87 protein-coding genes are annotated in these 90,793 nt (G+C 40.5%); 40 read left to right on the plus strand and 47 right to left on the minus strand.

All coding sequences use genetic code 11. From position 1 onward, the window contains the following. Nucleotides 1-425: 425 nt before the first annotated feature. From Q0791_RS02580 to Q0791_RS02590, 3 genes are read left to right on the plus strand one after another with little or no spacing between them, the layout of a single operon-like run. Nucleotides 426-902 carry a hypothetical protein gene (locus tag Q0791_RS02580; protein ID WP_299002435.1) on the plus strand — a complete coding sequence of 159 codons (477 nt, stop codon included), beginning with the start codon at nucleotides 426-428 and terminating at the stop codon, nucleotides 900-902. Between the two features lie 26 nt (nucleotides 903-928). Next, nucleotides 929-1,744: a bifunctional DNA-formamidopyrimidine glycosylase/DNA-(apurinic or apyrimidinic site) lyase gene (gene mutM, locus Q0791_RS02585; protein WP_299002437.1), complete on the plus strand. Its 816-nt coding sequence runs from the start codon at nucleotides 929-931 to the stop codon at nucleotides 1,742-1,744. A gap of 34 nt (nucleotides 1,745-1,778) precedes the next feature. Continuing rightward, nucleotides 1,779-3,209, plus strand: a complete 1,431-nt coding sequence (locus Q0791_RS02590) for a glutamine synthetase family protein (RefSeq protein WP_299002439.1) — start codon at nucleotides 1,779-1,781, stop codon at nucleotides 3,207-3,209. Between the two features lie 33 nt (nucleotides 3,210-3,242). On the opposite strand, the gene coaD is transcribed toward Q0791_RS02590, so the two are convergent. The 13 genes from coaD to moaA all read right to left on the minus strand — a co-directional run bounded on the left by coaD (nucleotide 3,243) and on the right by moaA (nucleotide 12,679). Then, nucleotides 3,243-3,716, minus strand: a complete 474-nt coding sequence (gene coaD / locus Q0791_RS02595; protein ID WP_299002440.1) for a pantetheine-phosphate adenylyltransferase — start codon at nucleotides 3,714-3,716, stop codon at nucleotides 3,243-3,245. A 165-nt stretch (nucleotides 3,717-3,881) separates the two neighbouring features. Next, entirely contained in the window at nucleotides 3,882-4,556 is a 675-nt protein-coding gene (locus tag Q0791_RS02600; protein ID WP_299002442.1) for a TIGR01621 family pseudouridine synthase, read from the minus strand. 14 nt (nucleotides 4,557-4,570) lie between these two features. Continuing rightward, nucleotides 4,571-5,794 (minus strand): HAMP domain-containing sensor histidine kinase, encoded by a 1,224-nt coding sequence (locus Q0791_RS02605; RefSeq protein WP_299002570.1) that lies wholly within the window; start codon nucleotides 5,792-5,794, stop codon nucleotides 4,571-4,573. 82 nt (nucleotides 5,795-5,876) lie between these two features. Continuing rightward, the gene (locus Q0791_RS02610) at nucleotides 5,877-6,554 is read right to left on the minus strand and encodes a response regulator transcription factor (protein WP_299002445.1); all 678 of its coding nucleotides are present in this window, start codon (nucleotides 6,552-6,554) and stop codon (nucleotides 5,877-5,879) included. 3 nt (nucleotides 6,555-6,557) lie between these two features. After that, complete coding sequence (locus Q0791_RS02615) at nucleotides 6,558-7,079, minus strand: hypothetical protein (RefSeq protein ID WP_299002446.1); 522 nt, start codon at nucleotides 7,077-7,079, stop codon at nucleotides 6,558-6,560. 49 nt (nucleotides 7,080-7,128) lie between these two features. Continuing rightward, nucleotides 7,129-7,461: a NirD/YgiW/YdeI family stress tolerance protein gene (locus Q0791_RS02620; protein WP_299002448.1), complete on the minus strand. Its 333-nt coding sequence runs from the start codon at nucleotides 7,459-7,461 to the stop codon at nucleotides 7,129-7,131. Nucleotides 7,462-7,571: 110 nt separating this feature from the next. Then, nucleotides 7,572-8,693, minus strand: a complete 1,122-nt coding sequence (locus Q0791_RS02625; RefSeq protein ID WP_299002449.1) for a sulfate/molybdate ABC transporter ATP-binding protein — start codon at nucleotides 8,691-8,693, stop codon at nucleotides 7,572-7,574. Further along, the gene (modB, locus tag Q0791_RS02630; RefSeq protein WP_299002571.1) at nucleotides 8,683-9,360 is read right to left on the minus strand and encodes a molybdate ABC transporter permease subunit; all 678 of its coding nucleotides are present in this window, start codon (nucleotides 9,358-9,360) and stop codon (nucleotides 8,683-8,685) included. Before modB ends, Q0791_RS02625 begins: the two co-directional genes overlap by 11 nt. Next, nucleotides 9,360-10,166, minus strand: a complete 807-nt coding sequence (gene modA / locus Q0791_RS02635) for a molybdate ABC transporter substrate-binding protein (protein ID WP_299002451.1) — start codon at nucleotides 10,164-10,166, stop codon at nucleotides 9,360-9,362. The genes modB and modA overlap by 1 nt, the downstream gene beginning before the upstream one ends. A 43-nt stretch (nucleotides 10,167-10,209) precedes the next feature. Beyond that, nucleotides 10,210-10,659, minus strand: a complete 450-nt coding sequence (gene moaE, locus Q0791_RS02640) for a molybdopterin synthase catalytic subunit MoaE (RefSeq protein ID WP_299002453.1) — start codon at nucleotides 10,657-10,659, stop codon at nucleotides 10,210-10,212. A gap of 10 nt (nucleotides 10,660-10,669) precedes the next feature. After that, the gene (gene moaD, locus Q0791_RS02645) at nucleotides 10,670-10,921 is read right to left on the minus strand and encodes a molybdopterin synthase sulfur carrier subunit (RefSeq protein WP_299002455.1); all 252 of its coding nucleotides are present in this window, start codon (nucleotides 10,919-10,921) and stop codon (nucleotides 10,670-10,672) included. Nucleotides 10,922-11,124: 203 nt separating this feature from the next. Next, nucleotides 11,125-11,604 (minus strand): cyclic pyranopterin monophosphate synthase MoaC, encoded by a 480-nt coding sequence (moaC, locus tag Q0791_RS02650; protein WP_299002457.1) that lies wholly within the window; start codon nucleotides 11,602-11,604, stop codon nucleotides 11,125-11,127. A 94-nt stretch (nucleotides 11,605-11,698) separates the two neighbouring features. After that, nucleotides 11,699-12,679, minus strand: coding sequence for a GTP 3',8-cyclase MoaA (moaA, locus tag Q0791_RS02655; protein ID WP_299002458.1), 981 nt, complete (start codon nucleotides 12,677-12,679; stop codon nucleotides 11,699-11,701). A 370-nt stretch (nucleotides 12,680-13,049) separates the two neighbouring features. Between moaA and Q0791_RS02660 the strand changes: the two genes are divergently transcribed. Beyond that, entirely contained in the window at nucleotides 13,050-14,699 is a 1,650-nt protein-coding gene (locus Q0791_RS02660) for an electron transfer flavoprotein-ubiquinone oxidoreductase (RefSeq protein ID WP_299002459.1), read from the plus strand. A gap of 47 nt (nucleotides 14,700-14,746) precedes the next feature. Here the strand turns inward: Q0791_RS02660 and Q0791_RS25270 are convergent, their stop codons facing one another. Together Q0791_RS25270 and Q0791_RS02665 are read right to left on the minus strand one after the other, a co-directional pair. Further along, the gene (locus tag Q0791_RS25270) at nucleotides 14,747-14,863 is read right to left on the minus strand and encodes a 3-alpha domain-containing protein (protein WP_366942481.1); all 117 of its coding nucleotides are present in this window, start codon (nucleotides 14,861-14,863) and stop codon (nucleotides 14,747-14,749) included. A gap of 57 nt (nucleotides 14,864-14,920) precedes the next feature. Next, complete coding sequence (locus Q0791_RS02665; protein WP_299002460.1) at nucleotides 14,921-15,763, minus strand: PfkB family carbohydrate kinase; 843 nt, start codon at nucleotides 15,761-15,763, stop codon at nucleotides 14,921-14,923. Between the two features lie 148 nt (nucleotides 15,764-15,911). On the opposite strand from Q0791_RS02665, the gene Q0791_RS02670 reads away from it, so the two are divergent. Together Q0791_RS02670 and Q0791_RS02675 are read left to right on the plus strand one after the other, a co-directional pair. Beyond that, nucleotides 15,912-16,895 (plus strand): nucleoside hydrolase, encoded by a 984-nt coding sequence (locus Q0791_RS02670; RefSeq protein ID WP_299002462.1) that lies wholly within the window; start codon nucleotides 15,912-15,914, stop codon nucleotides 16,893-16,895. Nucleotides 16,896-16,983: 88 nt separating this feature from the next. Next, complete coding sequence (locus Q0791_RS02675; RefSeq protein ID WP_299002463.1) at nucleotides 16,984-17,343, plus strand: DUF333 domain-containing protein; 360 nt, start codon at nucleotides 16,984-16,986, stop codon at nucleotides 17,341-17,343. A gap of 40 nt (nucleotides 17,344-17,383) precedes the next feature. Here Q0791_RS02675 and gltS read toward each other — a convergent pair whose 3' ends face one another. Both gltS and Q0791_RS02685 read right to left on the minus strand, forming a co-directional pair. After that, nucleotides 17,384-18,607 carry a sodium/glutamate symporter gene (gene gltS, locus Q0791_RS02680; protein WP_299002465.1) on the minus strand — a complete coding sequence of 408 codons (1,224 nt, stop codon included), beginning with the start codon at nucleotides 18,605-18,607 and terminating at the stop codon, nucleotides 17,384-17,386. 181 nt (nucleotides 18,608-18,788) lie between these two features. Beyond that, on the minus strand, nucleotides 18,789-18,956 hold the full coding sequence (locus Q0791_RS02685) for a DUF2986 domain-containing protein (protein ID WP_299002467.1): 168 nt from the start codon (nucleotides 18,954-18,956) through the stop codon (nucleotides 18,789-18,791). A 499-nt stretch (nucleotides 18,957-19,455) separates the two neighbouring features. Between Q0791_RS02685 and Q0791_RS02690 the strand changes: the two genes are divergently transcribed. Further along, entirely contained in the window at nucleotides 19,456-20,529 is a 1,074-nt protein-coding gene (locus Q0791_RS02690; protein ID WP_299002470.1) for a glycosyltransferase, read from the plus strand. 68 nt (nucleotides 20,530-20,597) lie between these two features. On the opposite strand, the gene Q0791_RS02695 is transcribed toward Q0791_RS02690, so the two are convergent. The 4 genes from Q0791_RS02695 to Q0791_RS02710 form a co-directional block, all read right to left on the minus strand. Continuing rightward, entirely contained in the window at nucleotides 20,598-21,662 is a 1,065-nt protein-coding gene (locus tag Q0791_RS02695; RefSeq protein WP_299002472.1) for a CDP-glycerol glycerophosphotransferase family protein, read from the minus strand. An 87-nt stretch (nucleotides 21,663-21,749) separates the two neighbouring features. Then, entirely contained in the window at nucleotides 21,750-22,838 is a 1,089-nt protein-coding gene (locus Q0791_RS02700) for a glycosyltransferase (protein ID WP_299002474.1), read from the minus strand. Continuing rightward, nucleotides 22,835-23,917, minus strand: a complete 1,083-nt coding sequence (locus Q0791_RS02705; RefSeq protein ID WP_299002475.1) for a hypothetical protein — start codon at nucleotides 23,915-23,917, stop codon at nucleotides 22,835-22,837. Before Q0791_RS02705 ends, Q0791_RS02700 begins: the two co-directional genes overlap by 4 nt. Before the next feature lie 45 nt (nucleotides 23,918-23,962). Further along, a complete protein-coding gene (locus Q0791_RS02710) occupies nucleotides 23,963-25,003 on the minus strand; it encodes a glycosyltransferase family 9 protein (RefSeq protein ID WP_299002477.1) in 1,041 nt (346 codons plus the stop codon). Nucleotides 25,004-25,087: 84 nt separating this feature from the next. Here Q0791_RS02710 and Q0791_RS02715 point away from each other — a divergent pair, with 84 nt between their 5' ends. Further along, nucleotides 25,088-25,801: a 3-deoxy-D-manno-octulosonic acid kinase gene (locus Q0791_RS02715; protein WP_299002479.1), complete on the plus strand. Its 714-nt coding sequence runs from the start codon at nucleotides 25,088-25,090 to the stop codon at nucleotides 25,799-25,801. Nucleotides 25,802-25,808: 7 nt separating this feature from the next. Here Q0791_RS02715 and Q0791_RS02720 read toward each other — a convergent pair whose 3' ends face one another. Together Q0791_RS02720 and waaA are read right to left on the minus strand one after the other, a co-directional pair. After that, nucleotides 25,809-26,873, minus strand: a complete 1,065-nt coding sequence (locus Q0791_RS02720; protein WP_299002481.1) for a CDP-glycerol glycerophosphotransferase family protein — start codon at nucleotides 26,871-26,873, stop codon at nucleotides 25,809-25,811. 91 nt (nucleotides 26,874-26,964) lie between these two features. Beyond that, on the minus strand, nucleotides 26,965-28,236 hold the full coding sequence (waaA, locus tag Q0791_RS02725; RefSeq protein ID WP_299002482.1) for a lipid IV(A) 3-deoxy-D-manno-octulosonic acid transferase: 1,272 nt from the start codon (nucleotides 28,234-28,236) through the stop codon (nucleotides 26,965-26,967). Between the two features lie 257 nt (nucleotides 28,237-28,493). Between waaA and Q0791_RS02730 the strand changes: the two genes are divergently transcribed. The 6 genes from Q0791_RS02730 (at nucleotide 28,494) to glpG (ending at nucleotide 33,688) form a co-directional block, all read left to right on the plus strand. Next, nucleotides 28,494-29,174, plus strand: coding sequence for a TetR/AcrR family transcriptional regulator (locus tag Q0791_RS02730; protein ID WP_299002483.1), 681 nt, complete (start codon nucleotides 28,494-28,496; stop codon nucleotides 29,172-29,174). Between the two features lie 138 nt (nucleotides 29,175-29,312). Further along, nucleotides 29,313-29,987 (plus strand): TetR/AcrR family transcriptional regulator, encoded by a 675-nt coding sequence (locus Q0791_RS02735; RefSeq protein WP_299002485.1) that lies wholly within the window; start codon nucleotides 29,313-29,315, stop codon nucleotides 29,985-29,987. Nucleotides 29,988-30,175: 188 nt separating this feature from the next. Further along, entirely contained in the window at nucleotides 30,176-31,372 is a 1,197-nt protein-coding gene (locus tag Q0791_RS02740) for a glycine C-acetyltransferase (protein WP_299002487.1), read from the plus strand. Between the two features lie 9 nt (nucleotides 31,373-31,381). Then, the gene (tdh, locus tag Q0791_RS02745) at nucleotides 31,382-32,407 is read left to right on the plus strand and encodes an L-threonine 3-dehydrogenase (RefSeq protein WP_299002572.1); all 1,026 of its coding nucleotides are present in this window, start codon (nucleotides 31,382-31,384) and stop codon (nucleotides 32,405-32,407) included. Nucleotides 32,408-32,514: 107 nt separating this feature from the next. Beyond that, the gene (gene glpE, locus Q0791_RS02750) at nucleotides 32,515-32,823 is read left to right on the plus strand and encodes a thiosulfate sulfurtransferase GlpE (RefSeq protein WP_299002574.1); all 309 of its coding nucleotides are present in this window, start codon (nucleotides 32,515-32,517) and stop codon (nucleotides 32,821-32,823) included. Between the two features lie 34 nt (nucleotides 32,824-32,857). Further along, entirely contained in the window at nucleotides 32,858-33,688 is an 831-nt protein-coding gene (glpG, locus tag Q0791_RS02755; protein ID WP_299002575.1) for a rhomboid family intramembrane serine protease GlpG, read from the plus strand. A gap of 49 nt (nucleotides 33,689-33,737) precedes the next feature. Here glpG and elbB read toward each other — a convergent pair whose 3' ends face one another. Beyond that, the gene (gene elbB, locus Q0791_RS02760) at nucleotides 33,738-34,403 is read right to left on the minus strand and encodes an isoprenoid biosynthesis glyoxalase ElbB (RefSeq protein WP_299002488.1); all 666 of its coding nucleotides are present in this window, start codon (nucleotides 34,401-34,403) and stop codon (nucleotides 33,738-33,740) included. Nucleotides 34,404-34,790: 387 nt separating this feature from the next. On the opposite strand from elbB, the gene polA reads away from it, so the two are divergent. Then, entirely contained in the window at nucleotides 34,791-37,541 is a 2,751-nt protein-coding gene (gene polA, locus Q0791_RS02765; protein ID WP_299002490.1) for a DNA polymerase I, read from the plus strand. A 585-nt stretch (nucleotides 37,542-38,126) separates the two neighbouring features. On the opposite strand, the gene yihA is transcribed toward polA, so the two are convergent. Then, nucleotides 38,127-38,780 carry a ribosome biogenesis GTP-binding protein YihA/YsxC gene (gene yihA, locus Q0791_RS02770; protein ID WP_299002492.1) on the minus strand — a complete coding sequence of 218 codons (654 nt, stop codon included), beginning with the start codon at nucleotides 38,778-38,780 and terminating at the stop codon, nucleotides 38,127-38,129. A gap of 169 nt (nucleotides 38,781-38,949) precedes the next feature. Between yihA and Q0791_RS02775 the strand changes: the two genes are divergently transcribed. From Q0791_RS02775 to hemN, 4 genes are all read left to right on the plus strand, one after another. Continuing rightward, nucleotides 38,950-39,570, plus strand: coding sequence for a c-type cytochrome (locus Q0791_RS02775; protein ID WP_299002493.1), 621 nt, complete (start codon nucleotides 38,950-38,952; stop codon nucleotides 39,568-39,570). Between the two features lie 908 nt (nucleotides 39,571-40,478). After that, nucleotides 40,479-41,012, plus strand: coding sequence for a Der GTPase-activating protein YihI (gene yihI, locus Q0791_RS02780; protein WP_299002496.1), 534 nt, complete (start codon nucleotides 40,479-40,481; stop codon nucleotides 41,010-41,012). Nucleotides 41,013-41,128: 116 nt separating this feature from the next. Next, entirely contained in the window at nucleotides 41,129-41,584 is a 456-nt protein-coding gene (locus Q0791_RS02785; RefSeq protein WP_299002498.1) for a DUF2489 domain-containing protein, read from the plus strand. 118 nt (nucleotides 41,585-41,702) lie between these two features. Beyond that, nucleotides 41,703-43,061, plus strand: a complete 1,359-nt coding sequence (gene hemN, locus Q0791_RS02790; RefSeq protein WP_299002500.1) for an oxygen-independent coproporphyrinogen III oxidase — start codon at nucleotides 41,703-41,705, stop codon at nucleotides 43,059-43,061. 65 nt (nucleotides 43,062-43,126) lie between these two features. Here the strand turns inward: hemN and add are convergent, their stop codons facing one another. Continuing rightward, the gene (gene add / locus Q0791_RS02795; protein WP_299002502.1) at nucleotides 43,127-44,125 is read right to left on the minus strand and encodes an adenosine deaminase; all 999 of its coding nucleotides are present in this window, start codon (nucleotides 44,123-44,125) and stop codon (nucleotides 43,127-43,129) included. Nucleotides 44,126-44,331: 206 nt separating this feature from the next. On the opposite strand from add, the gene Q0791_RS02800 reads away from it, so the two are divergent. The 6 genes from Q0791_RS02800 to Q0791_RS02825 all read left to right on the plus strand — a co-directional run bounded on the left by Q0791_RS02800 (nucleotide 44,332) and on the right by Q0791_RS02825 (nucleotide 51,612). Then, nucleotides 44,332-46,122, plus strand: a complete 1,791-nt coding sequence (locus Q0791_RS02800; RefSeq protein WP_299002504.1) for a DUF885 family protein — start codon at nucleotides 44,332-44,334, stop codon at nucleotides 46,120-46,122. A 336-nt stretch (nucleotides 46,123-46,458) separates the two neighbouring features. After that, nucleotides 46,459-47,490, plus strand: a complete 1,032-nt coding sequence (locus Q0791_RS02805) for an alpha/beta fold hydrolase (protein ID WP_299002505.1) — start codon at nucleotides 46,459-46,461, stop codon at nucleotides 47,488-47,490. A 467-nt stretch (nucleotides 47,491-47,957) separates the two neighbouring features. Beyond that, nucleotides 47,958-48,527, plus strand: coding sequence for a hypothetical protein (locus Q0791_RS02810; protein ID WP_299002506.1), 570 nt, complete (start codon nucleotides 47,958-47,960; stop codon nucleotides 48,525-48,527). A gap of 89 nt (nucleotides 48,528-48,616) precedes the next feature. Continuing rightward, the gene (locus Q0791_RS02815) at nucleotides 48,617-49,000 is read left to right on the plus strand and encodes a hypothetical protein (protein ID WP_299002508.1); all 384 of its coding nucleotides are present in this window, start codon (nucleotides 48,617-48,619) and stop codon (nucleotides 48,998-49,000) included. Nucleotides 49,001-49,051: 51 nt separating this feature from the next. Next, nucleotides 49,052-50,719: a gamma-glutamyltransferase gene (gene ggt, locus Q0791_RS02820; RefSeq protein ID WP_299002509.1), complete on the plus strand. Its 1,668-nt coding sequence runs from the start codon at nucleotides 49,052-49,054 to the stop codon at nucleotides 50,717-50,719. A gap of 17 nt (nucleotides 50,720-50,736) precedes the next feature. Beyond that, nucleotides 50,737-51,612: an inositol monophosphatase family protein gene (locus Q0791_RS02825; protein ID WP_299002510.1), complete on the plus strand. Its 876-nt coding sequence runs from the start codon at nucleotides 50,737-50,739 to the stop codon at nucleotides 51,610-51,612. A gap of 47 nt (nucleotides 51,613-51,659) precedes the next feature. Here Q0791_RS02825 and prpF read toward each other — a convergent pair whose 3' ends face one another. The 5 genes from prpF to Q0791_RS02850 all read right to left on the minus strand — a co-directional run bounded on the left by prpF (nucleotide 51,660) and on the right by Q0791_RS02850 (nucleotide 58,445). After that, nucleotides 51,660-52,874, minus strand: a complete 1,215-nt coding sequence (gene prpF / locus Q0791_RS02830) for a 2-methylaconitate cis-trans isomerase PrpF (RefSeq protein WP_299002512.1) — start codon at nucleotides 52,872-52,874, stop codon at nucleotides 51,660-51,662. Then, complete coding sequence (gene acnD / locus Q0791_RS02835) at nucleotides 52,874-55,480, minus strand: Fe/S-dependent 2-methylisocitrate dehydratase AcnD (RefSeq protein ID WP_299002514.1); 2,607 nt, start codon at nucleotides 55,478-55,480, stop codon at nucleotides 52,874-52,876. The genes prpF and acnD overlap by 1 nt, the downstream gene beginning before the upstream one ends. 180 nt (nucleotides 55,481-55,660) lie before the next feature. Then, nucleotides 55,661-56,785 carry a 2-methylcitrate synthase gene (prpC, locus tag Q0791_RS02840; RefSeq protein WP_299002515.1) on the minus strand — a complete coding sequence of 375 codons (1,125 nt, stop codon included), beginning with the start codon at nucleotides 56,783-56,785 and terminating at the stop codon, nucleotides 55,661-55,663. Between the two features lie 95 nt (nucleotides 56,786-56,880). Next, nucleotides 56,881-57,759, minus strand: a complete 879-nt coding sequence (gene prpB, locus Q0791_RS02845) for a methylisocitrate lyase (protein WP_299002517.1) — start codon at nucleotides 57,757-57,759, stop codon at nucleotides 56,881-56,883. Further along, a complete protein-coding gene (locus Q0791_RS02850) occupies nucleotides 57,756-58,445 on the minus strand; it encodes a GntR family transcriptional regulator (protein WP_299002576.1) in 690 nt (229 codons plus the stop codon). Before Q0791_RS02850 ends, prpB begins: the two co-directional genes overlap by 4 nt. 268 nt (nucleotides 58,446-58,713) lie before the next feature. On the opposite strand from Q0791_RS02850, the gene Q0791_RS02855 reads away from it, so the two are divergent. The 6 genes from Q0791_RS02855 (at nucleotide 58,714) to Q0791_RS02880 (ending at nucleotide 62,772) form a co-directional block, all read left to right on the plus strand. Next, a complete protein-coding gene (locus Q0791_RS02855; protein WP_299002519.1) occupies nucleotides 58,714-59,484 on the plus strand; it encodes a sterol desaturase family protein in 771 nt (256 codons plus the stop codon). A gap of 436 nt (nucleotides 59,485-59,920) precedes the next feature. Next, nucleotides 59,921-60,547, plus strand: a complete 627-nt coding sequence (locus tag Q0791_RS02860; protein WP_299002522.1) for a hypothetical protein — start codon at nucleotides 59,921-59,923, stop codon at nucleotides 60,545-60,547. Nucleotides 60,548-60,660: 113 nt separating this feature from the next. After that, the gene (locus tag Q0791_RS02865; protein ID WP_299002524.1) at nucleotides 60,661-60,900 is read left to right on the plus strand and encodes a type II toxin-antitoxin system RelB/DinJ family antitoxin; all 240 of its coding nucleotides are present in this window, start codon (nucleotides 60,661-60,663) and stop codon (nucleotides 60,898-60,900) included. Then, entirely contained in the window at nucleotides 60,890-61,177 is a 288-nt protein-coding gene (locus tag Q0791_RS02870; RefSeq protein ID WP_299002526.1) for a type II toxin-antitoxin system RelE/ParE family toxin, read from the plus strand. Before Q0791_RS02865 ends, Q0791_RS02870 begins: the two co-directional genes overlap by 11 nt. Nucleotides 61,178-61,531: 354 nt before the next feature. Then, nucleotides 61,532-62,362 carry a hypothetical protein gene (locus Q0791_RS02875; protein ID WP_299002527.1) on the plus strand — a complete coding sequence of 277 codons (831 nt, stop codon included), beginning with the start codon at nucleotides 61,532-61,534 and terminating at the stop codon, nucleotides 62,360-62,362. A 29-nt stretch (nucleotides 62,363-62,391) separates the two neighbouring features. Continuing rightward, nucleotides 62,392-62,772 (plus strand): hypothetical protein, encoded by a 381-nt coding sequence (locus Q0791_RS02880; protein WP_299002529.1) that lies wholly within the window; start codon nucleotides 62,392-62,394, stop codon nucleotides 62,770-62,772. A gap of 827 nt (nucleotides 62,773-63,599) precedes the next feature. On the opposite strand, the gene flhA is transcribed toward Q0791_RS02880, so the two are convergent. The 9 genes from flhA to Q0791_RS02925 all read right to left on the minus strand — a co-directional run bounded on the left by flhA (nucleotide 63,600) and on the right by Q0791_RS02925 (nucleotide 71,041). Beyond that, nucleotides 63,600-65,681 carry a flagellar biosynthesis protein FlhA gene (gene flhA / locus Q0791_RS02885; RefSeq protein WP_299002531.1) on the minus strand — a complete coding sequence of 694 codons (2,082 nt, stop codon included), beginning with the start codon at nucleotides 65,679-65,681 and terminating at the stop codon, nucleotides 63,600-63,602. A gap of 15 nt (nucleotides 65,682-65,696) precedes the next feature. Further along, a complete protein-coding gene (gene flhB / locus Q0791_RS02890) occupies nucleotides 65,697-66,827 on the minus strand; it encodes a flagellar biosynthesis protein FlhB (protein ID WP_299002533.1) in 1,131 nt (376 codons plus the stop codon). A gap of 73 nt (nucleotides 66,828-66,900) precedes the next feature. After that, nucleotides 66,901-67,035 carry a hypothetical protein gene (locus Q0791_RS02895; protein WP_299002535.1) on the minus strand — a complete coding sequence of 45 codons (135 nt, stop codon included), beginning with the start codon at nucleotides 67,033-67,035 and terminating at the stop codon, nucleotides 66,901-66,903. Continuing rightward, complete coding sequence (locus Q0791_RS02900) at nucleotides 67,032-67,157, minus strand: hypothetical protein (protein ID WP_299002537.1); 126 nt, start codon at nucleotides 67,155-67,157, stop codon at nucleotides 67,032-67,034. Before Q0791_RS02900 ends, Q0791_RS02895 begins: the two co-directional genes overlap by 4 nt. A gap of 216 nt (nucleotides 67,158-67,373) precedes the next feature. Beyond that, complete coding sequence (fliR, locus tag Q0791_RS02905; protein ID WP_299002539.1) at nucleotides 67,374-68,153, minus strand: flagellar biosynthetic protein FliR; 780 nt, start codon at nucleotides 68,151-68,153, stop codon at nucleotides 67,374-67,376. Nucleotides 68,154-68,155: 2 nt separating this feature from the next. Then, the gene (fliQ, locus tag Q0791_RS02910; protein ID WP_299002541.1) at nucleotides 68,156-68,425 is read right to left on the minus strand and encodes a flagellar biosynthesis protein FliQ; all 270 of its coding nucleotides are present in this window, start codon (nucleotides 68,423-68,425) and stop codon (nucleotides 68,156-68,158) included. 655 nt (nucleotides 68,426-69,080) lie between these two features. After that, complete coding sequence (fliP, locus tag Q0791_RS02915; RefSeq protein WP_299002579.1) at nucleotides 69,081-69,809, minus strand: flagellar type III secretion system pore protein FliP; 729 nt, start codon at nucleotides 69,807-69,809, stop codon at nucleotides 69,081-69,083. A 1-nt stretch (nucleotide 69,810) separates the two neighbouring features. Next, entirely contained in the window at nucleotides 69,811-70,167 is a 357-nt protein-coding gene (fliN, locus tag Q0791_RS02920) for a flagellar motor switch protein FliN (RefSeq protein ID WP_299002542.1), read from the minus strand. Beyond that, nucleotides 70,160-71,041: a FliM/FliN family flagellar motor C-terminal domain-containing protein gene (locus tag Q0791_RS02925; protein WP_299002544.1), complete on the minus strand. Its 882-nt coding sequence runs from the start codon at nucleotides 71,039-71,041 to the stop codon at nucleotides 70,160-70,162. The genes fliN and Q0791_RS02925 overlap by 8 nt, the downstream gene beginning before the upstream one ends. A gap of 866 nt (nucleotides 71,042-71,907) precedes the next feature. Here Q0791_RS02925 and Q0791_RS02930 point away from each other — a divergent pair. The 8 genes from Q0791_RS02930 (at nucleotide 71,908) to Q0791_RS02965 (ending at nucleotide 80,011) form a co-directional block, all read left to right on the plus strand. Further along, nucleotides 71,908-72,819 (plus strand): OmpA family protein, encoded by a 912-nt coding sequence (locus Q0791_RS02930; protein ID WP_299002546.1) that lies wholly within the window; start codon nucleotides 71,908-71,910, stop codon nucleotides 72,817-72,819. Then, a complete protein-coding gene (locus tag Q0791_RS02935) occupies nucleotides 72,806-74,125 on the plus strand; it encodes a sigma-54 dependent transcriptional regulator (protein WP_299002547.1) in 1,320 nt (439 codons plus the stop codon). The genes Q0791_RS02930 and Q0791_RS02935 overlap by 14 nt, the downstream gene beginning before the upstream one ends. A gap of 41 nt (nucleotides 74,126-74,166) precedes the next feature. Next, nucleotides 74,167-74,505 carry a flagellar hook-basal body complex protein FliE gene (gene fliE / locus Q0791_RS02940; RefSeq protein ID WP_299002549.1) on the plus strand — a complete coding sequence of 113 codons (339 nt, stop codon included), beginning with the start codon at nucleotides 74,167-74,169 and terminating at the stop codon, nucleotides 74,503-74,505. A 75-nt stretch (nucleotides 74,506-74,580) separates the two neighbouring features. After that, on the plus strand, nucleotides 74,581-76,299 hold the full coding sequence (gene fliF, locus Q0791_RS02945) for a flagellar basal-body MS-ring/collar protein FliF (protein WP_299002550.1): 1,719 nt from the start codon (nucleotides 74,581-74,583) through the stop codon (nucleotides 76,297-76,299). Between the two features lie 138 nt (nucleotides 76,300-76,437). Next, nucleotides 76,438-77,424, plus strand: coding sequence for a flagellar motor switch protein FliG (locus Q0791_RS02950; protein ID WP_299002581.1), 987 nt, complete (start codon nucleotides 76,438-76,440; stop codon nucleotides 77,422-77,424). Then, nucleotides 77,424-78,170 carry a flagellar assembly protein FliH gene (gene fliH / locus Q0791_RS02955; protein ID WP_299002552.1) on the plus strand — a complete coding sequence of 249 codons (747 nt, stop codon included), beginning with the start codon at nucleotides 77,424-77,426 and terminating at the stop codon, nucleotides 78,168-78,170. The genes Q0791_RS02950 and fliH overlap by 1 nt, the downstream gene beginning before the upstream one ends. Beyond that, entirely contained in the window at nucleotides 78,160-79,476 is a 1,317-nt protein-coding gene (locus tag Q0791_RS02960; RefSeq protein WP_299002554.1) for a FliI/YscN family ATPase, read from the plus strand. The genes fliH and Q0791_RS02960 overlap by 11 nt, the downstream gene beginning before the upstream one ends. Nucleotides 79,477-79,582: 106 nt before the next feature. After that, complete coding sequence (locus tag Q0791_RS02965) at nucleotides 79,583-80,011, plus strand: flagellar FliJ family protein (RefSeq protein WP_299002556.1); 429 nt, start codon at nucleotides 79,583-79,585, stop codon at nucleotides 80,009-80,011. A 22-nt stretch (nucleotides 80,012-80,033) separates the two neighbouring features. Here Q0791_RS02965 and Q0791_RS02970 read toward each other — a convergent pair whose 3' ends face one another. The 3 genes from Q0791_RS02970 to Q0791_RS02980 form a co-directional block, all read right to left on the minus strand. After that, on the minus strand, nucleotides 80,034-81,644 hold the full coding sequence (locus Q0791_RS02970; RefSeq protein ID WP_299002558.1) for a hypothetical protein: 1,611 nt from the start codon (nucleotides 81,642-81,644) through the stop codon (nucleotides 80,034-80,036). 177 nt (nucleotides 81,645-81,821) lie between these two features. After that, on the minus strand, nucleotides 81,822-84,917 hold the full coding sequence (locus Q0791_RS02975; protein WP_299002560.1) for an efflux RND transporter permease subunit: 3,096 nt from the start codon (nucleotides 84,915-84,917) through the stop codon (nucleotides 81,822-81,824). Further along, nucleotides 84,914-85,981 carry an efflux RND transporter periplasmic adaptor subunit gene (locus Q0791_RS02980; RefSeq protein WP_299002562.1) on the minus strand — a complete coding sequence of 356 codons (1,068 nt, stop codon included), beginning with the start codon at nucleotides 85,979-85,981 and terminating at the stop codon, nucleotides 84,914-84,916. The genes Q0791_RS02975 and Q0791_RS02980 overlap by 4 nt, the downstream gene beginning before the upstream one ends. 320 nt (nucleotides 85,982-86,301) lie before the next feature. Between Q0791_RS02980 and Q0791_RS02985 the strand changes: the two genes are divergently transcribed. Then, on the plus strand, nucleotides 86,302-87,198 hold the full coding sequence (locus Q0791_RS02985; protein WP_299002563.1) for an aspartyl/asparaginyl beta-hydroxylase domain-containing protein: 897 nt from the start codon (nucleotides 86,302-86,304) through the stop codon (nucleotides 87,196-87,198). Here Q0791_RS02985 and Q0791_RS02990 read toward each other — a convergent pair. The 4 genes from Q0791_RS02990 to flgA form a co-directional block, all read right to left on the minus strand. Then, a complete protein-coding gene (locus Q0791_RS02990) occupies nucleotides 87,187-88,536 on the minus strand; it encodes a M20/M25/M40 family metallo-hydrolase (RefSeq protein WP_299002564.1) in 1,350 nt (449 codons plus the stop codon). The genes Q0791_RS02985 and Q0791_RS02990 overlap by 12 nt on opposite strands. A gap of 325 nt (nucleotides 88,537-88,861) precedes the next feature. Then, on the minus strand, nucleotides 88,862-89,311 hold the full coding sequence (locus Q0791_RS02995) for a flagellar protein FlgN (protein ID WP_299002565.1): 450 nt from the start codon (nucleotides 89,309-89,311) through the stop codon (nucleotides 88,862-88,864). A gap of 4 nt (nucleotides 89,312-89,315) precedes the next feature. Beyond that, on the minus strand, nucleotides 89,316-89,606 hold the full coding sequence (gene flgM / locus Q0791_RS03000) for a flagellar biosynthesis anti-sigma factor FlgM (protein WP_299002567.1): 291 nt from the start codon (nucleotides 89,604-89,606) through the stop codon (nucleotides 89,316-89,318). 177 nt (nucleotides 89,607-89,783) lie between these two features. Continuing rightward, the gene (flgA, locus tag Q0791_RS03005; RefSeq protein ID WP_299002569.1) at nucleotides 89,784-90,503 is read right to left on the minus strand and encodes a flagellar basal body P-ring formation chaperone FlgA; all 720 of its coding nucleotides are present in this window, start codon (nucleotides 90,501-90,503) and stop codon (nucleotides 89,784-89,786) included. Nucleotides 90,504-90,793 lie beyond the last annotated feature (290 nt).

The following is a 90,793-nucleotide window of genomic DNA, read 5'->3' on the forward strand; positions in this document are numbered from 1 at the left end:
GTGGGACTGTCTGTTAATGCAGGAGCAATTAACGACCTTGCCTACAGCATGTTGAATTCCCGCTGAAAGATCACTTAATATAATGGAATTGGTATCATAAAAAATAATTATAACTTTAATATCAGAAACTTAATTTTTAAGTGTGAAAAAGTACCATTTTTATCCTCATAAAGGCTTGCAAACGCAAATGAGAATGATTACTATTAACTTGCGTTCTGAAACTCGCTTCTAATATAGAAATAGTAAAATAGTCTTTATTTTTACATTAGTCTTTGAGTTTATATGCACAACATTGCTCACACTCTTTTATAGCCGTAGATTTTTCTTCGGCTTTTTTTTATCTCAGAAAAGACCTTATTCTTGCACTTAAGCCATGATTAGGTATAGCATTCCTCCATATCCCCAACTAGCAATGCAATCATTTCATGCTCCTTTCTCGTCAATTTTCTCGAAAAAAATGGAACAACATCATCATCATAGCTTGTCTTATCATGATATCAGTACTCAGTGTGATCTATGATAAAACAGCGCATCCTCAATTAAATCCGTCTCAAGAAACGATTCCACTATTTGATGAGGCTCTTCCATTAAAACAGCTTGAAATAGGATCTGCGCAATTCACCCAAAAAAAACAGGGCTGGCATTGCAGCATCAATGTCAGTAACTGTAAAAAATGGATTGAAACATGGCAGAATTTAAGGGTAATCCCTTTATCCACAGCCCCCAAATTAAACGAACAAGCACAAGAAGTCGTTTTCTATATTGAAGGTTTTCAAGCGCCACAAGTCTGGCAATTATTTGCAAAACAACACATACTAAAATCCCCTCAAAGCAATTGGTATCAAATGCCCGACATGCCTAATAAGCAATTGCTACCAAAAATGAATGGATCAAAATTTTAATCCACCAAAAATGAGAGCGCTTTCCTATGCCCGAATTACCTGAAGTTGAAGTGACCCGCCAAGGTATTTCACCTTATTTGATTGATAATAAAGTAACAAACTTAACCGTTCGCAATGGAAAACTGCGCTGGCCAGTACCCGATATCGCACAGCAAATCGTTGGACAAGTGATCCGCGATGTCAGACGTCGAGCAAAATATCTACTGATTGATACGGATGCGGGGACAACAATTATTCATCTGGGCATGTCTGGCAGTTTAAGGCTAGTCTCAGTCGGTACCCCTGTTGAGAAACATGATCACATAGATCTAGCCTTGGCCAGTGGCCGTATCTTACGGCTAAACGATCCCCGCCGATTCGGTGCTTGGCTTTGGTGTGAACTACCAGAACAAGCCCACCCTTTATTATCAAAATTAGGCCCAGAGCCGCTACTGAGCCAGTTTAATGCCGATTATTTATTTGATGCATTAAAAAATAAAAAAAAGGCGATTAAATTGTGTTTAATGGATAACCACATTGTCGTCGGTGTCGGTAACATTTATGCAAACGAAGCCTTATTCTTCGCCGGGATCCACCCTCAAACCCCAGCTGGCCATATTGATATTGAGCGCCTAAGGATATTGGTTGCTAATATTAAAGAAATTCTTAAAAATGCCATTAAACAAGGTGGAACAACATTAAAAGATTTCACTAATGCCGAAGGGAAGCCCGGTTATTTTGCTCAGAAATTACATGTTTATGGCAGAGGCGGACAAGCCTGTACCCACTGTGGTCATTTACTCAGTGAAATAAAGCTTGGGCAACGAGCAAGCGTTTTTTGTCCTGTCTGCCAAACGTTATAGCTAAATCAATATCACCTTTCATAAGGGGCCATCAATGCAGAATGATACTGTCAATTCACACCAAGATTCGAGTGTTCAAAGCGCGGAAAAAACAGCAATTGAATTAACCGAGCAACTGCAAGAACAGGGCATTCGTGCGATTTCCTTATCTTATATTGATAATAGTGGTGTGAGTAGAATGAAAGGGATCCCAACCTCACGCCTCAAAAATGCAGCCATGTGGGGAGTGGGTATGTCTCCTGTTTTTGATACTTTCTTACTCAATGATGGCTCAACATACAGTGCCAGTGCTGGTGGCCCCGTAGGCGATATTAGAATGTTTCCCGATCTGACAAAAGTCACGCCATTAGCCGGGGAACTTGGATGGGCTTGGGCACCCGTTGATAGATTCAAACAAACCGGACAACCACATGAACAATGTCAGCGTCAATTTTTAAAAAAAATGATCCAAGAAGCTAACGCTCAAGGTTATGAACTGAGTATGGCCTTTGAAATAGAATGGATGTTGAGCCAAGAACAGAGCGGTGTTTTTAAGCCGCTAAATACAAGCCCTGCATATAGCCATCAACGCATTACCGAAGTGTCTCGTTATAGTGTCGATTTGCTCGATGCATTAGCGAAACAGGGAATTGACGTTGAGCAACTGCATCCTGAGTATTCTCCAGGTCAATTTGAATTGTCTATTCGTCACAGCGATCCCCTCACTGCAGCTGATTTAAACATCCTTGTCCGTCAAACCATAAGAGCCATTGGCCTGCAACATCAAATGCACACGACATTCTCACCTTGTGTTGTCGATGGTGGAGTCGGTAACGGCTGCCACTTACACCTAAGTCTCAATAAAAAAAGCAATAAAAACGGCTATACACAAAAAAGTATTAACTTGTTTCAAGCAGGAACAGGTCCAGAAGGGATAACACAAGAAGGTGAGTATTTCATATCAGGTATTTTAAATGCCTTACCTTCTTTGCTCGCTATCACCGCACCCAGTGTCGCCAGTTATTTACGCCTCATACCGCACCATTGGTCAGGCAATCATCAATGCTGGGGCGTCGAAAACAGAGAAGCCGCCATTCGCTTTATTAAGGGCTCACCAGCAAATAGCCATAACACCGCCAATATAGAAATCAAAACCATCGATGCCACTGCCAATCCTTATTTGGTGATAGGTTGCATCATAGCCCATGGATTAGCAGGATTAAAGAAAAAAACAGCATTACCCGCCCCCGTTAATGTCGATCCTGCCACCCTAACAGTCACACCAAATAAAGCATTGAAAGGAGTTAAACCCCTCCCCACTCAATTACAAGATAGCCTAGCAGCGTTTAAACAGGACAGCATTTTACAAACGGCACTGGGTAAGCCCTTATTTGAGACGCTTATAGCCATTCGAACAGCCGAAATAGCCTTATTTAAAGACTCAACGACCCCAGAGATTATTGCTGAAACTTGTTGGCGTCATTAGTCATTCGTCATTAAAAAAATAAAAGAAGGAGCGTTATTGGCGATTAAGTGCATTAGCAACTTCAATATGCACAAATTGACTCACATCCCCGCCGTGAAGCGCCACCTCTTTGACTAAGGTTGATGAAATAAAAGAATTTTCTTCTGCTGGAGTTAAGAAAACACTTTCTAAATTCGGGCTCAAACGACGATTCATATTGGCTAATTGAAATTCATACTCAAAATCTGACACAGCCCTTAAACCACGCAGTAACACACTGGCTTTTTGCTGTTTAGCAAAATCCACCAGCAACCCACTAAAGCCAACCACCTCGACATTGTCTAAATGAGCGGTCACTAACTTCACTAAATGAACCCGCTCTTCAAGGGTAAATCTAGGTTGTTTAGACGGGTTCGACGCAATCGCAACAATGACATGCTGAAATAACTTAGCTGCACGTTCAATCAAATCAGTATGTCCATTGGTAATGGGATCAAAGGTGCCTGGGTATATGGCTCTGGTATGCACGAGAGGTTCCTTGTTACATTAAATATCGTTGCCGCTATCCTACCCTTGAATTTAATTTTTGTGAATCATGACAAGCCGCTAAATAACCTGAACTAAAAATAATGAGTGTCAAAAACTCAAAATAACTCACTGAGTATCAAAAATTAAATACAATTTGAATATTCTTTATTTTCGCATTGGCCAAGCTAATGATGCTGGGTTGCCTATATGCTGCAGCGCAGATTGCGTGCTAAAAGAGGTAAAATAATGACCTTGAATTGGGTCATCCTTAAAAAAATAATCATGACCGGAATAAGTAAACGAGAGACAATAAGCATGTAAGTAAGTACGATCGCCCGTATCGCCACCATAAAGCCCATCACCTAAAATAGGCACACTCAAACTGGATAATGCCACTCTCAATTGATGTGTTTTACCACTATGGGGCTTCAATAAATACAACCTTAACCCATTATCTAAAGCGTAAGAAAAAAACTGCGTTATAGCAGGATTAAGCCGAGTTCGAAGCAATTTATACATACTTCTGCGAGCTTTGCCCATGTCACCAATGACCCAACCTTGTTTTTTCTTAGGCTTACCTTGTGCAATGGCAAGATAATACTTTTGCACTTGGTGCGTACTCAACAACTGAGTAAATTCTGCAGCGGCTTTGGCAGTTTTAGCAAATAATAATAACCCCGACGTAGGGGAATCCAAACGATGAACGGAGTAGAGTTTAATGTTCAAATCCAATTCTAACTGCGCCATGATACCTGCAGAACCTGATTGACTATGAAAATGAACACCCATTGATTTTGAAACCACTAAAAAAGCAGTTTCATTTGCAACAACTCGATACATATACCCAACATTCTCTAAAAAATAACGGTAACAACTAATCCTGGATGGTTGTCACTCAAAGTAATGCTGGCATTATGACGTGATAATATGGCTTTCACCATAGATAATCCCAATCCTGTTCCTTTAAAATGCCGACTGGGATCGAGTCTCACTAAACGTTCAAATACACGCTCTTTATCTTCATCTGGAATACCTATTCCATCATCGGTAATCGTTAACGTATTGGCTTTTTGAATAATTTGTATTTTTGCGCCTTTGGGAGAATACTTAATAGCATTATCAACAAGATTAAACAAAGCTTGAAACAATAAGTATTTATCTCCGGTAATCACATAATCGTCTTCCATTTCTAACACGAGACTCTGCTCATTGTATTCGGTAATCGCTTCTGCCATTTCAAATAAATCACGACTAATCGCTTGTAAACTAAGCTCTTGCAGCTCAAGAGTTTGCTGCCCTTCTTCAATTCGCGTTAAAGATAGCATAGCATCAAAAGTCGCCAAACAATCATCTAACTCTTCAGTGATAATCGCACAATTTTCTGGTAATGCCTCAGGGGGTTTTTCTGGAAGTTGTTCAAGACCAATGCGTAAATGTGACAGAGGCGTTCTTAAATCATGAGCAATATTATCTGTGACACCACGCACAGCAGCAAGATTACCTTCTAGAGTATCTAATACACTATTAAATTGCTGCGCTAACATATCAAATTCATCTTTACGCCAACTAATAGGCAGTCGTGTGGAATATTCCCCTTGCTCTATTTTTTCACTCAGTCGGTTGTATTGCACTAGGCGTCGTAAAAGCGTCTTAGAAAAAAGATACCCCAAAGCCAGTGTTAATACTATGGTTAACATAAGTGCCGTAATCGCAGCATTACTGAATTTATCAATCAAGGTACCCAGTTGATCGGTTCGTGTTGCAATGAGCACTGGGCCATAGCGCGTCATCGCTAAACCACCTGTCAATATATGCAATTTATCCGATCCACCAGCGAAAACAGGAAACTCTTTCTTTTTTGGTAACATAGGCATATCATCAGGGATCATACTAAGCGCCCCAATAAGATCCACTGAGTTTCGCCAAACAATTAATGCCACTTTAGGATCTGCTGTTCTCACTTGTGTCGCGAAGCTTCGACGATCAAGCGTTAATGCCATCTGTTGATAGCGTGTTTTTTCTGCTGCCAGCTGCTGATCGAGTTGTAGCTCTTGCTCATTCATTAGCTGCCGATACATACCAAATAATAAAGTACCAATAATCAAAATAACCAATATTGAAAAAATAATGGTTATTCTCCATGCACTACTTTGGTGGGGCTTAATGCCCTTGACGTAACCGATAACCTGCGCCTCTAACCGTTTCGATGAGTTCGCCATGTCCCAACTCCTCGAGCTTTCTACGAAGTTTTGCTATATGAACATCGATGACATTTGTTCGAGGATCAAAATGATAATCCCACACAGCTTCAAATAATAATGTTCGGCTAATCACTTGATCAGCATGCTCCATTAAATATTTTAGTAGCTGAAACTCTTTTGGTTGCAGCATAAGCTCATTATCATCAACTAATACTTTTCGAGTCAGTAGCTCCATGGTCAATGGACCGACAACAAGATCCGTTTTCGTCGGTTGTAACTCACCTCTTTGCATTAGCTTTTCGGCTCTCACTAAGAGTTCAGAAAAAGCGAAAGGTTTAGTCATATAGTCATCCCCTCCCGCTCGCAATCCTTTTACTCTCTCATCAACATGGCTTAATGCTGATAAAATTAGCACCGGCGTCTGACTTCCCGTTGCTCTTAAAGCCGCAAGGACTTTTAATCCATCCAATTGGGGTAACATACGATCTAAAATAATCAAATCATACTTCATACTCGTCGCAAGCAATAAGCCTTGATGCCCATCGGATGCGGTTTCAATATTATAACCTTGCTCAGCGAACCCTTTGACAACATAATCAATTGTTGTACTATCGTCTTCTACTATCAGTATTTTCATATGTTAATCCCATTTCAGCAAAGGCAATAAGCGTTGACTATTAATGTTATATGCCAATTGGTGCTGACCTTCTTGCGTTAAAAATTCAAGTTCTAGATAATTTATGCCCAATGCATTATCTATACTTGCTTTAATCAAATACCCTTTATTATTCTTACTCGCTTTTTGAACTAACTTAGAAAAAGTCATACCGACACTTTTTAAAGCCAAAACGGCGAGTAATTCACTTTTTTCCTTTCTATTAAAAAAAGAAGCATGTTGTGATAATAGCTCTCCATCACGAGCACGATATGAATAATTTAATACTTCATTTGACTTAGTATTAATCATTCGAAAATCATAAACCAGTTCGCCTTCTTTCTGCTCAACATCAAAACTGGATATGTCACCTAAATGTAAATTTTCAAGCTTACGCATAACAAGCATAATCGGTTGATTATCAGCCTGAGAAAGTAATAAATAAAGCTCAGGCTCTGCTGCAACGCTCCCAGAAAAAAGGATTAACCCTATTAGCCATCGAGCCATGGCTCCTCCATGATGAATACCGCTGTGTATCATATAAACAATATCATTATTAAATCAGACGAGCACTGTCAATTTCAATTTCAAGCCCATGCCAGCGATCCTCTTTTCGGCCAATCAATTTAACCTGACTATGGCTTAATACTTCCATATCACGCCATAAAGTATCTTTTATTTCAACTTCAATATCACCCGCATTATCACGAAACAAGTACGATTCATCATTTAAACTTTTAACCAAATACCCAGAAAAAGCAACTGGTAGACTAGAAGCCATATTTTTATTGGTTGAGGTTAAGCTCAGTTCAGTCTGTTGATTTTCAGCGTGTACAGGTAAAGTTAATACGCATGTTAATATGATGGAGCTCGCTAATGTTTTCGTCATCTTTTGCTCCTGTACTAAATATAAGCTAGGGTACAGAAGCGTTAATAATCTTGAGGTGACTAACAAATTAAATTTTGATCATCTGTTTATGACTATTCAACATTATTATTTCAATTACTGGAAGAAAAAATATGAATACAGCTTAAATTTAACATAGCTAAACTCTCTTTTCCTTGCATTAAGCCCAATTGCTTAACAACTTGTACAGGCAGTTCCAAATGTAACCTTTGGGCATTAGCATTGACACTCAGTATGATTCGAATCATGTCACCTATAGCAAGTAAAGACACAACCGTCACCACAAAACAATTTGGCTCCTTTGCAAGAGATAAATCATCATACAATTCAATACCTGAATTTGATACCATCCAACGAACATCTTGTCCTTGTACAAGCGAGGCTTGATAAGCCGCATTCACTTTCACACCTTGCCAATATAAGCAAGAAACATCAGTGGATATTGTATCTGTCGTCACCACACCATCAAACACATTTTTCTGCCCCATTTGTTTGGCCACAATTTCTGATGTCGGTCGACTCAGCAAAGCTTGAGGGCTGCCATGCTGCAACATATAACCATCATCCATTAGCAATATATTGTCGGCCAACAACAATGCTTCTTTTAAATCATGAGTCACCATAATCACAGGAATGTTTAAACTGCTTTTTAAATCAAATAAAGACTCATAAAGAAATTCTCGAGTCTTCCAGTCAACAGCTGAAAAAGGCTCATCCAACAACAAGAGCGTCGGTTCTCGCGCCAAAGCTCTTGCAAGAGCAATCCTTTGCTGCTGCCCACCGGATAGCGCACTAGGGCGACGATGAGCGACATGAGTTAAATTCATCTCAGCTAACCACTGCATTGCACGGTGTTTTCTTGCCACTTTAGGAATATGATCTAACCCTGCTAAAATGTTCTCTAATGCCGTGAGATGAGGAAACAAGCCAAAATGTTGAGGAACATAACCAACATGACGCTCTGCAGGTGACATATGTATATGTCCTTTAGCATCAAATAAGCAACGTCCCCCACATTCAATGTGGCCAGTTCGCGGTAAACTAAGTCCTGCAAGCACTCGCAATAATGTTGACTTCCCTCCACCAGAAGGTCCTACTATGGCTAACAGCTTTCCCGCTTCACAGCTAAAATCTACCTTTAGTGGAATAGGTAGCGATTGCTCTATTTGACAGTAAAGGGCTCTATTAGTATGAATGTTAGTGTTAATGCTCATATTTATAACTCGAGCTGAAATGGCGTGATAAGCTTGTTGTTAGTGCAAGTACGCTGATTGCAAAAATTAGTAACACCAAAGACATTAATCCCGCACTTTCAAAATCAAATGCTTGAACACTGTCATAGATAGCAATAGCAATAGTTTGTGTTTCACCCACGATATTGCCTCCCATCATTAACACTACGCCAAATTCACCTAGCACATGAGAAAAGCACAAAACTAATGCCATGAGTATTCCAGGCCAAATCATAGGTAACTCTATTTTGAGTAATATTTTCAACCTACTCATGCCACAACACTCAGCGGCATCACGCATTTCTATGGGAATAGCTTCAAAAGCACGTTGAATGGGCTGAACAGCAAAAGGAACATTAACCAGAATCGATGCGACGACAAGACCCGAAAAGTGAAAGACTAACTGAATGCCAAACCATTCTTGTAATTGTTGACCCAACCAAGACTGCTGACCTAGCCCTGATAATAAGTAATACCCGACAACCGTTGGCGGTAATACTAAGGGCACCATCACTAACGCTTCAATCCAAGCTTTACCTTTGAACTGACTATAAGCCAGTAATCGACTAAAAAAAATGGAAAATGGAATAAGAATTAATACAGTGACAGCACTTAATTTTACCGACAGATAGAGTGCTTGCCAATCCATCATAATGTTCCAACTTGGGCAAAACCATAATGTTGAAAGATAGATTGGGCCTTAGGCGATAATACATACTGATAAAATAGCCTTGCCGTCGTATCGGCATTGTTTAATAAAGCCATACTCTGCTTTAAAGGAGGATACGAATCCATAGGGAGCACAACATACTCAATCTCTTTTTTAAATTGAGGGCTAATGGTTAAAGATAAAGCCACAATCCCTCCTTGTACCGCTCCAGTTAATACAAATTGGGCAGCTTGAGACACATTTTCTCCAAGGACTAAATGAGGTTGAATATTATTCCATAACCCAAAACGCTTCAGCAGCGCTTGCGCTCTTTCGCCATAAGGAGCATGTTTGGGGTTAGCAATAGCAAAACGGGCTAATTGACCTGAACGAATAAAGTCTTTGACCCCTTTTAATGATTCATCGAGTGGTAAGGGTGATGTTTTTGAAGCCACCAGCGCCAATTTGCCAATGGCATACACTTGACCTTCACCTTGTATCAAGCCTTGCTGTTTAAGTTCAGAAACATAGAATTCATCTGCAGATAAAAATAACTGAAAAGGCGCACCGTGACGGATCTGAGACACTAAATTACCTGATGAACCATAAGAGACATTGACCCTTAATCCAGTGTCGCTCGTAAATTTTTGTATCACATCATCCAAAGCAAATTTAATACTGGAAGCTGCTGCAATTAATGGAATATCTCTCTTTGATGTATCTGCCGACGCAGCATTAACAAAAAAAACCATAAAACAGACACTAAGGCATAAAAAAAAGACATTGAACATTCGTTTCACTAACATGACCTCCATAACCACTGCGGTACACTTAATCTCAATTCAAGCTTCATTCACTCTGCCACTGCTTAGCCGCAAGATCATCAGAGGTTTTAGCATCAATCCAATGCTGACTAATTTCATTCGCTTCGAGCTTCCAAAAAGGGGCTTTTATTTTCAAAAAATCAATTAAAAATTCACATGCCTCAAAAGCCGCTTTTCGATGTTGGCTAGTCACACCAATAAAAACGATTTGCTCCCCTAACGCCAATGTGCCCACTCTATGTATAATAGTAACCTTATTAAGGGGCCAACGCTCACGAGCTTGTTCTTCTATTTGAGCCAATACAGTTTCAGTCATACCAGGATAATGCTCAAGTGTCAGCTTAGTCACCTCTCTTGCATCATTAAAATCTCTGACTTTACCCACAAAAGTCACGATCGCCCCATCATGATCATCTGTATTTAAATCTTGATATTCATCAGCTAAGCTAAAATCTTCTGTTTGTACTCGAATCATTATTAATCACCTACCCACCCGTCACAGGAGGGAAAAAAGCAACTTCATCACCATCTTGTACTAGCGTATCCCACTGACTGATGGTTTGATTAACGGCGACCAATAAACGCTCGAACTCAAGTGCTTTCGCCCATTTATCCCCTTTTTGAGATAAATGTAATCTAAGATCATCAGCAGTTTGAATCGCCTCATTTGCAGGCACCAACAAATGGCTTAACTGTAATTGCTCTCTTACTTGAGCAAAAAACAATACATTAATCATATTTAAAACATTACCTCTATATCAATTGCTATCCTTAAAAAATGCATTTCTAACTTCATTGATGCCATCAGCATTGACAATAAGTCACCTGATTATCCCATAAAATTGGCCATCATAAGCAAAAGAAATGTCAATTTGACCCATGACAATTTCAATGAACAAGCATCACACGGAATAATGGCTAAAAACACATCAAAAAATACTTATTTAATGTGATAATCCCCTGACTTACCACCTGTTTTTTCTAATAAACATATCTGAGAAATAATCATGTCTTTTTGAATGGCTTTACACATATCATAAATCGTTAATACAGCGACAGAAACCGCCGTTAACGCCTCCATTTCAACACCCGTTTTTCCAGATAACTTACATAAACTAGTGACCTTCACCCTGTGATTATCAAGCTCAGCCTCAATATCAATCTCGACTTTAGTCAGCATGAGAGGATGACACAATGGAATAAGATCTGACGTTTTTTTTGCTGCTTGAATACCCGCAATTCGCGCCGTCGCAAACACATCACCTTTATGATGTTGACCTTGAATAATCATTTGCAATGTTTTCGGTGCCATTTCAATAAAAGCTTGCGCTCTAGCTTCTCGTTGAGTATTATTTTTATTAGTAACATCAACCATATGGGCATTACCCTCGGCATTGATATGGGTAAAGTTATCTGTCATTATTTATTACCTAATACAAGCAGTATATGAATTTAACCAGCTAAAAATAGAACAATCATCAATCATCAGGGAACTATCATCAGGCTGAATAAAATTACCCACCAATGGAAGCTAAATGTTGCGTCACGCCAGTGACACCTTGATGTAAAAAATGGGTTTGTTTCTTTGTTGCTAGCTGGCCATGTAAACGAGCTATCAAAGCTTCTTGCTGAGAATGCGACGTTAATAAGTCTCTTAAATTAATTCCATTTTCAGTAAATAAACATAAATGCAATTTTCCTTTCGCTGAAACACGTAAGCGGTTACAGCTCATACAGAAATTTTTTTCATAAGGCATGATTAACCCTATTCTGCCTAAATAATCAGAATGACTGAAATTTTGGGCAGGACCATCATCAATATGGCTAGGATCTAATTGCCAACCTTGCTGCAGTAACCAAGCTTTAATTTCTCGGCCCGCTACATGATATTGCTTAAAATAATCACGCCCAAGCCCTGTTTCCATGAGTTCAATAAACCTAAGATCAATGGGAAGCTTTTTAATCCAGTTTAAAAATTGAGGCAAAGATTGATCGTTAACCCCTTTAAGCAATACGGCATTCACTTTAATCCTTTCAAAGCCAGCCTCTAAAGCAGCATCAATACCTTGCATCACTTGATAAAACTTATTCTCACCAGTGATTTGATAAAACAAACGAGGATCAAGACTATCTACCGACACATTAATTTTTCTCAATCCCGCTTCATACCAAACCTTAGCCTGTTTAGCTAAACGATCACCATTGGTCGTTGTCGCCACAGTATGAATGTTATCATTATCAGCAATCAGTCGAATAATATCGGTAAAGTCACGACGTAAAGAAGGTTCCCCACCGGTAATACGAATTTTTTTTGTGCCTACTTGCGCAAATGCATTCACCAGATGGAATATTTCATTCAAGGTTAAAAATGACGGTTTACCACTTGGTTGATACCCATTCGGCAAACAATACCCACATTTGAAATTACAGACATCAGTCACCGACAAACGTAAGTAATGAAATCTTCGACCAAATTTATCTTCTAACTGAGACATTTCACCCTTCCTACTGAGAGGTAAGAGAAATCCCCCCGCACATAACAACGATTATTTAACAATCAAACTTCCAGAAATTGACATCAAACACGAAAAAAAGAAATTTCATTATACCCATTATAGGCTGAAACCACCTTACTCCCCTAGCGTTAAGAGGGTATTTATTATGCAATAATGGACATTCGTAGCGATTTTTTGACACTTATCACCAAAAAATCATACTCAAGTACCTCACCCAAATACAGAGATCACTGTGCCGAAGTTAAAAATTCAGGTAAGGTAAGCAATAAATTAAAACACCCGTTTATATCAAGTCTCTTTTGAGGTGCTCATGATAAGCAGCGGGGAAAAGTAAGGATGAGGTGAACTGATGGAACGTGAATCAATGGAATTCGACGTTATCATAGTGGGTGCTGGGCCTGCAGGATTAGCAACAGCTTGTCGACTCATGCAAATATCTAAAGATTGCGGCCAAGATATTTCAATTTGTGTTGTTGAAAAAGGATCGGAGGTGGGTGCACATATAGTATCAGGGGCCGTTTTTGAACCCGATGTACTAGAAGAATTATTTTCTAATTGGCACGAAATGAATGCACCATTAAGCACCGCAGTCACCAGCGATGAAATTCATTTATTAAAATCATCAACCCAATCAAAGCTTTTACCCAATGCAATCGTCCCTAAAACTATGCATAATAAAGGCAACTATATTATCAGCTTAGGTAACTTATGTCGCTGGTTGGCAGAACAAGCTGAAACCTTAGGTGTCGAGATATTTCCAGGATTTCCTGCAAGCCAATTACTATATAATGATGACGACAGCGTTAAAGGGATCCTTATTGGTGACATGGGAATGGGAGCCAATGGACAAGCAAAAGACAGCTTTGAACCCGGTATGGAACTTCATGCTCGATATACAGTATTAAGCGAAGGTTGCCGAGGGCATCTAGGTAAAGAGGTCATAGACAAATACCAATTAGATAAAGATAAAACCCCACAACATTACGGATTAGGGTTTAAAGAAATCTGGAAAGTGCCAGCCGATCAACATCAACTGGGTAAAGTCGTTCATACCGGAGGTTGGCCATTAACAGAAGGATCATCCGGTGGCGGATTTCTTTATCACCTAGAAGACAATCAAGTGGCTGTCGGCCTGATCATAGATCTCAATTATAAAAATCCCCATTTAAGCCCATTTGATGAATTTCAGCGATATAAAACACACCCTGTCATTGCGCAAACATTAAAAAATGCTGAACGTATCACTTATGGCGCTCGCGCTATCACTAAAGGTGGATTGAATTCATTACCTAAAATGAGCTTTCCGGGAGGCCTGATCATTGGCTGTAATGCAGGCACCCTTAACTTTGCCAAAATTAAAGGCTCCCACACTGCCATGAAGAGTGGCATTTTAGCTGCAGAAACACTTGCCAGAGCTTTTATGGCGGGAGTAAAAGCCGGAAAAGATTTAAACAGTTATCATGAGCGTTTTGAAGAAAGTTGGCTTAAGGATGAACTTTACCGTTCACGTAATTTTGGGCCTGCCATGCATAAATTTGGCACTCTTTTAGGTGGCGCGTTTAATTATATCGATCAAAACTGGTTTGGTGGACGCATACCCATTACGCTCAAAGATCAAACGCCAGATTATGCCCAAATGGCGCCCTCCAGTGCCTTTGATAAAATCGATTACCCAAAACCTGACGGAAAGTTAATTTTCGATAAGCCATCTTCAGTATATTTATCAAACACCTATCATGAAGAAGATCAACCTTGCCATCTTCAATTAACCGACCCAAGCATTCCTTTAAACATCAACTTAATTAAATTTGACGAGCCCGCTCAACGATACTGCCCCGCTGGTGTTTATGAAGTGGTACAAGAACAAGGTGAAAACAAGTTTGTGATTAACAGCCAAAACTGTATTCACTGTAAAACCTGTGATATCAAAGATCCGAGTCAAAATATCACTTGGGTCACACCAGAGGGTGGCGGTGGGCCTAACTACCCCAATATGTGATCAGCTACGCCAAGCAGAACGGTATCATTGATGCCGTTCTATTAGCCTCATAAACTCCCGTATAAACGGCTTTTCCAACTTTGTGCCAGGCCTTGACACTGCAATAAAGATTCATACCCTTTTGCATTAAAGACTTTCGAAAAATATAATCTTATCGCACTTATCTACACTAATAGTCGATATTCTGTCTTGTAATCGCTTACCTTTCATTGGCACCCCACTCATTTAGCTTGCAAATACGCTTTCAGCTCAACACTTGGAATCGAGGTATTAGAGCTCACACTAAAAGCTGACCAAATAGCCGCTTCTTCCATCGCAATGTCAATATCACCAGCAGTCAGTAGTCCATGAATAAGCCCGGCCGCATAGGCATCACCTGCACCTGTCGTATCCATTACCTTGGCATTTTTAGCACAAACACGTTTAATGCTAGTAGCGGTATAGAGTGTCGCACCTAAATGCCCATTAGTAACAATAAAATAGCGTAATTGCTGACCCGCTATATCAAGGGCAAATTGCCAAGGGGAGCCTTCGCATCGCCCTTGCAAGTCACTTTCTGAAGTCAATAAAACATGCGCATCACGTTTGCGATTATCTTTAGCTAACTGCGTGACGACTAAGCAAGTCGTCATTGCTGCCGCAGTCCAACTTGCTAATCCATCTGCCGATGAGTTGACATATAACGCATCAATACTTTTCCAACAAGGCATACTGGGCAAACATAAAGGTGGGCGTAAAGGGCGTAAAATGGTTCGCTCGCCATCAGGCTCCATCATCAACATCATCTCACATGACAAGGCTTCTCGACGCGTAACCTGCTCACAATCAATCCCGTAAGACATGGCCTCTTGTAATAACCAATCTCCGTTGGTATCTATACTCACTTGACTCACAAGCTGTACATTATGCTTTGCCCAAACTAAGCCGATTCCAGTATTGGCTCCACCTCCACCAAGACGTCGGCCTTTTTCCTGATAATAAAAACGTCCCCCTGTATGAAGTGTTGCAGGTAATTGCATCACGCGATCACAATTTAAATTAGCAACAAGCAAAATATTCGCCATATCGGCACCCTGATCTAAGCCTTATATCAATAAATGGTAAGGGAATTACATATAAGAACCAAGAAAAAACATCATAAAAGATGGCCAATTCAACTTTACTATTTCACAATGAAATGGTCTTTTCATCAACATAATAGTGAAACATACAATGACAAGAAAAATTATTCTCGATACAGATCCTGGTATTGATGATGCTATGGCAATTTTATTTGCTGAGGCTAGCCCATCCCTTGACCTCAAAGCTCTCACAATCGTATATGGCAATACAGACGTTGAGCATGGTACAAATAATGCCCTTTTTTTAAAGAATAAATATAATCTGTCGGCCGATATTGTAAAAGGTGCCTCCCTTCCTCTTTCCGGTATTCCAAAAGCACCTGTCGTGAAGGTTCACGGAGAAACAGGCTTTGGTCATGTTCAAGTCGGTCCACAAAGTCGCACCAAGCTTGATAAGCGCTCTGCCGCCCAATATATCATTGATTCTGTAAACAATGAGCCTGGTGAAATCACATTAATTGCCGTCGGACCACTCACTAACTTAGCCCTTGCCTTACAACTTGCCCCTGAAATCGCAACCCAAGTAAAAGAAGTGATTATTATGGGGGGAGCTTTTGGGATCAATGGACATCGCGGTAATATCACACCTTATGCAGAAGCAAATAGTTATGCGGACCCATTAGCAGCTGATATTGTGTTTGCAGCCAATTGGCCGATAACCGTCATAGGGCTTGATGTGACTAAAGAGAGCATTTTCACAGAGCAATATTTAAGCAATATAAAAAACGATACTAAAGAGGTGGGTCAATTCATTTGGAATATCAGTCAATATTACTTAGAGTTTTACAGTCAAGTTACAGGCTCAAAATCTTGCCATGTACACGATCCATCTGCAATTGCCTATGCGATTTCACCAGAATTATTTTCATTCCGTAAAGGCCCTATACATGTGATCACATCCGGTCCAGCTAAAGGCCACACATTACAAAAATTCGACAATATTACCTACATGACCGACCCTTGGTCAAACAGGCGCTCCCATCAAGTCGGAGCCAGTGTAAACAGTGATCTATTATTGAGCTTATTTAGAAATACCCTGTTAGACTTCGATAAAAGCTTGTCTTCCCAAATTTAAAGTAACGCTGACAATGGGCAATCTTTTTACAAATAGATTGTCTATGCTTATACCAAATACCATTTTCACTCTCTCTTAAGGATAAATTATGCGCCACGTTATCACCATAAGCGCTGTGCTTTTAGGGATTATTTTATCTGGCTGCTCACCTGACAAAGCGCCAAAAAAATTAACACAAAAAAATCCTGCTTCTGAGTACTGCATCTCTCTTGGCGGCAAATTAGGCAACAAGCCAAAACCCAAACCCAGTAAAGACAGTGATAAGGATGATAAGAGTGATAAGAGTGATAAGAGTGATAAGAGTGATAAGAGTGATAAGAGTGATACAGCCAACTCTAACGATACATCAAAGACACAGGGAAGTATGAATTATTGTACACTGCCGAGTGGAGAAGTGGTGGAAGAGTGGGCTTTATTTAAACGCGATCATCCAATGTATCAGCAATGAGGAATACAGCACCCTAAAAACAAGGTGCTGTAATTAAACTTTAATGAAGATAGGAAATAAAACCTTGTAATACGATCAAATTGGCAATATCAATAAAGAAAGCCCCCACTATCGGCACCACCAAAAAAGCTTGTGGAGACGGACCATTTCGTGTCACAAGTGCCCCCATATTCAATACCGCAGTAGGGGTTGCACCAAGACCAAAACCACAGTGTCCACCTGCCATCACTGCAGCGTCATAAGTTCCTCCCATGAGCCTGAAAGTCACAAAGTAAGCAAACAAGGCCAGCACCACAGTTTGAACCAGCAGAATAATCAATAAAGGAATAGCAAGATCTAAGATTGCCCATAACTTTAAACTCATCAAGGCCATGGCCAAAAAGAGTGATAAAGTGACAGTGCCAAATACATCAACACATTCTTTATTAATGCGATACCCTTTGATGAACTCACTAATATTAGTAATCGCCACACCTAAAAAGAGGGCATAGACGAAATCAGGAATTTTCAACCAACTAATATGAAGGCTGCTCACCAATTGATCAACCCAATGGGCGCCCGCGACACAAAAAAGAAGAATGAACAAGGTTTCAGTAATGCTTTTCGCGGTGACTTTATCTTCTTCTAATGGATCAAATGTGACCATATCTGGATTATCAATATGATGATCAGTTCCCTTGCCAAACGCTGATTTCAAATTATTTTTATCTATAAGACGTTGGGCAACTGGGCCGCCAATGATCCCCCCCATCACTAAACCAAAGGTTGCTGCAGCCATAGCGAGCTCTAATGTATTTAAACCATATTGATCCGCAAACGTCTGTGACCAAGCTGCTCCCGTTCCAGCGCCGCCAGATAAGGTTATTGAACCAGCAATGAGTCCGAGTAATGAGTCTAGACCTAAGAATTTCGCTAAACTCACACCGACAAGGTTTTGCACCACGAGAAAAATTGACGCTATACCTAAAAAAAGGACAACTTTAAGTCCCCCTTTCAATAGTAATTTATAACTCGCAGCCAAACCGACTGTACTGAAAAACATCAACATTAATGTGTTTTTCATGGGCAAAGAAAACTCTAAATCGATATGATTAAAATGTAAAACGGTAATAAAAACAGCGATAACTAACCCACCGACAACGGGTTCAGGAATATTATATTTTCTAAAGCAACTGACATTGCGGTTTACTCCATGTCCAATGAATAATACTAGAATTGCAATTAAAAATGATTCTAGTTCACCTATAAAATATACCGTATTCATGTTGCTCCTACTCTTAAAAATAGTGATTAATAATGATGCAAGTATTTATCTCACTAAGTTAATAATGGTGTTATCGATATAAAAATTCGATTAAAAATGAATGCTATGCTAATTATAATAAAGAATGGTCGATTCCATGGAAAATAACTCAACTAGCAAAAATGAAAAAAACAAAATGACCTTAGGTAAGGGCTTCATTCACGTCTTCTATCGCTTTATCTGTCAACTCCTCTGAAGGTATTCGATCTGCTTTCGCAATGTAAGCAGGTTTACGACGCCCACTAAGCTTAGCATTGGCTTTTCGAGTTTTACTCATAAACTTTTGAGTAATTTTTTTAGTGCGGTTCATAGTCATGCCCAAGCAAAGCGTATTAAGATTAGCGAGACATTATACGCAAATATTAATAAACTCTAAGATAGCGCGCAAAAATATCCACTACCAAAAAACCTTACCCCCCAATATAAACTAAAAACACACACTGCAGTAACCTTTGACAAACACAATTCAAACCAAAATAAACAAGAGCCACACTTTAAGAACATGATGAAAAAATTATTTAATCAATAAAATAAGAAATGAAACATATGCAAATAACAGCCAAACATTATGTTATGTATAAAAAAGGCATTTGATGTTGAATTGCAAAATAAATTAAAAAAAATAGCAGTATTCTAAATGAATACCTTTATGGCTAACCTTTCATAGAAGAACAAGGTAACATATCTATATTTCCTCAAGTCAGTTAAACCCTTTTGGTTTTTATGCTACCGAATAATCAGTATTATTTAGCGGGTCATTAAGATGCCAATTAGCCCTTTGACAGCGAAAGATAATCGAGAGTAATTGAATGAAAAAAATAGCCATTTTTTGCCCAAACTTACTTGCAAATGGAACCAACAAAGTCGCCCTGAGCCAAGCGCAAGTCATACAAGAAGCGGGACATGAAGTTCATCTCTTTATTTTTAATAAAGGCGGAGATTTTAACCCTCCTGATAACGTCACCATTCATTATGTCTTTGATGATAAAAAGTGGTCACTTAAAAAGCAGCAAAAAATATTACAACTAAAAGTCAGAGAACAAGAGAAACTAACAGGGAAGTTTTCTTTATATTTAAGTAATTCAACAGACTGCGATATTATTGTCAGTGGCTGTGATTTTGACCCTTGTTACTATTTCTGTCACTGCGCATTAAAACAAGAATTATTAATGGAGCTAAAACGCGGACCCGTCCATTTTTTCAGGCGCTGGAAAAAAGCCAAGGCACTCATTGGCAAAAATATCATTACGGTTTCTAATGGCATTACCCAAGAACTTGAAAATACAGCTTGGTTAAAACCTAAAAGCGTACAAACAATTTATAATCCTTTTAATATTAAAGAAATTATTGAAAAGTCTCAAGTCAATATAGCCGACATTCCAAGCGAACCTTATATCATACATATTGGCAGGATCACACGACAAAAGCGCTTAGATATTTTGTTTCAAGCATTCAAATTAATGCCAAATGCACCTAAACTTGTTCTATTAACGAATCGCCCAAAACGCGCCTTAAAATTAGCAAGTAAATATGGCGTTGCCGATAGGATCATCACACCAGGATTTCAAGCAAACCCTTATGCTTGGATTGCTCAAGCACAAATGATGCTACTGAGTTCCGATTTTGAAGGCTTTGGCATGGTCTTAGTAGAAGCTTTGATCTGCAATACCCCTGTTGTAAGTACTGACTGTCCTCACGGCCCCAATGAGATCCTTACCGGTGAGCTGAGCCATTATTTAGTGCCACCCAGAGATCCAGCCAAACTGGCCGAAAAAGCCCTTTATTGCTTAGCGTCTTTACCCAAAGTGGATCAAGCTGACATTATAGAAAAAGTAAAAGGTGACTACATAGCGAAACAATATCTTTCACTGTGCAAAAAATGATGCGCAAAAAACCTTAAGTTAGGGTATAAAAGGCCATACTTTATGGCCTTTTAACCCTAGACAGTTAATCATATTTTCCAATAATTTAACTTTTTTCTCATCTTAAAATGGCGAATTAAATTTAAAGGTTTAGCTTTTAGATCCCCTATACCCTGCCGAATCAATTCATCCGCGGCATCTAATACCCTTTGGCTAGATAAACCATCTGTTTGTGGATGAATATGAGCACAATAAGCCGTAATCTTACGCATCACTTCATCTGGTCGAGACAAAGCATACTCCAATGCTTCTTCGATATCCTCTGTATCATTAATGTGTATGAGATGATCACTTTGCGTATGATTATTGAACGCAACAACAGGTTTACCTTGTAATAAAAACATAATCAACACAGATGACGTATCGCAGAGCATGACATCAGCCACCTCTAATAAAGGCAACACGTTATCCGTTTCAATAAAGCGTAAATTATCACTTTGAATTGACTGATATTGAGTAACAATCTCTTTGCTCATTTTAGGGTGAAATTGCACTAACCAGCGATAATTACCCTGCAAAGCAAGCGTCTTAATTTTTTCAAATATCACAGGCGCACAAGACAACCTTCTAGAAAAAGTAGAACACAGTAAAATGGTGGGGCGTGTATCGGCTTTATCTCGATAGGGATTATTCTCTTGGCGCTTAAACATTGGATCTAAAGCGGGCCATCCCGTTTCAGTGACTTTAAACGTACCAAACTTTTGTGCCAAATGAAGAAAAGGTAAAGTCGTAGCAGGCCCTTGAGTACAATATAAATCAAAACAAGAACGAATTTCAAAATGATCTTCCCGTCCATGACGGTTCATCTTACCCGCATTAAATCCATGAAAAACACCGACTTTAATACCAGGTAAAAAACTGGGTACGACATTGCCAGGCACAAAAACCGCATCGGGTTGCCAATGTTTCACTTCATCAATAGTCATTAGCCTATGCTCTTTCGCCGTTAAAAAAGCAGCATCGACTTCATTCCCCTCTAAGAACCAACATACCTCATCACCTCGTTTGAGAATAACATCTTGTAATGGTCTCAAAATAGCATATGAATAGTTCTGTGCTATGTAGAACAAATACCGCTTTTTACTTCGTTCCAAAACAACCCCTTCACACTTTTCGGTTCTCTTACTTATTCACAAATCAGCCTTTAACACTCCATTGTTTTCAGCACTTTATTTATACGTTCAATCACATAATTCAAGATATTGCTTTGCAATCTCATTAGCCTTCACTCTAGACAAAATCTCAATATTATTCATATCTGGCGGAGACACTATCACTTCATCAAATTTTTGTGCTAATAAACTCGGCTCTCTGCGTGGAACTAAAAAATGTGACAACGCTCCAGTGAGAATTTCTTTGGGTCCATGAGGACAATCAGTACTCACAACAGGAGTATTGCAGATCAAAGCTTCCACTAGGACCATACCAAAACCTTCAAAATCAGAACTTAATACCAATGCCTTAGCATTTTTGATCCAAGGAAAAGGATTAATTTCAAACCCTTTAATGATCACCCTATTCTCGACATTAAACTCACGGGCCAGCGCCTTGGCTTTATCAGGCTTATGACAAAATAACACCACCTTAATCGGTTGTTGCATCTTGGCAATCGCTGCAAATAACACATCATGCCTCTTTTGCTTCACAAACCGACCAATATGGATCAGATAATCTTCTTTTGGTAATTCACTGGGCTCGGCTTGAGCGAGTGTTTGAATAGCTTCAAACTCAAAAGGATTATAAATCGTTTGTAAAGAAGCGGGATGTAAGCGCTTTTTGGTGATAATTTCCTGCGCAATGCCTTTAGATACAGCCACTAATCGCTGGCCATTTAACGCTTTTTTAGCCCTCAACTTCTTAAAATAGGCTAATGGTCCCATTCTCGCATGGCGTCGAAGCTCTTCTTCGACAGAAGCATGAACAACGACACATAGCGAGCGAACTTTTGCATGCACCATAAGGTAATTCGTTAAATCTAAGTTAGATATAAATAAATCAAAATCACCCACATTTGATTCAATATTATCAATACACGCTTTCAAATGCCTAACAGCACTTCCTAAGCGTAAGCGACGCAATAATTTAGCGTGGTTACCGACAAAACAAGTATGGACTTTGATAGACTCAGGCACGATAAAGTCAGCATTATCCTTCATGACTAAAAAATGCACTTCATGCCCAATAGCAACAAATTCTTGAGCTAACGTCAACATAACTCTTTCTGCGCCACCGCCAGCTAAATGATCAATGGCTATCGCAATACGTTTCATATCGTCCCCAACTTTTCACTCAATAAACGGTCTATTTCTTTCAAACCAATATCAAGTCCATTCACACATTCACATAATGACAATGATTGATGCTGTTCGTTCAATTTGTCGACTTTAATTAACCTTATCATTCCATCGACAATGCTTTGAGCATGGCATTCACTCACAACGGCTAAATCATGATCTTGACACACATTCAATCGATAATGCTGATCTTTAGACACTGCTACTGTCAATACGGGTTTTTTTAACGCAATGGCTTGTAATAACGTATCTCCACCACTTAATACAGCTGCTTTTGCCGCATTTAACAGGTTGATAAAGTCAACATGACGCATACTCTTAATGGCAATAACACCTTCATAACAAGGTAAACCTTTGGGATAATTATCACCAAAAACCATTAAGCAAGGTAACTGAGTTTGTTCATGAATACGTTTGGCAGCCAAAGCCAGCTCATCTGCTGCTAGCCCTTTTTTAAGCCTATGCCCACCCGAACCGGCATTGAAGATCAGATACTCCCCCTCAATTAATTGATATTTATTTAATAATTTACTTTGTTTCGATTCATTTGGATTAACGAAAATCGGCCCAGTAATAATCGGCTCCATTCGGTTAATCAACTTCAGCTTCAATTTATCAAACCAATTAATAGGACTTATCATAAAGTTTGGCTGAACAACCCAATGGCTATCTGTCATTATTGCTCGACGAATTTTCATACCTCTGCTGCGTTTACGCTTATGCTGACTCAAAAAAATGACTTTCGCACCTAATTGCTGGGCATGCTCTAATTGAGCTCGCCTTCCCGATGCATCAAATAACACTACATCCGGTAAGAAATCAGACATCAATAAGTTAACATCTTTGACACGTTTAGTCGGTGTTTCATCAATCAATTTAACGGGATGATGGCAAGTGCTGGCATAAGGAGCATGTCGGCTCAAAATGAAACAAATTTGGGCATCGGGTCTACGCCTTTTGACTTCATCAGCAATAATTAAAGAACGCATATACTCCCCCATTCCCTCAGCAGAAGAAACAGGTATAAACAATAGCTTAGGAGCTGAAATATTCATGATAGAACTCTTAATCCTTGAGTAAAATAAAAGGGGGAAAATCCGTCATAGAGCCAAATCACCAATTAATCGATCCATTGTATCTTTTACTTCCGCTACGGAGATCATCTCCATTAAATTTTCACCTTTAGCACGCGTTCCCCATATATTAGGATCTAATTGTTGCATATTTATCGCTTTATCATAAGCACTAATCACATAATTAAGATAAAGGTATGGCCCAGTTCGCTTAGGGTTTGAGTGAGCATATAAACCAATCACTGGCGTACCTTGTGTCACCGCCATGTGGGCAGGTCCAGTATCAGGTGCTAATACCAATGTCGCCTCATTTAATAAGCTTAATAACTGTGTCAGTGATGTTTGTCCCACAAAATTATCAACACTCACCTTAGCTAAAAATTCAATCTCTTGAGCCAGATTTTTTTCCAAAAGTGATGGCCCACCACAAATACACACTTTAAATCCTTGGCTCACAGCATAATCTGCAATGGCAGCATAACGATCCGCCAACCAATTTCTCTCAGCTTTACTTGCCGCAGGACAGATCACCAAGACTTTATCTTTCCCTATTCGCTCTTTAGCAAATGCTCTATCCTGATTAGGAATGGGTATATTCCATGATGGATTAAGACTATTCACACCAATCGCCTTAGCAAAACCCATAAACCCCTCTAAGACATGAGGTGTTTTTTGTGCCTCAATGCGACGATTCGTCACCAACCATTGACCTTCTTTAGCCCGCTTACGATCAAAGCCTAATCTGATCTTTGCCGAAATCGCTAACGAGGCTAAAGTGGCTCTCAAAGCCACTTGCATATGAAGCAGTACATCAAATTTTCGATGTTTTAACTGTGAGCGCAATTGAAAGTAACTACGCCACCCTTGAGATTTATCAAAAATAATAAACTCAACCTGAGGTAAATCGCGTAATAGTTGATATTCGACTTTGCCAATGACCCAAGTAATCGATAACTGAGGGTATCGTCTCTGAATAGCTTGCACCATAGCCACGGCATGGCAGACGTCACCGATAGCCGATAAACGTAGCAAACATAAAGATTCTGCCTTATCTAAATTTAAACTCATAAAATTCGCAGGTTATTTAACGCAATGTGGCGATCTTAATGTAGAATGCTCTCAGGTACCACGCTTTCGCTAATAATTATTCTTATGCAATTAATAAAAACCGATATTGGCTACATTGCTTTTCATGACGAGCTGTTAGAAAGCCCGTCTCACACTTGGTTTAACGTGGCATTTTGGCGAGAAAAACAAGCCATAACAGGCTCATCTCAAGGTCGATATACAACTTGGTTTATTCAATATTCAAATGAAGATTGGGTGCTCAGGCATTATTATCGTGGCGGACTCATAGAAAAAATATCTCATGATAAATACCTTTTTTGCGGTCTTCAAAAAACTCGTCCCATTGCCGAATTTCAATTACTCAATACCCTTTACAATGAAGGGTTTGCCGTACCTAAACCCATCGCAGCCAATATCACTCGAAGCGGCCCATTTTATAGAGGCGATCTCATTATAGAGCGTATTCAGAACGCAAAAGACCTTCTAGCAAGACTGGAATCCAGTCCCATGACAGCACAAGAGTGGTTCACCCTAGGAAGCTGTATCGCTCAATTTCATAAACGAGGTGTTTTTCATGCCGACCTCAATGCAAAAAATATCCTACTTGCCAACGACAAATTCTATCTTATTGATTTTGATAGAGGAGCAATAAGAAAAGCCAACCCTCGTTGGAAACAAGCCAATCTTAAGCGTTTACTGCGCTCCTTTAATAAAGAAAAAGGCAAGTCTCCCACATTGGCATTCACACTCGATAATTGGCAACAGCTATTACAGGGCTATCAGTCTATCAAGCAATAACATTTTATTAGATCTTCCAATACCTAAGCTTTTTTCGCATTTTTAAATGACGAATAAAATTAAGTGGTTTGGGCTTTAAATCCCCCACCCCTTTAGCGATTAAGTCATCAGCAGCCTTTAATACTCTCTGACTTGATAATCCATCTCTATTTGGGTGGATTTGATCATTATAAGCCTCAATTTTATTCATCAACTCCGCTGGATAAGATAAAGCATATTCAATCGCTTGCTCTATCTTTTCCTCATCATTCACATGCACAAGGTGCTCACTTCCTGTTTTATTATTAAAAGCAACAACAGGCTTACCTTGTAATAAAAACATAATCAATATTGATGAAGTATCGCACAACATCACATCAGCCGCTTGAAGCACAGGTAAAACATTATCCGTTTCAATAAAACGTAAATGTTCATTTTCTATAGACTTATACTGCGCCACAATCTTCGCATCCATTTTAGGATGAAATTGAACCAGCCACCGATATTTACCTTGCATCGACAATGCCTTTATCCGTTCAAAAATCATGGGCGCACAAGATAATCGCCTTGAAAAAGTGGAACAAAACAAAACCGTTGGGCGAGTATCATTATCATCCTTATAAGGATTCTTTCCTGAAGAGACAAACATAGGATCAAGGGTTGGCCATCCCGTTTCAACAACGTGAAACGTCTTAAACTTTTTTGATAAAGCGATAAAAGGTAGAGTCGTTGCAGGCCCTTGAGTACAATATAAATCAAAACACGATCGTATTCTAAAATGGGATATTTGCCCATTATGATTCACTTTTCCCGCATTAAAACCATGAAACACACCAATTTTTACACCTGGAATAAATCGAGGAACCACATTTCCAGGCACAAAAACCGCATCAGGTTGCCACTGCCGAATCTCATCAATTGTCTTTAAATGCTGTTCTGTTGCAGTTAAAAACAAAGGGCTCACCTCATCCCCTTCTAAAAACCAAGAGACTGCATCCCCACGCTTTACAATAATTTCTTGCAATGGCCTCAAAATAGCATATGAATAATTCTGTGCTATATAAAATAGATAGCGATTCTGTCTTTGCTCCAAACTCCCTCCTAGAATCCACGCTTCATCATACTTAATACCAATGATGACTGATGCTTCCCATTAAATCACTTCACCACATCATTCCTAGATCTCAACTAGGCGGCGCCATGAGTGGCTCAATCAAACGCATATGATTAACGAGTGAACCTCTATTACTCTCCACCACACTCAATGCCGCAATACTGGCTTGACGATAAGCCTCCTTATCTTTCAAATACACAATAAGTGCTCTCGATAAAGTCTCAGCAGAATCAATAAACCTTAATCCGCCAGCTTCACTAAGTAAATCAGCAATTTCAGCGAAGTCCCAATAATAAGGGCCTAATAATACTGGCAGCCCCAAAGCCGCAGGCTCCAAAGGATTATGTCCACCATTCTCAATCAATGTCCCACCAACAAAGGCTTGATCAGCTGCACCATAAAATAAGATAAGCTCTCCCATAGTATCACCCAATAACACTTGTACATCGATATCAACTTCAATCTTATCACTACGGCGAACACTCAATAATTGATGCGCCGTTATTGCGGCGGCGGCGGCATTAAATTGCTCCGGATGTCTAGGTACCATAATGAGCAATGCATTTGGCTGAACAGCTAATAATTGTTTATGCGCAGTTAAAATATCATCAAACTCACCAGGATGCACACTTCCTGCAACCCAAATGAAACGTTCTTGTAACTTTAAAGTCGCTCTCAATTTGGTCGCTGCATTCAGTTTTACTGTGTCTATACTTAAATCAAATTTTAAACTGCCACAAGAAAAAATTTTTTCAGAATCAACCCCTAACGAAGAAAATCTCTGACTAATTGATGGCGATTGTGTGGCAATCAAATCCAATTTATTGAGCATAGGTAAAGCTAAATGAATATATTTTTGATATTGCCTCATGGATTTGTCAGATAACCTTCCATTCACTAGCATGAGTTTTGTTCCCATGTTCGCAGCAAAATGAATAAGATTTGGCCACAATTCAGTTTCCATAATAATGAGGTATTTAGGCCTAATTTTTTTTAAAAATAAAGCAATACAAAGAGAGAAATCAAAGGGTAAATAGCAATGTTGAACGCTACCTCCTAACCCTTTTACGACCTCAGCCGATCCCGTTGGACTTGTCGTCGTCACGGTAATACTCAGCTCTGGATAGGTGGATTGTATTGCTCTAATCAAAGGCAATGCTGCAAGTGTTTCTCCCATAGAAACACTATGAATTAATATCTCTGTTTGTGAAAGTCGTTTAAACCCAAAGCGCTCAAGCCAACGTTGACGGTAATCTTCACTTTTAACGGAGCGAAATAACAAATACAACACTACCAAGGGAGAAAGGCAATATAAAAGTACGGAATACAAAAAGCGAGCCATAAAATAAATCACTCAAAAAATGAAAGGAGCCAATATGCTCTTAAATAGTAACATAGTCACATAATATAAAATAAGTACAGTATTGAAATATTACAGACATAAGAATAACAAGCTGATATATAAAATAATTTATTTAAATACATTCAGTTAACCTTTATCCATTGATATACCTCAAGACACAAAAGCAAAAAACGTCTATTATTTAATCATCATTACATGCAAAAGATTAAAATATTACTCTAAATATTGGAGTGACGATGAAAACTCGAGAACGCATTATTCAAGCAAGTTGGGAATTGTTTAATAAACACGGTGAACGCAACATCTCGACTAATCATATTGCTGCCCATCTTAATATTAGTCCAGGAAATCTCTATTATCACTTTAGAAATAAAGAAGAAATTATTCGTTGTATTTTCGATTTATATGAACAACAACTAGAAGAGCATTTTCAACCTTATATTGCAGAAGTCGTTGATGCAGAACTTTTTATCAGCTATTTTGATGCATTATTCGACACACTATGGGAATTTCGCTTCATGTACAACAACCTGTCCGATATTCTCAGTAGAGATGATAACCTTAAAACCAATTTTCAACTATCTCAAAAACAATGGGCACAACAATTAGCTCAAAATTATATCCAATTGCAACAAGATGGCATACTCAATATTGAAGAGGAAGAAATTGCTCCCTTAGTTGACACAGTTATCATGGTGTCAAATTTTTGGATCAGCTATAAATTTACACAATCTTCTTCTCCAATCGGTTCGATCAGTAAAGGGTCTTTATACGAAGGTATACTGAGAGTATTACTGCTTATGCAAAGATATGCTGCACCGGGTACTGAAGAGATATTTGCTAAAACAGCTAAATATTATCACTCTCAAGAAATGTCTAATAAGCTTAATTTAGAAACAAGAGGCATACTTGAATAAATAAGCATAAAAAAATGAAATATTTAAATACCTTAATTAGAATATATATTATGATTATGCCTGATCAACATACTGAATAACACATCTTCTTATGTGGTATCTTGGTATAGTAACTGTTCAATTTATTTAGGAATTTGCATGAAAACCCGTGATAAAATCGTTCAGGCAAGCTTAGAATTATTTAATAAGCATGGCGAAAGAAATATCAGTACTAATCATATCGCAGCCCATTTGAATATGAGTCCAGGAAATCTTTACTATCATTTTCGAAATAAAGAAGATATTATTCGCTCGATATTCACCTTATATGAATCTGATATTATTAGAGATTTTAAACCTTATCTGGTTCAAGAAGTAAATAGCGAATTATTGCTGAACTATTTTGATACTTTATTTAATATCCTATGGAATTACCGCTTTTTATATAATAACTTAGCAGATATTCTTAGCCGAGATGAAGTGCTTAAAGTTCGCTACCGTCAAACTCAAGAGCAAGTGTTAAGCCGCTCAAATTACATCATCGCTCAGCTCAAAGATGATGGTGTACTTATCATTGATGAAAATGACATTGGACCACTGGCTGACACGCTCAAATTGATGACTAGCTTTTGGGTCAGTTATAAATTAACACAATCTAAATCCCCCATAGGCTCGGTTAGTAAAGCTTCTTTATATGAAGGAGTACTCAGAGTATTGCTTATTTTAAAAACCTACGCCGCCCCGAACTCAATCTCCACCTTTGATAAGCTCAAAGCACACTACCAAAAACAAGCTGATGCATCTCTTGAATCTGATGAACAAATAAAAGGATGAATATGCACTAAATCAATGAGCGTACTAAAGCGGTAGCCTATCTGCTAACCCATTAGATCAATTAATCAAAATAGTTTTCATGCTTCAAACTATATCATCCTATGAAATAAAGCTGTAGGGCAAATCAGTTTCCCGCTAAAATGTCACTCTATTTCGATCTGCACTCATCCCCCTCGATGGAGAAAAAAATGGCTAAAAATGCATTCTATAGTCAAATAAATCAACAAATTTCCGATGTTAAAACCGAAGGCTTATACAAAAGTGAGCGAGTCATTGTTTCTCCTCAACAAACGTCCATCGAAGTTAATGGTGATCACGTTATTAATTTCTGTGCTAATAATTATTTAGGCTTAGCCAATCATTCCCAGCTCATTGAAGCTGCAAAAGAGGGACTCAATGAGCACGGCTTCGGTATGGCATCCGTTCGCTTCATTTGCGGAACCCAAGATATCCATAAACAACTTGAATCTAGCCTCAGTGATTTTCTAGGTATGGAAGATACCATTCTTTATTCTTCATGTTTTGACGCTAATGCTGGATTATTTGAAACCTTACTCAGCAAAGAAGATGCCATTATTTCTGATGCGTTAAATCACGCTTCTATCATTGATGGGGTACGTTTATGTAAAGCGCAACGCTTTCGTTATGCCAATAACGATATGCAAGATTTAGAAGCACAACTCATTGCCGCAAAAGAGGCGAATGTACGCCATATCCTCATTGCGACTGATGGTGTTTTTTCTATGGATGGGGTCATAGCTAACCTTCAAGGGATCTGTGATCTCGCCGATAAATACGGTGCTTTAGTCATGGTTGATGACTCTCATGCGGTAGGCTTTGTCGGTGCAAATGGCCGAGGTACCCATGAGTTTTGCCAAGTCATGGATAGAGTTGACATCATCACAGGCACCTTAGGAAAAGCATTAGGCGGCGCATCAGGTGGATTTACCTCTGGTAAAAAAGAGGTCATTGAATGGCTACGTCAACGATCTCGCCCTTATTTGTTTTCTAATTCATTGGCTCCGGCTATTGTCAATGCCTCCCTTGAAGTACTTGATATGTTGAAAAATGGCCATGAACTACGTAAAGCGGTTTGGGAAAACAGTCGCTATTTCCGTGAAAAAATGTCCGCCGCTGGTTTCACACTTGCCGGGGCTGATCATGCAATTATTCCAGTCATGATTGGCGATGCAAAGCTCGCCAGCGATTTTGCTCAACGTCTACTTGCCGAACACATTTATGTGATCGGATTCTCTTTCCCTGTGGTACCGAAAAACCAAGCTAGGATCAGAACACAAATGTCTGCAGCCCATACTCGAGAACAACTCGATCATGCCATCGAAGCCTTCACTCGAATAGGAAGAGAGATGGGCATAATCAAGTAGGAAACCATGATGAAAGCACTCAGTAAATTAAAAGCGGAGCCGGGAATTTGGATGATTGATGCACCCAAGCCTCAGCTCGGCCCCAATGACCTTTTGATTAAAATCAGAAAAACAGCTATTTGTGGAACTGATGTTCACATCTATAAATGGGATGAATGGTCTCAAAATACCATCCCTGTTCCTATGATCATTGGCCATGAATATGTCGGTACTGTTGTTGAAATAGGTCAAGAAGTCAAAGGTTACAGCATTGGCGATCGTGTTTCAGGTGAAGGTCACATTACCTGTGGTTATTGCCGAAACTGTCGAGGTGGTCGCACCCATTTATGTCGAAATACTTCAGGTGTGGGCGTTAATCGTGAGGGTGCCTTTGCAGAATATTTAGTGATCCCTGCATTTAATGCATTTAAAATTCCAAACGATATTTCAGATGATCTTGCCGCTATCTTTGATCCTTTTGGCAATGCTGTTCACACGGCATTATCCTTCGATTTAGTCGGTGAAGACGTGCTCATTACAGGTGCAGGCCCCATAGGTATTATGGCTGCGGCCGTTTGTCGACATGTAGGAGCCAGACATGTGGTGATCACCGATGTCAATGAATATCGATTAGCACTGGCTAAAGAAATGGGCGCAACAAAAGCCGTCAATGTGGCAAAAGAAAACCTCACCGATGTTATGGCTGAACTCGGCATGACAGAAGGCTTTGATGTGGGTTTAGAAATGTCTGGTGTACCCAGCGCATTTCACGCCATGTTAAATACAATGAACCATGGTGGAAAAATTGCCATGCTTGGGATCCCAGGCTCTGAAATGCCCATAGACTGGAGTAAAGTTATCTTTAAGGGATTAACAATAAAGGGGATCTATGGAAGAGAGATGTTTGAAACTTGGTATAAAATGGCCAGCCTAATTCAATCGGGCCTCGACCTTTCTCCCATCATTACCCATCACTTTCCAATCGATGAATTTCAAGCAGGCTTTGATGCCATGTGTTCGGGGCAATCAGGAAAAGTCATTCTAAGCTGGGAGTAACTCTGGCGTTCATAGCGTTACCCATACAACACACCCCGCTGATTCTAGTTGGGTGTGTTATTATGCCTTCATCAGTATTATTTAGCATTAAAACACACAGGTTTACCATGTCAGACTTTACACATTTAAGCGTTAATCAACTCATTCAAATGAAAGAATCTTCTTCTGACTTACAAATCGTCGACATTCGAGATAGTGCCAGTTTTGAAAAAGGTCATATACCGCAATCTTCAAATTTAAATAATGAGAATCTCGCTCACTTTATTGGAAAAGCAGATATGGATCAGCCATTAATTGTTGTATGTTATCACGGGATCAGTAGCCAAAATGCCGCTCAGTATTTACATGAACAAGGATTTGATCAAGTGTATAGTCTTGATGGTGGATTTGAAGCGTGGCAGCAAGCTCACCTTTAACCCGTAGCATACAAACAGTTAAGGATAATAATTGATGATTGAAATTGGTAAACTGCCCAACGCAAGAGCCGCTCAAGCACTGGTTGATTATCTCAAAGGCAAACAAATATTATGCGAAATACACCCATCCGAGGAAGGGGTGATTTTAGTACTGCTTCAAGAAGAGCACTTATCACGTGTCCGTCAAGAATATCATGACTTCATTAGCAACCCCTATCAAAGTAAATATCTAGAAGCCTCTTGGAAAAACGGCGACAGCTATACTCAAATTGATTATGGTTCACCGGGATTACATTTACTGAGCCAATTTATGACAGGCGCTGGGCCATTAACCCTTACGGTTATAGTGTTATGTATTGCCATTTTTGCCGCAATGAACCTTGGGTTTTCTAATCCCATTTTTGAGCATTTATCTTTTTTTGGTGCAACCTCTAATACGTCATTTCTTGAGTTTTGGCGACTATTCACTCCGAGCTTACTTCACTTTTCTGCATTACATATCATTTTCAATTTAATATGGTGGTGGTATTTAGGTGGGAAAATTGAAACCAAAATAGGCTTTACACCATTATTCATTTTATTAGTTGTGGCAGGAACGCTCCCCAACATCTTGCAATATGCCATCGCAGGCCCCTATTTTGGAGGCCTGTCTGGAGTGGTGTATGCCCTACTTGGGTATACTTGGTTAATGGGACTAAAAAAACCACAGGCAGGAATTGGCATTCCTCCTTCTTACATGATCTTCATGCTGATATGGCTAGCATTAGGTTTTACGAATATCTTTGGTTTTTCTGTTGCAAATGGTGCTCATATTGGCGGGCTAGTCATTGGCTTACTTCAAGCCAGCATTGATAGTCGAAGATAACAATCATCCCCAATAAGCTTGGGGATGATATACCCGTGATAATGCCATTTTATGTTGTTTCACCACACATCTTTGCCACTTGTTTGATCAAAGCCGCAATACTTGAATGCACCTGAGAAATATTTTCAGCAAGCATGTAAGCGGGTGTGCTAGCAATGTTATTTACTTCATCAACAACCACCTCGTCAACAGCCGCCTTCTGATGTTGTCCACCCATTTGATTAAAGGCTGTGGCTGTTTCAACATCAGCGCCAATTGTTCCAATTGCATTTTCCCCAAAAATTTTCGGGATCATCACAGGTGAAATACACATGAAACCAATCGGTTTTCTATTTTCAGAAAAATGACAAATAAAATCTTTAACCTGAGGTGCTATTTCATGCTTAGCGCCATTTATGGCAAAATCACACAAGTTCTTAGCCGCACCAAAGCCTCCGGGGATCACTAAGGCATCAAATTCATCAATATTCAATTTATCACAAGCCAATATATTGCCTCGTGCAATTCTGGCCGACTCGGCTAAAACTCGTCGCTCTGCATTATCGTCAACTTCACCGGTCAAGTGATCCACAACGTGCATTTGCATAATATCAGGAGCAAAACACTGATATTTTATCCCCCAACGCTCCAGCTCTAACATGGTCAAAACTGATTCATGAATTTCACTGCCATCATACACACCACAGCCACTCAACAGAATCGCTATTTTTGTCATTAAAAATCTCTCCTATATGTCATTTTGTTTTAAAAGAAGCAAAATAAAATGCTTGATCTGGTTATTTTTCATGCTAAATTAGAACACCTACTCTCTATTTGATTAATAAACAATCTAATGGCGACTTTAACAACAAAAAATAATAAAAAAATCCACAAATATTGATTTTTTAATCTACACTATGAATTAGCTTAAAAACAAATCATTAAACTAATATTTTCATATACTTAATTTAAATGTAGTATTCGTTTTGTCTTTGGTCGTACGGTTATTCCATTTTTAACTAACAGACTTATCCACAAGGGTAGTCTGAATTGATCATGGCTGAAACTAGCCTTCTATGGCATGCTATCACTCTTTTCGCTCCCCAATTGATACTAAAATATTATGCCCGATCTCACAGAAAATCCTTTAGTGCTTGTTGATGGCTCTTCTTACCTTTATAGAGCTTATTATGCACCGCCACATCTTACCAACTCAAAAGGCGAAGCCACTGGGGCAGTCTACGGCGTGATTAATATGCTTCGCAGTTTATTAAAACAATATCAACCTACACAAATGGCCGTCATTTTTGATGCAAAAGGTAGCACCTTCAGAAATGAAATGTATGCTGAATACAAAGCACAACGTCCACCCATGCCCGATGATTTACGTTCACAGATTGAACCACTTCATCGTATTATCAAAGCACTCGGCCTGCCACTTATCAGTATTCCAGGAGTCGAAGCCGATGATGTTATTGGTACGCTTTCAACACAAGCCAGTTTAGCAGGCCGCTCAGTGCTTATTAGCACGGGAGACAAAGACATGGCTCAACTAGTCAATAAAAAAGTCACCCTGATTAATACTATGACTGATACCATCATGGGGATAGATGAAGTCACTGAAAAATTTGGTGTTGGTCCAGAATTAATCATTGACTTATTAGCCTTACAAGGTGACAAAGCAGACAATATTCCAGGTCTTCCCGGCGTTGGCGAAAAAACAGCACTTGCCATGCTTCAAGGCATTGGTGGAATAGAAGACATTATCAATCAGGCAGATAAAATCCCTGCATTAGGATTTCGTGGCTCAAAGACCATGCCAGCCAAACTGGCAGAACATGGTGATATGCTCAAACTTTCCTATAAACTAGCAACCATCAAACTCGATGTTGAATTAGATAAAACTTGGCAACAGCTTGACGTTCAACCCGTAGATCAAGATGCACTCATTCAATGTTACAGTGAAATGGAATTTAAACGTTGGTTAGCTGAGGTATTAAATAAAGAAAACGGCTCAAACAAATCAATTCCAAACAATAGCACTGATCCTGCAACCCAGATTCAAGTTGAATATAAAACCATTTTAACAGAGGAAGTACTGGATCACTGGCTTGAAAAGCTCACTGAAGCTCAACTCATTGCCATTGATACTGAAACAAGCAGTTTAAACTATATGGAAGCTAAATTAGTTGGCCTATCCTTTTCTATAGAAGTCGGTAAAGCCGCCTATTTACCTTTATGTCACGATTATCTTGATGCACCCGAACAATTGGACTTTGAAGTCACACTCAAAAAACTTAAGCCTATTTTAGAAAACCCCAACATACATAAAGTGGGTCAAAACCTCAAATATGATATGAGTGTACTGGCCAATCATAATGTTACATTGTCCGGTATTCAGTTCGATACTATGTTAGAGTCTTATGTCTTCAACTCTGTTGTGTCTAAACATAACATGGACGACTTAGCCCTTAAATATTTAAGCCACAAAAATATAAAGTTTGAAGATGTGGCAGGTAAAGGCGCTAAACAACTCACTTTTAATCAAATACCTCTTGAAACTGCTGCCCCTTATGCTGCAGAAGATGCAGATATCACCTTAAGGTTACATCAAACCTTATGGTCGAAATTAAGCTCTGAAAAAGAATTGACCTCCGTTTTTAACAATATAGAATTACCTTTAGTCAGTATTCTTTCACGCATAGAGCGCCATGGCGTTCTCATTGATAGCATGCTACTTAGCCAGCAAAGCACTGAGCTTGCTCAAAAAATAGATGATTTAGAGCAAAAAGCCTATGCTATTGCCGAAGAGCCTTTTAATTTAAGTTCTCCCAAACAATTACAAACATTGTTCTTTGAAAAGCTGGGTTACCCTATTATCAAAAAAACCCCTAAAGGTGCCCCCTCGACAGCAGAAGAAGTATTAGTCGAATTATCCCTAGATTATCCCTTACCCAAAATTATTTTAGAGCATCGCAGTCTTTCAAAATTAAAAAGTACCTACACAGATAAACTGCCTTTGATGGTCAATCCACAAACAGGCAGAGTTCACACTAGCTATCATCAGGCTAATGCTGCCACTGGACGTTTATCCTCTAGCGAGCCAAACCTACAAAATATTCCCATCAGAACCGAAGAGGGTCGCAAAATACGTCATGCATTTATCGCCCCTAAAGGTAAGAAAATTCTCGCTGCCGATTATTCTCAAATTGAGCTCAGGATCATGGCTCACTTATCCCAAGATCAAGGCCTCTTGACTGCATTTGCGGAAGGTAAAGATATCCACAAAGCAACAGCAGCGGAAGTTTTTGATGTCGACTTTGATGAAGTCACCTCTGATCAACGCCGCAGAGCTAAAGCCGTTAATTTTGGCCTCATCTACGGCATGTCAGCCTTTGGTTTAGCCAAACAACTTGATATTCCACGAAATGAAGCTCAAAGCTATATTGATACTTATTTTAAACGTTATCCAGGCGTATTAACCTATATGGAAGAAACCCGCGCAATTGCTGCTGAACACGGCTATGTTTCGACCTTATTTGGAAGAAGGCTCTATTTACCTGCCATTAAAGACAGAAATGCCATGCGGCGCCAAGCCGCAGAAAGAGCGGCCATTAACGCTCCTATGCAAGGCACAGCGGCTGATATCATTAAAAAAGCCATGATATCAGTCGATCAGTGGATCACCGATGAGGCACAAGGTGAAATCGCTCTGATCATGCAAGTACATGATGAGCTTGTTTTTGAAGTTGACGCAGATAAAGCAGAGGTTTTCCAAGAAAAAATCTGTGATTTAATGGCCAAAGCTGCCGATTTAGATGTTGAATTATTAGCCGAGTCAGGTATAGGTGATAATTGGGAAGAGGCTCACTAATACTCAAATCTTTAATCAGGCATTAGTTTTAGCAAGCTAATGCCTTTTCACCTTTTACACTCTCTTTAACCTCTTCCTCATCAATCAGAATATGAAATAAAAAAAAATTTATGAAACTTTTAGATCAAAAAAAGAATGTTTTTCACTCATTTATAGTGAAGATTAGTTAACAATTGTAGTTTTAAACAAAAAACAGTTTTTCATATTCAGATTAATGGGGTAATATTACACTTGTAGGGTACAGAGGTTAAGATATTCTATCTTTCAAACCTTTTTTATTCGCTAATGATTCGAGCGAATGCCAAATTATGGCGCCCCAGTAACATTATTTACTGGGGCTTTTTTTCGCCCAAAACATTTTTTAGAGTAAAAACTTTAATTATGATCAAAATATCGTTATCATTGGCTTACTGAGCACTATCAACACCTATTGGTAGCACTTAAGTCTTGTTGAATTTAGCTTCTCCCCAAAAGAGCTAATATTTAAGCCGATGGTCAATCCATCGGCTATTTTTTTGCTTGTTAGATTAGAACGAAAAAGCAAAGGCTCCTTGCTAAAAATGGCCTAATAGATCCATAATTCGACTATTCGTCAGCTTCTTGTAACTCATCCATCAACCATTGTGGTTTGCACCATTCATTCAAAATCCCCAGTACCTTAGCTTTTCCTATACCCTTTAGCGAAGAAAAAGGCTCAACTTTCACAGCGTCATCGAAATCTGCTAATGCTTTTCTCACCTCGTTGACTGTTTTCATACGCGCACTTTGCGCTAATTTATCCGCTTTTGTTAGCAAAGCCAGTACAGGAATATTGCTTTCTACTGCCCAAACAATCATCTGCATATCTAAGTCTTTTAATGGATGCCTAATATCCATCAAGACTACAACACCACTTAAACAACTCCGTTCCTGTAAATATTGTCCTAACGCTTGTTGCCACTTTTTCTTTAATGTTAATGGCACTTGGGCAAAGCCATAACCCGGTAAATCCACTAAACGACGATGTTCATCTAATTGAAAAACATTGATAAGCTGTGTTCTACCTGGGGTTTTACTGGTTCTAGCAAGCCCTTTTTGCTCCGTTAACAGATTAAGAGCACTAGACTTTCCCGCATTTGAACGACCAGCAAAAGCAATTTCAACACCCACATCACCCGGTAAATGTTCATCAAGGTGTGCAATATCAGGCGCACTAATTAAAAACTTCGCTTTTCTAAAATCAATACGAGATCCTGACACAATTTACTCCAAAAAAATTTTCAAATTATTGTTTAAATATCGAAGAATTGCTTACATTTTTACATTTTCGTGTAAAATATTACCCCGATTACATAAAGACTATTTTATCATGCTTACGGGTCATCCCAGTAAGCTCAGGACAAATATTTTAATAAGAAGTTGGAACGCCATGAAAAAGTTAGCAATTGTGCTGTCTGCAGTAGCCACTATCTCTTCTCCTGCCATAGCTGAAGGCAATGCCGAAGCCGGAAAAACGAAAGCCATTGTTTGTTCTGCTTGCCACGGTGTTGACGGCAATAGCATGATAGACATGTACCCAAAAATTGCAGGGCAACATGCCACCTATTTAGAAAAACAATTAACTGATTTTCGAAGTGCAATGAAAACAGGCGGTAAAGAAGGTCGAGTCGATCCCATTATGGGCGGAATGAGCATTAGTTTAAGCGATCAAGATATTAAAGATTTATCCGCTTTTTATGCCAGCCAAACACAACAACCTATTGACGTGAATAATGTGCCAGAACTCGGTGAAACCTTATATAAAGTGGGAGATGCAACTCGCGGGATCCCAGCCTGTATCGCCTGTCACGGTCCTAGCGGTAAAGGGATGGGACTCGCAGGATTCCCAATGATTGGCGGTCAACACGCCAATTATATCAAAATTCAATTAAACAAATTCAAAGATACAAATCGTAACAACGACCTCAATGGCATGATGCAAGCAACATCACAGAAGCTAAACGATACCGATATTGAAGCGTTATCTCAATATATTTCAGACCTTAAGTAAATTTAACAAAAGAAAGTTAAATTTAACAAAAGGCAGCTTGGCTGCCTTTTTCTTTCTTCAATATCTTACCTTAACGTAAACTGAGCAAGATTATTTATTGACATGAATATTAGATTTAGGTTTAATACTCTACATACCGAGACAAACCCAACTGTTAGTAAAAAAATATTTAAAAACAACTTTCAGATGTCGGTATATTACATTTAAGATATAAGAATAAAGAAAGTCGATAATAATAATTATAAATTAAGACCATTCATCCCAGATGAAAAAACTTCGCTTTGAAGTTCTGGTCAAACTCTTACGGTAAAGCACTGGGTAGGCACCCAATTGGCACTTTAGCATTTAACTTTACCTATCAGTCTAACACAAATCATAACCTACACTCTTTATGAGCCGTAAGGATAATAAAAATGGTAACTTGTTATTCTGAATTAAATTTTACTGATATGGATGGTTACTTAGGCGTCATAGATAGGCGAAAAGGATACTGACTGAGCAAGATGCTCATCTATGGAAGCGATAATCAGGATGATAATGGAAAAGTAATAAATGTCAGAGATGACTAATAACAATAAAAAATGCAAGGAAAGCAGGCTCAAAAAAGACGGATACCGACCGGGAAGTTGCATAGCAAGCACGGATACTTGGAATCGAAATTAAGTGTCAATTGACACTCTTTTATAAGGCGACAGCACTTCTGTCGCCTTTTTTTATGGCTTTATACCCGCAATCCTTCAAAATAGCTTTAGTCAAATAAACATTTTTAAGCTATTATTTGCAGCAAATGCTCACATTGTGATGCAAAAAACATCAAGATCTGGTATAAAGCGCGATCTAACTTGGGTTATGGCGCACTTCAATAGGTCAATCTATCACCCAGTCTTTTCAGTTATCGAGATAAAGCTATGTCCCGCAGTAAAAAAACACGTAAAAGCAATCAAAATCCTCCGCAATTAAAAGCAAGAACCAAAAAACAAGAACGTGTTCTTTCGGGAAAAAAGCAAGATTCAGGCAATAAATCCGGTAGTCGGCACAATGAAAGCATAATACAAGCCCATGCCAGCGGTAAGTCCCAAAAGAATAACGATCCTCGTCATGGTAGTAAAAAACCAGTACCACTCGGATTGAAAACCGAAAAACCAACTCCTAAAAAAGTCAAATCACCTAAGCTGAGTGATGAAGATGCATTGTTAAAATTAGAAGAAGATCCTAGATTAAATAGCTTATTGGATATGCTAGAAGAAGGGAAAAATTTAACCGCTGACGATCAAGATTGGCTTAATAAACAATTAACTAAAATTGAAAAACTCATGGACAAACTCGGCATTACTGACGAAGAAGAAATGCCAGCCCCCAAAGCCACATCGACCGATGACGATTTATTTGACCAATTTGAATCTGGTGCCGATTTACTTAGAGAATATCAGCAAAAAGATTAAGTTTAAGTCACGTTATTAAGCAATAGAATATGCCGACATTCAGCATGTCGGCACGCTTATATACTTCCAAAATACATCAGTCGATGTCCATACTTTACACTGAGTGAGAACATTCAATGTACACCGTTTTTATTATCTTAGCTTTACTCATCATTACGGCATTATCCGCCTATGCCATTCACTTATTACTTCAAGTTAAACGGCAAAAACAACAGGCCATACAAGCCAAAAAAGAGCAAGAAATAATAGCAAAAGAGCGATTAAATAAATTACTCGACGATATTCGCTATATTGCGCAAGCCATGCTTGAAGATCGTTGTGAAGTATCGGAAGGTGTTATTAGAATCGCTAAATTATTCGAGATTTTAGGGCTCACAGAGCAAGCCACACCTGACTACCCTTCACTCTTTGAACATTACAATGTAATCAAAGAGCATCCCATTAAAGAGCAAAGAAAGTCATTACCTAAGCAACAACGCATGCAATTAGATTATCTGCGTATGCGATCAGAATCAAAATTAACAGTAGCAATCTTAAATGAGGCTAAACACTTAACTCAATATCAAGGCTAACTCGATATTCTACAGCCAAATAAGACATTAAAGGCCATTTTCATAATCTAGATCAAGATCTGATTGTCGCTATGCAGGCATACTCGACTTACATTTATCGACGTTAAGAGTATGCTTTATGCGCTGGGATCAATCCATGATCGAAAAATACAATCACAGTGGGCCTCGTTATACCTCCTATCCAACAGCGCTTGAATTCAATGACACATTCAATGAATCACATCTACTCAATGCAATAGCCAAAAGCAGCAGTAACAGCTTATCTTTATATATTCATATCCCTTTTTGCGCCAAACTTTGCTACTACTGCGGCTGTAATAAAATCATTACCCGTCACCAGCATAAAGCGGATCAATATTTAGCTTACCTAAAAAATGAAATTATCAAACGCGCCCCTTTATTTTCAAATTATCAAGTCACACAAATACATTTAGGAGGGGGGACACCCACCTTTTTAACCCCAAGCCAAATCGAATCCTTATATGCTTTACTCAGAGAACACTTTAATATTGCCACTAAGGGGGAGTTTTCGATTGAAGTCGATCCACGTGAAATTGAGTTATCCATTCTACATACTCTAAAAAAAGTGGGCTTTAATCGACTATCCATTGGTGTTCAAGATTTTAATAAGAAAGTGCAGCAAGCAGTAAACCGTGAGCAAGATGAAGACTTTATCTTCGATCTGATAAATACAGCAAAGAGAATGGGCTTTATCTCGACCAATGTGGATCTCATTTATGGCCTTCCTCATCAAACCGCTGACAGCTTCTCCAAAACAATAAAAAGAGTGATCGAACTCAATCCTGATAGATTATCCGTATTCAACTACGCCCATTTACCTTCACGATTCGCTGCACAGCGTAAAATATATGATAAGGATCTACCTAGCGCCATTCAAAAACTCACTATGCTAAAGCAAACTATTGAGCAATTAACACAAGCGGGATATCAATATATTGGTATGGATCACTTTGCCAAACCTTCTGATCCGCTTGCTAAGTTACAAAACCAAGGAAAATTACATCGAAATTTTCAAGGCTATACAACCCAAGCAGAGTGTGACTTGCTAGGATTAGGGGTGTCTTCTATTAGCCAAATTGGTCAATGTTATGCGCAGAACCAAAAAGACATCAAACAGTATTATCAAGCTATCGATTCACATGAGCATGCGTTATGGAAAGGTTATGAGTTAAACCAAGATGACATCATTCGACGCCAAGTGATTAAACAACTCATTTGTCATTTTTCTCTTAATATTCAGAATATAGAAAATGAATTTAATATCGATTTTCAAGACTATTTTAAAATCGATTTGACCTTATTACAGCCTTTTATCGATGATAAGCTCATTCAAATATCAACAGAAGCCATTACAGTATTGCCCACAGGACGTTTATTAATTCGTAATATTTGCATGTGTTTTGATATCTATATGCGTCAACAAGCTAGGCAACAGCAATTTTCAAGGGTCATTTAGCTCATTACTTCAAAGCAAAAAACCGGCTCAAGCCGGTTTTCCTTGTTCATCAAAAACTCACATTTCTATTTAGTTTTTAACTGGTATAAGGCGTTACGCTCACTATCAGATAAGAAAGCCATTTCAACACCATTGCGTTGTAATTGAGCCAACTCAGCTGCGCTAAAACCCATTTCTTGATGAACCACTTGATATTCATGTTTAATATCGATAGCACTCACACCAGGATCATCTGTATTTAATCCAACTAATACACCCGAATCCATAAATTTGCGCAATGGATGAACTTGGTAATTCGCCACAGTTGAAGTATGTAAATTACTCGTTGGGCAAGATTCAATGCCTATTTTATTCTTCGCTAAATAATCCATAAGCTTAGCATCTTCAATGGCATTTACACCGTGACCGATACGCGTAGCGCCTAATGATTCTATGGCTTGCCAAATACTCTCAGAGCCCGCGGCTTCACCCGCATGAGCCGTAATCGCTAAACCCGCATCACGTGCTTTTTTAAAATGAGCTGTAAATAAATCGCCAGGAAAACCTAATTCATCACCCGCGATATCCATTGCCACCAAATGCTGTTTCTGCGTCAATAATGCATCTAATTCTTGCTGACAAGCCTCTTGACCATATGAACGTGACATAATACCGATTAAATTCACTTTCACTTGATGCTCTTTCACGCCAGCTTTCACACCATCAATCAGTGCTTCAATTACACCTTCAAGGGGTAATTTATGAGTTAATGCCATATAATAAGGGCTAAAACGCAGTTCGGTATAATCCAACCCCGATAACGCTGCATCGGCAACATTTTCATAGGCAACACGTTTAACAGCGTCCAAATCGGCTAAAACGGCGACCATCCAGTCTAACTTTCTTAAAAAAGCGACTAAATCGTTTTCTTTACCTTGTATTTGCACAAATGGTGCTAATTCGTCCAATGAATTCGCCGGTAAGGCGATATTATGCTGGTGTCCCAAGTCCCAGATTGTCTCCACTCTAACATTACCGTCTAAGTGTCGGTGGAGATCCACCAGTGGAATAGATGTATCGATCATTTTTAACCCCTATGTCTACCACTCAACCAAACGTCTTTTAAATTGGTATTGAGCTGCGCGCAATGATATCACGGCTTACACTCGTGTTTATGGCTTTCTCGAGATCTTTTTAACCAATTAACATTAAAAGTGAAATAAGCGAATATAATTTACATTTGATATTCCGCATAATAGCCGAACAATAAAAATACATTTGAGCAAGTAAGATGCACCGATTATTACTGACAACCCTCTTTATTATCAGTTTAAGTGCTTGTCAATTAAATCCATTACAAACAGATGCTTTTGCTACTATAAATAAGCAAAGCACTGCAAATATCGCACTCAATAAAATTATAGAGCAAGCCTGGTACTTAACCCTGCAAAACGATCCTGAACTCGCCGACGAATTAAGTGGTACCACCACCGGGCAGCTTCCCGATCTTTCCCCTCATTCACTGTTAACACGCAATCAGCAACAGCAAGTTTTACTCGATCAACTGACTCAGATCCCCGACAGTGCACTGTCAAGACCTCAACAAATCAACAAAAAAATCCTTGCCAATCAACTACAAGATGATATCGATCGTTATCATTTTAAAATGCATTACCTGCCTTTAACCCCAGAAGGCGGGTTTCACACCGATATTGCCCGCATTAGCCATCGGCGCTTTACCAAAGTGCAAGACTATCAAAGCTATATTCTACAACTCAAAAAGATCCCCCATTATTTTCAACAACAAACCTTCTGGTTACAACAAGGGCTCAAAGAAGGCATAACCTTACCCCAAATTACGCTCAAAGGATTTGAAAACAGTATCAGCGCCTTTATTGTTCCAATAAATGAAAGCGGATATTTCAAGCCATTTAATACCTTTCCTCAGCATTTCACTGAAGCACAAAAAATCGCGTTCAAGCGAGAAGGAAGGCAACTTATTCAGCAAAATGTGATCCCTGCATATCAAGCCTTTTATCACTTCATGACACAGGAATATATTCCCAAAGCCCGTGTCAACCTTGCTGCCACAGAGCTTCCCAATGGCCAGGCGTTTTACGAAAATAGAGTCCGTTACTATACAACACGTGATATCAGCGCCGATGAAGTACACACCTTAGGATTAAAAGAAGTCAAACGTATTCGCACAGAAATGCAAACCGTTATTGATAATCTTGCTTTTAAAGGCAGCTTTGCTGATTTTTTACATTTTTTGCGTAACGATCCCCAGTTTTATGCCACCAGCGCCGAGCAATTATTAAAAGAAGCGGCTTTCATTGCCAAAAAAGCCGATGCGATATTGCCACAATACTTCACCCAGTTACCTTCAACGCCATATGGTATCGCACCTGTTCCAGCAGAAATCGCTCCCAAATACACAACAGGTCGATATTCAGGTAGCAAGAGTGACAATGAGCCTAGTTATTATTGGGTCAACACTTATGCCCTCAACAAGCGCCCGTTGTATGAGCTGGAAGCATTAACATTACACGAAGCGGTACCCGGTCATCACCTACAGATTTCTCTCAACCAATCATTGACCCAACTCCCTAACTTTCGTCGCTATAGTTATATTTCTGCATTTGGAGAAGGCTGGGGACTGTACGCTGAATACTTAGGATTAGAAGCTGGCTTTTATGAAAACCCTTATAGTAATTTTGGTCGACTGACTTATGAAATGTGGAGAGCCGCTCGACTCGTTGTCGATACAGGAATACATGCAAAAAATTGGAGTCGGCAGCAAGCCATCGATTTTATGGCAAACAATACCGCACTGTCATTGCACAATGTAACCACAGAAATAGACCGCTATATTACTTGGCCAGGTCAAGCGCTGTCGTATAAAATAGGCGAGCTCACCATTAAAAAACTACGCCAACAAGCTGAAAACGCACTGGGCACTCAATTTAATTTACGCCGTTTTCATGATGCCATTCTCGCTAACGGTTCAGTACCAATGACTATATTGGAGCAAAACATACAAGACTTTATTCAAGCAGAGCAACAAAGACAATCACTCTAATATCAATCTTATCACAACCCTGTCTTCCTTAAATAGACAGGGAAAAACTTGTCTTACCACAAAATACCAATCTAACTTATCGCGTCACCGTCCTCCTCACGGCTCAAATAGGCAGGGAAAAACTTGTCTTGCCACAAAATATCAATCTAACTTATCGCGTCACCGTCCTCCTCACAGCTCAAACAGACAGGGAAAAATTGGTCTTGCCACAAAATACCTGAGTCCTTTGTCCTTTCACTGCTCAAGCTTAATAAGCCATTCGAGTTAATTTAATGAATACAAGTCATATAGATATTTGTTACACTGCACCAAGCATACTCAATTACCTTATTCATCATGCCCAGAATTGCGCCTAGCAACCCCGAAGCTGAGCCCAGTGCAGATCATGTGAGAACATTTTCTTCAGCCACCCAAATCAATCGCCAAGAATTACAAACATTTTGGAAGCAAGTGACTCAGTCAAGCTTATTAACTGCTAATAAACTGCATATCGCCTACTGCTTCATCAAAAACCCCGATACCACACAAGCTATCGTGATAAGTAATGGCAGAATCGAATCATATTTAAAATATAAAGAATTGATATTTGATTTATATCAACAAGGATACAGTGTTTATGCCATGGATCATCGAGGACAAGGATTATCCAGTCGTATAACCTTAAATCCACACCAAGGACATATTGATAAGTTTTCGACTTATATTGATGACTTTAGCATCTTCATTGATAAAGTCGTTTTAACTCAACAACATAATGCATTATTTCTACTTGGGCACTCTATGGGCAGTACCATTGGAACGCTTTATATGCAACAAAAGCCCAAAACTTTCAATGCAGCCGCTTTTGTCGCTCCCATGTACGGTATCAAGTTACCCATCAGTCGTCCATTCATTCGTTGGTTAGCGGAAAAATTAGATAACTGCAGCAAAAGACGAGAGCCAAACTATATCTTAGGCGGAAAAGATTATAAAGCGGGACCCTTTAATAAAAATCAGCTCACTTACAGTCAAGAACGATATGAAGCGACTTTACAGTGTTATCAAGAAGCCCCCCAAATACAACTTGGCTCTCCAACTAACCATTGGTTAATTGAAGCGATTGATGCCGCAGAAGAAGCCGTTTTAGCAGCACAAACGCCCCCTGCTCCTTTGTTAATCATTCAAGCAGGAAGAGACACTGTAGTCGATAATCGTTCTCAAAATCGAGCAGCAGGAATATTAACTAAAATCAGTGCTCATTCACCGAGTCGACAAAGCCAGCTCATTTCCATTCCTGATGCAAAGCATGAGGTGTTAATGGAAAAAGACACCCCAAGAAACTTGGCCCTCAATAGTATCCTAGATTTTTTTGAACAACATACTCCATAGAATGACTCTATTACCTCTAAAGCAGCAAAGGCTTATCTAGCCAGCGCTTAAACTTAACAACAAATTTTCAGCCGATATTATATAAATAGCTTTCATCGGTGCAGCAGTCACCTTACTGCTCACCCCCTTGATGAAATATTGTATAAGGAATATTGATCAACAAAAACAAGAATAAACAGTCAATCAATTCGCTATGTCACTGCTTATTCATACGTAGCGAATAATGTACCATTCATTCATCTCATTAGCCCCGTCGTTATTTTTACTGTTAAATCCAACAAAAATTACACAACACAAAAATAAACGCATTTCACGACATAATTTAACATTTATGTCGCTTTAGTCTATTGCAAGCATGCTCAAATACAGGTTAAAAACAAGTCATCAATCACGCCATTATCACCAAATATCCATGGCAACAAAGATGACACAAAGGGAAATACTGAAACATAAATAGAGGATCTCAAATGCAGGATGAATTTTACCTACCTTTTAATGCCACTGAGCTCATTATTATTTCATCTTGTATGACAAGCATTATCGTAAGTTTAGGGCTGCTTATCCTTTATCACATTTCTTTAAGCAATAAATTGAACAAACGAGTTCGGTTCATTATGACAAAGTGCCTGAATAATCGAGCCAACATCAGCGCCTATCAACAATATCAACAGCTACATGACCTCTACCTTGACTCGATGAATATACAAATTTTAACAAGAAATATTGATTATATTCATGTCATTAAGATCTACGCCCAATATCAACACATTTATAAGCAAGCTTATCCTTTTATGGAAAAAGATGACTCACTGCGTATTCAAGAAAAACAACATCAAGGGGCCAAATACCTTGCTCAATTAGCTTATCGGCGCTCCAATGGATTAATCATCACTCAAGAACACGTTAACGAAATAAAAAAATTAAAAATAATGTTTATTCAAGAAACCCAATACGCTATCGCCAAAAACTTAGATTTACTTAGCGTCTATGCAAACACGCATCAATCCGGCTCATTGCTTCAATCTCGTCTAAAATAATAGGTAACAAGGCTATTAATACTTCTTTTTCACAACTATAAGGGAGCAAAAGCCTTTCAATCATGGTCTAACGCTCAAGGATGATGCTCATGCCAACTTGCCACCATTGCCAAAAACATTATCATGCCTCATTAAATCTATGCCCTCATTGCCTTTCTCCCAGAACTCAACAAACCAGTCAAACGCTCCCTCCAAATAAGACAATGACACCTGCACTTGCCTTAGCCATTTTTCTATTTCCTGTTATTTTTTCTTGGTTCACACTGCAAAAAGGGTATAGCGATTTAAGTAAAACACTCGCTATGAGTTGGCTAGGTGTGCTTCTATTCTCATTACTATTGAATCTCGCCGTTGTCAATGCCGCCATCAAGCCTACTACCTCCTCTATGCAGCAATATCACTCCCACATATTGACACAAAACAAACCGACAAAAGATCACTCTTCGATACAAAAGCAACTTAAGAATTCATAGGCTTCCTTTCAAAGCTCATTCAAATTAGCTTCAAGAAACGGAGAATAAAGAATGGCTGATAGACTCACAGGGCAACCTTTTACGACACGTTCTGAGATTATTGCCCAGCACGGCATGGCCGCTACATCTCAGCCTTTAGCAACACAAGTTGCAATCGACATACTAAAACAAGGCGGGAATGCTATTGATGCGGCCATTGCCGCCAATGCATTGCTTGGGCTGGTTGAACCCACAGGAAGTGGGATCGGTGGAGACTTATTTGCCATTATCTGGGATGCACAATCACAACAACTTTTCGGACTCAATGGCTCAGGACGCTCACCCATATCATTACCTTTAAACTATTTTTCGCAGCAGAAATTAACCGCTATTCCCGCTTTTGGCCCTCTAAGTGTCTCCACACCAGGCACGGTTGATGCTTGGTACGAAATGCACCAAAAATTTGGCTCACTTTCCATGGCCACACTATTTCAGCCAACCATTGATTATGCTGAGCAGGGGTTTCCAATGACTGAAACCATCAGCATTGAAATGGCACTAAGCGCCAAACATTTACAAGGCTTTCCAAATTTTGCCCAAACCTATATGCCTAACGGCATGACCCCCACTAAAGGAACGCTTTTTAAAAATCCACATTTGGCGAATACTCTAAAACACATTGCAAAGTATGGCAGAAATGGCTTCTACAAAGGGGATATTGCCAAGACGATTTCTCGCTATATGAAAGACAATGGAGGCTTTTTAAATGAAGAGGATCTCAGTCAACACAAATCAGAATGGGTGACGCCGATTTCCACGCACTATCGCGGCTTTGATGTATGGGAACTCCCACCAAACGGGCAAGGGATTGCTGTACTGCAAATACTTAACATGCTTGAACAACATGATATCTCACGCATGGGGTTTGGCAGTGAAGCACTCATTCACACTGTCATTGAAACCATAAAACTCGTCTATGAAGACAGAGCAAAATTCTATTGCGATCCTGACTTTAATCACATTCCCATCAAGACGCTGCTGTCTAAAGATTATGCTCAAAAGCGCAATGCTCTCATCCATTATAAAGCAAACCTGCAAGTGGGATCAGGCATGAGTGGATCACATCATATTGGACAAAATTTAAGTGCATTAAATCATGGAGATACTGTCTATCTTACCACCGCCGACAAACAAGGCAATATGGTATCCTTAATTCAGAGTAACTACCGAGGTATGGGCTCAGGCATGACCCCAACAAACTTAGGTTTTGTGCTGCAAAATAGAGGACAGCTGTTTAGCCTACACCCACAAGATCATAATGTGTACCAACCTAATAAACGGCCATTTAACACCATTATTCCCGCTTTTGTGACTCAAAACGACAAACCTTGGCTTAGCTTTGGTGTGATGGGCGGTCCCGTTCAACCACAAATGCAAGTTCAAATTCTTATGAATCTCATTGATTTTAAAATGAACTTACAAGAAGCAGGTGATGCTCCTCGCTTCTTACATGCTGGCACAAGTCAACCGACTGGTAAGAAAATGACACAAGGAGGCTACATTAGTTTAGAAAGCGGATTCAGTGCCAGTGTCATGCAAGGTTTAATTGACAGGGGACATGACATACAAGATTTGAGCGGTGAATTTGGCGGTTATCAAGCCATCGCATGGAATGATAAAAAACAGGTCTATTTTGGTGCTTCTGAAAGCCGCAAAGACGGCCAAGCTTCAGGATATTAAATTCAACAAGAGGATTTATGAATTACTTATCATTAGCAAAACACATAGCCACCGATGTAAAAGCCGCGCTACTCAAAGATTTAAAACATAAACAAGGTTTCTCTGTTCACGCTCAAAATGAAGCCGATACTAAATCAACACATCATGCCGACAACATTGCTTTTAATATCATCAAGCAACGCCTAGAATCTTATCCTTGCCAAATATTCATGGAGGGATTTCAATTCCCCAAAAAAGATAATCCAGATTTTATTATTTATATTGATCCCCTTGATGGCTCACTGAATTGGGACAGAGGGATCGGCGATCCTTGTATTGCATTAGCCATCAGCGAACATTTAGATAATCCCACCTTTGACCATTTATGTTTCGCTTATGTAGAAGGCTTTCATTCTGGCGATTATTACTTTACTGAAAATAAAAAAAGCTATTTTTATTCATCATTATTAGAAAGTACTCAAGTCATCCAATGTGAGGGAAAAACTCAACTTTCTGCGGCCTGCGGTTATCTCAGACTCGGCTATTCCAAAGCTGAAGAACAGCTATTATTTAGCTATCCGATATTTCTACAATGCCGTGATATTCGCGCCATAGAAAATAGTAATATGGAATTGTGCGAACTGGCTCGAAATGCCGCTGATTTCATGATTGAAGCACGAAAAGTATCTGATTTATATAATCTACTCGCCTACCCTATTCTAAAGTATGCAGGCGGCCACATAGTCAACAAAATGAGTGAAAGCCTCTGCCATCAAGTCATTCAACCTGATGGTATATACGATTTTATTGCCGCTACTAACGCATTATTACTTAAAGATATACTCACATCCATCAATCATTTTAAGCAAAAAAAAGAGCATAAAACTTCACTAAGTATATTTACGCTCTTATAAAACAGTGAACATTCACTGATATACGATTTAAAATAAAATACTATTCATTAAAATGAATCCCTTGGCACTCGTACCCAACCTTCCATCAGCACACGCGCACTGCGGCTCATAATGGCTTTCGTCACTTGCCATTGCCCATCGACTTCACTTGCCTGCGCCCCAACTTTAAGGGTGCCGGAAGGGTGACCAAAACAAACATTGCTCGCTGCATTATTCCGCTTGTCACCACCCGCTGCTTGATACACTAAAGTGCCAGGTATTGCAGCTGCCGCACCAATCGCCACAGCTGCCGTACCCATCATGGCATGATGTAGTTTTCCCATAGACAAGGCACGGACGTTCAAATCAATCATATCTTTAGTGATTGATTTACCGCTGGATGAAACATAGTCTTTCGCTTCACTCACCATCGCCACTTTCGGAGTATGGGCTCGTAAAGCGGCGTCATCAACATGAGAAATAAGCCCCATTTTAACCGCACCATAAGCACGAATTGTTTCAAACATAGCCAAGGCTTGAGGTGAGCCATTAATGGCCTCCTGAAGCTCAATGCCTTGATAACCAATGTCTTTCGCCTTGATGAAAACCGTTGGAATACCCGCATTAATTAACGTAGCCTTAAGCTGTCCGCTGGCCACAATATGTTGCGGTACACTGAGTTCATCGACAAGATTCCCCGTCGGAAACATGGCCCCTTCATCATCGGCCGGTGACATAAATTCAACCATCACTTCGGCTGCCGGAAACGTAACACCATCGAGCTCAAAATCGCCAATTTCTTGAACGTCACCGTTACTCATAGGCACATGAGCAATAATAGTTTTACCGATATTTTTCTGCCAAATACGCACCACAGCAATGCCGTTATCGGGCACGTGCGTTTTATCGACTAAGCCAGAATGAATAGCAAACGCGCCGACAGCCGCCGATAAATTGCCACAATTGCCACTCCAATCCACAAAAGGCTTATCAATTGCCACTTGGCCAAACAAGTAATCCACATCGTGATCCGCCTGAAAACTTTTAGATAAAATAACTATTTTGCTGGTGCTCGATGTGGCCCCGCCCATACCATCAGTTTGTTTGCCGTAAGGATCTGGACTACCTATTACTCGTAATAAAAAAGCATCTCTTTCGAGGCCAGCCACTTGCGCCGCAGCAGGTAAATCCTCGAGATTAAAAAACACACCTTTACTGGTACCACCACGCATATAAGTCGCTGGAACTCTTATTTGAGGCGCAAAAACATGAGAAATTTTCATTATGCCGCTCCTTTTTCTAAGAAATCCTGCGCAAAACGTTGCAGTACACCACCCGCCTCATAAATAGACACTTCTTCTGCGGTATCGAGTCTGCAAGTAACAGGGACGTCGACGCGCTCACCCGTTTTACGATGAATAATCAAGGTTAAATCGGCACCCGGCCTACGATCGCCAACAACATCATAAGTTTCAGTGCCATCTATTGCATAGGTATGACGATTGTCGCCCTGCATAAATTCAAGGGGCAGCACTCCCATTCCCACTAAATTAGTGCGATGAATGCGCTCAAAGCCTTCAGCAACAATCACTTCAACCCCAGCCAAACGCACTCCTTTCGCTGCCCAGTCTCGTGATGAGCCTTGACCATAATCCGCACCGGCGATAATAATTAAAGGTTGTTTACGCTCCATGTAAGTCTCAATGGCTTCCCACATGCGAGACTCCACCCCTTCAGGTTCGATGCGAGTCAAAGAGCCTTGCTTAACTTCCACTTGCCCCTCTTTGCCAATTTGCGTCACCATTTCATTAAACAGCTTGGGATTAGCAAAAGTAGCCCTCTGCGCCGTTAAATGATCGCCTCTATGGGTGGCGTAAGAATTAAAATCGGCTTCTGGCAGTCCCATTTTATGTAAATAAGCGCCCGCGGCACTGTCAAGCATAATGGCATTAGAAGGGGATAAATGATCTGTAGTGATATTATCGCCCAATACGGCCAAGGGCCGCATGCCTTTCATGGTACGCTCACCCGCTAACGCCCCTTCCCAATAAGGGGGACGGCGAATATAGGTACTTTGAGGTCGCCAATCATACTGAGGATCATTATCTTTACCGTATTCGACCTTAATGTCGAACATAGGCTCGTACACTTGACGAAATTGTTCAGGCTTAACACTGGCATTGACCACAGCATCGATTTCTTCATCGCTGGGCCAAATATCTTTTAGTCTAACATCTTGACCTTCACGATCTTGGCCCAATACATCTTGCTCAATATCAAAACGTATGGTTCCCGCAATCGCATAGGCCACGACTAATGGCGGTGAAGCTAAAAAGGCTTGCTTAGCATAAGGGTGGATACGACCATCAAAATTGCGATTACCTGACAATACCGCCGTGGCATAGAGATCTCGGTCGATCACTTCTTGTTGAATAAGCGGATCAAGCGCTCCACTCATGCCATTACAGGTAGTGCAGGCAAAGCCCACAATCCCAAATCCAAGTTGCTCCAGCTCAGGTAATAACTTGGCTTCTTCAAGGTATAATTGCACCGCTTTTGAACCCGGTGCAAGGGAGGTTTTCACCCAAGGCTTACGCATTAAGCCTTTAGCATTGGCATTACGAGCCAATAAACCTGCCGCAATCACATTACGTGGATTAGAAGTATTCGTACAGCTGGTAATCGCGGCAATGATGCAAGCACCATCGGGCATTAAGCCCGCTTCCTTTTCCACTGTGCCACTAATGCCTTTGACGGCTAAATCCCTTGTGGATACACGGCGATGAGGGTTCGATGGCCCTGCAATATTACGGCCCACCGACGATAAATCAAATTTCAGCACCCGCTCATATTCCACCTCTTTTAAACTGTCACTCCACAATCCACTTTGCTTAGCGTAAGTTTCGACTAACTTAACTTGCTCTTCACTTCGTCCTGTCAGTTTTAAATAATCTATGGTTTTCTCATCGATATAAAACATGGCTGCTGTGGCGCCAAATTCAGGCGTCATGTTTGAAATCGTCGCGCGATCGCCTAATGTCAATGCGCGAGCCCCTTCGCCAAAAAACTCTAAATAAGTCGATACGACTTTTTCATTGCGAAGAAATTCAGTAATGGCCAGCACAATATCTGTCGCTGTTATGCCACTTTGGCGCTGCCCGACCAACTCCACACCAACAATATTGGGTAAACGCATGTAAGATGGACGACCCAACATGACACTTTCTGCTTCTAATCCTCCCACACCAATGGCTATCACACCTAAGGCATCCACATGAGGAGTATGACTATCTGTGCCCACCAGAGTATCAGGGAATGCGACGCCATCGCGGGATTGCACCACAGGGGACATTTTCTCTAAGTTAATTTGATGCATGATCCCATTACCCGGCTGGATCACATCGATATTTTTAAAGGCGGTTTTAGTCCAATTAATAAAATGAAATCTGTCTTCATTTCGCCTATCTTCAATGGCGCGGTTTTTTTCAAATGCATCGGTATCAAACCCCGCATGCTCAACAGCTAAAGAATGATCCACAATTAACTGTGTCGGCACCACAGGATTGACTTTTGAAGGATCCCCCCCTTTATCGGCAATGGCATCCCTAAGGCCTGCCAAATCCACTAAGGCCGTTTGGCCCAAAATATCATGGCACACCACGCGAGCCGGATACCAAGGAAAGTCTAAGTCTCGTTTACGCTCAATGATCTGGCTTAAACAGGCCGTTAATGTTTCAGGAGGACAACGGCGAACCAGATTCTCGGCGTAAACACGTGAACTATAAGGGAGTTTTTTATAAGCTCCCGGACTGATAGCATCAACAGCGGCTTGGGTATCAAAATAATCGACAGAAGTGCCCGGTAATGGTTTGCGATAAAGGGTATTCATAACTTAATTCCATGTACATCGCTACATTACCCGCTTTATTCCATTAACAGATCCTGATAATAAATCCTGTTAACGAAACAAGTTATACGGATAATCTAGTTATAAAACTCACACTAAAAATGATTTTAATGTCATTAACACAATAAAAAAGGCAGCCAATGCTGCCCTCATCGTCACGATTCATCTTTCGCTGATCGGCATGACTTTACGTGGCGCTTCACCGATATAATCGGCGCTAGGTCTGATAATACGGTTGTTTGAACGTTGCTCCATCACATGTGATGCCCAGCCCGTTAAACGTGAGCACACAAAAATAGGCGTAAAGAGCTTAGTCGGAATGCCCATAAAGTGATAAGCAGATGCATGGAAAAAATCAGCATTACAAAAGAGCTGTTTGCTGTCCCACATGAATTCTTCGCAAGCGACAGAAATGTCATACAGTGAGCTGTCACCAAACTCTTTTGCCAGTTTTTCAGACCAAGACTTGATGATCACATTGCGAGGATCTGACGTACGGTAAATCGCATGGCCAAAACCCATGATTTTTTCTTTACGCTCAAGCATGCCTGCCATTTGTATCTTGGCATCTTCAGGTGATTTAAAGGCCTGGATCATATCCATGGCCGCTTCATTAGCGCCGCCATGAAGTGGACCACGCAAAGTGCCAATAGCGCCTGTAATGCAAGAGAACATGTCAGACAAGGTCGATGCACAAACACGAGCGGTAAAAGTCGATGCGTTAAATTCGTGCTCTGCATATAAAATGAGTGACACATCCATGACGCGGCGATGCTGCGCTGATGGCGCCTTACCTTTTAATAAATGTAAAAAATGCCCTGCTAACGACTCTTCATTAGTAACGCAATCAATCTCAACATTGTCATGAGAAAAGCGATACCAATAGCACATGATAGCGGGAAAGGCCGCCAACAAACGGTTCGCCGCTTGCTTTTGTGCATTAAAATCCAATTCAGGCTCTAAGTTACCTAAAAAAGAGCACCCGGTTCGCATCACATCCATAGGATGAGAATCAGCTGGAATACCTTTTAGCACTTCCTTTAAGGCTTGAGGAAGATCCCGTAATGAAAACAATTCAGCTTTATAGGCATCTAACTGAGATTCATTCGGTAACTCACCATTAAACAGTAAATATGCCACTTCTTCAAAAGTAGCATTATCAGCAAGATCTGAAATATCGTAACCTCGATAAGTCAGACCTGAGCCTGACTTACCCACTGTACATAACGCCGTTTCACCTGCACTTTGACCACGAAGGCCTGCGCCCGCTAATTTCTTATCTACCATCACTAAATTCCTTTCATTGGTATGCTGTAACTCATTCTTGGATACTGATAGCTTCCACTCAGTAAATCGCCCTTCAATAAGGGAGATCTAGCTTATTAGAGATTTTTCCCTTCGGCAAACAAATTGTCTAGTTTTTGCTCATAATCGTGATAACCCAAATAATCATAGAGCTCCATTCGCGTTTGCATAGAGTCCACCACAGCGTTTTGATCGCCATCGGCTAATATAGCCCCGTACACTTGCTCTGCAGCCTTGTTCATGGCTCTAAAAGCACTGAGTGGATAAAGCACTATGGATGCGCCCCATTCCCCTAGTTGCGCTTTATTCCAAAGCTCAGTCTGTCCAAATTCCGTAATATTGGCCAAAATAGGCACGCTTAATGCTTCTGAAAACGCACGGTAATGGGCCTCAGTTTTCACCGCCTCGGCAAAAATACCGTCTGCGCCCGCCGCCACATAAGCCTTGGCACGTTCTATTGCCGCTTCTAACCCTTCTTGTGCAAAGGAATCCGTACGGGCCATAATGAAAAAATCAGGATCAGTGCGTGCATCGACGGCGGCTTTAATGCGATCAACCATTTCTTCAGTAGACACTATTTCTTTATTCGGCCTGTGCCCACAACGCTTTTGAGCGACTTGATCTTCCATATGCACAGCAGCAGCGCCTGCTTTTTCCATATCGCGTATGGTTTTAGCAATATTAAACGCGCCGCCCCAACCCGTATCAATATCAACGAGCAAAGGTAAATCACAGGCAGAGGTAATACGCTGTACATCAACAAGCACATCATTGAGTGACGTCATACCTAGATCAGGTAAACCATAAGAAGCATTGGCCACACCACCACCAGACAAGTAAATGGCTTGATGTCCAATTTTTTTCGCCATTATAGCCGAATAGGCATTAATGGTTCCCACCACTTGTAAAGGATGATTGTCTGCTAATGCTTGACGAAACTTCTTACCTGCACTCATCTTTTCTCTCCCTGCTGTGTTTCAAGCTTGCTCTGTATATTGTTTTTTGAATATAAAATATGTCGTCTCATCAGCATTTCAGCCAATTCTTCGTCTCGATTGGCAATGGCTTGCACTATATGTTTATGTTCCTCAAATGCCCTTGTTACTCTCGGGCCACTCATGCCCAGCTGCACACGATACATACGCACTAAGTGATAAATACCATTTAACAATAAGGTTATGAGATGATGGTTTTTACTGCCTAAGATGATCCGATAATGAAAATCCACATCACCGGCTTCTTGATAATAAGACTCGCTCAAACGGACTTCATCAAAGTGGGTTTTCAATAATCTATTAAGATCAGCAATTTCTTCATCAGACATATTTCTGGCCGCCAAACGCGCCGCCATGCCCTCTAGAGACTCACGAACTTGATACAACTCAATCAAGCCTTCTTTCGTTAAACTCACGACGCGCGCGCCCACATTGGCTTTTCGTTCGACTAAATGACACGAGGCTAAGCGATTAATGGCTTCACGAACAAGCGCACGACTCACCTCATATTTTGTCGACAATTCAGCTTCACTTAATTTAGCACCAGATGCGATAACACCTTCTACAATATCAGTTCTTAACTGAAAAAAGGTTTTATCTGCTGAAGTAATAGCTTGTTCTTCGGTATGTTCAAACAAAAATGCCATGGTGAATAGACAAGGTAAAAATACAATAATTGTCGACAATGTAGGCTTTTTATCAACCTAAGTCAAGTTAAAGCCTATATATTGTCGACAGCTTATCGATATCAATAATATTTCATGGGATATAAAAAACATTTATCTGCATTTAAGGAAAATGTTTTTATTAATAAGTCATAATCTTAGCTAGATAAAGTAAATACATCTGTATTACCTTAAAATACAAAGAATATAAGTAATCATCTAATTGCATTACCTTTCCTGTGAGTCTTCTATGCTTAAAGAATATATTTTGTTTGTGGCTTTAGGGTTACTATTCCAACTCGCCTCAATAGTAAAACCCTTTAGAGAACAAGTAAAAAATGGAGAAAAAACATTAGACTTAATGGGATGTATTTATGTTTATCTTATTAATACTGGCTTCTTTATGCTAATGGCCAGTCCCATTTTATGGGTATCAGAGCTCCCCTTCATGCAAGCTTGGTATCAGTATACCACTCCGTTATCCACAGGTACGTTACTCGTGATCCATCTACTACTGATTGATTTATTGGCTTACTGGGCGCATAGGATCATGCATCAACAATGGTTATGGCACATACATGCTTTTCATCACTCACAAAAACATATTTGGTGGCTAGGTGGAATGCGGGCTTCACCAATGCATGTAATGATGATGGGATTACCTCTCCTTATCACCGTTATTTTATTCCCCGCGCAATTTGACTCTTGGACAAGTCTAGTCATTCTTATTTTATTTCTAGCTAATCAGCATTGGCTGCATAGCAATGTGACTTTTCCATTTGAAAGTAAATTGGTATATATACTGGTTACACCTCAGATGCATTTTGTGCACCATAGCAAAAAACGGCACTTTTCAGATTCAAATTATGGATTTATGTTTTCTTTTTGGGATCGATTATTTGGCACATACACTGATTATACTCAACAACCAAAAGAGGATGTTTTGGGATTAAATTATACTAATTCAACGCTCAGGTTAATGCTCGGCATAGGGCCTAAAAAAAGGATCAAACATCAATAAATCCCCCTGTAAAAGGAGTCAATAAAATCGACACTTAAAGAGCGACATCATGATCCATAATAAATGCCATTATTTTTGTGCTCAATGACCCACCATCACTTATACCATGCAATGGCGAAATTCCCATGGATGAAAAGTCGGTGGTAAAGTGTTTGCCATTGGCAAAATATTTTCCATCGCTAATGTTGGAAAAACAATCAACCCACATAGACCTTTAACATATTTGAGACTCACAAAACTAAAACAACAAGAACAGGGTTTATATCATAAAGCTTAACTCAAAAGAGGGAATCAAAAGAAAAAATCAGAAGCAATAAATCAGCTATAATCTCATCATGTGCAATAACATATTTAATTGATAATGACTCTTGTCCATCAACACACACACTCCAAAACATTGTCTCCTCCAATTGTCCTATTGGCATTATTGATCACAATGTTAATAGCAGGATTAACTCTCCCCATTTCAGCTGCAAACACTCAACCGACTACCACTCAACCTACTACCACTCAACCCATAACCACTCAACCCATGACCACTCAACCCACGACCACTCAACCCACGACCACTCAAGCCATGACCACTCAACCCACGACCACTCAACCGACTACCACTCAATCCACAGCCACTCAAGCCACGACCACTCAAGCAGATAAACATATGCTCACTACGACTTTTGGCAAGCCCACCTATTTGCAAACCTTACATTATCGAAAAATGTATGATAAAAAGCCCTTTCCCGATGCTAAAATCTTTTACTACGATAACGGCGTTTACAAAATTCTCTCCCAAGGGGAAGATCATTACGGTTTATATGTCCTGAGTGGCTCGTTTACCGATCAAACCTATACCATTAGATTCATCTCACTCCCTTCAGATGATTGGGGGCAAAAAACCGCCTTTCACCAGCTAACTTTCATCAATAATGATGCCAATACCGCGGGCACTTTTATTCAAAACGCCATTGTGGAAACCGGAATGGCCATCGCTCAACAAAATGGGACTTTTACCATAGAAAAAAACACCATAGTCAACCCCATAAAACAGCAATGGGATGAGTGAGCACACCTTAATTTCTGTGCATCGAAATTACCTGACAGAGGTTTCATGTACCTTGCTACATCAGATAAAAGCGATTATCATGTAATTACATTTGTATATACGTGGTAATAATTATGGGAACCATCAATATTCGCATTGATAATGAGCTAAAAACACAGTCATATGCAGCATTAGAGAAATTAGGTGTTACACCTTCAGATTTTTTACGCCAAACATTGGAGTATGTTGTTCAAAATGGCAAACTCCCTTTTAAACAAGTATTACTCAACGATGAGGATGCAGAGTTAATCGAAACCGCAAGAGAGAGATTAAAACACCCTCAAGCTGTAAAGGTTTCACTTGATGACCTATGAGCTGGAGTTTGATAAAAGAGCATTAAAAGAATGGAATAAACTGGGTGATACAGTAAAGCTGCAGTTTAAAAAGAAATTAGCTGAGATTTTAGTCAACCCTAGAGTTGAGGTTAATCGACTGCGTGAGCTGCCTGATTGTTACAAAATAAAATTGAGAACAGCAGGTTATCGACTTATTTACCAAGTACAAGATGAAAAAATTACAGTGTTTGTCGTCTCCATTGGTAAACGTGAAAGAGAAGCCGTTTATAGAGATGCTGACAAGCGTTTACCATAACTTGTATTCATTGAACTTGCCTTAACAGAGCTTACTCTGATTGCATATCGATTTCAGGCCCTGATTGCTGTTTATATTGACCGTATTACTCGTCCCCCCCCCTTTTTTTAAGGCAAAATGGTGCGCGCTTAGCCATTGGTTAAACAAAAAGCACCTACTTAACAAAAATTTAGTCAGCATTAAAAAGTGGTAATAGGTTTAATCAATGTGCATGTATGTTTTTACAAATGGTATATTTGACCAAAGTCACGTTAATTACATTTAATACAGGGTGTTAACTATGTACATTTTTATAAATCTGACATAATAACCCCGCATACATACTATACAAAGATTAGCTATTAGGGAGCAAGTATGACTTGGGAAGACCCCTTGAAAATAATTACTGCCGCCCTAGGTGCGGTAGGTGGTTCAGCCTTAATTATTTTGAGTTTAAGCACATGGCTTGGAAAAGTATGGGCAAGTAGAATTTTAGAAAAAGATAAATTAAAGTATTCGCAAGAACTTGAATTGATAAGAGCTGCTAACCAAAATTTTCATAGTTCACTGTCATTAACTAACGCGACATATTTAGAAACCAAGAAACTCTATGCAGAAAAACGAGTGCAGGCAATTGGTGAGATATGGAAGAGCTTTGTTGAATTTCGCGAGAAATCTCCGCCTGAAATAATTTGGCTAGATATTCTTGTCAAAGAAGAGTATGGCGAATTCCATAGCAATCCTAAATTTACTGGTTTTGATAAAAGTACAGATCTCAGTGTTATTAGTGATGCTATGCCTAAAGAGTTAGATATCTTTAGACCATTTATGGATGACATAACTTACCAGTTGTTTAGCACATACACTGGAACCGTAGCTCGACTTTGTTTTTACTTGAATAAGTGCTGCTCAGGAAATGCTCCAGAATACGATTGGAGAAATGATGATGGTGTTGTAAGGATATTGAGTGCAGTGTTGTCAGATGTGGAGTTTCAGCAGTTTCAAAATGAGAAATGGTCTGTTCAAATTCTTCTCAACATTTTGCAATCCCGAATATCAAATCATTTAAAGAGTATCGCAACAGGTGCAGATTTGGCAAAAGAAGCCATGGATCATGCCGTAAAATTTAGTAAAGCGGTAACAGCAATTCGCGATGACGAAACATTAAAAAAAGCTAACAACGCATTACACCGAACAAACCGGTGAATGAGGCGTTATAAGTCAAGGATGCTACTTTGATCTATGAGCACTGGCAAAACTTCTCAAGCATTTTACTGCTGATTTCAATTGCCGCAATGGGAATTGGATGTGTGATTTCCTTACCAGAAAAAAAGACGAGAAAGACATTATGCGCATTATTGGCATTTTCATTGATACTAAGCATAGGTAATACTACTGCTATTTCGCATGCTAATTTCAGAAATCCATTTAATTGGTTTCATGGAATATTTCTGATTACAGCTTCTTGGTATATCGGTATAGCCACTATTAAGTATGTTCAAACAAAATTTAGTTATATTTTGTTTGTACCTTGTGCTTTTGTTGTGATTATCTTTATCTATAATATGATGCATCAAGATATTGGCTTAGGTATGTTTTACATTTGGATTTATTAGCTTATGACAATAAAGTATAGCACCAAAAATTTCATTAATATTTATACACTTACCTGCGTGCTATATTTTCCACAATACCCATTGTAATAATCCCCCCTCATACACGAAAAATAGACCACAAGCCGCCCTAACGGTACGTGTCCCTGATGTTTTTCGTCGTGTGCTCTCATCATTCAATCTTCTGCTGTTTTCACTTTCTTGACCATAGGTACTCTAAAGCTCTCAAAACACCACTTCAAAGCAATCATCCTGCTTTTACTTCTAAGGATCCCCATCGAAATTGCTGAAATGCGTTCAATAAATGATGTAAAGCTGACAGGAATGTCAGTTTAACTTTCGGGCTATAGGGATATAGCATCGAAAGTGTTAATCATTTTTTGAGTAAGCATGAAGCGCGTATCTAATTGCAGGTAATTTCGTTGGGCGTTATGGAGGTTATTAGAGGGCGAAGGCCATAATAATAGCCTCTTTGAGCGAGAAGCAAGGATGCTGAACTGGGCTTTAGATAAGGATATCGTTAAGGACGAGCAGTCCTCCTTACCCCAGTGTGAGTGGGAACTCACGACCTTCCATTAAGCGAAGCTTAATATGTACAAGCCCCTGTATGGATGGGAATCCACGGCCTTATCCTGCGGCAGGCAATTCATTTTCATGAAGGTTGAACTCACAACCTTAGCCTACTGCAAGCAATAAATCCCATAAGGTTAACGCCCTCCAATAAAAAAGACCCTATTTGAATTAACAAATAAGGCCTTAAATTGATTGAGTCAATCACCGAATTTACATTGCAATGAATAGCTCAACATTCATCGCTCATGAAAATGAGCCTAGCCCAACTGCCCTGCCACCATCAACTCTCGGCTTTCAGGGATTTCATTGTATGACAGCACATGTAATCCACGAGCAAAGGCCAATGCGTAACGCGCCAATATGGGTCGCAATTGCGGTGGCACGAGTAACATAGGATTATGACCTTGCTCTTTAGCTTCGGCCAATAACTGCGGCATACGTTGCTGAAGTTGAGCAAGTAATTGCGGCTCAATGGCAAAGCTATCCAATGAAACCTTACCTTGTTGCTGCGATTGATTCAGTGCCGTCATTAAGGTTTGCTCAAGCTCCGGCGCTAACGTCATCACATTCAGGCTCTTCTTATCACCCGCAATAGAATGCAAAATACTGTTGCGCAGCGCACAGCGAACATCCGCCGCCAGCAACACAGGATCTTTACTGTTTTCGCTGCAATCGAGTAATGTCGTGCCTATAGTGCGTATGTCTTTTAAGGAGACTTGCTCTTTTAATAATAAGCGGTACACCTTCAACAACTGAATAGGCGTTAATGCGCTATTGAGTGACTCGGCCAATTTAGGTGACTGCTTAGATAAGCGATCGCTTAGGGCTATCACATCATCGTGCTGCAGCAGATCCGGCAGAGACTCTCGGATCAATTTACTGACATGAGTGGCGATCACTGTGGCGTTATCCACCACCGAATAACCTAAGTTCAGCGCTTTAGATTTAAGCTCTGGCTCGATCCAAGTCGCATCCATCTGATAAGCGGGCTCTTTAGTAATGATCCCATCAATATTGCCATGCACAGGCCCACTCTTGATCGCCATTAAATGCTCAGGCTCCAGCTCTGCCGTAACCACAGGATTACCCAGTAGATTGATCTGATAGGCATTGGGCGCTAAAGACAAATTATCACGCACCCTCACCTCTGATAACAAAAAGCCCGCTTGTTCCGATAGCGTCCGCCTGATCCCCGTTAAGCGTTTTTGTAGCTCGGCTCCTTTACTGCGCTCAACTAAATGCACTAAACGATAACCTAAACGCACTTCAATTAAGTCGGTAAAAGGCAGTGCATCCCAACTGGGCGCCGATGGCTCAGAGAGGTTTTTCTCTATTTGCGCTTCCACTTGGGTTTCAGGCTGAATGGGCACAACTTTACTTTGCTTCCAAGCCGCAAAAGCCAATATTGCCGCAAAAGATAAAAACACAAAAGCAGGCATGCCCGGCACTAAACCTAATACCGTCATCACCGCCGAGGCGATCATCAGAGTTTTTGGGTTAGCCAGTAATTGACGGCTTAACTGAGCAGGCATTTCTTCTGCATCAGACACGCGAGTCACAATAATGGCTGCCGCCGTCGCTAATAATAGCGACGGGATCTGCGCCACAAGACCATCACCTATGGTTAACAGTGCATAGGTTTTAAACGCATCGGCGGCGGATAAGTCATGCATAAAGGTGCCAATTAACACACCACCAATCATATTAATCGCTAAGATCAATAAGCCTGCAACCGCATCACCACGCACAAATTTTGACGCCCCGTCCATCGAGCCATAAAAATCGGCTTCTCGCGCCACTTCTTGTCGACGTTCTCGGGCTTGCTCTTGAGTTAATACACCCGTATTGAGATCGGCATCAATGGCCATCTGTTTACCGGGCAAGGCATCTAAGGTGAATCGAGCTGACACTTCAGAGATCCGCTCGCCACCTTTAGTGATCACCACAAAGTTGATGATCATCAAAATAAGGAAGATCACGGCACCCACAACATAGTTACCATTGATCACGACTTCACCAAAGGCTTGGATCACACGACCCGCCGCATCGCCCCCTTGATGACCTTCAATCAATACCACCCTTGTGGAAGCAACGTTCAAGGTCAGACGCATTAAAGTGGCTAATAACAAGAGTGTCGGAAACACTGAAAATTCCAACGGGCGCCTGATAGACACAGACACCAGCAACACCATGACGGCTAATACAATATTAAAGGTGAAGAAAATATCCAACAACCAAGGCGGCAGTGGCAGAATAATCATGGCAAGCAAGGCCAACAACATAATAGGGATGCCGACAGAAGCGCGATTGCCAGCAAATGTGCGCGAGAACCAATTCATGAAGTAGAGTATCCTTTAATCGTGTCGCAAATGTTGCGGAATGAAAAAGTGAGGTAAAGGGGCGGGTTTTTGTTGTTTTCCTTGGCGAGCCGCCTTAATTTGTATGACATAACTGAGTACATGTGCAATGGCGATAAATAATGCCGAGGGGATCTGTTGCTCAACTTGAGTAGAATAATAAATGGCCCGAGTTAATGGTGGTAGCTCTATAATTTCAACATCATTTTTCGAAGCAATTTGCCGCATATAAAGCGCTAATTCGTCTACCCCTTTAGTGAGAACATAAGGGGCGTCAGCCTTACTGGTATCATATTTAAGTGCTACAGCATAATGAGTAGGATTAACCAATAACACATCCGCCTGTGGTATGGCGACATCGGCACGAGAGCGGCCAATCCGCTGTTGTAATTGCCTAATTTTTTGCTTAACTTCTGGCTTACCTTCTTGCTGTTTATGCTCATCTTTCACATCTTGACGAGACATTTTTAAATCTTTATGGTGCTGCCAATATTGATAAGGCACATCAATAAAAGTGATAAGGAGTAAACCGACGCCTAAATACAGCATGCCTTCTGACAGCATACTAATGCCTCTGCTCACCGCTTCATCCACGGGTAGTTGGCTATAACTGAGCAAAATTTGTAAATGACTGCTTAAAAATGACCACATAATGCCAATGAGCAGGGTGATCTTCAGTACCGATTTGATCAGCTCCACAAAAGATTTAGCCGAGATCATTCTCCCCATGCCAGGAATAGGATCGATACGACTGTATTTAAATTCGACATTTTTAAAGCTAAACACAGGACCGCCAGGCAAAGCACCAGCCACCATAGCAATCACCGCCACCATAATAAAAAGTGGCGTCAAAATATTGAGCATTTCAACTAAAGTGGCGCCTAAATGCTGCAGTAACATGCCGGGCCTGTCTAATTCGGCTTTGGTGATATTCATGTTCATTTGCGTCAATTTTGACACACGGTCACCAAACCAATCGGCGCTGGCAATTAACATCAATGAACAACCAATAATTAACGAGGAAGACGCTAAATCTTTGGAGCGCGGAACTTGCCCTTCTTGACGAGCCTTTTTGAGTTTCTGGGGGGTCGCTTTCTCCGTTTTATCTTGGCCAGTATTTTTGCTCATATTCCCTCCCCAAGTTGCATTGCGCAAATGGTGGGATCAACACCCACTTGCTCGATGATCCCCAAAACCCCCATCATGCAATGCCTCCAATCCAATCTTCAACAACAGCATACATTGTCGACAGCGCTTCTAAGCACAGTTCGCTGCTATATTCGCTATAACGGCTCTGTGTTCCCGTAAATGAAAGCCCCGTCAATGAAAGCATCATGCAATGCCTCCAATCCAATCTTGAATAACCGCATACATTGCCGACAGTGCTTCTAAGCACAATTCGCTACCTAAACAGAGTTCGCTATAAAGGCTAGGCAATCCCCTAAGTGAAAGCATCATGCAGTGCCTCCAATCCAATCTTCAACAACAGCATACATTGCTGACAGCGCTTCTAAGCACAATTCGCTATCGCTATAACGACTCGGTAATCCCGTAAATGAAAGCATCATGCAATGCCTCCAATCCAATCTTGAATAACCGCATACATTGCCGACAGTGCTTCTAAGCACAATTCGCTATCGCTATAACGACTCGGTAATCCCGTGAATGAAAGCATCATGCAATGCCTCCAATAAAACCATACATTGCCGACAAGGCTTCTAAGCAAAGTTCGCTATAACGGCTAGGCAATCCTGTAAATGAAAACATCACACATAACAGCCCCATTAACATAGACATAGGAAAACCTAGTGCAAATACGTTTAACGAGGGTGCCGCTCGGCTCAACACACCAAAAGTCACATTGACCATCAACATGGCTAAAATAGCAGGGATCGCCAGCATTAATGCCGATGCAAACAACCAAGCCATTCGGCTCACGAGTCCCATTAAGGGTAAATCAAAAATACCTGTACCGATTGGCCACAACCTAAAGCTATCAACCAAAATGCCAATCGCCACCAAATGACCATCTAACCCTAAAAATAATAATGTGCCATAAAATAAAAACCACTGGCCTAAAATAGGATTAGAATTACCACTAGACGGATCATTCATCACCGCCATCGCCAGACCCATTTGCATCGACATCATCGCCCCCACTAATGTCATCACATGGATCATAAAAGTGAGAAAAAAAGCCAACATAAAACCAATAAGCAACTGCTCGATAGCCAATAACAAGGCCCCTAGCGATAATGCATCCACAAGGGGGGGAGTCGGTAATATCGGCGCCAATAAAGCTGAAATTGAAATAGCGAGTAACACTCGCACCATTACAGGAATATAAGCACTGCCCAAAAATGGCATCACTAAAAATCCACCCATAATGCGACAAAATGGCCACCAAAAAGTCCCGATAAATGTGCTGATCTCAGCCGAAGTAAGTGACAGCATGGCTACCCAATGACGTTTGGTATGTTCATAAATAAGCGCTGAAAGAAATCGGCTATTTCTTGCAACAACCATTGCCCCGCAAAAAGTACCATGAGTAAAGTGATCACAAGCCTAGGTAAAAAACTTAATGTTTGTTCGTTCACTTGTGTTGCCGCCTGAAAGACAGCAATCACTAACCCGACTAATAACCCCGGCACCACCAATACAGCCACCATAGACACGACTAAATAAATGGCATCGGAAAACAGGGAGGTTAATTCAGCTATTTCCATTCATCCTTCCCTTTTTAAATCTTTGCTAACACATTAACAAGCCAATCCCAAGCATCAAAAAAAACGATCGTTCCAACTAAAAAACAAGCCAATAAATAAACAATATCCACACACCCATCATCGACTGGAAATCTTGTTATCTTCTCTATCACTTTGCTTCCTCATTCACCTTATTAGCGGACTCACATAATCTTAATCGCCTCAACCAAATATCGGTTAAGAATGACAATGATAGGCCGTCAAATAATCGACGACCTATCGACTTACAGCATGATGATCAACGTCAATTCAAATAACTCACCGTTAATGGCTTCAACATGTGGCAGACGTCAACCAATAATGACTGCCACTCGATTCAATGAATGATGTGAAAACATCAACCCAAATGACTCACCGTTAATGGCTTCAACATATGGCAGACGTCAACCAATAATGACTGCCACTCAATTCAATAAATGATGTGAAAACGTCAACCCAAATGACTCACCGTTAATGGCTTCAACATATGGCAGACGTCAATCAATCATTACTGCCACTCAATTCAATAAATGATGTCAAAACGTCAACCCAAATGACTCACCGTTAATGGCTTCAACATATGGCAGACGTCAATCAATCATTACTGCCACTCGATTCAATGAATGATGTGAAAACGTCAACCAAAACTTGCCACTAATGTACTCACCGTCATGGACCATCCATCCACAAGCACGAACACCATGAGTTTAAAAGGCAAAGAGATTATTAACGGCGATAGCATCATCATTCCCATTGACATCAACACACTAGCAACGACTAAATCAATCACTAGAAATGGCAAAAACAATAAGAAGCCAATTTGAAATGCTGTTTTAAGTTCACTCAATACAAAAGCGGGCATCAAAACAAAAAAAGGTACTTCATCTGCTGTTAACGTCACGGGTTCGTCGGCAATTTTCAACATCTGCTCAAGATCTGTCTCTCGAGTTTGAGCCAACATAAACTGACGCAATGGTTTTTCAGCAATCATCACCGCCTCAGTCAATTCAATCTGACCTTTGTCATAAGGAATATACGCTTGTGTATAAATAGCATCACCAACGGGGCGCATGACAAAAATAGTCAATACTAAGGCAATGCCAATCAATACTTTATTAGGCGGACTCTGCTGTAACCCCAATGCTTGACGTAAAATAGCCAGCACCACAATAATGCGGGTAAAACTGGTCAACATCATCAATAGAGCGGGAATAAAGCTCAATACCGTCATTAACGCTAAAATTTCAAGTTTAACGTTAACCGATTGTGCTTCCTCTCCATTACCTAATGTAAATAAAGTAAAACCGTCGCTGGCAAAGACAGATGGCGCCACCAAGCAAAGTGAAAACAACAAAGCACGAAGCATATTAGTCATTCGCTCCTGTTAGACTAATGGCTTCAACCTCAAGTAAACGAACGCCATAACGTCCTTTCACTTCAACGACTTCACCACGACCTAGCAATGCACCATTAACGCGAATGTCTAACGGCTCCCCCACCATACGATCCAATGCGACAACATCGCCTTCGCCCATACGTGTTAATTCACCTAAAGACATTTCAGCACTGGCAAGTTCTAATGTGACTTGCACCGGAAGTTGATGAAAAAATGAAATATCTTTTGCAGGTTTTGGTGCAGCAGCCTGAGTGGCCACTTCTTCTTCACCGAAAAGATCATCATCCAAGAGAAAGTCTTCGTCCTGTAGGATATTTTGTTCAGCCATTGTTTGGATCCTCTTGTTGATAGGCATCATGAGTTAGTTTTGCGACCATTTGTCCCTCATGGGTATGAACAGACGCATAAAATAAAGGGCGTTTCCCTACTGTCACAGGGCAACGAGAATGTAAATTAATCGGTAGTACATCACCGACTTTCAATGCATTCAATGAAGTCACAGGCGTACTTTGACGACCCAGCTCCAAAGAAATCTTCAGTGGAATTTGTCTTAGTCTATGGGAAAGCTTCTCAGCGAGATCGGGATTAGCCTGATATTGACTCGGTTGCTCCGCCATTAACCCAAGTAAATTTTCAGTAATGCAAAACAGCATTGAGGGGGCCATATGCTCTTTAGGAAAACTCAGCTCCCACTGCACAGGTGCATCAATAGGCGTGTTACTGGCAACCAACTCCAGTTTCAATGCATCTTCATCCAACTCTGTTGTTGGCAGAGCCGCAAGCGCCGCTAAAATCAATTTCTTTGCTAAACGATATTCAGATTGGCTCGGAGCGCGTAAAGGTGAACACAATGGGCTGGCTAAACTGCCATAATATCCACTTGCTAACTGATCTAATGTGCATCTATCAATACGCCACCAAGCAAGGGGCACACGATGATAGCTTAATAAAAACCAGGCTTGATTGAGATCAGGCTCAATAGGACGATTGTGCTCAGACAATCCAATATGAGACAAAGCATGATGACCTTGTCGAACGATAGGATTTAGCACTCCATTGACAGCATCTAGGAGTAAACGATGACAAGCCTCGACTTGTAATAATAATCGACTACGCGCTAGTTTCTCTTGAATGAGTGCAACAGGCCTGACTCTTACACCTGAATGTGGTTTAAGTAGACTCGCTTTTGAAGTTGTTTTCATTACAATCCCAAACTGAATAATTAATAATTAAAATAATAAAAACTTATAAAAATTGACGTTTGACAAAATAATGACGTCAACTAAATAGCATTACTATTTATTAAAATGATATTCTAGTCATACTAGATATTCATCAAACAACAAATTGTTATATTATTTGACGCTCGACAAAAATATGGCACCATTTTGTTTAACGTAAAATAAACGATTAATTAATCTGCATACTTAACTTGAGCGTCAATTAATCGTCAAATTGTAAAAATGTATATTAAAATGGCACTCGACAAAATAATGACACTCTCATACAACTTTATCTCACCTATCGTTTAATATAATTTAAAAGCTAGACGAATATACATTGAAGTGAGCCTAAGATATATAAAAATTTGCAATTAATGCTAAATTTCAGCCTATATCAAATCAATAAAAATGACTATCGGCAAAAAGTATAAAAACTTTAATCAATTACAAAATATATTTTAAATAAAAAATAAACCAATTAAAAACAGTAATTTAGAATAAGACATTTTTTAGTAATCATGATTGTATAAACAAAAAAACCAAATTAAGAATAAAATTTAGCCAAGAAACTTAAAATCAGACTATTAAAATAAATCATTGCTATCAGTTTTATATAAATAAATATTTTGAGTAAGTTAGGAATGATTATGGACTTGATTTAATAAATATCTTATTATTTGTAAGAAATCATTTTACATGAATTAATATTGAGTGTTTAATTACACAACAAAACAGACCAAGAGAATAAACTTGCCCAACTCATACTGTTTGGTCTGACTCTTAGTTAATAACAAAAAATATAAATTACCTTGTCGTTGAAGTAATAAATAAAAGGGACTGGATCAGTGAAACCGTCAGCTCATAAATTAATCTGCATGCTGTTTGTTTATTTGGCTATTCCTAATAGTGCCAGCGCTGCAGTGACACATTATCAAACACCACTAGAACAAGCTAAATGGAGTTTCAATGGCAATGTTTTTTATTGTCAACTTCAACACAAGATACAAGGATTTGGTCAATTAACACTCAAAGCTCTGCCGGGAGAAGCACTCAAATTACAACTCGATACCGACTGGCTATCACTCAAAAATACGCAAAGTCAGGCACAGGTCATTCCCTCTTCTTGGCAAATCGATAACCCAAGTCGTCATAGCACGCAACTTTGGTGGTTAGGTCGAAGTGCCAGCAGCCAAGAAAACATTAATCCCTTTCTCGAAGCACTCGATCAAGGGCAGTCCTGGCAAGTCAATATCACCAGTGATAATGGTGCGAGCTATCAAATCCAAGCCAACCCAGTAAATACGAAGAAAGTCGTTAATCAATTTAGGCATTGCAGACAAGCATTATTACCTAAGCCATTCTCTTATGTTCGCCGAATCGACTTTCAATTTGACTCAGGTTCAAGCCAACTGAATGCGGATCACGATCAAGATTTAAATGCCATCGTTCGCTATGTTTTAGCCGATAATAGCATTAAAGAAATTCTTGTTGATGGCCATGCAGATGCCGTCGGCGAACACTTAGCTAACCTTGTTCTTAGTAAAGAGCGTGCTGACGAAGTGGCTTCCCGTTTAGTGGAATTAGGATTAAGCAGTAAAATGATCCAAGTTCGTAATCACGGTGCTAGAGCCCCAAAAGCCAGTAATAACAATGATAAAGGACGACTCTATAACCGACGTGTTACGGTTCGCCTCGTTAAGGCATCGACTCGAGTTGCCCAAACTGCAGCTGGAGAGAAACCCCATGTCACACAATAAAACCGCTTCCATCAGACTCATTGATGCCAGTTTATCAGCATCTTGTCTCAAAGATCTCGCCTTACAAGGTTTTACTCAATGGCAAGACAATGAGGCAACCCCTTGGTTATCCTTAATTAACTTATCAAACAATACATGTGATAACGTCGCCAAAACCTTGGCCAAGTATCCAGCCAAAAATAAAATCGCCTTACTTGAACCTGAGCAAACTGACTTAGCGGCAGCGGCAATGCATGCTGGAGTACAAGATTATTTACTCTTGCCCCTTGATGCTGAGCAAGTCAGTGCCTTATTGCACAGATTAAGAAGACTCGAGCAACCCGATACACACCTTGTTGTTGCAGCGCCAGTGAGCCGTCAATTACTCATGCTCGCACACAGAGCTGCCACAACCGAAGCGGGTATTTTATTGACAGGTGAAAGTGGCACAGGTAAGGAGCCTCTCGCTCGCTACATCCACCGCCATTCAAGCCGATCAAATAAACCTTTTATTGCTGTCAATTGCGCCGCTATCCCTGAAAGTATTTTGGAGTCCCTATTATTTGGCCATGTCAAAGGGGCCTTTACTGGTGCACATGCCGAACAACCCGGTAAATTTGAAATTGCCAACGGTGGCACCTTAATGCTGGATGAAATCGGCGAAATGCCACTCAACCTGCAATCTAAGTTGTTACGTGTTCTACAAGAAAGAGAAGTAGAACGTTTAGGTGGGCACAAGTCTATTCCACTGGATGTACGGATCATAGCAGCAACCAACAAAGATCTTCAAAAAGCCGTTAAAGAAGGTGAATTTAGAGAAGATCTCTTTTATCGACTCGATGTACTGCCGCTAAAAATCAGTCCATTAAGAGAAAGAAAAGCAGATGTTTTGCCCCTTGCTGAGCACTTCATCTATAAATACCAACATCTCGCTGGCACACAAACTTGCTATTTCAGTGAACAAGCGAAACAAAGACTCACCAGCCATGATTGGCCGGGTAATGTCAGAGAGCTTGAAAATACCATACAACGTGCATTAGTGATGCGCCGCGGTCAAGCACTTCAAGTGGCTGATTTAGGGCTTAGTCATGTACCTCATATTGAGTTAAGTAAAATCGAGCAAAATGAACAAGGCTTAAAAGCGTCAAAACGTCAAGCTGAGTTTCAATTCATTCTCGATACGCTAAAGCAATTCAATGGCCATCGCAGCCAAAGCGCACAAGCACTCGGTATGACGACACGGGCATTACGTTATAAATTAGCGCAAATGCGAGAAGAAGGAATCGATATAGATCAAGTATTGCGAGCGCGTGGACATGCAGCTTAAATCGTGATCTTCAAATTATTTAGTTAAGGCAGGAACCGCATATGTCAATTGGAGCTTCAATCAATCCTCAAGCCATGATGAATACCTTAAGTATTCATACCGAAATGGCGAAAGGTGCAATCAAAATCGCCGCAAACCCTAAAGATCACGGTATTCAAGCCCCTTCATTCACTGAAGTCATGAAAGAAAAAGTTGCGGCTATCAACACAGATCAAAACGTGGCATCAAACTTGATGAAAGCCGTCGATTCTGGACAAAGTGATGATTTAGTGGGCGCCATGGTCGCAAGCCAAAAAGCATCATTGTCTTTTTCAACCATGATCCAAATACGAAATCGCTTAGTTCAGGCCTTTGACGAAGTCATGAAGATGCCAGTCTAATCCTTAAACTGAATAATTCATTATTGTTTGAAATCAACAATATAAACTGGATTTTATGGAAGGTTTAAAATAACAATGTCAACAACTATCGCTCAACCTAGCCCAAACTCGGCCGATGCTAGCCAAAAATCAGAGCTATTGGCCACATGGCTGCAAAAATGGCGTCAATTTAATAGCGGAGATCGTCAAGTTCTCTTATTGGCTGTATTAGCAACGATTGTTGCCTGCGTCATCGTACTTCTACTGTGGACCGCTAGCCAAGGTTACCGTCCTTTATATGGCCAACAAGAAACCGTTGAAACATCTCAAATCATTGAAGTACTAGAGGCTGAAGGCATTCCCTACCGTCTTGAAGCCAATACAGGCTTAGTACTCGTACAAGAAGATAAGCTAGGTAAAGCCAGAATGCTTTTGGCCGCTCGCGGCGTTAAAGCAAAAGTGCCTTCAGGCATGGAGTCTTTAGACAGTTCGGATATTGGTACCAGCCAATTTATGGAACAAGCAAAATACCGACACAGCTTAGAAGGGGAATTATCTCGCACTATTATGGCGTTAAAAGCGGTGAGAACCGCAAGAGTTCACTTGGCTATTCCCAAACGGACTTTATTTATTCGTCAACAGCCTGAACTTCCCTCTGCATCGGTCATGCTAGACCTTTATGCTGGCAGTAAAATGCAACCTGGACAAATTGAATCCATTGCAAACTTAGTATCAGGAAGCGTCACAGGTATGACGCCTGATCGCGTGCAAATTGTTGATCAAGAAGGCAATCACTTAAGCGCTGGCATCACATTAAATCAAGACATTACTCAAGCTCGTGATCGTCAGTTACAATACACACAAGAGCTGGAACAAAGCTTGATTAATCGTGCTTCAAGTATGCTGAGCCCTATTCTAGGTAAAGATAATTTTCAAGTACAAATCTCCGCGTCGGTTAACTTTAATCAAGTGGAAGAAACCAAGGAATCCTTAGATCCTCAAACGGTGATCACATCAGAAAATCAAAGTACTAATGAAAGTAATACGGCCATGGAACTGGGTATTCCCGGTGCCTTAAGTAATCAGCCTCCTACCACAGAAGAGACTGAAAACGCCAATAATCGTCGTAATCTGAAGCAGCAAGAAAGTCGTCAATTTGAAGTGGGCCGCTCAGTTAGACACACTCGCTATCAACAGATGCAGTTAGAAAACCTGTCTGTATCTGTATTACTCAATAGCCAAGCCGCTGGCGATTCAGGCTGGAGTGATGCTCAGCTAACACAATTAGGCACTATGGTGAAAGATTCCATCGGTTACTCAAATGAACGTGGCGATCAATTCAGCATCAGTAGCTTTAACTTTGCCCCCGTTGCCAGCGCGGTATTTGAACCTATGCCTTGGTGGCAAGCCGAAGGATACCAAGCCTATTTACGTTATTTAATGGGTGGTATTTTAGGCTTAGGACTGATTTTCTTTGTATTACGCCCACTTGTCAGCCACTTAACACGTACTGCTGACAACAAGCCCAATGAAACACCAGAGCCATTGCCAACTCCAACTGAATCGCCTTCACCAGTCGCCATCAGCACAAGTGATAAACAACAAGATTCACAAGCTCTTGCCGATCAGCTAATGGGATTAAGCCAAGCTGCTGCCGATAATGACTGGATTGCAGGGCAAGGCTTGCCAGAACCTGGATCGCCACTGACAGTGAAAATGGAACACCTCAGCCTACTTGCCAATGAAGAACCCGCTCGAGTCGCAGAAGTGATTGCCAGCTGGATAGGCGAAAGAGGCAACGAGTCAAACAGTTAATGATTGAAGGTTAATCTCAACTTTGACAATAAATAACTGCGCTATTGCTCTTTACATTTAGCGAATAAAAAATACAAGAGTGATAGCGCCAAAAAATAGGTGGCGAAATCAGTGAATAAAAACGAACTTGGAATAAAAATGGATAACCATGAACAAGCAGCCATGTTGCTGCTCAGCATGGGAGAAAAAGGCGCATCTCAAGTGATGGCGCATTTAGATAGAACCGATGTACAGCACTTAAGTCATAAAATGGCTCGCCTATCCAGTATTACTCAACAAGAAGCAGAGGCGGTCCTTGGACGTTTCTTTAGAAAATATCAAGAACAATCCGGTATTGCTAAAGCCTCTCGCTCATACTTACAAAAAACCTTAGATCTCGCGCTCGGGGATCGTGTGGCAAAAAGTTTAATCGATAGCATCTATGGGGATGAGATAAAAACGCTAGTCAAACGACTAGAATGGGTTGATCCACAATTATTAGCCCGTGAAATTACCCATGAGCATAGCCAGCTTCAAGCCGTGTTACTCGGCCTACTTCCAGCAGAAAGTGCCGCTCAAGTCCTTCAAAGTCTTCCGGTTGCTGGCCATGATGAAGTGCTTATTCGTATCGCCCAATTGGGCGAATTAGATCGTGATGTCGTAGAAGAACTGCGTCAGCTCGTTGAACGTTGCATGCTTATCGCCATGGAAAAAAGTCACACACAAATTGCTGGTATTCGCCAAGTCGCAGATATTTTAAATCGCTTTGATGGCGATCGCGAACAATTAATGGAAATGCTCAAACTCCATGACACGCAATTGGCCACCAATGTTGCCGATAATATGTTTGACTTCATTATCCTTGGACGTCAAAAACCTGAGACCTTACAAGAAATCATGGCCATAGTGCCACCAGAAATGTTGGCCCTCGCCCTTAAAGGCATCGAACCTTCATTGAAAAATACCCTACTCGATGCCCTACCTAAACGTATGTCTTCAGCCATTGAAACCCAAATTGATGCCATAGGTGCAGTGCCATTAAGTCAAGCGACAGCGGCTCGCAAAGAAATCATGGAACTGGCTAAACAAATGATGGATGACGGTGATATAGAACTGCAACTCTTTGAAGAACAGGTGGTTGAATAATGTCTTTTAAAAACAACCAACTCGACCCACGCTGGCGTTTAAAAGGCGAATTGGCCCGCCGCCATCGTTTTGCACCATTAATCCCTCTCAATAACGGTGAAGAAAACACACCGGGTTGGGAAGATTATCAGCAAGCCTTTGACAAAGGCTATGATGAAGGCGTGCAAAAAGGTCACGAAGCAGGATTTGAGTCAGGCTCTGAAGAAGGTCGTCAATCCGGCCATGCCATTGGCTTTAATCAAGGTCGCATCGAAGGACAACTCAAAGGAAAAGAAGCAGTTGACTCTCAACTTAATGATTTAATTGCACCTTTAGGTGCATTAAAATCATTACTTGAAGAAGGCCATACCCAACAAATTAACCAACAACAAAACTTGATTTTAGACTTGGTTCGCCGCGTAGCCCAACAAGTGATCCGTTGCGAACTGACATTGCAGCCACAACAAATCCTCTCACTCATAGAAGAGACCTTAGCGGCACTGCCGGATCGTCAATCTGAAGTGAAAATACATTTAGAACCTAGCGCCGTTGAAAAACTCAAAGAGCTCGCCGCCGATAAAGTCAAAGATTGGGTATTAATTGCCGATCCGACTATCAGTGCCGGCGGCTGTCGAATCGTCAGTGATAAATCCGATGCGGATGCCTCCATAGAAACCAGACTCAATGCCTGTATGACCCAAGTGGAAGCGAAACTACAACAAGTGGATTTACAAGCCGAAACAGACGAGGAAGCCAGTGAAGCCTAATCTCAATGCTCAAGATTGGCCAACGGTGCCTGTGGCACAAGTTTATGGCCGACTCACTCGAGTCAATGGCTTATTACTTGAAGCCATAGGTTGTCAACTCGGCACAGGGGATCGCTGCCATATTGAGTCTAGAGACGGACAGTTCATTGAAGCTGAAGTTGTTGGATTTCATAAAGACACCTTATGCTTAATGCCCATCGAGCATACCACAGGCCTCATGCCGGGCGCTCGCGTCATTCCACTGCAACAGGGTTGTCAAATTCCTGTGGGCAGTGGATTGCTTGGCCGTGTTATCGATGGTCTAGGCCAACCTTTAGATGGGCTAGGATCACTTGAAAATGTGACTCATGTGCCATTAAGGCATCAAATCAGTAACCCGTTATTGCGTAAGCCTATTCGTGAGCCTTTAGATGTGGGCATTCGAGCCATTAATGCATTATTGCCTGTGGGCCGTGGTCAACGACTCGGTTTATTTGCGGGCTCAGGTGTCGGTAAAAGTGTCCTGTTAGCCATGATGACTCGCTTTACCGAAGCCGATGTGATTGTGGTTGGACTCATTGGTGAACGAGGCCGTGAAGTCCGTGAATTTATCGAAGAAGCCTTAGGCGAAGAAGGCCGTAAACGAGCTGTTGTTATCGCCGCTCCTGCCGATACCACTCCTTTGATGCGCCTTCGTGCCATGCGGCTTTGCCATCATATTGCCACGGGTTTTCGTGATCAAGGAAAGCAAGTGCTGTTATTAGTAGATTCACTCACACGTTACGCCCAAGCACAACGAGAAATCGCCTTAAGTTTAGGTGAGCCTCCCGCCACTAAAGGCTATCCGCCTTCCGCTTTTGCACAGCTTCCAAGCTTGGTTGAAATGGCGGGTAATGGTCAACACCCCACCGGTACCTTAACGGCATTTTACACTGTGCTCACTGAAGGAGACGATCAGCAAGATCCTGTCGCTGATTCTGCCAGAGCCATTTTAGATGGACACATAGTACTCAGTCGCAAGCTTGCCGAAAAAGGCCATTTCCCCGCTATTGATATTGGTGCATCGGTCAGTCGCTTGGCGACACAAATCGCCAGTAAAGAAAGCCTAACTCAAGGTCAACGCTTTAGGCATTTAAATGGCCGCTTCAATGAAGTCAAAGAACTGTTACCACTAGGAGGCTACCAAGCTGGACAAGATCCTGAAATGGATCTGGCCGTACAAGCCGCGCCTAATATGGCGGCATTCCTGCGCCAAGATAGCGAGCAAAAAGCCAGTCGCAGTGAAAGCCTAGAAGCATTAAAAACACTGGCAGAAAGTCTAGGCTGAATACGCGAACAAACACAAAATTAAGGTTTATTTTGCTTCGACACATTCATCATTAAGTTGAATGTGCCGAAAGATTAATAATCAGTCAGCAATGAAGGAGTCGATTATGCAAGCCCAGTTCAGACCGTTACATACCTTGTGCGAACAAGAAGAAAAGAAATTGAGTCAACTCGGCCAGCAGCGCACTGAAACCCAGCAACGCATAGCTCATATTCAACAGCAAAAAGACATTATCGCCCAAATGCAGTCGCAATACAGCCAATACCCAAGCCAAGCAGCAAACCCATTATTATTGCAAAATACTGCCAATATGGCGCAAGTGTTGGCACCAATGCAAAAAAAATTAACCCGTCAAAAAATATTACTGACCCAAGAACATCAACGCATCGATGGCATGTGGCGCAAACAGCTCGGTCGCCAGCAAGGCATAAAATGGCTATACCAAAAGAAGCAAGTCGAACACCAAACTTATCTTGATAAACAAGAACAAAAGCAACTGGATGATCTAGCGGGACGTTACGCGGCAGCTTATTAAAGGCCGCTTGAGTATTTTCATGTCAATCACTGCTAGTCGCTACGACTTCTTCAGTATCGGCAATATCTGGCTGATAAATAAAGTAAACAGTACCGTACTGACTGTCTCTATAATTGGTCTCATAATAGCCATCATCTTCACCCCAAGTGGAATCACTTGTTGTGCTCGTCACAAAGCTACCACCACCACCACCGCCACCTCTATGATGCCCGGCTCCTCCCCCTCCGGCGCCGCCGCCGCCAGCGCCGCCATCATTTGTATCTGCATTTCCGCTCCCACCTTCACCAGAAGTTCCAAAAGCATTATAAACAGTCGCAGCAAGCACATTTTCCCAGGCACTGACAGCATCATCGTCACTATAGCCACCTAATCCTCCTGCGCCACTCTGACCATCCTCTGAATCCTCATGTCCGCTTCCACCGGGCATATAAGATGATGTGTCTGTTACCAAAATATCGGCGCAATCCCCGTCACTATTGTCTATAGGATTATCAGACCCACCTCCATGCCCTTTATACTGATTAGCATCCGTTTCCTCATTCCCATCCTCACCTTTAGCAAAAATGCAATAGTTTTGACGACTGGTTACCAACGCACCATCACCGCCATTATTGCCTCCAAAACTGGAGGATGCATTTCCACCTCCGCCTCCGCCTCCGGAAATAGCAAGAATACTCTTAGTCTGTGCATCTGTTAACTCATCAGCAGTATTTAGATCGGCTCTTGAAACTATGCTTGATGCCCCTAAATATCCCAACATAAAATACAAGGGATCATTATCACCTAAGCCGAGTTGACTTCGACTCGTATGCAATTGAGCAATGCCCGCATTGCCTTTATCACCGCCATCACTTCTTGCCGGTATGCCAATAATGGTAAATTGATGATTCGAACCATCTCGCCCCGCGGCACCAATAGCACGGATCAAGAGTTCTGAGTCTTCATCCACATAGGCATTATTTCGCGTATCCTCATCATAGGTGATATCAGGATCCGTTATGGCCGCATTAACATAACCCTCCAAATCACTTAAATTAATAGAATTAGTGTTATTACAATATGTTGAGAAAGACAGGAAGCATATATATTTATCTGGATCATATTTATAGAGGCCACAATAGACATCACAACCGGCACCGCTATCATCATCTGAGGCAATACTGCCTCCCGTCAGATCCGTAGAGCTGGATATCGACGCATCATCACGAGCAGACGCTAGAGATTGCGTCGTATTAAGTGCAGTGCTGGAACCAGAATGACTCTGAATATTTTCTGTCACTAACTCCATTTCCACAGAGTAGTTGCCCTTAGGAAAAGGTTGCAAAAAAGCATGCAAATGATCCGGCTTTGACACAGTATTCACGGTTTCTCCCGTATCAAGGTTGGTCATAACATACCTTGCCTCCGTCACCGACTCTAACGCGTTGACATAGGAATCACGACCATGTATTTGATAAACCCCTGTAACCAGAGACTCTTCAACACTCAAAATGGCGTAAGAGGGTTCATCAGAATCCGCTGAAAAGCCAGAGTTATTTGAATCACAACCCAATAAGAAAATAAAAGACAAGATGAATACGAATATTCGCTGAGTTGAAAATAGCATTGTCAAATGAGTTACTCCCTGCTCCATGACACATCCCTCTTCCTTATTTGATAAATGACACTATTCACCAAAACACGTGCTCCTCGACAATTTAAAATTAGTCGTGTTGAATACAAAAAGCCAGAAGTAAGAATCAATTGATAAATAAAAACGGCGCTTATTATTGGCGCCGTTTTTTATAAAATGATCATCACCTCGATAAGCCTAATTAACTCCAACTAATGCGCCTTCATCTCCCAAACTCTCCTTATGCTTGTCGGCCTTAACCGCAAACACAGGTAAGGACAATAAGGCAGACATAAAGCTTAAGGTAAAGAGTGCGCTAAATGTCATACCACCCACAATCACTCCCGCAAGGCCTCGGTAAATTTCAGCGCCATCCCCTGGGGTTAGCATTAAAGGCAACATGCCAAAAATACTGGTGCCCGTACTCATGAAAATAGGCCGCATTCGCGTACTCACAGCGCGGTAAATCGACTCTTGCTGCATGAGCCCTGCTTCCATGCCCACCTTAAATTCACTGATCAATAAAATAGCATTATTAATCACTAACCCCATTAAAATAATAAAACCTATCATAGTGATCACATCTAAATTTTGTGGCATAAATACGTTAATTAAATTCAAACTTAACATGCCTCCCGCAAGCGCTAGCGGCATAGATAACATGACGGCTGTTGCAAATAACCAAGAAGCCAGCGCAATGCGCATCAATAAAAACAGCACTAATAATGACACTAAAAATGTCAATAAAAACTCAGATAAAAAGCTGTCTAACTCCCCTGCTTGTCCTTGATAAGCCACGTATAAGCCATCAGGTCCTTGCTCTTTTATATATTTAGACACAATGGCTTTAACTTGTTCAACAAAGGGCCCCATAGGTTGACCATTAGGCGGCACCACGCCCAGTGAAATACTCATTTCATTGTCGGCCCTAAAAATCGCGCTGGGCGCCAACACCATGTTACTGTCGACTAAATCTCGCAAGGGTATTAAGCCATGATCTGGGATCATCAATTCTGTTTCAAGCAACTGCTCAATATGACTCACCTTCTGCCCTTTAAAGTAAAAAGGAAAGCTGTCATTGCCAGCCGAAAAACGCCCTAAATATTCTCCATCAGTTAAGGCCACTAAATATTGGTTTAATTCCGCTCTTGATAAACCTAAATAAGCCAGTTTATCCGCCTTAGGCGTAAACTCTATTTGGGTGGCATTGTTAGAAAGTGCTACGGTTTCCAGCACCTGACTACCTGCTATTTGCGCTTTGATGATATCTTTTAAATCTTGCCCAACTTTTTGCAACTCACTCAAACTCAATCCTTTAAAGTCGACTCGACTGCGATCGCCACCTTGAATCGCTCCCCCCAATAAATTGCCTTGCCTGACATACAAATCGGTATCAGGAAGGTCTTGCAAAATATGCGTTTTAAGCCAATGTTCAAATGCAGTGTAATCCTCTCCCACCTCAGGTTTCAGGTTCAAGTAGCAATAACTCGGGTTACAACTCAGCACATATTGACTCCATGTCGGCGCATCAGGATTAGCTTTCTCTTTAACAAAGCGCGCCTCTATCACCTTACCAATCTGCTCTGTTGCCGCCTCTTGAGATAAAGGCTCTTTAAAATCAACATACGCTATCACATTGTCGGCTTTTGGATTGGGCAACAAATCAATCGCAGGCATAACCCACCACATGAGTAGTGATGTCCCCACAATCCCAAATCCTACCCAAATCTTAGCTTGCAGGGGTGAACGAGATGGCTGAGTGAACCGCTGAGGCCATTGATTAGCGGAGGATAACGGCTTGCTTTTAGCCTGTTGAGCTTGTTCAGAGAGTATCCGTCGCCCTAATGCCGGTAAGAGTATCAGCGCCACAAGTATGGAGGCCACTAAAGCGGTGGAAATGGTATAGGCTAAATCTTCAAACATTTGGCTAATACTGGATTGCATCAATATAATCGGTACAAAAATGACAATACTGGATAGCGTTGAGGAGATTAGCGCGCCACGCACTTGTTTAACACCTTGATACAAACTCGCCGTTAAACGTATCCCTTGAGACCTTAACCTTTGAATGTTTTCCATGACGATAATTGAAGCATCTAGCAATAATCCAACCGACAATGCCATACCCGCCATAGAAATCACATTTAAACTACGTCCTCCTAAATACATGCCTAAAATAACTAAAGATAAACACACAGGAATACTAATAAAAATCAAAAATACGACTTTGAGATCACGTATAAACAAATATAAAAACAAGCAAGCCAATAACACACCAATCAAGATATTAGTGTAAACAAGGCTCAGTGCATGCTTAATCGGTTTTGACGAATTACTCCTAAAAGACAATTTCATGCCCAGATCAGCCAAGACTCCTTGGTTCAGCTCTGTCATGACCACACTCAGCTCATCGGTAATATCCAGCGCATTGGTATTTTTATCCGGTTGAAAACTGAAATACATGGCTGGATGCCCTTCAAAACTGGAATAATCCCAATCAGTGACAAAACGTTTATGGATCTGAGCAATTTCCCCTAAACGAATAATGCGTTCACCTCGAACAGCCACAGGCAATTGCGTTAATTCAGCTAAGGCCATTTGTCCTTTGAAATGTAAATCATAAGCCTTAGAACCCAATTTCATTTTATCGCCAGAGCGATCAATTAAATCATGCAGTTTCTCTGTCACATCATCAATAGACAGTGAAAAGTGCGCCAAGGCTTGAGGATTAAATTCAATATCCATTCGCTGCGCCAATGGACTGTAACTCATATTGATATTCGCAATGCCTGACACATCACTTAATACAGACGCAATATGCTTACGATAGACTCGGCGAAAATCATTCGGCGTCATCTCTTCTAATTCAGAATACAAATACATGGATGCAACAGTGCTCCCCGCACCGTTACTGTAATCAAATATCAATGGCTTAGCCACCTGCTCCGGCCAATCTGGAATTTGATTAATGCGTGCCATCACATCCATATAGGCTTTTTCCATATCCGTTTCAGGAGAAAAAAACAAACGTGTCCAAGTTTCTCCATTGCCAATATGGGTTTGCGAGTGCTTTAACTGACCTATACTGGCCAGTTGCCTCTCCAAAGGCGTAATCAATACTTGCTCTATTTCGGTAGCGGTTTTTCCTTGCCAATTAATTAACATGGCAATTTCTTGCTGATCTAAATCAGGCAATAAGGCATTGGGTAATTTAACGCTGGCTATCCCTCCCAATAAAACGAGTAAAGCTGAAAATGCGATGATAATGCCGCTGTATTTATCGATAAATTTCATAGCCGCACCTTCATTTCATCAGCGTTAGCCACAACCACTTGATCATTCAAGGTTAAGGATTTACCACCACGCACCACCACATGCTCACCGACTTTAATCCCAGATTGAACTACCGCATGAGCACCTTGCGTATCCATAACCTTCACGGGAACTTGAGTGACTTTATTGTCGTCATCTAACAGCCAAACAAAATATTCGTTATTTTTAAGGCTCAGCGCATCATAGGCAACGAGAGTAAGATCGTCCTTTGGCATTTGCATATTCACTGCAACCCTTTCATTCAAAAACAAAGCAGCAGTGTCATCTTTAAAATCAAAATGCACATTCACCATTTGAGCGGCTTCATCGACTTTTAATGCCAATCGATTAAATGCTAACGTTTCACCGGATTTAAGCTGAAAACTCACCAGCTCGATATCATTAACTTGTTGATATAAATCAAGAGACATTTGACAAACAACCTCTTGGTTATCAGAAGGTAAAAAACTCAAAATACTGTCACCAGAATCCAACCATTCACCAGGCTGAGCATTCAATGTAAAAATTTGGCCATCAGCGGGGGCAAGATGTTTAAGGCTGGCGATTTGATGTTCAAGGATCATTTGATCGGCTTTTAAGGCGAGATATTGCTGCTTAGTCAACTTGGCATCGAGTTTTGCACGGTTTAAATCCGATACCGATACCATTTCTTGCTTATCTAATGACTGTATACGTTGGTATTCTTGGGCAGAAAAGTCCGCTTGCGCTTTAGCCGCTTCTAATTTTGCCGTTAACTTCAGCGATCTCTGCACGAGATAAAAGTCATCTTGCAAAGCGATAACATCCCCTTTTTTAACAGGCATGTTGACAGGTAAAACCCAATTGAGTTGAGCTTTAACATGGCTGGATACTTGAGGACGAAAAGGCACATCAGCATGACAATATAAGCTTTTTTGTATCCCCTCATGCCAAGGAAGAACGAGTTCAACATAGACTAAAAGTTTGTCTTCAGCATAAGTGGGGAAAACAGATAATAATACCATTCCAAGCCAAAAACCTAGCACCATTTTGATATAGCAATACATTCAAACATCCTTATTTAACTTATTATTAAAATCACCAAAATGAAATTAAGAACCCCCATTAAAACTCAATGAGTTACAAAATAAACATTGATAGAGTAAAGCATCAAATGTACTAAAAAAACAAATAAATGCAATATTTTTAAATAAATTAACAACTAGTAACAAGCCAAGTAAAAACATAACCATAAAGATGAAAAGCTCCACAGAAGGGTCTTATACCTGTAATGCTCGATAAAAACAGACATTATGCTAATTACTTTTGTCGCAATACATTGCTAATTTTTTACTCCCACTGACTCATTATGCTATCAACAAACACAATGAAAATTATTTTTATACTGTATTTTTTCATCTCTGTTATCTATATCTGCCGCCGAGGAAAGATCAAACATAAACTCACTCGACAATTAACCGATCATTCCACTTTTATGGCATTCATCAATTTCCCTTTGTATATTTTCTCTAAAATAAAAACGACGCCATTTGTTGAAACACAGTCAATAGATAACCTGAATAAACTCAAAGAAAATTGGAAGATTATTCGTCAAGAAGCCCTTGCATTAGAACAAGATGGATTAATCTCTACATCAGACAAACTCGATGATGCAGCCTTTAACTCTTTTTTCAGAAAAGGTTGGAGTCGCTTTTACATTAGCTGGTATGGTGCAAATATCCCTTCTGCCATGATTCGAAGCCCGCAAACGACTCAACTAGTCCAATCTATCCCTAATATAAAAGCGGCCATGTTCACAAGATTAAAAGCTGGCAGTCGACTCGGCTTGCACCGCGATCCTTATGCGGGATCCTTAAGATACCACCTTGGACTCATTACTCCCAACAATGAAAAGTGTTATATCAATGTTGACGGTGAGCCTTATTATTGGCGTGACGGAGAAGATGTATTATTTGATGAAACCTATTTACATGAAGCCGTTAACGGCACTGACAGTGATCGGATTATTCTACTATGTGATATAGAAAGGCCATTAAAGTACAAATTGGTCAGGCTATACAATAAATTCCTCAGTTATTTTTTATTAAAATCAGCCGCCGCACCTAATGAAATAGGCGACAAAACGGGTGGAATTAACAAAGCATTTAAATATATCTATCAAATCAGAATTCTGGGAAAAAAAATACAGAGATTCAATAAACCTCTGTATTATTTAATTAAATATCGTCTTTTTTTAGGGCTGATCAGTCTATTAATTTTTTAATAATGTCGCATTTTGCTCAGACAAGCGATACATAAGTAGAGCCGCTTTCTTGGCATTTTTGCCTAAACTACTTAAATCGCCAATTTCGTCACTGGTATGCCCACCCGTGCCCATCAGACCTAAACCATCAAGTGACATATCCACATAGTTAGCGGCAAAAGAAATATCTGCCGCTCCAGCATTACGAGGATCAACCGCAACGACCTTGCCATAGCCCAAATCTTCACTCACTTGATTATAAAGCGCTAGTAACTTGCGATTATTTTCAGTCGCCGCCATAGGTGGATAGCCTTCATTAAAAATCAGACTTGCCGATGTCATAGGTAAACTTTGAGACACGATTTCCAACATTTTCTCTTTCGCTTTATCAAGTTGCTCAGGCGAAAGCGCGCGAATATCCCCCATCACAATGGCTTCTTTAGACACCACATTGGTTTTACCTAACGCCGAGCCATTGGTTCCATTGGTTTTATGATCGACATCCGTCCCCGCAAGAATAAGCCCTGGATTAAACGTTAAGTCTTTCATAGAAGATAAGGACTCACGGAATCCATTAAGGATCCTCGCCATTTCATAAATAGCACCATCACCGACTTTTTCAGTAAATATTTGTGATGAATGCGCAGGCACTCCAGTGACTTTTAATATCCAATTCGCCGCCCCTCTTCGAGCAATCACAGCAGTTTTAATGTTTCCATCACCATCTTCAAAGCCTAAGGCCACATCAGCCCACTTAGCTGCATCCACAATGGCTTTTTTCGACGCTGACAAAGGCAAACCACTTTTCTCTTCGTCACCCGTCATCACGACTTTCAAGCTTATTTTATCAAGCACTCCCGCTTGCTTCAGCGCCTTGATGGCTGTCAACATGACCACATCACCACCTTTCATGTCACTCACACCAGGACCGGCCGCATGAATATCATCGAGCACTTGATACTTCTGAAAGGCATCATCCTTTGCAAATACCGTATCTAAATGTCCAATAAGCAATATTTTTTTACCTTGGGTTCCATATGAAGCCACTAGGCTGCCCGCACGATTATAGCTAGCGCCATCCTGCCATTGCGCCTTAAAGCCTAAATCTTCAAGTTCTTTTTTAAATACCATGCCCACTTGTTTGACACCGGCAAAATTCATAGTGCCACTGTTAATATTAACCACTTTCTCCAGTTGTTCACGGGCAGCAGGTAAAGCCTTGTCAACAGCAGCTTGAATGTTAGCTTCTATTTTTGGGTCTTGAGTCTTAGTCTTTACAATCGGCGTATCGGCAAAAGCAACACTGCTGACTAAACAAGTGACCACTAACAAATAAGGGGAAAGGAATATACGTCTCATTAAAGCCTCATTGACCATTCACTCTAAAAGTTATGGAGTATATAGAATCAAGCTTTAACCACTAAATTTTAAAAATAGAACAGATAAAAACAGCAAAAAAATTAACAAGCAGATAAAATATTAAATATCTTTTAAATAAGAAGCTTAAATGAAAATACAGTAAGATAAATCGAAATAGAAGAAGAAAATAAACCACAAAAACAGTACAAAAATAAAACGAAAAAACATCCTTATCGCGACATTAAACCCATTAAACTAAATGAAAAAAGAAAGAGAGTCATTTAAATAACGGCATTAATATGCACTCTCTTCTCGAATCGTTATTTCACAATGACTGAGCTTGATTGCCGTAATCTATAGTCTGATCCTTATTACGACGCAATAAGTGATTGATAATGTACTGCTGATCGACTAACAGTTTACCATTAACATCATTGGCATGCTGGCTTTCTGTGGCCAAGGCTAATAACTGCTGCCAAATGCCATTAACTTGTTTTCCAGATTGAGGTGGCAATTTAGCAATCAACTGCTCCATACCCGCAGAGTTTCCAGAAAGACCTAAACGCTGCAGTGCAGCACTACGATGATCGGCACTTTGTTTTAGACTCTCACATAATGTACTTTGATGTGCATTATGGCTCTGTAAGGCTTGATGATCCCGCTGCAGCATCAACTTACGCTGATGCGCTAACAGACTTTTTAACTGTTTATAACCTTCTACATCTTGGCGTATGCCCCTAACGAGGCTTTGTACTAGCTCACGTTTTTCTGACATAGTGTTATCCGTGTTGGTTAAACATAGCTTCTGTGACTTTTGCTAAATCCAGATCAAAAGTGCCATCTTTGAGAGATTGACGAAGTGCATCAACTTTTGCTTGATCAACATCATCCATTGTTTCTAGTTGAGGTTGAGAACGCGCTAACAGCTCCCAATCTTCACTCACCGCTTTTGGCGTAACAAGCTGCCTAACTTGGCTCTCTACGGGTTTAAGTTCCGCCTTTGTCTTCGTTTGTCCTAGGCTTGAACCCACTTCAGCATTCAATGCACTATTGATCTTATTTATTTCCATCGCATTCCCACCCTATAATTAATGCCGTTATACGCCCAATGACTTGGTACATACCATAAAGCGACCTCAAATACCTTTCGCTGAAATTTTATTAAATCAGCAAAAACAGCTTGATTTTAAAGGCTCTTAAAATCTAACACGAATAATGTGTAATATAATCACAGACACAAAAAAGTCTTAAAAACGTGTAGTGACTTTGCCTTTGCTCGCCGGGTAAGCAATGATAATTTTTCCAGAACTGAGGTTTTTAACTCTAATGGCTTCACCTTCGCTACCGGACTCCAGTGCTTCTCCAAGCATTTTGGCATAAAAACCCTGACTTTTCGCCTCAATAATGACTTTATCACCTATCTTTACTAGCACTGGAGCGCTTAAATACATGGCTTTAATCGGCTTAAAACGATGCAGTTTTCTCACCACTTGCCGACCAATAATATCATCCATTTTAGTTAATACTTCTTTATCCGATCCTTTAAGCGCAAGCTTCATCCAAGTCACATCTTTTCCATTCACCACCTCTCCTCGCTTCATGGCACGGTTTAATACTGGTAAGCGCGCACTGACTTCTACTTTAGCTCTGACATATAAAGACCAGCCTTTTGATGGACAACTTAACTTTCGCTGTACTTGACCAAAATCAATATCGGCAGAATCCATTGCAGGCAAAATTGGACATAATGTGAGCTTGTCGGCACCAGAGGGGACTCGCACAGTAATACTGTGAGTCATGCCTTTCACTTGCGCATATTCTTGCCATTGCTTCAGCTCTTTCGTTAACACTTGGGTCATGCGTGCTTTCAATTGCTCAGTCGTCGCTGTTTCAGCCTGCACAAACGAGGCTAGCAAACCTGACATCAAACCATAAACTATCAGCATTAACCGCTTTAACAAGATCATTGAGCCAACCAAAAAGCCTAAAAGATGCAATGCAATATACTCAAGCTAGCCTTAGATGCAAGCGTCCAATTTATACCCGTGATACTTCAAGCTGCAGGATTCAGCTGGAATTAAAAGCCTTTTAGACAAGGCATTGAATACCGAGCCTAGTTATTCTAAGCCGATATTCAATAACACAGTATAAAAGGCTTTTAAACCAGCCCTTTGGGAGTGTGTAAAAGCACCGACTTCTGCGTTGTATCATCTTAAAAGGCAATAAGCATTTCGGCAATAATACGCCTTGAATTAGG

The sequence above is a fragment of the uncultured Shewanella sp. genome (assembly GCF_947495455.1).
Lineage (GTDB): Bacteria > Pseudomonadota > Gammaproteobacteria > Enterobacterales > Shewanellaceae > Shewanella.

Coding starts and splice junctions, on each gene's coding strand:
- fliP (WP_299002579.1), bottom strand. CDS start 69,809: ATGCTTCGTGCTTTGTTGTTTTCACTTTGCTTGGTGGCGCCATCTGTC.
- fliH (WP_299002552.1), top strand. CDS start 77,424: ATGTCTTTTAAAAACAACCAACTCGACCCACGCTGGCGTTTAAAAGGC.
- Q0791_RS02740 (WP_299002487.1), top strand. CDS start 30,176: ATGGCTAAAAATGCATTCTATAGTCAAATAAATCAACAAATTTCCGAT.
- Q0791_RS02935 (WP_299002547.1), top strand. CDS start 72,806: ATGTCACACAATAAAACCGCTTCCATCAGACTCATTGATGCCAGTTTA.
- flgA (WP_299002569.1), bottom strand. CDS start 90,503: ATGATCTTGTTAAAGCGGTTAATGCTGATAGTTTATGGTTTGATGTCA.
- Q0791_RS02900 (WP_299002537.1), bottom strand. CDS start 67,157: ATGATGCTTTCACTTAGGGGATTGCCTAGCCTTTATAGCGAACTCTGT.
- modA (WP_299002451.1), bottom strand. CDS start 10,166: ATGTTAGTGAAACGAATGTTCAATGTCTTTTTTTTATGCCTTAGTGTC.
- Q0791_RS02685 (WP_299002467.1), bottom strand. CDS start 18,956: ATGAACCGCACTAAAAAAATTACTCAAAAGTTTATGAGTAAAACTCGA.
- Q0791_RS02660 (WP_299002459.1), top strand. CDS start 13,050: ATGGAACGTGAATCAATGGAATTCGACGTTATCATAGTGGGTGCTGGG.
- moaA (WP_299002458.1), bottom strand. CDS start 12,679: ATGTCTCAGTTAGAAGATAAATTTGGTCGAAGATTTCATTACTTACGT.
- flhA (WP_299002531.1), bottom strand. CDS start 65,681: ATGAATTGGTTCTCGCGCACATTTGCTGGCAATCGCGCTTCTGTCGGC.
- modB (WP_299002571.1), bottom strand. CDS start 9,360: ATGGATTGGCAAGCACTCTATCTGTCGGTAAAATTAAGTGCTGTCACT.
- add (WP_299002502.1), bottom strand. CDS start 44,125: ATGATCGATACATCTATTCCACTGGTGGATCTCCACCGACACTTAGAC.
- Q0791_RS02800 (WP_299002504.1), top strand. CDS start 44,332: ATGCACCGATTATTACTGACAACCCTCTTTATTATCAGTTTAAGTGCT.
- moaD (WP_299002455.1), bottom strand. CDS start 10,921: ATGATTAATGTATTGTTTTTTGCTCAAGTAAGAGAGCAATTACAGTTA.
- Q0791_RS02610 (WP_299002445.1), bottom strand. CDS start 6,554: ATGAAAATACTGATAGTAGAAGACGATAGTACAACAATTGATTATGTT.
- Q0791_RS02590 (WP_299002439.1), top strand. CDS start 1,779: ATGCAGAATGATACTGTCAATTCACACCAAGATTCGAGTGTTCAAAGC.
- Q0791_RS02705 (WP_299002475.1), bottom strand. CDS start 23,917: ATGAATATTTCAGCTCCTAAGCTATTGTTTATACCTGTTTCTTCTGCT.
- Q0791_RS02670 (WP_299002462.1), top strand. CDS start 15,912: ATGACAAGAAAAATTATTCTCGATACAGATCCTGGTATTGATGATGCT.
- gltS (WP_299002465.1), bottom strand. CDS start 18,607: ATGAATACGGTATATTTTATAGGTGAACTAGAATCATTTTTAATTGCA.
- yihI (WP_299002496.1), top strand. CDS start 40,479: ATGTCCCGCAGTAAAAAAACACGTAAAAGCAATCAAAATCCTCCGCAA.
- Q0791_RS02810 (WP_299002506.1), top strand. CDS start 47,958: ATGCAGGATGAATTTTACCTACCTTTTAATGCCACTGAGCTCATTATT.
- Q0791_RS02985 (WP_299002563.1), top strand. CDS start 86,302: ATGAAAATTATTTTTATACTGTATTTTTTCATCTCTGTTATCTATATC.
- Q0791_RS02675 (WP_299002463.1), top strand. CDS start 16,984: ATGCGCCACGTTATCACCATAAGCGCTGTGCTTTTAGGGATTATTTTA.
- prpF (WP_299002512.1), bottom strand. CDS start 52,874: ATGAAAATTTCTCATGTTTTTGCGCCTCAAATAAGAGTTCCAGCGACT.
- Q0791_RS02690 (WP_299002470.1), top strand. CDS start 19,456: ATGAAAAAAATAGCCATTTTTTGCCCAAACTTACTTGCAAATGGAACC.
- Q0791_RS02615 (WP_299002446.1), bottom strand. CDS start 7,079: ATGGCTCGATGGCTAATAGGGTTAATCCTTTTTTCTGGGAGCGTTGCA.
- fliN (WP_299002542.1), bottom strand. CDS start 70,167: ATGGCTGAACAAAATATCCTACAGGACGAAGACTTTCTCTTGGATGAT.
- Q0791_RS02990 (WP_299002564.1), bottom strand. CDS start 88,536: ATGAGACGTATATTCCTTTCCCCTTATTTGTTAGTGGTCACTTGTTTA.
- Q0791_RS02815 (WP_299002508.1), top strand. CDS start 48,617: ATGCCAACTTGCCACCATTGCCAAAAACATTATCATGCCTCATTAAAT.
- Q0791_RS02775 (WP_299002493.1), top strand. CDS start 38,950: ATGAAAAAGTTAGCAATTGTGCTGTCTGCAGTAGCCACTATCTCTTCT.
- Q0791_RS02875 (WP_299002527.1), top strand. CDS start 61,532: ATGACTTGGGAAGACCCCTTGAAAATAATTACTGCCGCCCTAGGTGCG.
- flgM (WP_299002567.1), bottom strand. CDS start 89,606: ATGGAAATAAATAAGATCAATAGTGCATTGAATGCTGAAGTGGGTTCA.
- Q0791_RS02975 (WP_299002560.1), bottom strand. CDS start 84,917: ATGAAATTTATCGATAAATACAGCGGCATTATCATCGCATTTTCAGCT.
- Q0791_RS02870 (WP_299002526.1), top strand. CDS start 60,890: ATGACCTATGAGCTGGAGTTTGATAAAAGAGCATTAAAAGAATGGAAT.
- glpE (WP_299002574.1), top strand. CDS start 32,515: ATGTCAGACTTTACACATTTAAGCGTTAATCAACTCATTCAAATGAAA.
- Q0791_RS02855 (WP_299002519.1), top strand. CDS start 58,714: ATGCTTAAAGAATATATTTTGTTTGTGGCTTTAGGGTTACTATTCCAA.
- Q0791_RS02860 (WP_299002522.1), top strand. CDS start 59,921: ATGTTAATAGCAGGATTAACTCTCCCCATTTCAGCTGCAAACACTCAA.
- tdh (WP_299002572.1), top strand. CDS start 31,382: ATGAAAGCACTCAGTAAATTAAAAGCGGAGCCGGGAATTTGGATGATT.
- Q0791_RS02710 (WP_299002477.1), bottom strand. CDS start 25,003: ATGAGTTTAAATTTAGATAAGGCAGAATCTTTATGTTTGCTACGTTTA.
- Q0791_RS02605 (WP_299002570.1), bottom strand. CDS start 5,794: ATGTATCGGCAGCTAATGAATGAGCAAGAGCTACAACTCGATCAGCAG.
- fliE (WP_299002549.1), top strand. CDS start 74,167: ATGTCAATTGGAGCTTCAATCAATCCTCAAGCCATGATGAATACCTTA.
- waaA (WP_299002482.1), bottom strand. CDS start 28,236: ATGGCTCGCTTTTTGTATTCCGTACTTTTATATTGCCTTTCTCCCTTG.
- flhB (WP_299002533.1), bottom strand. CDS start 66,827: ATGAGCAAAAATACTGGCCAAGATAAAACGGAGAAAGCGACCCCCCAG.
- Q0791_RS02970 (WP_299002558.1), bottom strand. CDS start 81,644: ATGGAGCAGGGAGTAACTCATTTGACAATGCTATTTTCAACTCAGCGA.
- Q0791_RS02785 (WP_299002498.1), top strand. CDS start 41,129: ATGTACACCGTTTTTATTATCTTAGCTTTACTCATCATTACGGCATTA.
- Q0791_RS02735 (WP_299002485.1), top strand. CDS start 29,313: ATGAAAACCCGTGATAAAATCGTTCAGGCAAGCTTAGAATTATTTAAT.
- prpB (WP_299002517.1), bottom strand. CDS start 57,759: ATGAGTGCAGGTAAGAAGTTTCGTCAAGCATTAGCAGACAATCATCCT.
- Q0791_RS02925 (WP_299002544.1), bottom strand. CDS start 71,041: ATGAAAACAACTTCAAAAGCGAGTCTACTTAAACCACATTCAGGTGTA.
- fliR (WP_299002539.1), bottom strand. CDS start 68,153: ATGCTGTCACTTACTTCGGCTGAGATCAGCACATTTATCGGGACTTTT.
- Q0791_RS02995 (WP_299002565.1), bottom strand. CDS start 89,311: ATGTCAGAAAAACGTGAGCTAGTACAAAGCCTCGTTAGGGGCATACGC.
- moaE (WP_299002453.1), bottom strand. CDS start 10,659: ATGATTCGAGTACAAACAGAAGATTTTAGCTTAGCTGATGAATATCAA.
- acnD (WP_299002514.1), bottom strand. CDS start 55,480: ATGAATACCCTTTATCGCAAACCATTACCGGGCACTTCTGTCGATTAT.
- Q0791_RS02625 (WP_299002449.1), bottom strand. CDS start 8,693: ATGAGCATTAACACTAACATTCATACTAATAGAGCCCTTTACTGTCAA.
- Q0791_RS02825 (WP_299002510.1), top strand. CDS start 50,737: ATGAATTACTTATCATTAGCAAAACACATAGCCACCGATGTAAAAGCC.
- fliQ (WP_299002541.1), bottom strand. CDS start 68,425: ATGGAAATAGCTGAATTAACCTCCCTGTTTTCCGATGCCATTTATTTA.
- Q0791_RS02715 (WP_299002479.1), top strand. CDS start 25,088: ATGCAATTAATAAAAACCGATATTGGCTACATTGCTTTTCATGACGAG.
- Q0791_RS02895 (WP_299002535.1), bottom strand. CDS start 67,035: ATGATGCTTTCATTGACGGGGCTTTCATTTACGGGAACACAGAGCCGT.
- Q0791_RS02850 (WP_299002576.1), bottom strand. CDS start 58,445: ATGGCATTTTTGTTTGAACATACCGAAGAACAAGCTATTACTTCAGCA.
- ggt (WP_299002509.1), top strand. CDS start 49,052: ATGGCTGATAGACTCACAGGGCAACCTTTTACGACACGTTCTGAGATT.
- Q0791_RS02600 (WP_299002442.1), bottom strand. CDS start 4,556: ATGTATCGAGTTGTTGCAAATGAAACTGCTTTTTTAGTGGTTTCAAAA.
- Q0791_RS02980 (WP_299002562.1), bottom strand. CDS start 85,981: ATGTATTGCTATATCAAAATGGTGCTAGGTTTTTGGCTTGGAATGGTA.
- Q0791_RS02865 (WP_299002524.1), top strand. CDS start 60,661: ATGGGAACCATCAATATTCGCATTGATAATGAGCTAAAAACACAGTCA.
- prpC (WP_299002515.1), bottom strand. CDS start 56,785: ATGGTAGATAAGAAATTAGCGGGCGCAGGCCTTCGTGGTCAAAGTGCA.
- moaC (WP_299002457.1), bottom strand. CDS start 11,604: ATGACAGATAACTTTACCCATATCAATGCCGAGGGTAATGCCCATATG.
- elbB (WP_299002488.1), bottom strand. CDS start 34,403: ATGACAAAAATAGCGATTCTGTTGAGTGGCTGTGGTGTGTATGATGGC.
- Q0791_RS02805 (WP_299002505.1), top strand. CDS start 46,459: ATGCCCAGAATTGCGCCTAGCAACCCCGAAGCTGAGCCCAGTGCAGAT.
- Q0791_RS02965 (WP_299002556.1), top strand. CDS start 79,583: ATGCAAGCCCAGTTCAGACCGTTACATACCTTGTGCGAACAAGAAGAA.
- polA (WP_299002490.1), top strand. CDS start 34,791: ATGCCCGATCTCACAGAAAATCCTTTAGTGCTTGTTGATGGCTCTTCT.
- fliF (WP_299002550.1), top strand. CDS start 74,581: ATGTCAACAACTATCGCTCAACCTAGCCCAAACTCGGCCGATGCTAGC.
- glpG (WP_299002575.1), top strand. CDS start 32,858: ATGATTGAAATTGGTAAACTGCCCAACGCAAGAGCCGCTCAAGCACTG.
- Q0791_RS02620 (WP_299002448.1), bottom strand. CDS start 7,461: ATGACGAAAACATTAGCGAGCTCCATCATATTAACATGCGTATTAACT.
- Q0791_RS02950 (WP_299002581.1), top strand. CDS start 76,438: ATGGATAACCATGAACAAGCAGCCATGTTGCTGCTCAGCATGGGAGAA.
- Q0791_RS02700 (WP_299002474.1), bottom strand. CDS start 22,838: ATGAAACGTATTGCGATAGCCATTGATCATTTAGCTGGCGGTGGCGCA.
- hemN (WP_299002500.1), top strand. CDS start 41,703: ATGCGCTGGGATCAATCCATGATCGAAAAATACAATCACAGTGGGCCT.
- Q0791_RS02665 (WP_299002460.1), bottom strand. CDS start 15,763: ATGGCGAATATTTTGCTTGTTGCTAATTTAAATTGTGATCGCGTGATG.
- Q0791_RS02730 (WP_299002483.1), top strand. CDS start 28,494: ATGAAAACTCGAGAACGCATTATTCAAGCAAGTTGGGAATTGTTTAAT.
- mutM (WP_299002437.1), top strand. CDS start 929: ATGCCCGAATTACCTGAAGTTGAAGTGACCCGCCAAGGTATTTCACCT.
- Q0791_RS02580 (WP_299002435.1), top strand. CDS start 426: ATGCTCCTTTCTCGTCAATTTTCTCGAAAAAAATGGAACAACATCATC.